Origin of the sequence: Streptomyces hesseae (genome assembly GCF_031845785.1) — a bacterium.
GTDB classification, from domain to species: domain Bacteria; phylum Actinomycetota; class Actinomycetes; order Streptomycetales; family Streptomycetaceae; genus Streptomyces; species Streptomyces hesseae.
This window is the reverse complement of sequence record NZ_JAVRFI010000009.1, coordinates 111,374-225,324: the sequence shown is the minus strand read 5'-3', so window position 1 is coordinate 225,324 and position 113,951 is coordinate 111,374. Positions and strand designations below refer to the sequence as shown.

Sequence of the window (113,951 nt, the reverse complement as noted above, 5' to 3'; positions counted from 1 at the left end):
CGTCGCGATCGCCGTGATCGCCGAGACCGAGGCCGTACCGAGGGCCCGGTGCCGTCGCGGAGCCGCTATACCGTTCACCATGGGGCTCACGATAGCCAGCCGGGGGACGTGTTCCGGGGGGATCGCTTCAGTTGAACGGGCCTGAACGGGCCCTCGAACGGCCCCGCGTTTTCCGCGCCGGATACCGGTTCCGCTCGGCCATGCTGAGGGCGTGATCCACGCCGTCCTGCGCGCCCTGGCCGTCACCGGGTCCATGACCTGGGAGATCACCTGGGCGCTGATCCTGGGGTTCGCGCTCTCCGCCGTCGTCCAGGCCGTGGTCCACAAGGAAGCGGTCGTCTCCCTGCTGGGCGACGACCGGCCCCGTACGCTCGCCGTCGCCGCCGGCCTGGGGGTGGCCTCGTCCTCCTGCTCGTACGCCGCCGTGGCGCTGGCGCGCTCGCTGTTCGTGAAAGGCGCGGACTTCACGGCCGCGATGGCCTTCGAGATCGCCTCCACCAATCTGGTCGTGGAGCTGGGGGTGATCCTGGCCCTGCTCATGGGGTGGCAGTTCACGGCGGCGGAGTTCCTGGGCGGGCCCGTGATGATCGCGGTGCTGGCGGTGCTCTTCCGGCTGCTGCTGAAAGAGCCGCTGCTGCGCCGGGCGAGGGAGCAGGCCGAGCGGGGTGTGGCGGGCGCGATGGAGGGGCACGCGGCGATGGACATGTCCGTGGGCGGCGAGGGCTCGTTCGTCCGGCGGCTGCTGTCGCGCGAGGGGTTCACCGCGACGTCCCACGTCTTCGTCATGGAGTGGGCGGCGATCCTGCGCGATCTCGTACTGGGCCTGTTCATCGCGGGGGCGATCGCCGCGTGGGTGCCGGACTCCTTCTGGCGCGCGTTCTTCTTCGAGGGCCATCCGCTGGCCGTGAAGCTGTGGGGACCGCTGGTGGGGCCGCTGGTGGCGATGGTGTCGTTCGTCTGTTCGATCGGGAACGTGCCGCTGGCGGTGGTGCTGTGGAAGGGCGGCATCAGCTTCGGGGGCGTGGTGTCGTTCGTCTTCGCCGACCTGCTGATCCTGCCGATCCTCGCCATCTACCGGAAGTACTACGGCGGCCGGGTCACGCTGTTCCTCCTCGGCACCTTCTACGTCGCGATGGTGATCGCGGGATACGTGGTCGAGTCCGTCTTCGGCGGACTGGGACTGATCCCGGACCAGGCGGCGGCGAAGGTGCCGATGGAGGGGGTCAGCTGGAACTACACGACGTACCTGAACATCGTCTTCCTGACGCTGGCGGCGGTGCTGGTGGTCCGCTTCCTCAAGACGGGCGGGAAGGCGATGCTCAGGATGATGGGCTGAGCCCTCAGGAACGGAACCTCGCGCTCACCAAGCGAAAGCCTCCGGCGAAGGCCCGGGCCCGGGGAAGATCTCGTCCAGCGAAGTGAGCAGCTCCTCCGGAAGCTTCAGCTCCACCGCCCGCAGCGCGGACTCCAGCTGCTCCGCCGTACGCGGCCCCACGATCGGCCCGGTGACCCCGGGGCGGGTCAGCAGCCACGCCAGCGCCACCTCGCCGGGTGCCAGGCCGTGCTTGTCGACCACGTCCTCGTACGCCTGGATCTGGTTGCGGATGCTGCTGTTCGCGAGCGCGTCCGCCGAACGGCCCGACGCGGAACGGGCGCCGCCGCCCTCCCGTTCCTTGCGGAGGACGCCGCCGAGCAGCCCGCCGTGCAGCGGCGACCAGGGGATCACCCCGAGCCCGTACGCCCGCGCCGCCGGGACGACCTCCATCTCGGCGCGGCGCTCGGCGAGGTTGTAGAGGCACTGCTCGCTGACCAGGCCCAGCGAGCCACGGCGGCGGGCGGTCTCGTTGGCCTGGGCGATGTGCCAGCCGGCGTGGTTGGACGAGCCCACGTAGAGGATCTTGCCCTGCTGGACGAGGACGTCCATGGCCTGCCAGATCTCGTCCCAGGGCGTGCGCCGGTCGACGTGGTGGAACTGGTAGAGGTCGATGTGGTCCGTCCGCAGCCGCCGGAGGCTGGCGTCGACGGCGCGGCGGATGTTGAGCGCGGAGAGCCGGTCCTCGTTGGGCCACGGCTCCCCGTCGGCGTTCATCCCGCCGAACACCTTGGTGGCGATGACGACCTTGTCGCGCCGCCCGTTGCCCCGGGCGAACCAGCTGCCGATGATCTCCTCGGTGCGGCCCTTGTTCTCGCCCCAGCCGTAGACATTGGCAGTGTCGAAGAAGTTGACGCCGGCGTCGAGCGCCGCGTCCATGATCGAGTGGCTGTCGGCCTCGTCGGTGTGGGGCCCGAAGTTCATCGTCCCCAGCACGATCCGGCCGACCCTCAGTCCCGTACGTCCGAGCTGCGTGTACTCCATGGCGCCTAAGCCAACGCCCTGGGGGTGGGTGCGGGCAAGAGTGTCACTCGATCGGCGGGCCGGATACGTGTCAGGGCTTCTCCAGCTTCCGCAGGGCCCCCACAAGGGCCCGGCCCTCCTCGTCGACGGGTTCGAGCTGATCGATCAGGCCTTGCCGGACCTGGTTCTCGGGGTTGGCGATGCGCTGCCGTACGAAGTCGCGCGTGCTCTCCAACTGCTCCCGGTACTGCGCCAGGTTGTCGCTCAGGTGATCGATGACATCCGTGCCCTGGACGGCCGCGGACAGCGCGAACTGCTCCTTGACCGCCTGGACCTCGGTGTCGATGGCGCCGATCCACTCCTCCTGGAGGACCTGGAGCGAATTGAGCTTCCTCTTGCGGTACTCGATCCCCATGAAGACCATCCCGGCCACACCCGCGACGACTCCGGCGGGAGGGAAGACGGTGCCGGCCGCCGCCAGACCGTAGAAGTAGGTCCCGCCCGCGGCGATGGGCGCCACGAGGCCGACCAGCGCCGCCGCGCGCTGGACGGTGTCCTGCGCGGTGGCGGCGCGTTGTGCCCGCCGGGGCAGGGACAGGTCGTTCACGTCGAAGACGGAGTCGGGAAGCCGCCCCGTGAGGTCCTTGTCGCCGAAGGCGTGCTCGACGGCCTGCGCCACGTCCTGCTTGAACGCCCCGAACTGCTCCGTCCACAGCGTCGCCGGGCCGGCCGGGGCCTCCATCCACGTCCGGAGCGCCTGGGCCTTCGACATCTCGACCTGGTGTGCCTTGGCCCCCTTGCTCACGTCGGTCCGCCGGATGGTGGAGTCCAGCGCGCCGTGGAGGTGGGAGGCCAGGCGGCCGAACGGGCGGACGGCGCGCCCCACCCGGGCCTGGAGCTTCCGTTCGAGCTGATCGCGCAGCTCCGGCAGCACCCGGTCCAGCAGCTCCAGCCGCCGCTGATGACCGTCCAGGAGCTCCTTCAGCCCGTCGATCTCCAGCCGCTCGGCCCGCAGCCGGTCCTCGATCACCCGCAGCCGGGGCACGAGCAGGACCCGTGCCTCGGCCGCCACGGCGGCGATGTGCCGGGTACCGGTCCCCGTTCTGATCAGGTCCTCGATCGCCTGGCGCAGGGTGTCCATCCGGCTCTCCGCGCGATACCGCCGCGCGGGCGACTCGGCCTCCTCGGCCTCCAGCTTCGCCGCGCGCGCCTCCAGGGCCGGGGAGACGGGGATGAACCCCTCGCCGATGAAGCCCAGGTCCGGCTGGCCGTCGGGGAGGGTGAAGTTCTCCTTGAGGTAGCTGTTGTTGCGGGCGATGGTGGCCTTCCACTCGACGACGTCGTTCAGGTCGAGGTTCGAGGCGGAGTCGATCGCGGTGACCACCCACACGACCCGTTTGCCGGAGAGCAGATAGTGCTCGTAGAGGAAGCGGATGAGGTCCAGGTCGCGTTCGGAGAGCGTCCGGCTGGCGTGCGAGACGTACATGAAGCAGTCCGCGTCGGCCATCGCGGCCCGCACGATCAGATCGTGGACGGGGTTCGGCGAGCCATAGCCGGGCAGGTCGTAGAACTTCGCCGGCAGCCTGGCGTCCGCCAGGAGCACCTCGACCTCGGCCACCTCCCGGCCCCGGTGCTCCCTGAGCCGGTTGGTGACGTCCGCGTCCTGCATGGCGTACGCCGCGACCACGGAAGGCGCCGGGGAGTTCCCGACGTCCTGCCACTCGCCGTCGGCCGAGTCCGTGAAGCGCACCCGCAGATAGCCGGTCCCGGACGCGTCGACCGCGGACTGACGCCCGTCGACCGGTACGACGGTCGCGGGACAGGCGGTGGTCGGCACGGGCGAGGACGGCAGCAGCCCCACGAACTTGTCCGCCGTCAGCCCGTCGGGCGTCTGCACCTCGACCAGCTCCAGCCCGCCCTGCAAACCGCTCAGCAGGAAGCTCTTGCCGGACGAGAAGGCCCCGAGGAGCGCCACGTTGATCAGGGTCGAGGCGGCGCGCGTCCGCAACCTTCTGACGGTCGCGGCCTCCGCTCGTAACTCCTCCGGCCACTCCGCCGGAACCTCGGGGAGGCGGGCCGCGTCGCGCAGCCAGGCCTCGGACCGGTCGAGAACGTCGCGCAGTTCACCGCGCGTTTCATCCACATCCCTCGGCACTGTCACGCCACCGGTATAGCTCTGGCCGAAAGGTGACGTGGGCGGAATCGGCAACGTCGGGCCCGTACCGTTACCTTGCTCGGTTTTGTTGTGGACGGGTGTGCGACGATCCCCGGGTGAGTGATCTACGCGTCCGCCGGGCCGCCACCGAGGCCGATCTGGCCGAACTCGTCCGCCTTCGCGATGACGCGGCGCGCTGGATGCTGACCCGTGGCATCACCGGGCAGTGGCGTCCGGGGGAGCTGGACGAGGACCACTTCCGCCGGGTCATCGCGGAGGGCGAGGTGTGGCTCGCGGAGTCGGGTGACGGGCGCACTGCCGGCGCCTGGGAGCTGTGGTGGGAGGACGAGGCCGCCTGGGGGCCGCAGCCGCCCGTGGCCGGATACGTGCACCGGCTCATGGTCGACCGGGGCGCGGTGGTCCCCGGGGCGGGGCGGCGGCTGCTGAGGGCGGCGGAGCGTCGGGTGGCCGAGGCGGGACGGACGTGTGTGCGGCTGGACTGCCTGGAGGGGAACGAGCGGCTGAACGCGTACTACAGGGAGGCGGGTTACCGGGTCGTGGGCCGCAAGGAGGGCAAGCCGCAGCCGGGCGGGGCGCCGAAGTCGTTCACGCTGTGGGAGAAGGAACTGCGGCCGGAGGACGCCGTCTACTCGCTGTAGAACGCCGGGCCGCCGTACTCCCGGACGGCCTGGTGCATCATCCGCGCTGTGCCGGGGCAGTTCGCGAGAGCGTCCGGCCGGTCGTGGCAGATCCGGAGCATCTCCTCAAGGAAGCGGTCGTCGATGGTCTTGCGCCGGACTTCGGTGGGGTCCAGGCGCAGGCCCTTTCCGCCGTAGTTGTGGTAGCCGAAGTCGTGGATGACGCAGGCGTCATGGAAGACCGTCGCCCACGAGCGAGGGGTGGGGGGCGAACAGCCGTCGGTGCCCCAGTCGAAGGGCTTTTCGTGCCGGCGTGCGTAGGCGGGGAACTCGCGGTAGTTCCTCGACATGAGGAAGTCGGCCCGCTCGCGCACCTGATTGCTGTCGCTCGCTGCTGCGGGTGCGGCGCTCGGCAACGCGCCGACCAGGAACGATCCGCAGAGGGCAAGGCCGGCGAGGAACCGCGACGCGGCGCGCCGTCGGATGTGGAATCTCATGCGGCATCGCTACCCCAGGTGAATGGATGGTAGCCCTACGTAACTTTGGTCGCCTTTCGTGCATCCGTGCCAGGCTGTTCACGTGCCAGGTTGTTCAGGGGAGCAGACCGAGCAGCGCGGCGAACCGGTCATTGCTGGGCCGGGCGTCGACGGGCCCGACGCGGGAGGTCCAGGCCCGGCAGTTGGCGGCGACGAAGGCGCGGAGGGCGGGCGCGCCGGCCGTTTTCCAGCACGCCGTGAACCCGGCGTCGGCGGCCCAGGTGAGCGCGGTCTCGGGCGGGCAGTCGGCCTCCATGAGCCGTACGGCGGTGTTGGCGACGTCCACCCAGGCCGGGCCGAGGGCGGGCATCGCCCAGTCGACGAGGTGCGCGCGGTCGGCGGTGACGAGGAGGTTGTGGGGGTGGGTGTCGGTGTGGAGGAGCGTACGGCCGTGGAGGAGCGGCAGTTCGCCGGTCTCCAGGAATCCGGCCCAGCGGCCGGCGAACGACGGCACGCGGAGGTGAGGGGGCGGCGGCGGGAGGTGGTAGGCGGTCCGGAGGGCCTCGGCGACCAGGTCGAGATCGGCGCTCTTGGCCGACAGATCGGCGTGCCGGGCGCCGCCGACGTACTCGAACCCGAGCAGGTCCCAGCCCGCTGTCACGACGCGCCACAGGAGGCGGGGCCCGAGGTCGCGGGTGTAGGGATTGACGGCGGCTTCCCAACGCTGGCCTGTGCGGGCGGCGGTGTTCGTCAGGGGAGTGCCCTTGACGAACGTTGCCGTGCCGTCGGCTGCCGTCAGCGCGGCGGCCATGGCGCAGTTGAGCCCGCCGGGGACCGCCCGGGCCGTCGCGATCGGCCCGGTGCGCTCCTCGACGGCCGCCCGTACGGGGCGGGGCAGGTCATGCCATTCGCTGCGCGACGTCATGGCACCCCTTTGACGTCTCGACGGCTATTGCTGAGTCGCCCCGCACTTGCGACAGCGTGTCGCGCCGCTCCACTGGACCCAGTCGTGCTCGCAGTCGCGGTTCCGGGTGCGGCTCGACACTCTCATGGCGTTCTATGTTCCCTTCGTCTGCGGCGCGGATGCTGGTACGACGATCGGCGACCAGGTCCGCTCCGCGGCCTCGAACTGCTGGCGCTCCGCCGGTTCGGGCGCCCGGAGATTGTCGGCGTAGGCCGGCCAGCTGAACCCATTGGGGTGCTGCATCCGGACCAACCCGTTCGCGGACTCGATCACCACGCCGACGGCGCTGCTGAAAGTGTCCACGGCAACGGTCCCAAGTGCGACGTCCGGCACGCTCACTTGCCCCACCGTCCCCGCGAATTCACCACGGCGAGCTTGGCACTGAGCCGCTCGGTGTCGCTGGCGGGCCGTACGGCCGTGGGTTCCGCTTCCCACTCGCAACCGCCGGCGGGCGGTCGAAGCTGGAGGCGGGGGCCTTCGTGACCCGTGACTTGGCCGACGCGGTCGCGGTGGGTGTCGTAGACGAACGCTCCGGGACAGGTGCAGGGGGGAGGCGGCGGGGACGGGCGGTGGACACCGCTGGTGTGAGGGAGGGAGAGGACGGCCGGGGCGGGCGTGGGGGACACGGGCGCGGGCGCCGTACGAACGGCGCCGCGAGCCCTGTTCCGGCGGAGCAGGCGGGAGATAAGGTCGCGCATGTCATCAGCTCCTTGGTGTTTGGCTGGTGGCCATGCCCCCGGACCGGTGGAGACGGTCGCGGGGGTCCTGCATGGGCTTGCGGTCACCTTACATAGACCCCCCTGTCCATGGCTATACAAGTACAGTAGTGTCTATGTTCGCCTGCATATCGATGAATACAGTCATCCGCGTGATGGAGTTTGATCCGACGCGACCGAAGTGGGCCCAGATCGCGGATGAGATCCGCAGGCGGATCGCCACCGGTGAATACCCGCCGAACCACTTGATCTCCGAGGTCCAGATGGAAGCGGAGTTCGACGTAGCACGGGGAACCGTGCGCAAGGTGACGGCCGCCCTCCGCACCGAGGGCCTGATCGTCACCACGCCCGGCATGGGCTCCTTCGTCGCCAAGCGGTAGCGACGCTCACGCCGTGGGACTCGCCCCGTGCTGAAACTCCGCAGTGGGTAGAGCGTGGTGCCAGGCCAGATCCCGGACCTGGCATCCCCACAGCACAGCCGACGGCTCCTCCGTCACCTCGACCCCCAGCGTCACGCCCCGCTCGTCGAAGTGGAAGCGGACGAGGAGCCGCGAGTCGAACAGCCAGAAGTCGAAGTCGGGCAGGCCGTGTCGCTCGGCGTCGGCGCGGCGGATGTTGCGGATGTCCTCACCCGCCTCGACGTTGCCCAGGCCGCTCGCCAGCAGGAACCGCTGGCCGTCGGTCGGCGGGCCGTCGACGATGCGCACCCGCTCGAACCGCTTGCCGGCCTCTGCCTGGGCCCGAACGTTCGCGTGCCACGGATGGCGGGGGTCGTAGCCGAGGCGCTCGCCGTTCAGCCAGCGTTGCCACTTCGGACTGTCGCGGTCCACCGCATACTCGCGCTGGGTCTCCAGCCTCCACGCCGTGTGCTCGAACTCCCTGAACATGTGCGAGATCTCTTCGAACGGGACGGTCTTCGGTAAGTTGACTACTCCATGCTCAGCGACCGCCGGGCCCGGGAGATAAGGCGGCGGGCGTCGTTTCCGTAGACGGCGGAGTCGGAGAGCGACTGCCAGACCTTGAGGTAGAGCCTGATGCTCTGGGAGTCGTCCAGCCACAGCTCCGCGTGCCAGTCCTCCGCGATTACCAGGCGGTCGTCGTAAATCCAGAACCCGTTCGCCGGCGGGAGCTTCAGCGTGGCGTCGAACGGGATGATGCCCAAGGAAACCGTGTCGAGCCCGACCGAACTGTTCAGCCGGTCGAGTTGGGCAGCCAGAACGGCGGGCGGGCAGATAAGGGTTCGCAATACCGCCTCCCACATGAGGATGTGGAAGGTCCTGCCGGGCGTGTGGAGCATCTCCTGACGTTTCACCCGCGCGCGAACGGCTTGTTCGACGTCCCGGACGGACTGGTGGAGATCCACGTAGCGGGAGAACACGTGCCGGGCGTACTCCGGGGTCTGGAGCATGCCGACGACCATCGATCCCTCCCAGGCGTGGAACACGGCGGATCGCTCGTACTCCGCTGTGAGGGCGTCCTGCACGGGCTTGTGCCCGGCAGCCAGTTGTCTCCTCCAGGACCGGGAACGTAATTCCAAGCTCCGGAGGCGGGATTTCAGCTCCTCCGCCGCCTCTGGCTGCCCGGTGACCTGTGCCCATGCTTGGAGGTCGTCTGCTGTTGCCGTCTGCCGGCCCGTTTCCAGTTTGCTGACCTTGGATTGGGTCCAGCCAAGGCGGTTCGCCAGTTCTCTTCCAGTAAGCCCCCGCTCGGTGCGCAGCTCGCGCAGTCGCGCACCGAGGGCGACCCTGGCCTGCTGGAAGTCCGTGCTCACTCGTCGGACGGTACCTGAGCCTCAAAAGCGGCGTAGGGAATCGCGTAGTGCCAAGCCGCGTCACGGACCTGGCAGGCGCGTGCGACTTCCACGGGGTCGGTGATCAGCTCGACGCCCGTAATGGCGTCGTCGCCATCGAAGTGAAGCCGGGCGATCACGCGGGAGTCGAAGAGCCAGAAGTCGTCTTCCGGTAGATTCAGCCGCTCCGCTTCGTGCCGCCAGAGGTTCCGGATGTCCTCGCCGACGGCACTGTTGCGGCGTGCGTTGTCGAGAAGGTACCGCTGACCGGGGGTCGGCGGGTTGTCAACGATCCGGACGCGTTCGAACCGCTTGCCCTGTGCCTTCTGCTCGCGCCGGGAGACGCACCAGGGGTCGTCCAGGTCCCAGTCCGTGTCCTCGCCGCAGATGAAGCGCTGGTAGGTCTCCGTTCCCTCATCCGATCGGTAACGGCTGCGGGATTCCAGACGCCAGGCGGTGTGCTTGAAGTTGCCGAACATGGCTTCGAAATCATCGAAGTTGATCAGAACGGGTTCCCTCTCCGCATCCCTCGGAGCGAAGTCCGCCAGCAACACGCGAGGGACTGCCACGAACGCTTCTCCCTCCTTGACGTTGCGCAGTTGTGCGACGTCGGCTGGGTCGGTCACCGCGTCTCCTTGGACGATCACCTCTCCCGTATCCGCGTCCTCGTACAACGTCGGGCAGCCGTCGTTGCCGGAGTTGGTGCCGATGAAGCGAAGCCGTCGAGCCATCGTTCTTCCCCTCTCGTTGGACGGACCTGATCAGGGTGGAACCGATCACCTTGGTCTGTCCGGCGCGATTCTCGGTTATTCGCACGTGGGCCGACCTGCTTGGTGGCAACCCCTGTGTCGGCCGCACCCGTGTCGATACGGTTCCAGCCTGTGACCGGCCATCGACCAATGGAGGGCGTGACATGGGTAACCACGGCAAGGACGACAACGGCGACGACGAAGACATGCTCCCCGGCCAGCCATGGCAGCCGACGGACGAACCGACGACCGACGGATCGTCGCCCGAAGGTAACGGGCAGCACCGCAAGTGACCGCCGAGCTGAAGACGACCAGCGGCGAACTCGGCGTCGAATGGAAGCCCGTCTTCGACGCCGTGCCGAGGTCGGCGTTCCTGCCGGACCTCATCTGGCGACACGACCTCGCCACCGGCGACGTGTCAGCGATCGACCGCCGGGCCGACCCGGACGGATGGTGGGCGGCGGCCGGCGCGAATACCCCCCTGGTCACACAGTGGGACGACGGGCGGCACGAAGGACGCGAACGGGGGCGGGTGGCGACGATCTCGTCGTCCATGCCGTCGCTCGTGTCCGCCATGCTCGCCGACCTCGACGTACGCCCGGGACAGCGGGTGCTTGAGATCGGTACCGGGACCGGCTGGAACGCCGGGCTCCTCGCCCACCGGCTGGGCGCCGGGTCTGTGGTCTCCGTGGACGTGGACGAGGGCGCCGTGAAGGCGGCGCGCGGCCGCCTCGCCCGGCTGGGGCTGGTGGCCGAGGTCGTGCACGGAGACGGCTTCGCCGGGTACGGGCCGGGGGCGCCGTACGACCGGATGGTCGTCACGTGCGGCGTGCGGACGTTACCGTTCGCGTGGGTGGAGCAGACGCGGCCGGGCGGCGTCGTCCTCGTCCCCTGGGGCACCCACTTCTCCTCCACCGAGGCCACGGCCCGGCTCGTGGTCGCCGAGGACGGGCTGAGCGCCCAGGGGACGTTCACCCGGCCCGTGACGTTCATGCGCTTGCGCTCCCAACGGCTCGCACACGCCTCGTACGACACGTACGTCACCGAGGAGAGCCGGGAGGCAGCGCGGATCTCAACGACATCCCGCACCCACCGGGAGGTTTTCGCTGGCACGTACGACGTGAACCGCTTCGTGCTCGGCCTGCGCGTCCCCGACTGTACGTACCTCGCCGACCGGCCGCGCGAGGGCAGGCGGCCCGTCTGGCTCTACAGCCTGTCGGACCGGTCCTGGGCGTGCGTCGTCCATCGCGACGAGAGAACGGAGTTGACCGTCCATCAGTCCGGCCCCCGCAGTCTGTGGGACGAGGTCGAGGCAGCGTACGAGTGGTGGACCGAGCGTGGTCGGCCCGGGTTCGGGCGTCTGGGGCTGACGGTCGACGGGGGCGGGCAGCGGGCGTGGCTGGACGAGCCGGAAGGACCGATCTGAGGACCGGGTTCACGATCAAGCCCAGCTCGGGCTCCTACTCGTGACGGGCCTTCGCCGAGGCCGAGTCGCTGAGGAGGAGGTCCCCAACCATGGACACTGCCACAGCAGTTACCACCATCGTCACGCTCACCATTGCGAAGGTATGCGCTGTCGCGGGACTGTGGTTACGGCTGCGCTGGCGCCACCAACTTCTCGGCATCGCCGACGCGGTGGCCGCCGGGGGACGGGTGGAGGTCGACGAGCAGCGCGGCGACGGGCACGGGTGCGGGTACCGGCTGCGGGTGACGATCATCCGCCCCCCGTCGCAGGGGAGGGGTGAAGGCGCTTGAACGATCAGGCCTCGTCGGACGGTACCGATCAACCGGCGGTCGTCCCCGCCGCGTGGAGCGGCTCTCTGGAGGAAAGCCGTCGGGCGCGGCGTGAAGTGGACGAGGAGTTTTCCGCCTTCTACCGCCGCACCGTCCGTCCGCTCGTGGGCTTCCTGATCAATCAGGGCGCGTCGCCGGCCGTCGCGGCGGACATCGCGCAGGACACGATGACGAAGGCGTACCAGCGCTGGTCAGAGCTCCGCGACCCGCGCGCGTGGGCGCACACGGTCGCCTCGCGGGCGCTGATCCGTACGTTCGTGTCCGTCGACGAGGGCCTGGTCGACTCGGTCCCCGAACCCACGTCGCTGCTGGCCCGCCCCGACGCCATCGCGGAATGGGAGGCCCGGTACGACGCCCGTCCGATGCTGGCGAGCCTGCCGCCCCGGCAGCGGCAGGTCCTGGCCTGGACACTGGCCGGCTACACGCCGGGCGACATCGCCGACCTCCTCGGGCTGCCGGCCGAGACGGTGCGCGGCAACCTTGCCAAGGCGCGGCGGGCCGCTGTCGCCTACCTCGCGGCAAAGGAGGGGCAGCGATGACCGCTCACCGGCCCGAACCCGTCGACCAGTGGTTCGACCGGCATCAGCGCGAGCTGGCCGCCGTTCTCGACGGCGTGCTCGACGTCGAGGCCGGGCTGCGCGAGGTGCTGCTCCAGTATCGGCACGAGACGGCGGTGGACGCGCTCGGCGCCGTGCTGGACGTGGAGGGCGGGCTGGCGGCGATCGTGCCCGTTGCGGCGCCGCCCCCTCCGCCCACCAGGCCGGAGAGCGTCGTCCCGGCCGCGCCCGCATCGTGGCCGGTCGACCCGGTGACGCGTCTGACCCTGCGGGCCGATCCCCGCGTGGCGACGGCCTACGAAGCCCTCAACCACACCTACTTCCGCACGCACAAGCTCGACGCCGATCTCGCTCGCGTTCGCGAACTGCTCTCCGAGCACGTTCCTGCCACGCGTTACGAACTCGTCTCCGCCCTCCAGTACGTTCTCGACCTCACGCTCTTCTTCAGCCATGACCTCGGTCGCGACATCGACAGCGGAGATGCCCACTCGAGCGGGTCCGGGCGACGCCTGGCGCGTGCCCTCAAGCTCACCAACGACCTTGTCGCCGCTCTCGACCGGGCCATCGACTACGTCAAGCTCCCCACGGGCCAGGAAAGGGACATGGCGCTGGCTCGGGAGCTCTCAGTCGCACTCGGTCGAGGCCGTGCCCTGGTTCCTCTCCTGGTCGAGCTCCGAGCCGAAGAGCTGAAGAAGGCCATCGGCGTCGCGCTGAATACAGAGCCGCCTTCGCTCGACAGCACCGCAGTGCGTGCCTTCCTGGACGACTTCACGACGTCCGATCTGCGCGCGGCCGAGCTGGTCGGCGTCGACCTGGGTGGCGTGCGCTGGTCGGAGAGCGGAACGCGGTGGCCCGCGACGGTGGACGTCGACGACCTCAAAAACCGCTCGGAGGACAAGGGCGGCGGCATCTGGGTCGTCCGGGCCGGCACCGCCACCGTGCGCGACCTGGCCGAACTCGCGTGAGGCGGGCCCGGCGGATCACGTGACGCCTTCCCCGGAGGGCGTGCGGATCAGCCGCCCTGGCCGGCGCTTCCGATCGGGCCGACCTTCACCGGGGAACCGGTGCCGTCCGTGACGGGCAGCGTGGCGGCGCCCGGCCAGTGGAGGGTGACGGTCTTCGTCTCGTTCGGCGGGGTCACCAGCAGTGCGGTGATACGGACGCCGGAGCCACCCGTCTTGTTGACCGGGTAGTTGATGCCGAAGAACGTCGACTGCCCGTTCTTGAGGACGGTCGAGGGAGCCTGCTCACCGGTGCGCTTCGCCGACAGCGATCCCACGTTGGTCTTCAGGTCGACGCCCGCGTACCCGGAGATCGCGCAGTTGTGGCCGCCGCGGTTCTTCAGCTCCACCGCGACGGTGCCATCGGGGTCGCCGTCGATGGTGTGGTCCTTCGCCGTGATCTCCAGCTCGTCGGTGCGGCACTTGGCGACCTTGCCGTTTCCGCCGGCGCCGGCCCCGGCGGCCGTGCCCTGGCCGCCGGAGCTCTTCCCGCCGGAGCCCTTCCCGGTGGAGTCCTTCCCGCCGCCCTGATCCGAACCGCCCGCGCCCGAACCGCCGCCCGAGGAAGACGAGGAAGACGCGGAGGACGAGGAGGGCGGGTCGCTCTGTCCCGTGCCGCCGCCGTCGTTCTGGCAGGCCGTGAGCGAGAGACCCGCGGCAACGGCCAGGGCGGCGAAGGTGAGCTTGTGAACGCGCATCGTTTCTGCCTCGATATCGGTTGGGGGAGCCGGCCGCTCGGTACGAGTCGGTCCGAGTCGGTACGAGCGAGCGTTTCTGATCACCAAGATGCACCCGGTCCGGCGAACCGTTTCACCCAACCGCTTCCTAATACATGCCTGTTGCATATACGGCTGGGCGCGGCGCGGGCACCGGTCCCGCCTCAGGCCCCGCCCAGCACCCCCACCACCCGCTCCGCGAACTCCCCCGGGCGCTCGACCGCGCCCAGGTGTCCGCCCGGGAACTCCTCCAGCGGCCGCCCGACCAGCGCCGCCAGCCGGGCGACCGGCCCGTACAGGGGCACCTGGTCGCGTGACAGGCGTCCCGCCGCCGGGACGAGCTTCGCGGCAGCACTGCGCAGCGCGGTGACGTCCGGGGTGGTCGAGGAAAACGGGACCAGCATGTGGTCCAGGAAGACGGGGAGGTTGGCGTGCATGCGGGGGGCCATCTCCTGGATCTCCGGGGGGAGTTCCGTCGCGGCCCGGTCGTCGGATGACGCCCCCTCCGAGCGCTGCTCACCCACCCCCTCGGCGAAACGCGCCATCGCCGCGCCCACGCCCTCCGCGCGGAAAGCCTCGCGCACGTCCGCGAACAGGGCCCTCTGAGGCGCGGGGTCCTCCAGCAGCTCCAGCAGCGGCGGCTCGTGCGCGATGAGCCGACGTACCCGGTCCGGGTGGCGGGCCAGCAGGTCGAGGGCGACGATGGCGCCCGAGCTGCAACCCATCACCGCCGCCGGCTCGTCCGGCGACAGGTGGTCGATCAGCAGGCGCGCGTCCTCGCTCCACTCCGCGACCCGCTGGTCGCCGAGGGGGCCGTGGAGGCGGCTGCGCGACAGGGCGCGCGGGTCGAAGGAGGCCACGGCGTAACCGGCGGCGGTCAGGGGGGCGGCCATGCCCGCGTACATGCCGGCGTCCCCCGCGCCGCCCGGTATCAGCAGAAGCAGCGGGCCGCTGCCCCGCACCTCGTAGTGCAGGGTGGCGCCGGGCACCTCCAGCGTTCCGGGTATCGCCTTGTCCGTGTCCGTCACTTGTTTCCCCCCTCGTGGGTCGGCCAGGTCGTAAGGAGCAGGTGGAGGGCGTCGAGCGAGCGCGACCACGACTCCCGCACGGGGCGGGAGTGGGCGAAGCCGCCGCTCAGTTCGAGGTGGATGTAGCCGTGGAACGTGCTGCGCAGCAGTCGTCCCGCGTCCGTCAGGTCCGGCTCGGCGAGGCCGTACGCGCGCAGCATGCCGTACGTCAGCTCGACGCTGCGGAGGAGGCTGGGGGAGTCCCCGATCTCCTCCGGCGCGAGCTGCATCTGCGTGGCGGCGTAGCGGCCGGGGTGGGCCAGCGCGTAGTCGCGGTACGCGTCCGCGAAGGCGACCAGCGCGTCCTTGCCGGCGCGGCCCGCCACCGCCGTCGCGATGCGGTCGGTCATCTCCTCGGCGCCGAGCAGGGCGATCCGTACGCGCAGCTCCCGCAGGTTCCTGACGTGCGAGTACAGGCTGGCGTCCTTGACCCCGAACTGCCGGGCGAGCGCCGAGACCGAGACCTTCTCCAGGCCGTTCTCGTCCGCCATGGCCGCGGCCGCGGCCGTCAGCTTGGCGGGGGTGATTCCTGCGCGCACCACTCGGGCGCCTCCTCATTCCTAGGGCTCCTAGGAATGAGGCTAGTGGATCTAGGATCGGGTGTGCCAGTCCATTCGGCCGAGCCCGTGTGGCGAGCCCCGTCCGCCCCGCGAAGGATCCGACGTACAGGTCGTGATGCAGTCCGGTTCGGCTCGGCTCGGTTCGGTTCGGTCAGGAGACGTGGACGTGGTGGACGACGGCAGTCAGAAGAAGCAGGGCGGGTGGTGGCGGAGCAGGCCGGTCCGGCACAAGTGGTGGATCGCGGTGGGGACCTGCCTCGCCGTGGGCGCCTTCGGCGTGGGCGGGCTGCTGGCCGTCGACGCCATCCGGATCGAGGAGCCGCCCTGCGACGAGAAACCCACCGACATCACCGCCAGCGACTACATGCTGGACTTCACCGTGCCGAACGGGATGATGCCGGACTCGCAGTTCAACGGGCAGAAGGCGCAGCTGAGAGTCCACCGTGTGGGGCCGGAGTACGCGCACGGGCGGTGTTCGCAGACGCCCGCCAGGGCCGCCGTGCTGATCCACGGCCGTTCGGTGCCGGGGCGGCCGGTCTTCGACCTGAAGGGCAAGGACCAGAACAACAACAAGCTCAGCGTGCAGGATGGGCTCGCCCGGGCGGGCGTCGACACCTTCGTGCCCGACCTGCTCGGCTACGGCGAGTCCACGCGCTTCCAGTACGGCTTGGACGATCCCCACAACGCGAGCCGCCCGGCCTTCAACGCCGACGGCACCACCTGCGCCTTCCCGACGGGCTGCGACCGTACCCACAACTCCCAGATCTTCCCGCTCGACCAGCAGCGCAAAAACCTGAAGACCAACCCCCTCGCCGGCAAGATGTTCGCCCACTCCAGCGATGTGCGCTTCGCGACCATCGACACCTGGGTACGCGACATCCGCCAGGTCATCGACGACGCCATCGCGAAGGCCAAGCCGACGAACGGCAAGGTGACCCTCGTCGGGTACTCGCTCGGAGGACCCCGCGTCGGGCGGACGCTCTACGCGGCCAACCCCAACCCGCTCCTGCCCGACAGCGCGACCTGGATCGGGAAGGTCGACCGGGCCGTCTTCATGTCGTCGATCTTCGGCGGGCCGACGGAGGAGACGACACCGGCGGGAGGGTTCGTCTCCTTCCCCCTGACGCTCGGCGACCGTGCGGGGATGACCGCCATGCCCCTCGCGACCGGCCCGGGCACGAATGAGGCGAGCTGCTCGGGCCGTATCGCGCCGGGCAGCCAGGACGAGACCTGGAAGGAACTCATGAAGGGCGACGGCGCCGGGCGGGACTGGGGCGGCGACGACCCCAACCACCCCGCCGGCCTCAACCGCTCGCCCACCTTCTCCACCTACGGCTGGAACACCACCGTCGCGGGGCAGCTGACGCTGCCGACCCTGGTTCTCCACGGCTTCGGCGACGGCACCGCGCCGGTGGCGAACTCCACGGCCATCTACAACGCGCTCCCGGCGGCGACGAAGAACAAGGTGCTGGTCCAGGTCACCTGCGCAAGCCATGTGCTCATGTGGGAGGGCTGCTCAGGCGACCGCTGCAACCCCCCGAGCCCGTCGGTGGCCTACGGCCAGAAGGCCGGTACGCCATGGGCGGGGCCGCACGGCACCGTCACCTCGGCGCTCGCCGAGTGGATCACCAACGGGACCTTCAACGGGGCGTCGAGCGGGAAGTTCACGGTGGACGGGAGTGGGGTCGTCCACTAGTACTCCACTGGACCGCACGTCACGCCGGGGCCGCGTCCACGACGCGGCCCCGGCTCTCAGACGCGGCGGCCCCGCGCCCCGCCGGCTCTCAGACCCGGGGCGGCTACGAGGCGCTGCGGTCGCCTCACGGGCGCACCAGCACGATCGAGTTGATCGGCGTCAGGTTGAGGTAGAGGCCGTTCTCCGGGGCGATGTCCGTGCAGGAACCGCCGCCGTTGTAGCCGGTGCAGGCGCGCGCGTAGGCGCCGCCGTACTGGTTGTTGAGGACCCAGTGGTTGCCGTACTGGTTGTTCAGGTTGTGGGCCCCGTAGCTCTCGAAGACGAGCGACGGGCTGACGGCCGGGTTCTGGTCCTGCGGGTAGACGCAGACCGCGCCCCACGGGCAGCCGGCCCACGGGCCGTCCATCGGCCTGGCGGGAGCGGCCTCGGCCGTGCCCACCGCCATCACGGCCGCCGTGGCGGTCGCGGCCGCCACGGCCGCAGCGCGGCGGAACAGCTTGCGCTTACCAGTGGTCTCACGAAGTGCCATGCGAGATTCCCCCTTTTACGGATCCCGGTCTTACAACCCGCCGCTGCTGCGACGGGCACGGAAGCCAGTGTCCACAGGGGGTGCGGGGCGCGCCTCAGCGTTCGGCCGTGGTCGAAACGCACTGGTGGGGTTCAGCCGCTCCCGTGCTCGTGCCCGTGCTCGTGCTCGTGCCCGCGTGGGCCGAGGACGTCGTCGAGGAGGGCCGCCCAGTGGGCCACCACGCGTTCGCGGCGGGCGCTGTCGTCCGTCAGGAGGTTGGCCAGGCCGAGGCCGCGTGCCATGTCGAGGAAGCCCTGGACCGTCTCCCGTACGCCGGGGAGGCTCTCGTCCGCGCCGAGCAGCTCCACGGCCATCCGGTGCACCTCCCGTCCCATGCGTGTCTCCAGGTCCACCACCCGGGCCCGGAGCGGCTCTTCGTTCGCCGCCGCCACCCACAGTTGGAGGGCGGCGCGGAAGAGCGGGCCGGTGCAGAGGCCCACGATGCCCTCGACCACGACGTACGTACGGGCCGGGCCCACGTCCGGACCGGTCACGACCGGACGGGTGGCGGACAGCAGCCCTCGCAGTGCCGCCGAGCGCTCCTCCGCCACGTGCTCCACCGCCGCCGTGAACAGGTCCTCGCGGGTGGGGAAGTGGTGCTGGGCCGCGCCCCGCGAGACCCCCGCGCGCTCGGCGACGACCGCGACTGTCGAGCCCGCCCAGCCGTGCTCCGCCAGGCATGCGACGGCGGCCTCCAGCAGGGCGCGACGGGTGGCCCGGCTGCGGTCCTGTTTGGGGCCGACGGGGGTGGGACGGCTGGGACGGCTCGGACGGCCAGGGCGGCTGGGGTGACTGGCGCGGCTGGTCAGTGCGCCCATGCCGGATCCCGCTTCTCCAGGAACGCCGTCATGCCCTCCCGGGCCTCCGCCGAGGCGAACAGCCGCGCCGACCGCTCCGCCAGCTCCGTCGCGTCGCGGTCGAAGGCACGTAGCACCTCCGCCGTGACCAGGCGTTTCGATTCCGCCAGGCCCTGGGGGGAGGCCCGGCGGAGGCCGTACAGGATCGCGTCCGCGGTGTCCGTCGCCGCCGTGATCAGGCCGATCCTCACCGCCTCCGCCGCGTCGAAGCGCTCGCCCGTCAGGTAATAGCGGCTCGCCGCCCTCGGGTCCAGGCGGGGCAGCAGCGGCAGGGAGATCACCGCGGGTGCCAGCCCGATCCTCGACTCCGTGAACGCGAACGTCGAGGTTTCGTCCGCCACCGCGATGTCGCACGCCCCCACGAGCCCCAGGCCCCCCGCCCGTACATGCCCGCGCACCACCGCCACCACCGGCTTGGGCAGTTCCACGACCGTGCGGAACAGGGCGACGAGCGCCTCCGGGCCCGTCGGGGCCGGCTGCTCGCCGAGGTCGGCGCCCGAGCAGAACGTGCCGCCCGTGTGGGTGAGCACCACCGCCCGGGTGCTCGCGTCGTCCGCCGCCCTCGCCAGCCCCTCACGTAACTCGCCCACCAGCCGGGTGGAGAGGGCGTTGCGGTTGTGCGGCGAGTCCAGGGTCAGGGTGGTGACGCCCCGCTCGTACGCGCTGCGGACAAACATGAGAGCTCCATTCAGTAGGACTTGGGCAGGCCCAGCGTCCGGTGCGAGACGTAGTTCAGGATCATCTCGCGGCTCACCGGCGCCACCCTCGCCACCCGCGCCGCCGTGATCAACGAGGCCAGCCCGAACTCCGAGCTGAGGCCGTTGCCGCCCAGCGTGTGCACCGCCTGGTCGACGGCCCGGACCGCCGCCTCGGCGGCCGCGTACTTCGCCATGTTGGCCGCCTCGCCCGCGCCTTCGTCGTCCCCGGCGTCGTAGAGGTGCGCTGCCTTGTACATCATCAGCCGCGCCAGCTCGATCTCGATGTGGGATCGCGCGAGCGGGTGGGCGATGGCCTGGTGGGCGCCGATCGGTTCGTCCCACACCCGGCGGTCGCGGGCGTACTCGACGGCCCGTGCGATCGCGTACCGGCCCATCCCGATCGCGAACGCCGCCGTCATGACGCGCTCCGGGTTGAGCCCGGCGAAGAGCTGGAGCAGGCCCGCGTCCTCGTCGCCGACGAGCGCGTCCGCCGGCAGCCGGACCTCGTCGAGGACGAGCTCGAACTGCTTCTCCGGCGAGGCGATGTCCATGGGGATCGGGCGACGGGTGAAGCCGGGCGCGTCGCGGTCGACGATGAACAGGCAGGGCTTGAGCCGGCCGGTTCGCGCGTCCTCCGTCCGCCCGACGATCAACGTCGCGTCGGCGATGTCCACACCGGAGATGAAGACCTTCCGGCCGGTGAGGACCCAGTCGCCGCCGTCGCGGCGGGCGGTGGTGGTCAGCCGGTGGGAGTTGGAACCGGCGTCCGGCTCGGTGATCCCGAAGGCCATCCTCGTCGTCCCGGCCGCGAGCCCCGGCAGCCAGGCGCGCTTCTGCGCGTCCGTGCCGAAGCGGGAGATCACGGTGCCGCAGATGGCGGGGGAGACGACCAGCAGGAGCAGCGGACAGCCCGCGGCGCCCAGCTCCTCCAGCACGACGGCGAGTTCGGCGATCCCGCCGCCCCCGCCGCCGTACTCCTCCGGGAGGCTGACCCCGAGGTAGCCGAGCTTGCCGGCCTCCGCCCACAGCTCGTCGGCGTGTTTGCCGTCGCGTATGGACGCGGCGAAGTACGCCCGGCCGTAGCGGGCGCCGAGGGCCGCCACGGCGGTGCGGAGGGCGCGTTGTTCGGGGGACTCGATGAGGGTGCTCATGGGGTTGCCTCCGTCTCGGTCGTCCTGGTGACCACGGCCAGCGTTTCTCCCGTCTCCACCTGCCTGCCCGGCGTCGCGTGCAGCGCGGTCAGCGTGCCGTCGACGGGGGCCGTCACGCGGTGCTCCATCTTCATCGCCTCCAGCCACAACAGCGGTTGTCCCGCTTTCACGGGCTCGCCGACCGCGATTCCGTCCGCCACACGCACGACCGTGCCGGGCATGGGAGCGAGCAGCGAACCGGGCTCGGCCGCGCGGGCGGCGGGGTCCGGGAAACGGGGGAGGGCGGTGAGGGTGTACGTGTCCACATGGACCCGGGCGTCGTACGCGGTCACCTCGAAGGTGTGGGTGACGCCGCCGGCCTCCAGGGCGACCCGGTCCGGCGCGGCCGACACCACGCGGACGCCCGGGAAGCCCTCCGGGACGAGGCCGTCACGGGTGCGGCGGTAGCGGATCTCGTACTCCGCGCCGTCGGGCTCGGAACGGTAGCGCTTGACCTGCGGCTGCGAGGGAACGTTCCGCCACGCGCCGGGGGCGTGGGGGACGGCCAGGGCCGCCGCCAGGGCGGCGAACCGCGCGTCGCGGGGGCGCGTCAGCTCCGCGAAGTGGCGTTCGAGGAAGCCGGTGTCCGGCGCGCCCGCCATGAACTCCGGGTGCCGGAGGGTTCGTACGAGCAGGTCGCGGTTGGTGTGCGGGCCGTGGACGGCGGCGTGTTCGAGGGCGTGGGCGAGCTTGCGGATCGCTTCGCGGCGGGTGGGGGCCCATGCGATCGCCTTGGCCAGAAGGGGGTCGTAATGCGGGGGGACGGTGTCGCCGTCGGTGTAGCCGGTGTCCAGGCGTACGGAACCCCCGGTCCTCAAACGCCGGACGGGCTGATCCATGCCCCCCTCCGCTGTCAGGCGCGCCTCCACCGCGTGGCCGTACGGCTCAGGCGCTGCCGCCCCCAGCGCCTCCCCCTCCGCCACCCTGATCTGGAGGGCGACCAGGTCCACCCCGTACACCGCCTCCGTCACCGGATGCTCGACCTGGAGCCGCGTGTTCATCTCCAGGAAGTACGGCCCCCGCCCGTCCCCCGGCAGCAGGAACTCCACCGTCCCCGCGCCCACGTACCCGATCGCCCGCGCCGCCGCCTCCGCGGCCGAGGTCAGCGCGGCGCGCACCGCCTCCGGCAGGTCCGGGGCCGGGGCCTCCTCGACGACCTTCTGGTGGCGGCGCTGGAGGGAGCAGTCGCGCGTGCCCAGCGTCCATACGGTGCCGTGCGTGTCGGCGAGGATCTGCACCTCCACATGGCGCGCGCCCTCCACATACGGTTCGACGAAGACCTCGCCGTCACCGAAGGCGGCCATCGCCTCCGCCCGCGCCGACCTCAACTCCTCCTCCAGCACGGCGAGATCCCGCACCACCCGCATCCCGCGCCCGCCGCCGCCCGCCGCCGCCTTGATCAGCACGGGGAGGCCTGAAGGGGCCAGCGCCGCCGGGTCCAGCGGGGCGAGGAGCGGCACCCCGGCCGCCGCCATGATCTGTTTGGCGCGGGTCTTGGAGGCCATGGCCTCGATGGCCTCCGCCGGAGGGCCGATCCACACCAGTCCCGCGTCCGTGACGGCCCGCGCGAAGCCGGCGTTCTCGGAGAGGAAGCCGTACCCCGGGTGCACGGCGTCCGCGCCGCCCGCCAGCGCGGCCCGTATGACGAGGTCGCCCCGGAGGTACGTCTCCGCCGCCGTGGTGCCCGGCAGGCGGACGGCCGTGTCGGCCGAGCGCACGTGGAGGGCGCCGGCGTCCGGGTCCGCGTGGACGGCGACCGTGGCGATGCCCGCCTCCCGGCACGTACGGAAGATCCGGCAGGCGATCTCGCCGCGGTTGGCCACCAGGATTGACTCGATCACTCGGACCTCACACCTCACATCCGGAAGACGCCGAAGCCGCCCCGCGCGCCCTCCACCGGGGCGCCGTGCGCGGCCGACAGACAGATGCCCAGCACGGTCCGCGTGTCGCGCGGGTCGATGACGCCGTCGTCGTACAGCCGCCCGGAGAGGAACAGCGGCAGCGACTCCGCCTCGATCCGCTCCTCCACCATCGCGCGCAGCGCCGCGTCAGCGTCCTCGTCGTACGGCGTCCCCTTCGCCGCCGCCGACGCGCGGGCGACGATCGACAGGACGCCCGCGAGCTGCTGCGGCCCCATGACGGCGGACTTCGCGCTCGGCCAGGCGAAGAGGAAGCGCGGGTCGTAGGCCCGGCCGCACATCCCGTAGTGCCCGGCGCCGTAGGAGGCGCCCATGAGGACGGACAGGTGCGGGACCCGGGAGTTGGACACCGCGTTGATCATCATCGCGCCGTGCTTGATGATGCCGCCCTGCTCGTAGGCGCGGCCGACCATGTAGCCCGTGGTGTTGTGGAGGAAGATCAGCGGGGTGTCGCGCTGGTTGGCGAGCTGGATGAACTGCGCGGCCTTCTGCGACTCCGCGCTGAAGAGCACGCCCTGCGCGTTGGCGAGGACGCCGACGGGCCATCCGTGCAGCCGGGCCCAGCCGGTCACCAGGCTCGGCCCGTAGAGCGGTTTGAACTCGTCGAAGTCCGAGCCGTCCACGATCCGCGCGATGACCTCGCGCGGATCGAACGGGACCTTGAGGTCGTCCGGTACGACGCCCAGCAGCTCCTCCTCGTCGTAGAGCGGGGGCAGCGGGGGCAGCGGCGGTACGACGGACGAGGGCGGCGGACCGGGGTGGGCCTTGCGGTGGTTGAGGCGGGCGACGATCCGGCGGGCCTGGCGCAGCGCGTCCCGCTCGTCCACGGCGAAGTGGTCCGCGAGCCCCGACGTCCGGGCGTGCATCGCGGCGCCGCCCAGCGACTCGTCGTCGCTCTCCTCGCCCGTGGCCATCCGCACCAGCGGAGGGCCGCCCAGGAAGACCTTGGCCCGCTCCTTCACCATGATCACGTGGTCGGACATCCCGGGGACGTACGCGCCGCCCGCCGTCGAATTGCCGAGGACGACGGCGATCGTGGGGATTCCGGCGGCCGACAGCCGGGTCAGGTCGCGGAAGAGCGCGCCGCCCGGGATGAAGATCTCCTTCTGGCTGGGGAGATCCGCGCCGCCCGACTCCACCAGCGAGATCACCGGCAGCCGGTTGGCGCGGGCGATCTCGTTGGCCCGCAGCGCCTTCTTCAGCGTCCAGGGGTTGCTCGCCCCGCCGCGTACGGTCGGGTCGTTGGCGGTGATCAGGCACTCCACGCCCTCGACCACGCCGATGCCCGTGACGATCGACGCGCCGACGGTGTAATCGCTGCCCCAGCCCGCGAGCGGCGACAGCTCCAGGAACGGGGTGTCGGGGTCGAGCAGCAGCTCGACGCGCTCGCGGGCGAGGAGCTTGCCGCGGGCGCGGTGCCGGGCGGTGTACTTCTCCCCGCCGCCCTCGACGGCCTTGGCGTGCTCGGCCTCGACCTCGGCGAGCCTGGCCAGCATGGCGGCGCGGTTGGCGGCGTGGTCGGGGGAGGCGGGGTCGAGGGCGGAGGGCAGGACGGTCACAGGACGTCCTCCCGCAACTCACTCAGCTCCCGCGTCTCCCGCAACTCGCTTAGCTCCCGCGTCTCCCGTAACTCCCGTAGCAGCGCCTCCGGCAGGTCCACGTGCCGGGAGCGCAGCCACTCGCCCACCGCCTTCGCCTGCGGGTCGAAGCGGGCCTGGGAGGCGACGCCCTCGCCCAGCAGGCCGTGCACGACGAAGTTCAGCGCCCGGAGGTTGGGCAGAACGTGCCGCTCCACGACGAACCCTGCCGTCTCCGGCAGCAGTTGTCGCAGCCGCGGCACGGTCAGCTCGTGCGCGAGCCAGCGCCACGCACCCTCGCCGCGCGCCCACACGCCGATATTCGCGCTGCCTCCCTTGTCACCGCTGCGCGCCCCCGCGATCAGCCCCAGGGGCGCCCGGCGCGTGGGCCCGGCGGGCAGCGGGTCGGGCAGCAGCACCGCCGGCCGGCCCATGGCCGCGCCCCGGCCGCCGGTCCGGGCCGGCGGCGGCAGGACCGGCACCCGGGTGCCGTCCGGCAGCCCGGCCACGTGCCGGACCGCCTCCGGGGCCACGTACGCCGCTTCGAAGACCCCGTACGGCGTGCCCTTGCCGGGCGGCGCGGCGATGTGGAAGCCGGGGTAGCTGGCCAGGGCCAGCTCTACGCACGCCGCTTGGACGGCCCGGCCCACCTCGGGGTCGCGGTCGCGCACCACCAGCCGCAGCAGCGCGCTCGCCTCCTCCTGGACGGGCGCGTCGGCCCGGTCCGTACGGGCGAGGGTCCAGCGGACCTCGGCGGGGTGGCGGGCGGCGAGGACACCGTCGAGCTGGGCGCGGACGAGCCGGGCCTTGGCCTCGACGTCCAGGCCGGTCAGCACGAAGGTGACCTCGTAGCGGTGGCCCCCGGCCCGGGTGACGCCCACCTTCAGCGTGGGCGGCGGGTACTCGCCGCGCACCCCGTCGACGCGCACCCGGTCCGGGCCGTCGGCGGTGAGCCGGACGGTGTCCAGCCGGGCGGTCACCTCGGGGCCGGGGTAGCGGGCGCCCGCCGTCTCGTACAGCAGCTGCGCGGTGACCGTGCCGACGGTCACCGCGCCGCCCGTGCCCGGATGCTTGGTGATCACCGCGGAGCCGTCGGCGTGGATCTCGGCCAGCGGGAAGCCGGGGCGGAGGGGGTCGTGCTCGCCGAGGACGTCCTGGAAGAAGGAGTAGTTGCCGCCCGTCGCCTGCGTCCCGCACTCCAATATGTGCCCGGCGACGACCGCGCCCGCGAGCGGGTCCAGGTCGGCGTCGGTCCAGCCGAAGTGGGCCATCGCCGGGCCGGTGACCAGCGCCGCGTCCGTCACCCGGCCGGTCACGACGATGTCCGCGCCCGCCCGCAGGCACTCGGCGATGCCCGCGCCGCCGAGGTAGGCGTTGGCGGTGAGGGCGCCCTTGGCCCAGGGCGCGTCCGCGAGGCCCTCGGGGAGCCCGTCCGTCAGGAGGTCGTCACCGGTGACGTAGCCGACCCGCGCCGGCACGCCGACGCGGTCGGCGAGCTCCGCGATCCGCTCGGCGAGCCCGGCGGGGTTGAGGCCGCCCGCGTTGGCGACGAGTTTCACGCCGTGGTCGGCGGCCAGCCCCAGGCCCTCCTCCAACTGGCCGAGGAAGGTGCGCGCGTAGCCGGCGCCGGGGTCCTTCAGCCGGTCCCTGCCGAGGATCAGCATGGTCAGCTCGGAGAGATAGTCGCCGGTCAGGACGTCCAAGGGGCCGCCGGTGAGCATCTCGCGCAGGGCGTCGAAACGGTCGCCGTAGAAGCCGGAGGCGTTGCCGACACGCAGCACCGGGACGGAAGCGGGTTCGGGCATGGCACCGGAGGGTGACAGCGGGCCCGGAAACAAGCAAGCGCGCTTGCATCATTTTCGGCCGGGTGAGGAGGGCGAGGAGGGGAGGTGGCGGGCCAGCACCTCGGCCAGGTGGAGGCTTTCGGTGTCGGCGAGTTGACGAATCTGTGTACGGCAGGAAAACCCGTCCGCGAGGACGTACGCCCCCTCGGGCGTGCGCCGCAGGGCGGGGAGCAGCTGCTCCTCGGCGCAGGCGACGGACACGTCGTAGCGGCCGCGAGTGAAGCCGAAGTCACCGGCGAGGCCACAGCATCCGCCGGTCAAGTCGCCGGTGAGCGCGGCGCGTTGCCGAATTCGCCGCTCCGCCTCGTCGCCGAGCACGGCGTGCTGGTGGCAGTGCGTCTGCCCGGCGACGGGCCGGTCGACGCGGGGCGGCTCCCAGTGCGGGGCGCGCTCTTCGAGGACCTGTGCGAAGGTCCGTACGGACGCGGCGAGGCGCGCGGCGCGCGGATCGTCCGGAAGCAGCTCCGGGAGGTCGGTGCGGAGGGCGGCGGCGCAGCTCGGTTCGAGGACGACGACGGGCGCGTCAGGGATGACGGTGTCCAGGGTGCGGCGCATGGCGGCGCGGGCGCGGTCCAGTTGGCCGGTGCTCAGCCAGGTCAGGCCGCAGCAGGGCCGTCGTCCGGCCGCCGGGACGGCCACGTGCAGCCCGGCGTCCTCCAGTACGGCTACGGCGGCGCGGCCCACGCCGGGGGAGAGGTGGTCGGTGAAGGTGTCGGGGAAAAGGATCACGCGGTTCGCGGCGTCGGGAGAGGCGTGTCCCTTGAGATCAGTGCTGTCTCGCCGCTCCCGCGCCCGCCACCACCGGGTGAACGGCTCCGCGGCCAGCCGTGGGATGTCGCGCTCCGGGGCGATGCCGCCCAGCCGTTTGGCGGCCGCCGCCAGTGGCCGCAGCCGCGCCAGGCCGTTGAGCACGGGCGCGGCCCGTACGGCGGCGGTCGCGCGCAGCCAGACCGGCAGCCACCCGAGCGCGTAGTGGGCAGCCGGCCGCCGCCGGCCTGCGTAGTGGTGGTGGAGGAACTCGGCCTTGTACGTGGCCATGTCCACGCCCACCGGGCAGTCGCTGCGGCAGCCCTTGCAGCCGAGGCACAGGTCGAGGGCCTCGCGCACCTCCTCCGAGCGCCAGCCGTCCGTGACGACCTCGCCCGCCAGCATCTCGTGCAGCAGCCGGGCCCGGCCCCGGGTGGAGTGCCGCTCGTCGCGGGTGACCCGGTAGGAGGGGCACATCACACCCGTACCGGCCGTCGTCTCCCGGCACTTGGCCACTCCGACGCAGCGCCGGACCGCCGCCGTGAAGTCCCCGCCGTCCTCCCGGTAGCCGAACTCCACGGGGACCGGCCCCTTGGGCAGCACCTCGAAGCGGAGGTTCCGGTCCAGCGGGTAGGGGCGGACGACCATGCCGGGGTTGAGGCCGCCCGCGGGGTCCCACAGGTCCTTGAAGCGCTCGAAGAGCCGGACGGCCTCCGTCCCGTACATCCGGGGGAGCAGCTCCGCCCGGGCCTGGCCGTCGCCGTGCTCGCCCGAGAGCGAGCCGCCGTGCGCGACGACCAGGTCGGCCATGTCGTGGGAGAAGTCGCGGTAGCGGCGCACTCCCGCCGGGGTCAGCAGGTCGACGTCGATACGGACGTGCACACAGCCCTCGCCGAAGTGCCCGAAGGGCGCCCCGCGCAGCCCGTGGCGGCCCAGCAGCGCCCGGAACTCCCGCAGGTACGAGCCGAGCCGCTGCGGCGGAACGGCGCAGTCCTCCCAGCCCGGCCAGGCCTCGCCGCCGTCGGGCAGCCGGGTCGCGGTGCCGGCCGCGTCCTCCCGCAGCCGCCACAGGGCGCGCCGGTCGGCGGGGACGGTCAGCACGGCGTGCCCGCTCGTGCCGTCGGCGGCGGCGCGGCGGAGCTCCTCCGCCCGGGCCGCCGCCTCGCCGGGCGTGGCGCCGCCGGTCTCGACGAAGAGCCAGGCCGTGCCCTTCGGCAGCGCGTCCCGGTCCGGGCCCGGGACCAGGTCGGCCGCCATGCCCTCGACGGTGAGGGGCTTGTACGGCAGCAGCGTGGGCGCCGCGTCGGCGGCCGCGCCCTCGTCGGGGTAGCCGAGCACCACCAGCGCGCGGGCGGCGGGGGCGTCGACGAGCCGGACGGTCGCCTCGGTGATCAGCCCGAGGGTGCCCTCGGTGCCGGTGAAGGCCCGGACGAGGTCCGTGCCGCGCTCGGGCAGCAGGGCGTCGAGGGCGTAACCGGAGATGCGGCGGGGGAGGGAGGGGGCGGGGAAGCCGGTACGGAGGAGGGCCAAGTGGCCGTCCACGAGGGTGCGTACGCCGTCGGCGAGGCGGGCGGGGAGCCCGTCGAGTCCGCTGCCTTTGCCGATGTGCGCGTGCTCGCCGCCGTAGGTCAGCACGTCCAGGGCGAGGACGTTGTCGGCCGTGGTGCCCCAGGCCACCGAGTGGGCGCCGCAGGCGTTGTTGCCGATCATCCCGCCGAGGGTGCACCGGCCGTGCGTCGACGGGTCCGGGCCGAAGGTCAGCCCGTACGCGCCGGCCGCCGCCCGGAGCGTGTCGAGGACGACGCCGGGCCGGACGACGGCGGTGCGCGCCTCGGGGTCGATCCGTACGACCTCGGTCATGTACCGGGTGAAGTCGAGGACGACGCCCTCGCCGGTCGCCTGCCCGGCGATCGACGTCCCGCCGCCGCGCGCCACCACCGGCACCCCGTGCTCGCGGCAGACGGCGAGGGCGGCGGCGACGTCGTCGGCGTCCCGGGGCGCGACGGTCCCCAGCGGCACGCGGCGGTAGTTGGAGGCGTCCATGGTCGCGAGGGCGCGGGCGGAGGCGCTGAAGTCGACGTCTCCGCGCACGGATGCGCGGAGGGAGGAGCAAAGCTTGTTTCCGGAACTGCCGTGGCTGCTGTGATCGCCCATACGGTCACCCTTCCCCTGGAGCGGGGAGGTTACCGGCGGAATCGTCTCATCGGGTGGACGAGACGTTTCCGCAGGCAGGAGCCACGCACTAGGCTGCGGCCGTGGCTGATATCGAGATTCCCGCTGACATCAAGCCCGCCGACGGTCGTTTCGGCGCGGGCCCGTCCAAGGTGCGGACGGAGGCGCTCGACGCCCTGGCCGCGACCGGTACCTCCCTCCTCGGCACGTCCCACCGCCAGGCCCCGGTCAAGAACCTGGTCGGCAGCGTGCGCGACGGCATCCGGGAGCTCTTCTCCCTCCCCGAGGGCTATGAGGTGATCCTCGGCAACGGCGGCTCCACCGCGTTCTGGGACATCGCCACGCACGGCCTGATCGAGTCCAAGTCGCAGCACCTGTCCTTCGGCGAGTTCTCGTCGAAGTTCGCCAAGGCCGCGAAGCTGGCGCCCTGGCTGGCCGAGCCGACGGTGATCTCCTCCGAGCCGGGCACCCACCCGGAGCCGCAGGCCGAGGCGGGCGTCGACGTCTACGCCCTCACCCACAACGAGACCTCCACCGGTGTCGCCGCGCCCGTCAAGCGCGTCGCGGGCGCCGACGAGGGCGCGCTGGTGCTGGTGGACGCCACGTCCGGCGCGGGCGGCCTGCCCGTGGACATCGCCCAGAGCGACGTCTACTACTTCGCCCCGCAGAAGTCCTTCGCCGCCGACGGCGGCCTGTGGCTGGCGGCCTTCTCCCCGGCGGCCCTGGAGCGGGCGGCGCGGATCCACGCGTCCGGGCGGCACGTCCCGGAGTTCTTCTCGCTGCCGACCGCGATCGACAACTCCCTGAAGAACCAGACCTACAACACCCCGGCCCTGTCCACCCTGTTCCTGCTGAACCAGCAGCTGGAGTGGCTCAACGGCCAGGGCGGCCTGGACTGGGCGGTGCGGCGCACGGCGACGTCGGCGCGGACGCTGTACGGCTGGGCCGAGGCGTCCAAGTACGCGTCCCCGTTCGTCGCGGACCCGGCGAAGCGGTCGGCGGTCATCGGCACGATCGACTTCTCGGACGACGTGGACGCGGCGGCCGTCGCCAAGGCCCTGCGGGCCAACGGCATCGTGGACACCGAGCCGTACCGCAAGCTGGGCCGCAACCAGCTGCGGGTGGCGATGTTCCCGGCGATCGACCCGGCGGACGTCGAGGGGCTGACGGCGTGCGTGGACTACGTCATCGAGCGGCTGGGCTGAGGCCGGTTCCCTTTGGCGCGTCCCACCCGGGGCGGTGGGGCGCGCCGAGGCTGTGCCGCAGCTCTTCCCACGTCGCGGGCCCGACGACGCCGTCGACGGTCAGAGCGCGCCGCTTCTGGAAGGCCTTGACGGCGTCCTCGGTACCGGCGTCGAAGGTGCCCTCGGACGCGTCCCCCGGGTCGGAGTCCCCTCGGCCGAAGTCGAGGTAGCCCCAGAAGTCGAGGAGGCACTTGGCCTCGCGGACCACGGTCCCGTGGTCGCCGAGACGGACGGTCTCCGGCGTCGGCCGGCCGTCGAACCCGCACGCCACGCCTTCGACCGGCACCTTCGGAACGCTCTCTTCCGCCGAAGCGGCCGTGGTCGCCGACGCGGCCGTGGTGCCGAGGGCGGTGGCGCCGGCGAGCAGCGCGGAGACGAGCGCGGTGGACGCGGTTAAGCGACGTAGAGATCTCATGATGACGCACCCCTTTTGATGTGGTGTGTCCCGCTGTGGGACAGGCCTTGAGCCTAGAGATCGCCAACAGGGGTGGCCAAGCGAATTACGAGCCCGCGCCGGAGCCCGTACGCCGCCGGAACAGCCACCGGAGACCCAGGCCCAGTACGGCCACGACGGCGAGGGCGCCGGCCCCGATCGTCAGGGGACGGCCGTCGCCGGCGGAGTCCGCGTCGCCCGCCTGTTCCGCGCCCCCCTTGCTCTTCCCGTCGCCCTTCTGCCCCTTCGCGGCGCTGTCCGGCAGGAGATCGTCGCTGAGCTCGATCGGGACGACCTTGCTGCGGGCGCCTTCCGAGCCGTACATCAGCGTCCGGCCGTCGGGCGTGAACGCCACCGACTCGCCCTGGCGTTGCAGGGGCACGACGGGACGGCCGAGCTCCTTCACCGGCCGGCCGTTCTCCCAGCGGTACACGCGGGCGTCGAAGTAGCCGCGGACGACGAGCCGGGTGCCGTCGGGGGAGAACGCCCCGTCCGTGGCCCACACGTCGATGTCGGCGACGCGGCGGAAGGTGTTCACGCCGGACGCGGAGAGCCGCTCCGGGGCCTCGTACAGGGCCCCCTTCCCCGACTGCTTCTTGCTGACGATGTAGACCCGGCCGGTGCGCGGGTGGACCATCAGGGACTCGGCGTCGCGCGGCCCGTCCTCGTAGCGGACGGTGTACGTGGTGGGGGTGACCGTGATGTCGCCCGTGAGCTCCTTCGGCTCGGGGAAGCGGTAGACGCGGACGTCGGGCCAGGTGCCGCCGAGGTTGTCGCCGATGTCGCCGAGGTAGACGTTCCCATCGGGGCCGATGGAGATCGCCTCGACGTCCCGGGCGTCGACGCCGTCGAGCGTCACCCTGGCGACCGTGCGCCCGGTGCGGCTGTCCACGGCGTAGGCGTACGGGCCGTCGCCGCTGTCGTTGTGCGTCCAGTAGACGCCGGGGTGGGCGCGGCTGGCGGCCAGACCGCTGGACTCCTTGATGCGGGAGTCCTCGACGGTGAAGCCGGAGGGCGTGCCGCTGCCGCTCTCGTCGGCGTGCGCGGGCGTGGCGCCCGGCCAGAGGAGCAGGGCCGATGCGGCGATCACCGGAACGGCGACGGCTGGGCGGAAGGGACGCATGCCCCAAGCCTGCCATCGCACGCGGCCCGGACCGGCGCGACAGGGCCTACGCGACAGGGCCGCCTACGCGACAGGGCTTACGCGACAGGGCTTACGCGAGTCCGGCGGCCGCGCCGAAACCGGTGAGCATCGCGTCGACGGCGAAGCCGAACCGTTCGGCGTCGTCGGTGCCCGCTCCGGTGCCGGCCGCTTCGACGACCAGTGGGTAGCGCTCGCAGTCGAGTTCGGCGAGCCAGGCGCTGGTGCCGGGGGTGGTCTGGGCGGAGTGCTGTGAGGGTCGGGCGTCGGCCTCGGCGGCGGTGTGGCCCACGACGAAGAGGGAGAGGGCGTTGAGGGTGTCGACGGCCGGGCCCAGGGCGAAGCCCGCCGAGGTCAGGGTGCGCAGCCCGCGCTCGACGGCGTCGAGCGTCGCGGGGGTGACGGCGGGGCGGCCGGTGATCAGGGGAAGGACGCCGGGGTGGCGGAGCAGGGCCGCGCGCAGGGAGTCGGCGTAGGCGCGCAGGAACGTGCGCCAGTCCGTCACCTCCCCGTCCCCGAGTGCTTCCCCGAGGGCGCTCCCGGGGGCGTCCCCGGGGGCGTCCCCGGGGGCGTTCCCGGGGCCTCCGGGGAGGGGCAGGGCCTCCGCGAACACCCGCTCCACGAGGCCGTCCAGCAGGGCGTCCTTGTTGGGCACGTGGTGGTAGAGGGTCATGGCCTCGACGCCGAGCTCGGCGCCCAGCCGGCGCATCGTCAGCGCCGCGCGCCCCTCGCGGTCGATGAGCCCCAGGGCGGCGTCCAGGACGATTTCCCTGGTCAGGCCCGCTCGTTCGCCTCGGGTGCGCTTGCTCGTCATGGATCGGCCTTCGTTCGGCGTTGACTTTCTTACATCGTAAGGGCAGGGTGGTCGACGGCGAACTCTTACGACGTAAGAAGCGTGAACGGGGATGGCGATGATGACGGCGATGACGATGTCGGTCGTGCAGGACAACAAGCAGGTCGTGAAGGACTTCTTCCGGGCGGTGAACGAGCGGCGTGTCGCCGACTTCCCGCGCTATATGGCGGCCGATGTCATCGACCACAACAAGATCATTTATGGCGAGCCGGACGAGCCGGGTGCGGCCTTCGACGGATTCCGGCAGCAGTTGGAGGCGTTCGGTGCGGTCGGGATGGCCCCGCAGCAGCTCATCGCCGAGGGCGACACGGTGGTGGCCCGGCTGACCGTCACCGGTACGCACACGGGCCGGCATCCCCGGATGCCGGAGCCGACGCACCGCTCGTTCGAGGTGGAGCAGATCTGGATCTTCACGCTGAGGGACGGCCTGATCTCCGAGATACGCGCGGTGAGCGACCGCCTCGGCATGTTCCTCCAGCTGGGCTGGGACTGGCCGACGGCGGACTGAGTCATGCGCGACGGGGGCTCCGCGTGGGCATGCTGTGGGAGCCGCCGGATCTCCTGACCGAGGACGAGGAGTACGCCATGCTCACAGCGACACACGTACCGGGCGGACCCAACTGGCTGGGCCTCACGACTCCGGACACCGCCGCGTCCGCCGCCTTCTACGAGGCCGCTTTCGGCTGGACGTACGAGCCCGTGGGCCCGGAGGAGCGGGGGTTCGGGCTGTTCCGGCTGGCCGGGAGGGTCGTGGCGAGCTGCGGCCCGTCGGTGGAGCCCGGGGCGGCGGGGGAGTGGCAGATCTACTTCCGTACCGTGGACGCCGAGGCCACGGCCAAGGCCGTGGAGCAGGCGGGCGGTACGGTCCGCTTCCCGGCCCACGACGTCCTGATGGCCGGCCGGGCGGCCGGGTTCACCGACCCGACCGGAGCCCGCTTCGCCGTCTGGCAGCCGCGCGAGGTCGACTCCCTGGACGCGGTCAACACCGCCGGCGCGCTGTGCTGGACCGAGCTGTACACGACGGACGCGGCCGCCTCCAAGGCCTTCTACGGAGCGGTCTTCCCCTGGGACACCAGCTGGGAGATCGAGGTCGGCTCCCACGTCCTCGCCGTCATCTGCTCCTCCGGGGCCGGCCGGGAGGCTCAGCACGGCGCCGTCATGCAACTGCTCCCGGAGAACCTGGCAGCGGGTTCACGCTCCGAATGGCACCCGTACTTCGCGACCCGCGACTGCGACGGCGTGGCGACGGCGGCGGCGGAGCGCGGCGCCGAGACGCTCATCCCGCCCATCGACGTACCGGGCGTGGCCCGGGTGGCGATGTTCCGCGACCCGTTCGGATCGGTGTTCGGGGTGATGCAGGCGAACGCGCGGACTGCCGAAGGCCGCTGAGACGGGGCCACCGCCGACGGGGGTGCCGTGATGGGCACTCCCGCCGACAGGGAACGAACCGGACCTCAGCCCTTGATGTCCGCGTAGCCGGGGATCTCGCGGGGGTCGCGGGGACCCGGGCCCACGTAGTGGGCCGACGGCCGTACAAGACGTCCCGTGCGCTTCTGCTCCAGGATGTGCGCGCTCCAGCCCGCCGTGCGGGCGCAGGTGAACATCGAGGTGAACATGTGCGCCGGGACCTCGGCGAAGTCCAGCACGATCGCCGCCCAGAACTCGACGTTCGTGGCCAGCACCCGGTCGGGGCGGCGGTTGTGGAGCTCCTCCAGGGCCGCCTTCTCCAGGGCCTCGGCGACCTCGAAGCGCGGGGCCGCCAGCTCCTTGGCCGTACGGCGCAGGACGCGGGCGCGGGGGTCCTCGGCGCGGTAGACGCGGTGGCCGAAGCCCATGAGGCGCTCGCCCTTGTCGAGGGCGCCCTTGACGTAGGAGACGGCGTCGCCGGTGCGCTCGATCTCCTCGATCATGCCGAGGACGCGCGAGGGCGCGCCGCCGTGCAGCGGCCCGGACATGGCGCCGACCGCGCCCGACAGGGCCGCCGCGACGTCCGCGCCGGTGGAGGCGATGACGCGGGCGGTGAAGGTGGAGGCGTTCATGCCGTGCTCGGCGGCGGAGGTCCAGTAGGCGTCGACGGCCTTGACGTGCTTGGGGTCGGGCTCGCCCCGCCAGCGCTTCATAAAGCGCTCGACGACCGTCTCCGCCTTGTCGATCTCCCGCTGCGGCACCATCGGCAGTCCCTGGCCGCGGGCCGACTGGGCGACGTACGACAGGGCCATCACGGCGGCCCGGGCGAGGTTGTCGCGGGCGGTGGCCTCGTCGATGTCGAGGAGGGGTTTCAGGCCCCAGACGGGCGCGAGCATCGCCAGCGCGGACTGCACGTCGACGCGGATGTCGCCCGAGTGGACGGGGATGGGGAACGGCTCGGCCGGCGGAAGCCCGGGATTGAAGGCGCCGTCGACCAGCAGCCCCCAGACGTTGCCGAAGGAGACGTTGCCCACCAAGTCCTCGATGTCGACGCCTCGGTAGCGGAGGGAACCGCCTTCCTTGTCGGGTTCGGCGATCTCCGTTTCGAACGCGACGACTCCTTCGAGTCCGGGGACGAAGTCGGACATCAGGCGGCTCCTCATGATGTGTGCGACAAGCGGCTGCCGACCGGCGGACCGTCCGGGGTCTCCGGGGGCCGGCCATGGGTCGGACGAGGTCAAAGGGGTTGGGCTTGCGTCTGTTGCTTTCCGGTGGGGGTGGTGCTTCCGGTGGGGTGGTCCCTCCGGTGGGGGGTGGTGCGCTCCGGTAGGAGTGCCGGGGCGGTTACGCGGCAGCGTGCGCGGCTCGCGGTCCGTTCCGGTCTACCCGGTCATGCCCCGTGCGGCTGTACTTCACCCCGGACATCACCCGGCCTCCGCAGAAGTACGGTGCCGGGACCGGGGCCGGACACGATAGCCGGTGCTGCCGGGAAGCCACAGCTGTCCACCGGTGATTTTGGGGGGTTCGAGGCTTGCGGGGAAGGTGACGTCCGGCACACCGAAGTTTCCGCTGGTGACAGGGTTATGGGGCGAGAATCCGGGCAGGAGCCACGGTCCACCCAAGGCTCTGACGGCTCCGTGCTGCAAGATGTGCACGTGTCCCACGCCGACGACTTCACACCCGACGACGACGCCTACGACAGCGATGACGGGCTCGAGTACGGACTCGCGTTCGATCTCCAGCACGACCTGGCCGCCATGCGGGCGCACTACCGCTTCGCGGGCCTGTCCGAGGCGGAGCTCACGGCCGATCCGTACGAGCAGTTCGCGCACTGGTTCACCGAGGCCGCCGCGAGCGAGCTCCACGAGCCCAACGCCATGGTGGTGTCCACGGCGGACGCCGCCGGGCGGCCCAGTTCCAGGACCGTGCTGCTCAAGGCGTACGACCGGCGGGGCTTCGTCTTCTACACCAACTACAACTCCCGCAAGGCCAGGGAGATCGCGGAGAACCCGCATGTCTCCCTGCTGTTCCCCTGGTACCCGCTGGCCCGTCAGGTCGTCATCACCGGTACGGCCGAACGGGTGTCACGCGAGGAGACCACCGCGTACTTCCGGGCGCGCCCCTACGGTTCGCAGATCGGCGCCTGGGCGAGCGAGCAGTCGACGGTGGTCGCCTCCCGCGCCGAACTCGACGCGGCGTACGAGCGAATGGCCGCCCGCCATCCGGAGGGCGAGCCGGTGCCGGTGCCGCCGCACTGGGGCGGCTTCCGGGTGACGGCGGAGACGGTGGAATTCTGGCAGGGCCGCGAGAACCGGCTGCACGACAGACTCCGGTACACCCGCACGGAGAAGAACGGCTGGCAAGCGGACCGCCTCTGCCCGTGAGCAACAGAACACGAGCGAAACGCAGACGGCCCGTGGGCTGCTACCGCCCTCCGCCTGATGGCGGGACGACGGTGCCGAGCGGACGACTCGGCGGCCCACGGACCGGGTGACTGCTTGGGATTGGCCGGCACGGCCGGCGCTGCGTAGTAACGCGACGACGGGCGCTAGCCCGCAGTCACCTCACGCGTCCGGAAAGAAATCATGTCCCGAACCACCTCCCTTCTCGTGTGCCTCACAGCCTAGGAACGGCCGCTCGCCCCCGGCAACCGAATTTCCTTGGGCATCGATTTCGGCGAAGTCGGTGTGGGGTGCGCCGGGGTCGAGTTGAATGCCGGTCGTGCAGGACTTGCAGGGCACGCGGACACGTCCAGCGGGGGGTATCTCGTGACGGCTCCACACCAGCCCGGCCCCACCGGCCACCGGGCGGCCCCGGAGAGCGAGGACCACGACCTCCTGGTGGCGCTTCTCGACGGCATGGACGCGGCACTGTGCGCGTTCGACGCCGACGGTCACGTCACCCACTGGAACCGCGAGGCCGAGCGCATACTCGGCTGGACGCCCGACGAGGCCGTGGGCCGACGGGGCCTGGGCGGCTGGGCCGCCCGCGAGGCGGACGCCGAGGAGGTCACCGGGCGGCTGCTGGGCGTGATGAACTCGGCGGCCCGCCAGGTGGACGAGTTCGCGCTGCTCACCAAGGACGGCCGGCGGGTGCTCGTCCGCGTCCAGTCCTCCGCCGTGCCCGGCACGGACGGCAGACCGGCGGGCGTGTACTGCGCGTTCAGCGAGGTGCACACCCAGATCGACCTGGAACGGTCCGTCGCGCTGAGCGAGGCGCTGTTCGGCGACGCGTCCTGGGGCGTGGTGCTGGTCGACGCCGACCTCCGCCCGGCCCTGGCCAACGCCCACGCCGCCCGCGCCCTGCGGACGAGCCGTACGGCCCTGCTGGGCCGCCCCCTGGGCGAACTCCTCGACCAGGGCGTGGAGGAAGTGGAGAGCGCCCTCCAGCACGTCCTGGCGGCCGGCGCGCCGCCCGCGCCCACCGAACTGTGGGTGACCGTCCGCGACCACGGCGGCGGCCCCGCGCCCGTACCGGAACGACGCTGCTGGCGCAGCGGTTTCCTGCGGCTGGCCACCCCGCTGGTCGAGGAACCCGTCCCCCTGGGCGTGGCCTGGCTGTTCCTGGACGTCACCAAGGCCCGGCTGGCCGAGCAGGAGAGTGCCCGGCTGCGCTTCCGGGGCAGCCAGCTGCACCGGGCGGGACGGGCGGTCGCGGAGTGCGAGGACCCCATGGAGGCCGCGGCCCTCTACATGGACTTCGCCCTCGCGGGCTTCGCCGACCACGCCCTGATCGACCTGCTGCCCGAGCCCCGGCCCGTCCCGGAGGGCCCGTTCCGCCTGATCCGCGCCGCGGCGACACCCGCCTGGGCGCCCGGCCAGGGCCCGCTGACCTCCCCCGGCGGCGTCCCCGTGCCGTACCTGGACGGCCATCCGGCCCTCCAGGCCGTCGAGCGCTGCGGCTCGGTACGGGCGGCGGCGGACCGTTCGGAGAACTGGGCCGCCGCCCGCAAATGGCCCGACGGCACCCGCCACGCCCTGTCCACGGCCCTCCGCAGCCGGGGCCGGACGGTGGGCGTGGTCACCTTCCTACGAGGCGGCTCCCGCCGCGCCTTCGACCGCGCGGACGCGATCTACGCGGAGGACATCGCCTCCCGAGTGGCGGCGTCGATCGACCTGGCGGTGGCCACGACGGCGTGAGCGGGGCCGTCCCGCCCCACCACAGTCGACATCGCAACAAACGTCAGTGCCGAAAGAAGATCCGATCCCCGTACTCCTCCAGCACCCGCCCGTTCCACTCGTGCCCACCGTCCACGTTGCCCGAGCGCAGCATCGGCGGGTCGATGCCGCGCTCGGCGAGCTCCCCGGCCGCCGCGGCCATCACGGCCTGCATCACGGCGCTCGCCACGACCGTGGACGCGGGCCCGAAGGGCGCCGCGATGCCCTCGGCCGTCAGTTCCGCGTCCCCGACCGTGATCTTGGTGTCGACGACGACGTCGCAGTGGTCCTTCAAAAACGTTCCGGACACATGGCGGGATCGGGTCTCCTCGGCATAGGCCACGGACGTGACGCCGATGACCTTGAGACCGAGGGCGCGGGCGTTCATGGCCATCTCGACGGGCAGCGAATTGCGCCCGGAGAGGGAGATGACGACGAGGACGTCGCCGGGTCGCGCGGGGCTGGTGTCCAGGACCGCCCCGGCCAGCCCGTCCACGCGCTCCAGCGCGCTGCCCAGCGTGGCGGGCATGACGTCGATGCCGACGGCGCCCGGCACGGCCAGCAGGTTCACCAGGGCGAGCCCGCCCGCGCGGTAGACGACGTCCTGGGCGGGGAGCGAGGAGTGCCCGGCGCCGAAGACGAAGACCCGGCCGCCGGCCGCCACGATGTCGGCGATCATGGCCCCGGCGTCCGCGACGGGCCCCGCCTCCTCGTCGCGCACCCGCCGCAGCAGGCCGATCGCGGCGTCGAAGAACTGCCCGGCCGGCTTGCTCTCGCTCATCGCTGCGGGGCTCCTTGTCTCGGCATCTCGACCGGGCTCATCTCGACTGGGCTTGTCTCGACTTGGCTCGACATATCCGCTCGGTGTGTGCCCGGGGCGTACTCTCGTGGCGCGGATCACGTTGCGTGCTGGACCACGGCGCTGTCAATACGGACGGGGCGGGCGGAGGTGTGGGCGGTCCCGTTGTCGGTCCCATGCGTCAGAATTGAGTCCAGGGCCAGCGCACGACTTATCGAGGGGCACGGCATGTCCGGACTGATCGACACCACGGAGATGTACCTCCGCACCATTCTCGAGCTGGAAGAGGAAGGTGTGGTCCCCATGCGCGCCCGCATCGCCGAGCGGCTCGATCAGAGCGGCCCGACGGTCAGCCAGACCGTGGCCCGCATGGAGCGCGACGGACTGGTCACGGTCGCGGGCGACCGTCACCTGGAGCTCACGGCGGAGGGCCGGCAGCTGGCCACCCGCGTGATGCGCAAGCACCGGCTGGCCGAGTGCCTGCTGGTCGACGTGATCGGCCTGGAGTGGGAGCAGGTGCACGCCGAGGCCTGCCGCTGGGAGCACGTGATGAGCGAGGCCGTCGAGCGGCGGGTGCTGGAGCTGCTGCGCCACCCCACGGAGTCGCCGTACGGCAACCCGATTCCGGGCCTGGAGGAGCTGGGCGAGAAGGCCGAGGCCGACCCGTTCCTCAATGACGGCATGGTCAGCCTGATGGATCTGGAGCCGGGCACCGACGGCAAGACCGTCGTCGTGCGCCGCATCGGCGAGCCGATCCAGACGGACGCCCAGCTGATGTACACGCTGCGCCGGGCCGGTGTGCAGCCGGGCGCGGTGGTCAGTGTGACGGAGTCGCCCGGTGGAGTGATGGTGGGCAGCAGTGGCGAGGCCGCCGAGCTGGCTGCGGACATCGCCGCGCATGTCTTCGTCGCCAAGCGCTGACCTGCCTCGACGCCGGGCACGGACCGGCCGCGCCGGGTACGTATACCGCCTTACGTAAAGCTGCCGAGCCGCGGCGGAATCGGCGCGCCCGGGGCCGAGCCGTGCCACGCTGGCGCTGAGTGCCGAAATGCCGAAACGCATATGCGCGCGCAGCCGACCGGGGGGAGGGGCTGGGATGAGGCCGGCGGACCGGCGTCGACACGGAACCGGCGATGGAAGCGGCAGAGGACACGGAAAAGGGCCCCGGCGCCCTCACGAGCGGCCGGGGCCCCACCTCCCCGTTCTCCCCCATGGCGACCCGGAGCCCCGAGCTCCCAGGGTGCGCCGCGCGGACCTTCTTCCCCGAACGGTCCGCGCCCAGATCGATTTCTCCCCTGGCCACAGACGGTCAATCCTGCCGTCCGGTCACTCGAACGAGGGGTGTTGCGCGCGACAACGGTTCATTCGAATGGAAGTTCCATAGGGTGGAGCTGCTCGGGGGAGACGAGGGGGTGCCAGGGCTCATGGTGCGGCGTATCGAGGTGACGGGGAGCGGCGGGGTGCGGCTCGCCGCCTGGGAGTTCGCCGATCCGCCGAAGGCCGGCGGCCGCGGACGGTACGGCGGCGGCCCGGTGCCGGGCACCGATTCCCGGGCGGGCGGGGTGCTCCTCCTCCACGGCCTCCTGGGCCGCGCCGCGCACTGGGCGCAGACGGCCCGCTGGCTCTCCACGCGCTATCGCACGATCGCCCTCGACCAGCGCGGCCACGGCCGTAGCGACAAGCCCGTCAGCGGCCCCTATGTCCGGGAGGCATATGTCGCCGACGCGGAGGCCGCCATCGAGCAGCTGGGCCTCGCGCCCGTCACCCTGATCGGTCACGCGATGGGCGCCCTCACGGCCTGGCAGCTCGCGGCCCGCCGGCCCGACCTCGTCCGTGCCCTGGTCATCTGCGATATGCGCGCCTCGGCCCTCGGCGCGGCCACCCAGCGCGAGTGGATCCAGTGGCTGGGCTCCTGGCCGGTGCCGTTCGCCACCCTCGCGGACGTACGGAAGTGGTTCGGCGAGGACGATCCGACGCTGGAGCGGCCCGCCCCCAGCCGCGGGGATTTCTACGCGGAGGTGATGGCCGAGCGCGCCGACGGCTGGCGGCCGTTGTTCTTCCGCCGCCAGATGCTCCAGGCCCGCGAGGGCTACGCCCATGACGCGCACTGGGAGGAGCTGGCCCTCGTCGAGTGCCCGACGCTGGTCGTCCGCGGGCTGGACGGCGCGCTGGGCCGGGCCGAGGCCCAGGAGATGGTCCGGGTGCTGCCGCGCGGCCGCTACGCCGAGGTGCCGGACGCCGGCCACCTGATCCACTACGACCAGCCGGACGGCTGGCGGCGCGTGGCCGAACCCTTTCTGGAGGCGGCTGTTCCGGCGTAGGGACGGCGTAGGGACAAGGCCCTGGGGCAAGGCTCTCCCCATTAATTCAACAGGCGTTGACATATCCGTATGGGCGGGTGTGCACTGGTAGTACGAGCCGAGCCCCGGCCGTGCCACAGCGATTCACCGGGAGCCGTCATGACCTCCGCACGCGTCCCATCCGCCCCGTCCGGGTTCACCGCGGACGTCCTGGTCGTAGGGGCCGGCCCGACCGGCCTCCTCCTCGCCGGCGATCTCGCCGCGGCGGGAGTGCGGGTCGTGGTGCTGGAGAAGCGCGCCGAGGAATCCAACCTCACCCGCGCCTTCGGCATCCACGCGCGCACCCTGGAGGTGCTCGACGCCCGCGCGCTCGCCGAGCCGCTGATCGCGACCGGCACGTTCCTGCCCGGACTGCGGCTCCCCGGCGGCTCCCGCGTGGAGATGACCTCCCTCGACAGCCGCTTCGCCGGCGTCCTGATCACCCCTCAGTACCAACTGGAAGGGCTGCTGGAGAAGCGCGCGCTCGCGGCCGGCGCAGACATCCGGCGCGGCACGCGGGTCACCGGGCTGCGGCAGGACGCGGAGGGCGTCGACGTGGACGTGGCGCCCGCCGAGGAGGGCGGGGAGCCCGTCACCTACCGGGGCCGCTATGTCGTCGGCGCGGACGGGGTGCGCAGCGCCGTCCGCGAGGCGATCGGGATGCCCTTCCCGGGGCAGGCCGTCCTGCGCTCGGTCATGCTCGCCGACGTACGGCTGGACGCCGCGCCCACCGAGGTGCCCGCCTTCAGCGGCACGGCCGACGGCTTCGCGTTCGTCGTCCCCTTCGGCGACGGCTGGTACCGGGTCATCGCCTGGGACCGGAGCTCGGATCTGCCCTCCGGCGCCCCCGTCGACTTCGAGAACCTCAAGGCCGTCACCCGGACCGCCTTCGGCAAGGACTTCGGCATGCGCGACCCCCGTTGGACCTCGCGCTTCCACAGCGACGAACGCCAGGTGCCGCGCTACCGGGACGGCCGTGTCTTCCTGGCGGGCGACGCCGCGCACGTCCACTCCCCGGCCGGCGGCCTGGGCCTCAACGCGGGCGTCCAGGACGCCGCCAACCTCGGCTGGAAGCTCGCCGCCGTCCTCGCCGGCCGGGGCGGCGAGCGCCTCCTCGACAGCTACCACGAGGAGCGGCACCCGGTCGGCGCGATGGTGCTGCGCATCAGCGGCGCCCTCGTCCGCACGGCCATGGCGTCCACACCGCTCACCAGGGGCGTGCGCAACGCGGTGGGCACCGTGGCGCGGGTCGCGCCGTTCGCGGTGCGGCGGGCGGCGCTGTACGTCTCCGGCATCGGCATCCACTACCCGGCCCCGCCCGGCTCCCACCCGCTGACCGGCCGCCGCGCGCCGGACCTGCCGCTGGCGGAGCTGGACGGGCGCCCGTCGCGGCTGTACGAGGCGCTGCGCGCGGGGACGTACGTACGGGTGGTGCCGCGAGGGGTCGAGGTGAAGGACGAGCCCGCCGTCACCACCGTGACGCGGGCGGACGCGCAGCGGGTGACGCTGCTCGTGCGGCCGGACGGATACATCGAGGCCGTATCGGAGGAGTGAGCCTTGCGCCTCGAACGCCGGACGGGCTGAATCCGGCCCGCCCGGCGTGGGCCTACCCCTTGCTCACCGCCGTGAGGATCTCCGGCAGTCGTTCCAGCATGCGCGGTGCCGCCAGGCGCAGCCCCGCCCAGGTCGTCAGGACGCCGTAGGCCGCTCCCAGCGGGAGCACGATCCACAGCCAGCTGTGCGCGTCCGCGATGTGGAGGCCGATCGCCAGCGCTCCCAGCGGGGCGCACAGGACCGCGCCGATCAGGGCGCCCAGCATGCCGAACCAGGCGAGGGCGCCCTGGCCGGGGGCGACGTTCTTGAAGCCGCTGTCCTGGGGGATCGAGTACGGGGCCAGGACCGAGGCCAGGGCGCCGGTGGCGAAGAGGGCGCCCAGGAGGGCGAAGGACATGCCCAGGACCTCGGCCCAGTCCTGCCACTTGCCGGTGAAGTACGCCGTGCCGGTGACCACGACGACCACGTACGGGACGGCGATCAGCGAGAAGGACAGGGCGCGGGCGCGCAGTTCGGCGTAGGCGTCGCGGCGGGAGCCGATGGTCTGGAGGACCATCCAGAAGGCCGGGCCGTCCTGGCCGAACTGGTTGTACATCTGGAGGCCGAGCATGGTCGGCGCGAACATGGCGAACCAGATGTTGGACATGCCCTGCGCCGCGTTGACGATCGGCACCAGCGCGCCCACCGCGAGCCCGGAGACCCAGGAGGCCTTGGTCTTGGGGTCGCGCCAGATGTACCGCAGCGAGCGGTGCATGACGGTGCCCGTGCGGCCGGCGGGCAGCAGCCGGGCGAGGCCGGAGCCGTCGGCGCGGGCCTTCTCGGGCTTGGTGACGGAGGCCGCGCCGAGGGTGGAGGCGTCGCCCGCGGTCATGACCTTCGTCAGGCCCCGCTGCCACCACCACAGCACCGCGGCGAGCGCGACGGCGGTCAGGGCCAGCCCGGTGGCGGCACGCCCGTACGCGCCGTCGCTCGCGGCCCGGACGGCGTCCAGCGCGGAGCCCGGCGGGATCCAGCGCAGGACGTCGGCCACGGACTCCAGCTTGCCCATGCCGGCGCCGTTGAGCTTCTGCATGGCGAGGCTGAGGAGCTGTCCGCCCACGGCGATGAGCAGGCCGCTCAGCAGGGCCAGGTCACGGCCCTTGCGGCTGGTCAGCAGGCGGACGTTGGCCGTGGCCACGGCCCGGGCCAGGGCCAGGCAGACCAGCAGGGCCAGTGGGACGGCCAGGATGCCGACGGCGAAGGCGGCGGCGCCATGGGCGCTCGCGATCACGGCGCCGATCAGCACCATCACGGTGAACACCGGGCCGATGCCCACCAGGGCCGCGGCCAGCAGGCCCGCCATCATCGGGGTGGGACGCAGCGGCAGCATCACCAGCCGGCTGGGGTCCATGGTCTCGTCGCCGCCGGGGAAGAACAGCGGCATCACCGCCCAGCCGAACGCCAGCAGGGCCGCCGTGCACACGGTCAGGGCGCCGACGTGGGCGTGTCCGCGCAGCGCGATGAAGCCGAGGAGCTGGAGCGCGGCGTAGAGCGAGACGATGACGAGGGAGGTGATCCAGACGGCCTTGCGGCCGGAGGACTGCCGCAGCCCGTTGCGCAGCAGCGACAGCTTCAGCCGGACGAAGACGGCGGTGGAGGCCTGGATCGTGGCCGTCGTGGCCGGAGAGGAGGCGGTGGTGGCGCCGGGGACGGAGGGGGTGGTGGCCGTGCTCATCGGGCGCCGCCGCCGAGCCAGTCGAGGTTGTCGCCGTCCGAGTGCCCGCGCATGCCGACGAGCTCCAGGAACGCGTCCTGGAGGGTCGGCGCGTCGCCGCGGACGTCCGCGAGGGGGCCCTGGGCGCGGATGCGGCCGCCGGCCAGTACGGCGACCCAGGAGCACAGCGACTCCACCAGTTCCATCACATGGCTGGAGAAGACGACGGTGGCGCCCGAGGCGGTGTAGCGCTCCAGGACCTTGCGGATCGTCTGGGCGGAGACCGGGTCGACGCCCTCGAACGGCTCGTCGAGGAAGAGGACTTCGGGGTTGTGCAGCAGCGCGGCGGCCAGGCCGATCTTCTTGCGCATACCGGTGGAGTAGTCGACGACGAGCTTGTTCTGCGCGCCCGCGAGGTCGAGGACGTCCAGGAGCTGGGCGGCGCGCTTGTCGACCTCGTCACCGGGCAGGCCGCGCAGCCGCCCGGTGTAGGCGAGGAGTTCACGCCCCGAGAGGCGCTCGAACATCCTCAGCCCCTCGGGCAGCACTCCGATGCGGGCCTTGACGGCGGCCGGGTCCTGCCAGACGTCGGCCCCGCCGATCTCCACCCGGCCGGAGTCCGGGCGCAGCAGCCCGGTGACCATGGAGAGGGTGGTGGTCTTCCCGGCGCCGTTGGGGCCGACCAGGCCCACGAACCGGCCCGCGGGTATCTCCAGATCGATCCCGGCGACCGCCACCTGCTCGCCGAACCGCTTCCACAGTCCTTCGACGCGGACCGCCGGTATGCCGGTCTCCGTTGTCGTTTCCCGTCCCACGTGCTGTCCCTCAAATCCCCGAGTGCTGTTCCGGGGGACGAGCACCGCCCTGCCCCCGGTTCCACCCTAGGGCCGCGTCGAGGGGCGGGGGCATGAGGTTTGTCAGGAGTTCGCGGGCTGCCGGCCGGCGGTGCCGCCCGCCCCGGCCCCGCCAGCCGTTGTCCCGACGCGCCACGCGCCGGTCAGCGGCAGCTCGCCGGGGCGGTGCCCCGGCCGCAGGCGTAGGCGAGGGCGCTGACCAGCTCCTCCGCGTCCGGCAACCAGCGGTTGGCGGGCGTGGGCTGACGGGCCCACTGGACCCGGCCCCGGTTGCCGATCCGGGAGGGGGGCGCGACGACGTAGCCGCCCTCGCCGTGGGCGACCAGATCCAGCGTGGCGGGGGACCAGCCGAGCCTGCGGGCGTGGTCGGCGACCTTCAGGGAGCCGCCGGGCAGGACGAAGAAGAGCATCCGGCGGAAGGGCGTGCAGGTGACCGGGCCGAGCTGGATCTCCATCCGCTCCATGCGGGCCAGCGCCAGGAAGCCCGCCGACTCGGAGACCTCGAGCGCGTCGAAGGTGCGGCCCGTGGGCAGCAGGATCGAGGCGCGGGGCTGCTTGGTCCACATCCGGCGGGCCGTGGACGCGCTCCCCGTGGCCTGGGAGGCCCAGTCGGGCCGGGACGGGTGGGCGCCGGGGGCGGGGCATTCGTACTCCCCGCACGAGCAGCGCTCCCGTCCTTCGACGGCCTCCAGCCAGGTGCCCGGAATAACGTCCCAGTGCCGGTCCTCCGCGTATCTCACGGCGGCGTCGAGCACGCGCTCGCCGCGCTGTTGGGGAATGTGCGGGGCTCCTACTCCGATGGTCTCTTCCACGTTCAACACAACTCCCCTTGACATCAGGGGTTACGGCAGCGGCACAGGCTAGTTGCAACTGCCGGTAACAGCACGCGGGGCGCACGGATGCATGTACGGGGGCGCAGGCGAGGGTTCGCCGCCGCGAAGGGGTAGCCACCTGGGCGGCGGTTGACGGCGAAGTCCACCGAGGCGGTGGCTACGGGCGTGGATCGCCGCGATTGGCGCGAATACCGGCAAGTCCTGCATTCTCCGGATATCCAGGGGGCAAAGATCACGGGAGAGAGCGTTCACGGCCGAATCGGCTGTTCCGCATCCGGCGGAACTCATCGCGAACGCATAGCGGTATCAGCAGTCTCAGGGGGTAAAGCATGGCCGCGAGGCCACTTGTGGCGCGGCAGCCGAACGAACGGTTGCAGGCGCTCATCCAGGAAGCCGGCTGCTCCAACGCCGGGTTGGCGCGCCGAGTGAACATGTGCGGCGCCGAGCACGGACTGGACCTGCGTTACGACAAGACGTCCGTAGCCCGCTGGCTGCGCGGCCAGCAGCCGCGCGGCCGGGCCCCCGCCGTCATCGCCGAGGCCCTCGGCCGCAAGCTGGGCCGTACGGTGACGATCGACGAGATCGGCATGGCCAACGGCAAGAACCTGGCCTCCGGCGTCGGGCTCCAGTTCTCCCCGACCGTGCTCGGCGCGATCGAGCAGGTCTGCGAGCTGTGGCGCAGCGATGTCGGCCGGCGCGACTTCCTCAGCGGCACCTCGGTGGCGTCCTCCGCGCTCGTCGAGCCCAGCCGCGACTGGCTGATCACCGCCGCCGACGCGCAGGTCGCCAGGAGCGCGGGGGCGCGGGTCGGCATCGCCGACGTCGAGGCCGTCCGGGCCACCACGGAGGCCCTCGTCGAGCTCGACCACCGCTACGGCAGCGGGCACGTCCGCCCGGTGGTGGTCCACTACCTCAACAGCGTCGTCTCCGGCCTGCTCGCCGGCTCGTACCGGGAGGCGGTCGGGCGCGAGCTCTTCGCGGCCGTGGCCCGGCTGACGGAGCTCGCCGGCTACATGGCCGTCGACACGGGCCAGCCCGGGCTCGCCCAGCGCTACTACATCCAGGCGCTGCGGCTCGCCCAGGCGGCCGGCGACCGGGGCTACGGGGGGTATGTGCTGGCCGCCAGCATGAGCCACCTCGCCGCGTCGCTCGGCAACCCACGGGAGATCGCGCAGCTGGCGAAGGCCGCGCAGGAGGGGGCGCGGGGGCATGTGCCGCCCCGGGCCGAGGCGATGTTCTACGCCGCCGAGGCGCGCGGCCACGCGCTGCTCGGCGACGCGCGCTCCTGCCAGGTCGTCGCGGGCCGGGCCGTCTCCCGGCTCGAAGCCGCCGACAGCGGCCGGGAATCGGGGGACGAGCCGCCGTGGATCCGCCACTTCGACCAGGCGTACCTCTCGGACGAGCTGGCCCACTGCCACCGTGACCTGGGCCAGGCCGAACCGGCGCGGCGCCACGCCGAGGAGGCGCTGGCCGCGCACCCGACGGGCCGGGTCCGCCGGCGGGCGATCGATCTACTGCTCCTGGCCACGGCGCATGTGCAGCAGAGGGAGGTGGAGGAGGCGGTCGCCACGGGCAGCCGGGCCCTGGAACTGCTGGGCACGCTGAGGTCCAACCGGGGCGCGGAGTACCTGGACGACTTCCAGCAGCGGCTGGAGCCGTACCGGGACGAGCCGGTGGTACGGGAGTTCGGCGCACGAATGGAGATGCAGGCGGCGTAGTCGGATGCCGGGTGGGCTGATTTCGGCCCGTCCGGCGTTCGAGGACACCGCGGGAAGCGCGGTACCGGCTCGCAGAGGGGGCGTTTCGGGGCGAACGGGCGGCACATGGGCCGACCGGACGCGGGACCCGGTAGCGTGAGCCGCCGGTCCCGTAAGTCCCGTTACAGCCTGAGGAGTCCCGGTGACGCAGAGCGGACAGGGAAACGAGCCGCAGCGCCCTGCGGCCCCGCCCGCGCCGCCAGTTCGGCCTGCCCCCGATTGGGGCACGCCCTGGCCCACGGCCGGTGCCCCTCTCCCGCCGGAGAACCCGCCGCCGGGTGGCGGGGCCGGCGCGCCCGCGATACCGCCCGCGATACCGGAGATACGCGAGATATCCGATATACCCGGCACGGGTCCTGGGCACTCAGGACCCGAATCCGCTGCGGAGGCCACGCAGTTGCTGCCCTCGCACCCGGGCACTCCGCCGGCCTTCGGCGACCCGCCGGCTTTCGGTAACCCACCTGCCTTCGGTAACCCGCCTGCCTTCGGCGGCCACGGTGGTCATGCTGCCTATGGCGCCCACGGGGACGCGGAGGCCACGGCCTTCCTGCCGCCCATGACCGGGGCCGGCGCCGAGGCCGCCACCCAGTACCTCCCGCCCGTCACGGGCAACGCGGGCCCCACGGGTCCCACGGGCCTCATGCCCGCCGAAGCGGCCACGCAGTACCTGCCGCCCGTCCCCGGCGCGGACTCCGCCGCCGCGACGCAGTACCTCCCGCCCGTCGTCAACGAGCGCGACGACGAGTCCGCCCCCGCGCACGCGGCGAACGCCGAGGCCGCGACCACCCTCATGCCGCCCGTCCCCCCGGCAGGGGCCGACCCGGCCGGGGCGATCCCGGCAGCCGCGTCCTCACCCGCCGCGGGCTCCCCTTCCGTCCCGCCGCCCGCCGAGCCCACCACCTCCACCCCCACGCCCGCCACTCCCTTCTCGGTGATGGCCCGGCCCGGGGAGCGGCCGCCGCCCGCCGAGTTCGACACGCTGTTCCGCTCCGCGACGCCCACACAGCAGTTGCCGCCCGTACCGCCGGGCGGATCCGTGCCCGCGCCCTTTCCCGGGCAGCTTCCGGGGCAGTTTCCCGGGCAGCCGCAGGCGTCCCACGGTGTCGGCGGTGGGTACGGCTACCCCCCGAGCCCGCAGGGTCACACGGGCCCGCAGGGTCACCCGGGCCACCAGAACTCTCAGGGACCCCAGGGCCCTCAGGGCCACCGGGCCGGCCCGGGCATGCCGGGCGTGCCCGGCCCCCCGGCGGCACCGCGCGGCGGCCATGACGCTCCCCGCCCGGCGGGCCGCAAGAAGTCCCCGGCCGTGGTGATCGCGGCCGTCGTCGCGGGCTGCGCCGTCGCCGGGCTCGGCGCGGGCGCGCTGCTCAGCGGCGGGGACGACAACGGCGGCGACCGGCAGAACGCCGCCGCCGCGAGCCCGGCGACGAGCGCGCCCCCCGCCTCCGCCCCGCCCAAGCCCGCGGACACCCCCAGCGCCACGCCCTCGCCGTCGGCCAAGACCGACGACCCGGCGGCGGCGCAGGCCAAGGCGCTGGACGCGCTGCTGAAGGACAGCAACAACAGCCGGGACGCGGTCATCAAGGCCGTGGACTCCACCCGGAGCTGCAAGGACCTCGACAAGTCCGCCGCCGATCTCACCGCCGCCGCGGGCGACCGCAACGCCCTGGTCGGCCGGCTGGGGCAGACGCCCACGGACAAGCTGTCCAACAGCGCCGCCCTGACCGCCCAGCTGACGAAGGCGTGGCAGTCGTCCGCGTCGGCGGACAGCCACTACGCGGCCTGGGCCCGTCAGGCCAAGGACAAGAAGGGCTGTGTGAAGGACCACGCCCGGCCGACGCGCGACAGCGTCGACGGCGACCGGGCCAGCGCCGACGCGACGGCCGCGAAGAAGAAGGCGGCCGACCTGTGGAACCCGATCGCACGGCAGTACGGCCTGACGCCGCACGACTGGACCCAGTTGTGAGCGCCGGGGCGCCGTGAATGCCGGGGCCGGGCCCCGGCCCGGCGCACGGGAACGTACGATCGATTGTTGTGCAGGGTTCAGAGAAGTCTTCCCGTCGCGGCCGCCGCTCGACCACCATGGGCGGTATGCCGCTCAATGACATGCCGTGGTGGCGCTGGCGTGCGAACGTGCGCTCGGCGCTGCACATGCTCTCGGACCCGGTCTTCCAGCAGGAGTGCTGGGTGGCGGGCCGGGAGGAGTACGGGGATCTGACCGACGCCGTCTACCGCCTGGTCGAGGACACCTGGCTGGACAACTGGTCGGCCGAGAAGTACGTCGGCACGGTCTTCCGGGACTCGGGAGAGGCCGCGCTCGTCGACGTCGCCGTGCTGCGCGTGCTGCGGATCATGCACCAGGTCGGGGCGGACGCGCCGGTGTCCGCGTATCTGGAGCACCACGGCTGGCCGGAGGCCGTCCGCGCCGCCCGTGAAGCGCATGTGCGAATGGCCGTGGGCGACGGCCACGACCCGGACGCTCCGCCGCCCCCGCTGGCGGTGCTGGAGCTCGCGACGAGGTACTGACGCGGCTCGCGACGAGGTACCGACGGGTACTGGCGGGCACCGACGAGGTACCGCCGAGGCGACGGGGCGCCTACGGGCATCGGCAGGGTCCCGGGTATGCGACGCTATTGGGCTATGACCACCGAACAGCCCCAGCAGTACGTCCTCACCCTCTCCTGCCCGGACAAGCAGGGCATCGTTCACGCGGTGTCCAGCTATCTCTTCATGACCGGCTGCAACATCGAGGACAGCCAGCAGTTCGGTGACCGCGACACGGGCCTGTTCTTCATGCGCGTCCACTTCGGCGCCGAGGCGCCGGTGTCGCTGGAGAAGCTGCGGGCCAGCTTCGCGGCGGTCGGGGACTCCTTCCAGATGGACTGGCAGATCCACCGGGCCGACGAGAAGATGCGGATCGTCCTGATGGTGTCCAAGTTCGGGCACTGCCTCAACGACCTGCTCTTCCGCTCCCGGATCGGCGCCCTCCCGGTGGAGATCGCCGCGGTGGTCTCCAACCACACGGACTTCGCCGAGCTCGTCGGCTCCTACGGCGTCCCCTTCCATCACATTCCGGTGACGAGGGAGAACAAGGCGGAGGCCGAGGCGCGGCTGCTGGAGCTCGTCCAGGCCGAGAACGTCGAGCTGGTCGTCCTCGCCCGCTATATGCAGGTCCTCTCCGACGATCTCTGCAAGGCCCTGTCCGGCCGGATCATCAACATCCACCACTCCTTCCTGCCGAGCTTCAAGGGCGCGAAGCCGTACCACCAGGCGCACGCGCGCGGTGTGAAGCTGATCGGTGCCACCGCGCACTATGTGACGGCCGACCTCGACGAGGGCCCGATCATCGAGCAGGAGGTCGAGCGGGTGGGCCACCAGGTCACCCCGGAGCAGCTCGTGGCCGTCGGCCGCGACGTCGAGTGCCAGGCGCTGGCCCGCGCCGTGAAGTGGCACAGCGAGCACCGCGTCCTGCTGAACGGCACCCGCACGGTCGTCTTCGCGTAACTCCGTCCCTGCCTCTCCCTCGGCCCGGGCGGGCCGGGGGAGGGTTCAGGAACGGGTCAGCGGCGTGTCACAGCCGTGACAGTGATGCCGCCGCGTACAGGACGTCGCGCACGGCTTCCGCGTCGCCGAGCGAGCCCGCCGCCGCTTCCTCCGGCGGGATATGGCCCGCGGCCAGCCGGCAGAACTCGACCCCGTCCAGCGCCACATGCGCCACCTCCCCCTCGGGTGTACCGGTCGCCCCGGGGGAGTCCAGGGCGATGTACCAGTGTCCGCCACCCCGCCCCTCGATCTCCAGATGGAGCGCACGACCCGGTGTCCCCGCCGCCACCAGAGTGCGCGCCGGCGGTGCGAGGCCGGCGCGGCGCCGGGCGGCTATCGCGCCGGGCAGCAGCCGGGCCGCCAGGTCGATCATGCCGTTGAGGTGGGTCGGCGACGGCGGCGCGTAGGGGTAGTCGACCGCCTCCGCGATGTCCCCGGCGTGCGTCCAGCACTCGAAGGCCCGGTCCAGGAAGGCGTCGCGCAGCGGCAGCGCGAACGGCCCGTAGTCCACGGACAGCTCCGCCGCGGCGCCGCCCGCGAAGGACACCGTCCGTACCAGTGCCTGCTCCTGGTCGCGCCACGCGGCCCGGACCGACGCGGGCGTCCGGTCGGCCGCGTCCGCCGCCCACAGGGCCTCCGTCCGCTCCTCGGGCGACGCCCCGCGCAGCGGGTCCGCCATGCCGAGCACGCCCGCCACGACCGTGTCCACCGCGGTGAGATGGCCGATGACATCCGCCACCGTCACCTCGCGCGCGGCGGCGGAGCGCCCATCGAACCACTCGAGGCGTACCGGGGCCCGCCACTCCGCCTCGCCGATGTCACGCAGCAGCGCGTCGAGCCGGGACGCCTCCGCTTCGTAGGGAGCGGCCCACTCGGGGACCGGTATCCGCGCGGGTCTGCGGCTGAGCGCCCCGGCCAGCACCCGGCCGCGCAGTCCCGGGTCGAGGTCGAGGCTGTCCTCGGGGTGGAGCAGCGCGACGGCGTCGCGCAGCCGGACGGCCTCGTCGGCGCAGGGCGCGCAGTCGGTCAGATGGGCCTCGACGGCGGCGGTCTCCTCGGGCGAGCAGGCTGCCAGCGCCCAGGCGCCGAGCAGTGACTTGAGCAGTGGGTGGGAGCGGACGAGCGGGGTCGCGGCCCAGCCCGCGCCGTCCTCCACGGCGGCGCGCTGCGGAGGTATGCGCGACCCGGGCACACCGTGCCAGCCGTTCTCGCCCGGTCGGGGTGCCGTGCTCATCGCAGCGCCGCCCCACCGCCGGGCGGCGAGACCGCGCGTGGCCCCTCATGGGCCGTGGACAGCAGTTGTAACCCCAGCCGGAGTCTGCGCCGTGCCTCGTCCTCGGTGACGCCGAGCCGTACGGCGGTCTGGCGGTAGTCGAGGCGGCGGAAGTAGGCGAGATCCAGTGCCGCCCGCAGGGGCGCGGGCATGGACGTGACGATGTAGTCCGCGCGGGCGGCGGCGCTCGCGGCGCGCACCTTCTCCTCGATCTCCGCCGCCGGCCGCTCCTCGTCGGCCTCCGTGCGCCGCAGCCTGCTGACGGCGTGCCGGTGGGCCAGGCCGGCGATCCAGGAGCGCAGGGAGCCCTCCCGGGGGTCGAACTCCTCGGGGTGCTCCCAGATGTGGCCGAAGACCTCGCGCGTGACGCGGTCGGCCCCGGCCACGTCGTCCAGAACGCGGTGGGCGAGGCTGTGCACGAGCGAGGCGAAACGGTCGTAGAGCTCGCCGAGGGCCGCCGCCTCGCCGTGCGCGAGGCGCTGCTGCATCCTGCGGTCCCAGCGCGGTGGCGCGTCGTTCGTCATTGGCCCGGCCCCCTTAGTACGCACTGCTGTACGCCCTCACGCCGAATGTAACGGGCGGCTCCGACACCGCACGAGTGCTTGGGGTGAATCCCGGAAAGGCGCCGTCTGATCCATGTCGCGTGTGGTATTGGGGCGGTCACTGTAAGTGCATGATCCATGGATGTGGCGATCGGGGTCGATCGTACGTGCACGAATGTGCCGATGTGTTATGCGGGTGTGACCGGATCTATGGGGAGGAACGGTTCGAGCTGGGCATAGGCTCAACAGTGGTCGGCTTGTACCGCGTACGAGACCGCGGTGTTTCACTCGGCGCCGCACGGGGGAAGCGCCAGGCAGCCATACCGCGGAAGGGTCCATTCCATAGGAACGACAGACCGAGTGAAGGGGCTCGAGCGCGTGACGTTGAAGGTGGTGGAGCACGAGCGGGGGGACTGGGCCGTGCTCCGGGTCTGCGGCGAGATGGATCTGGTGACCTCCCCAACGGTGCGGCAGCACGTGCACGAGGCTGTCGCGGACGGGCGGCGGAGTCTGGTGCTCGACCTCGCGGAAGTCCGGTTCTGCGACTCCAGCGGCGTGGGCGTGCTGATCGCCGCCCGCCGGCTGATGCGCTCCTGCCAGGGGCGGCTGCGGCTGATCCTGCCCGCCCAGGGCGCGGTGGACGGCTCCCACGTCAACAGGGTGCTCGCCGCGCTGGGGGTGCGCAGGCTCTTCGAGGTCTACCCGGACCTGGACAGCGCGACCGAGGAGAGCACGGACCCGCTGTCGGCCTGACGTCAGCTTGACGTGTCATCAGGCCGCCCCACCGTTCCATCGGACGGGGGAATGGTTGCATCGTCAATAATCTGCCGGACCGTGGCACCGGCACGGGTGATTCAGCGATCGGTCGACTGATTCAGCGATCCGTCAGTCTCAGCGCTCCGTCAGCGGGAAGCGGGCCCGTACGGCGAATCCGCCCTCGTCCGTCGCACCCGCCTCCAGCGTCCCGCCGAGGCTCTGCGCCCGCTCGCGCAGCCCCACCAGGCCATGGCCCCCGCCGGGCAGTTCCGGAGCCGGTACCGCCGCGTCCGCCGGGCCGTTGCGGACCTCGACCATCAGCTCCCCCGGCTCCTCCGAGACCCGCACCCGCGTCTTCGACCCGGGCGCGTGCTTGCGCACATTGGTCAGCGCCTCCTGGACCGTGCGGAACGCCGCCCGCTCCACGGCCTCCGGGCGCTCGGCGCCCGGGTCGGAGCCGTCCTCGAAGGCGACGTCGAGCGCGCTCAGCTCGATCAGCCGGGGCAGGTCGGAGAGCCGGGGCTGCGGGGTGAGCTCCTCGGTGTCGGCCCCGGCGGCGCGCAGGATGCCCACCATGTGCCGCAGTTCGTCCAGGGTCCGCACCGACAGCTCCCGGATCGTCCGGGCGCCTTCGCGGGCCGTGGCGTCCCCGGTGCTGATCTGCACGGCCCCCGCCTGGAGGCTGATCAGGCTGACCTGGTGGGCGACGACGTCGTGCATCTCACGGGCGAGCCGCGCGCGCTCCGTGGCCAGCACCCGGTCCGACAGCAGCCGGTCCTCCCGGGCGCGGCTGCGCGTCAGCTCGTCGAGCCGGGCGACCAGCTCCCGGCGGGCGCGGGTGAGCAGCCCGAAGGCGATGGGCGTGGTCGCCACCACGATCGAGTCGAGCAGATTGACGCCCGCCTCGCGACGGTCGGCCAGCGCCAGGTCGGACACCGGGTACGGCAGGAACTGCGCGGCGGCCATCAGCAGTCCCGCGCCGCCCAGCAGCCACTTGTCCGCGCGCGGCTTGGCCGTGCGCCGCACCGCCAGCGTGTAGAGCGCGAACATCGGCGCGATCCAGATGTACGCGTAGTACATCCCCGGCAGCGTCGCCAGGAAGACCGGTGCCGGGAACCGGCGCCGCCACAGCAGCGCCACCGCCGCCGACAGCGACACCCACAGCGAGAACCGGGGCGTGACGCCGTTGACCAGCAGCGCGTCCCCGGCCGCGAACAGCGCGGGCCCCACCACCGCCACCCAGTCGGGCACCCGGGAGGGCAGGGAGACGCGCCACGGCGGCATCGTCACGGCCGTCCGTTCCCGGTTCCCCCGCCCGTCCCGGGGGACCCTCCGCGCGCGCCCGGGCCCGTGCTCACCAGCCCCGCCCGGTCGGCGACGATCGCGGCCTGGACGCGGTTGAGCCCGCCCAGCTTGCCGAGGACCGCGCGCACGTGGTCCTTGACCGTGCTGGGCGCCAGCCCCATCCGCTCGGCGATCTGCGGATTGGCCAGCCCCGCGCCGAGCAGCCCCAGCACCTCGCGCTCGCGCGGGGTCAGCCCCCGTACGGCCTCGGCGGCGGTGCCCTCGGCCTCCGCGGCGAGATAGCCGCCGATGACCGCGTGGGTCACCCCCGGGTCCAGGACGCTCCCGCCGCCGGCGAGCGTGCGCACGGCCCGCACCAGCTGCTCGGGGTCGGTGTCCTTGAGCAGGAAGCCGGCGGCACCCGCGCGCAGCGCGGCGGCGAGGTACTCCTCGGTGTCGAAGGTGGTGAGCATGGCGACGCGCGGCGGGTCGGGGGCGGCCCGCAGCGCGCGCAGCACCGTCAGGCCGTCGACGTCCGGCATCCGGATGTCGAGGAGTACGACGTCGGGGGCGTGCGCGGCGACGGTGGCCACGGCCTCGCCGCCACCGCAGTCCGCGACCACTTCGATGTCCGGGGCCGTGCCCAGGATCATCCGCAGCCCGGACCGGACGAGCTGTTCGTCGTCCACCACCGCCACACGGATCACCGTCCGCTACCTCTTCCCTCGTCCACCGGGGCCGTCGGCGACCCCGCCCCTCCAGCCTGCCGTACCGGCGGCGGCCGCCGGAGCCCAGGGCTCCGCCCGCGGGCCGGACGACCCCCGCCGACCGGCGGGGGGCGAACCGGGACCCGGGGCGGATGGACCTTCCGGGACCCGGGCGGCAGAGTGCTGTCCATGCTGCACCATGCGGGGGCGGGACGCCGGTCCCGCCGCCGGGTGCGGCCCACGGTCGCAGGCCGCCGCACCCCCCGGCGGCGGCCTGTCCGCCCGTCTCCTACGGGACGGGGTCCGGGGCGGAGCCCCCCAGGTGTCAGATCCGCCCGACAGGCCACTGCGGCGGCGCTTTCGGCGCAGGCCCCAGCGTGGTCGTCCCCGGCGCCGCCCGGTGCCCCAGCCCTGTCCGGTACGCGTCGAGCGCCGCCTCCGTCCGTCCCGTGCGCCGCAGCAGATCGCCCAGCAGCCGGCACAGGTCCGCGAGGTCGCCCGCCGCGCCCGTGCGCTCCAGCAGGGACAGCGCCGCGCAGTAGTGCTCCTCGGCGGCGTCCGTGTCGCCCCGGTCCTCCGAGATGAGCCCCAGCAGCCGGTGCGCCCCGCCCGCGTGGACGGCGCCCCGCTCGGCGCCGAGCGCCGTGGGCGCGAGCAGCGGGCGCAGCAGTTCCGCCGCCTCCGCCGCCTTCCCCCGGCGCCGCAGCACGTCCGCGAGCTCCACCTCCACCTGCACGGTGAACAACACGGCCCGCTTGGAGGCCAGCATGTCGCGGGCGGTGCGCAGCTCGCTCTCGGCCTTGCGCAGATTGCCGTCCTGCGCGTGGACGTAGCCGCGCATCCAGTGGCAGTGGGCGAGTTCGGTCCGTATGTGCAGCTGCTGGTAGAGCTCCTGGGCCTTGGCGAGGGAGGCGTCCGCGTCGGCGATGCGCCCCTCGGCGATGAGGCTGCGGGCCACGCCCCGGTGCATGGCGGCGACGAGCGCCGGGTCGTCCACCTGGGGCGCGAGCGCCAGCGCGAGCTCGGCGGCGTGCGCGGCGCGTGCGTGCGCTCCCATGTCCATGTAGGGCGCGATGGAGGCGGTGTAGAGGAGGAGCAGGGCGTCGGGGTCGTGCATCCCGGAGGCGTTGAGCTCGTCGAGGGCGGTCTCCAGGAGGTAGCAGGCGTAGCGCAGTTCGCCCGCGAGGAGGTGGGCGACGGCCCGGCCGCGCAGGGCGGGCACGCGGCGCGGCAGCGGCTGGTCGGCGAGGAGGGTCTCGGCATCGGCGAAGAGATCGCGGGCGGCGGTGAGGTCGCCGCTCTCCAGCGCGCAGTCGCCGAGCCCGAGGACGGCGGTGGACTCCTCGTTCACCAGTGAGAGCGCGGCCGCCTCGGCGCGCAGGGCGCGGAAGAGCGCGGCGGCGTCCTCCGCGTCCCCGGTGGCCAGGGTGCGCCGGGCGTCCGTCAGCCGCATCCGCAGCTCGGTGGCAAGGTGAGGCGGCCGCCCGGTGGCCAGTTCCTCGACGGTGGTCCCGAGCCGCCCGGCAAGATGGCGCAGGGCGGTCTCGGAGGGCCGGACCCGGCCGGCCTCCAGGGTGGAGATGTACGCCGCCGTGTAGGCGGGCTCGGCCAGTTGCTTCTGGGTGAGCCCTTTCTCGGTCCGCAGCCGCAGGACGCGGCGGCCGATGTCGGAGGGCTCGTCCGCCCGTATGCCGTGGGTGCTGTTCTCGGCCACTTCCGCCCCTCGGTACATTGCGCCGTGATCCAAGCCGTACGTTAAATCTGCTTACGTGAGGATGTAATCGTGCCGCCTGTGCCGTCCGTGCCGCCCATACCGAAGACCACCGGAAACGGTGACACCACGAACACCGGGCCCATCGAGGATTCCGCGGCGGGCACGGCCCGCCAGCCCGGCCTCGTCATGACCGACCACTTCTTCGACGTGCCGCTCGACCACGCCCGTCCGGGCGGCGAGCGGATCCGCCTCTACGCTCGTGAGGTCGTCGCCGCGGGCCGGGTCCGGGAGGGCCTGCCCTGGCTGGTCTTCCTCCAGGGCGGGCCGGGCTTCCCCGCCGGCCGTCCCGTGGGCCGGGAGAACTGGCTGGGCCGCGCGCTGGAGGAGTACCGCGTCCTCCTGCTCGACCAGCGGGGCACCGGCCGCTCCACCCCCGCCAACCGGCAGACGCTGCCCCTGCGTGGCACCCCCGAGCAGCAGGCCGCGTACCTCGCCCACTTCCGGGCCGACTCCATCGTCCGCGACTGCGAGTACATCCGGCCGCTGCTGACCGGCGGCCGGCCCTGGAGCGTCCTCGGGCAGAGCTTCGGCGGTTTCTGCGCGGTCACCTACCTGTCGTACGCGCCGGAGGGCCTCGCCGAGGTGATGATCACCGGCGGACTGCCCTCGCTGGACGCCGACGCGGACGCCGTCTACCGCGCCGCCTACCCGCGCATGGAGCGCAAATCTCTGGACCACTACGCCCGTTACCCGGGCGACGAGGCGGTGGCCCGGCGCATAGCCGAGCACCTGGCGGAGACGGAGGAGACCCTCCCGGACGGCTCCGTGCTGACCGTGGCGGCGTTCCAGCAGCTCGGCATCCTGCTGGGCACCGGCGACGGCTCCCACCGGCTGCACTACCTCCTGGAGGACGCCTTCGTGCCGACAGCCGCCGGGCCGCGGCTGTCGGACGTCTTCGGCGAGCAGGTCGCGGCGGTGCTCTCGCGCACCGCCAGCCCGCTCTACACCCTCCTCCATGAGGTCATTTATGCCCAGGACGGGCGCGCGACGCACTGGTCGGCCGAGCGCGTCCGCGCGGAATTCCCGCAGTTCGAACGTCACTTCGAGCCGGAGGGGCGTTTCCTCTTCACCGGCGAGAGCGTCCACCCCTGGATGCTGGAGACCCAGCCCGCCCTCCGCCCCCTGCGGCGCACTGCCGAACTCCTCGCGGAGCGCGAGGGCTGGACCCCGCTCTACGACGCCGACAGGCTCGCCCGCAACACGGTGCCGGTGGCGGCGGCCGTCTACCACGACGACCTCTACGTGGACACCGAGCACTCCCTGCGCACGGCCCGTTCGATCGCGGGCCTGCGGACGTGGGTCACGGACGAGTACGAGCACGACGGCGTGCGCGCGAGCGGCCGCGTGGTGCTGGACCGGCTGCTGAGGCTCGTCCGGGACGAGGCGTGATCACCCCTCGGTAGCGGTCCCCTTCGTTTCCCGTCACATCCATTGTCATGAACCTCCCGAGCCTCTACGTTGAGCGGCGCCTTAACGCGACTTAACTCGCCACTTAATCGGCGGGTTTCAGTTCGGGAGGAACCCCCCATGCGCACGTACAGACGAATATCCCTGGTGGCGGGCGCTGCCTTAACGGCCGCGCTCGCCGCCACGGCCCCCCACGCTTCCGCCGTTGGCGCCACGCCGGCACCCAAACCCACCCAGCGGGTGGAGTACTTCACCGAGCCCGGCGGTCACCCCCACCACAGGACCGTCCCGGCGTCCCCCGCCCCGGGCCGTTCGCTCGCCCCGGCCCCGGCCGTCAAGGGCGACGGCGCCGTGACCTCCGTCGTCAACAACGGTCCCGTCGGCAGCAAGCTCGACGTCGTCTTCATCGGCGACGGCTACACCGCCTCCCAGCAGGACGCCTTCCACGCGGCCGTACGCGCCAAGTGGACGAAGATGACGGCGGTCGAGCCCTACGCCTCGTACCGGAACCTCTTCAACGTCTGGGCCGTGGACGCCGTTTCACGCGACTCCGGTGTCTCCGGCGACCCGGGGAAGGACGTGAAGCGGGACACCGCCCTCGCCTCGGGCTTCTTCTGCGACGGAGTCGAGCGGCTGCTGTGCGTCGACACCGGCAAGGTCGAGTCGTACGCCGCCAAGGCGCCCGCCGCCGATCTCGTGGTGGTGCTCGCCAACTCCACCAAGTACGGCGGGGCGGGCTACAACGACGTCGTCTCCCACGTCGGCTACGACGGCATCGCCACCGCCTCCTCCGACAACGATCGATCCGACCAGATCGCCGTCCACGAGACCGGTCACTCGCTGGGCAAGCTCGCCGACGAGTACCAGTACGACGAGTACGGCACCTACACCGGCGCCGAGCCCCGCGACGCCAACATCAGCACGCTCGACGCGGGCAGGATGGCCGCGCAGCGAACCAAGTGGTACCGCTGGCTGGGTCAGTCGTCGCCGGACGGCGGCACGGTCGGGTCCTTCGAGGGCGGCGGGTACTACCCCAAGGGCCTCTTCCGTCCCACGGAGAACTCGATCATGCGGTCGCTGGGGCGGGAGTTCAACCTCCCCGGCCGTGAGGCCATGATCGCGGGCTTCTACCGGCACGCGAGCGTGCTGACCGCCGGCGACGGAATGGCGGCCGCCGGTTCGACGGTCGGGCGCGGCACGCGCGTGGGCGTCCGGCTGCCCGCCGCGACGAGCACCGTGCACTGGTACCTCGACGGCCGCGAGGCCGTCTGGTTCCGGGGGAAGACCGCGGTCGTGCCGGCCGCACTGGGCGTCCCTCGCGACGGCCGTGCGCACACGCTGACGGCCCGGGCGGTCGACCGTACGGACGCGGTACGCGACCCGGAGCTGGCCAAGCGGCTGCGCGGCGAGCTGTCGTGGAAGGTCGTCGGCTGAGGCGAAGTGCTGACGTGGTCCTATGAGGGCCGCGCGTCCGCGTCGAGGACGTGCGAGCCCTCATAGGCGTGGGCGAGCCGGGAGAAGCCCAGGTCGAGGGCTTCGGTGGCGGCGGCGCGCACCCGCTCGACGGGCTCGTCCGCCACGAGGGCGGTGTGCAGGACGTCGTAGGCCCGTTCCCCGGCGGCGACGGCCAGCGCGGCGAAGAGCTCCAGCTCGGCCCGGCTGGCCCGCGGGGCCCGTGCCGTCAGCGCCTCGGTGAGCAGCCGCTGCCGCTCCCGGCCCATCGGCAGATAGCCGCTCATCAGCGCGGGGCTGCCGCGCAGCACCCGGGCGAAGATCCGCCCGGTCTCCAGCCGGTCCGGGGCGAGGACCAGCTCGATGCCGTGGGCGTAGAACTCCCGCAGGCCCGCCATGAGCTCGGCGCCCGTCCGGGTCGGGGCCACCGAGTCCGGCAGGCCCTCCCGGAACTCCTCGCGGCGGCTGAAGAAGATGTCCTCCTTCGACGCGAAGTGCGTGAAGACCGTCGCCGGCGCCACGTCCGCCTCCGCCGCGATTCGCGTGAGCGTCGCCGCCTCGAAGCCCTGCTCGGCGAAGAGCCGGAAGGCCGCGTCGGAGATGGCGCGACGGGTCCGCTCCCGCTTGCGGCCGCGCATCCCCGTGGCGGGCGATGCGCCGGGGGAGGGGCTGCCGGCGCTGGTCGTGGCCTTTGTCATGACGCCAAGAATAACCACCGGACAAGCAGAAGTAGAGGTGCTATATTTTTGTAGTCGCTCTAGTTTCGATGCTCCCGATGGGGTGAGATCGCCCGCATGCACACCGCCACCACCCCCCAGCGGACGGAGGACGGCCTGCCGGCCGCCGCCGGCCCGCGCTCCACCGCCGCGATCCTGGCCATCGCCTGCGTGGCCCAGTTCATGGTCATCCTCGATGTGTCGATCGTTAACGTGGCGCTGCCGTCCATGGGGGCCGAGCTCCACCTCGACGGCGCGGGCCAGCAGTGGATCGTCAACGCCTACACCCTCGGCTTCGCCGGGCTGCTGCTGCTCGGCGGCCGGCTGGCCGACCTCGTCGGCACCAAGAAGGCCTTCCTGACCGGCGTGGCCGCCTTCACCGCCGCCTCCCTCGCCGGAGGTTTCGCCACCGACGGTGGCCTGCTGATCGCCGCCCGCGCGGTACAGGGCGTCGGCGGCGCCGTCCTCGCGCCCGCCACCCTCACCCTGATCATGACGACCTTCACCGAGCCCGCCGCCCGCACCCGGGCCATGGGCGCCTGGAGCGCCGTCATGGCCGCCGGTGGCGCCGTCGGCGCCGTGATCGGCGGCATCCTCACCGAGTACGCGGGCTGGCGCTGGGTGCTGTTCGTCAACGTCCCCATAGGCGTCGCCCTGCTCGCCGCCGCGCTCGCATACGTCCCGGCCTCCACCTCCGGCCAGGGCGGGCTCCGCCGCCTCGACCTGCCCGGCGCGGTGACCGTGACCGCCGGGCTCACCGCCCTCGTCTACGGCATCGTCGCCAGCGAGACCCACGCCTGGGGCTCGCCGCAGGTGTGGGGGCCGCTCGTGGCCGCTGCCGCCCTGCTGGGCGCCTTCGTCGCCGTCGAGGCCCGCGTCGCCCATCCGCTCGTACCGCTGCGCGTGCTGCGCCGCCGGGCCGTCGCGACGGCGAACCCGGTGGTCGTCGTCATCGGCGCGGCCATGTTCTCGATGTGGTTCGTGCTTTCCCTCTACTTCCAGCGCGGCCTCCACTACAGCCCGATCCGCGCCGGCATGTCCTTCGTGCCCGGCTCCCTCGCGATCATCCTGGGCGCCCGGATAGCCACCCGCTTCATCGGCCGCACCGGGCCGCGCCCGCTGCTCGTCGGCGGCATGGCCCTCAGCACGATCGGCTTCCTCTGGCTCTCGCGTGTCGACGCGAGCGGTGGCTACACCACCGACGTCCTGGTGCCGTTCGTACTGGCCACCCTCGGTACGGGCCTGGCCACCATGCCCGCCACGGTGGCCGCGACCGCCGGCGCCGACCGCGCCGAGGCCGGGCTCGCCTCGGGCCTCGTCAACACCTCCCGGCAGGTCGGCGGAGCCGTCGGCCTCGCCGTCGTCGGCACCGTCGCCGCGCACGTCACAGCGGACCGCCTCGCCTCCGGCGCGCACGACGCCGCCTCCGCGCTGGCCGCGGGCTACGGCAGGGGACTGCTGGTCGCCGCCGCGTTCACCGCGTGCGCGGCGCTCGGCGGCCTCGCCCTGCCGGGGCGGCCGGCACGCCGGACTTCCTGACCACCTCGTTCCACCGGTTCCACTGGTTTCACCGGTTTCACCGATCCTCAGCCGAAGGAGCAGTCATGGCAAACGAGTTGAACCACATCATCGTCCACGTCAAGGACCGCCGGGAGACCGCGGCCTTCGTCGCGGGGCTCATGGCCGCCGAGGCCCCCCGCGACTGGGGCCACTTCACCCAGATCACCAGCTCCAACGGCGTCGGCATCGACTTCTGCGACGACCTGGTGGCACCGGACGACCTCAACCCCAGTCACCTCGCCTTCCTCGTCACCGACGGGGAGTTCGACGCGATCCTCGCCCGGATCACCGAGCGCGGGCTGCCCTACTTCCCCGACCCGCTGATGAGGGCCGAGGTCGAAGGCACGATCAACCACGAGTACGGCGGCCGGGGCCTCTACCTCCGCGACCCGGGCGGCACGGTCGCGCTGGAGTTCATGACCACGCCGTACGGGGAGGAGTGGACCGAGCGCCCGACGCGCCGGTCGGAGGTCTGAGGGCCCGGCGGGTTCACCGCACCAGCTCCCGCTCCAGCGGCGTACGGAACCGGGGCGTGACGCGTACGCCTCCCAGCCACGCGGCCAGCCGCCCGGCCTCGGCCTCGACGGCGGCGGCCGCGTCACGTCCCGTGTCCGCCAGCGCCCGCCAGACGATCTCGCCGTTCGCCCGCTGGGCCCAGCCGCCGACGATCCGGCCGTTCCACCACACCGTGGGCCCGATGTTCCCCGCGCGGTCGAAGAGGAAGGGGACGTGCTCAGGGTCCAGATACCAGTCGCGCTCCCGCCAGCCCATGGCCGTCGGGTCGAGCCCGGGCAGCAGCGCCGCCCAGTCACCGGTGGGTTCGGCGTGCTCGAGATCGTCCGGCAGCGCGAGCCCCGGCCCCCGGTCGAGCCGCACGCCCACGGCCCCCACGTCCGCCAGCGCCGCCCGCGTATCGCGCAACGACCAGCCCGTCCACCACTTCAGATCCGCCTCGGTCGACGGACCGTACGACGTGAGCCACCGCCGCACCAGCTCCGCCCGGGCCTCACGCTCGGGCATTTCGGGAACGCGGGGCGCGGGCGCCCACGCGTAGAGGCTGCTCGTCCAGGACCCACGCGGCCTGGACCGCCGCACATGCCCGTCCGACGCCAGCAGCCGCAGCACCCGGCTGCCCACGCTCTGCCGCGCCTCGTACGGCTTGCCCGGCGACATCGTGATCTTCTCCTGGAGCGCGGGCACGTCCTTGGCCAGTTCTGCCGTCGTCGCCTCCCCGCGCGCGGCGAGCGCCTCCAGCACCGCCTGCTCGGTCGCCGCGAGCCGGTGCTCGTCCCACGTCTCCCCGAGGGCCTTCAGCAGTCCGGCCCGTGCGCGCAGCGCTACGGGGCGGGCGGTGGAGTACTCCACGCAGGGGGCGGCGTCGATGCTCACGGCGAAGATCGTGCTCCGCATCGACCACAGTTTGATCAGCGTCACATCGTCGTACAGCCCCCGCTCCACCTCGGCCGGATCCGGCTCGACGAGCCGCGCGCAGGCGGACAGATAGACGGTCGCCGCGTCGGTGGCGTGCAGCCCGACGACCGCGTCCGCCACCTCCTCGACGGTGGCGGCCCGATGCGCGGGCGCGAGAAGATGCCGGCTGCCGAGCCGGGCACGACGCGCGTCGTCACTGATGCGGGGGAGGGTGCTGCTGCTCATGGGGGCGACGGTAGACGGGAAATAGGACAGATCCCGTCCTAGGGCGCGGGAAATAGGGGTGCGCAAACGCCCATGGGGCTGAGACGGTGCGCCGTATGACCGACGCGAAAACCGTGATCATCCGCCGCGCCGAGCCGGCCGACGCGGCCGGAGCCGCCGAGGTGTGGCTGCGCTCGTACGACGCCACCCTCCCGACCGTCCGCCGCGCCCACACGGACGACGAGGTACGGGCGTGGTTCCGCTATGTGGTCGTGCCCGAGCGCGAGACATGGGTGGCGGAGGGGGAGGCCGGGGCGATCGTGGGTGTGATGGTCCTCCAGGACGGCCACCTCGACCAGCTCTACCTGGCCCCGGAACACCGGGGCGAGGGCCTGGGCGACCGCTTCGTCGGGCTGGCCAAGGAACGCCGTCCCGAGGGCCTGGAGCTATGGACCTTCCAGATCAACACCCCGGCCCACCGCTTCTACGAGCGCCACGGCTTCACGGTGGCGGAGCGCACGGACGGCTCCGGAAACGAAGAACGGGAGCCAGACATTCGTTATGTCTGGCTCCCGTCGAAGAGAGTGCGCTCGGCAGGATTCGAACCTGCAACCTCTTGATCCGTAGTCAAGTGCTCTATCCGTTAAGCTACGAGCGCTCGGCGTCCCGGTGGCGTTTCCGCCGGCCGGTCGGCGTTGCGGGAACAACTGTACATGAATGTCGAGGGTGGTTTTTCCGGCGGGCGCGGGGCGGACGGGCGAAGTTCGCAAATCGGGCAAATGTCGTGAAAGTGGAAGTCCCCACCCCCTGGCGCCGTCGCGCGCCGGGAAACGCCGGAGCGATACCCAGGGCGTGCCAGGGAGTGAAGCGTCCGGCACGGGCCCGGTCGGTCGGGTGGGTGTGGGGCAATATGGGCTCATGGGCACCTTCGCTGCACACGGCGGTCTCATCGCCGGGCGGTACCGGCTGGGCCGGAAGATCGGGCGCGGCGGTATGGGCACTGTATGGCGTGCCATGGACGAGTTGTTGGCGCGCGAGGTCGCGGTCAAAGAGCTGCACGTGGACGAGCAGCCGTCCGAGCGGGAGACCCGGGCGCAGTACGGACGGATGCTGCGCGAGGCGCGCGCCGTCGCGTTGATCAGGCATCCGAATGTGATCGTGATGCACGACATCGTCGAGCAGGACGGCCGGCCCTGGATCGTCATGGAGCTGATCGACGGCCGTTCCCTGTCCGGCCTGATGTCGGCGGAGGGGCCGGTCGGCGTCCAGGAGGCGGCGCGGATCGGGATCGCGCTGCTGGGCGCGTTGCGCGCGGCGCACGCGCGGGGCGTGCTGCACCGGGACATCAAGCCGCCCAACGTCCTGCTGGAGGAGACCACCGGCCGCGTCGTGCTCACCGACTTCGGCATCGCCCAGGTCTCGGGTGTCACGACGATCACGGAGACGGGCGCGTTCGTCGGCTCGCCCGAGTACACCGCGCCGGAGCGGATGTCGGGCGGGCGCGCGGGCCCGGAGTCCGATCTGTGGTCGCTGGGCGTCCTGTTGTGCACCGTTCTCAGCGGTGAGTCGCCCTTCCACCGTGACTCGCTGGGCGGCATCCTGCACGCCGTCGTCTACGACGAGATCCGGCCGCCCGCCGCTGCCGGCCCGCTGCTCCCGGTCGTCCGCGGCCTGCTGGAGCGGGACCCGGCGCGCCGGATGGCCGCGGACGAGGCGGAGGCGCTGCTCAGGGCGTTCCTGGAGGCCGGACGGCTGCCCCCGGACCGGCTGCCCACGCGACCCGCCCTCCCGCTCGTGCCCCGCACCCCGGCGCTGTCCGGAAACCACCCCCGTACGGCCCTGATGGTGGCGCTCACCGTGGTCGCGCTGGCCGGCATGGGCGCCGGGGCGGCGGCGCTGCTGATGAAGGAGGACGGCGCGAAGAGGGGGCTCGCCGACGGGAAGCCGCCCTTCTCCGCGCCCTTGACGCCCGGCGCCTCGGCGGCGGTGTCCGTGTCGCCGTCCACGCCACCGCCGCCACCCGCCAGTGCCTCCGTCACCGCGCCCGCTGGCTATCGCTCCGTCCAGGACCCGGCGGGTTTCGCTTTCGCCGTGCCCGACGGATTCACCCGTTCCCTGGAGCCCCCGCGCGTCTTCTACTACTCGCCCGGCAAGGACTTCCGTATCGGCTTCCTCATCCAGGACGTCCAGGAGGGCGGCCCGATCACGGCCATGCGCGCCTCCGCCGCCCTCGCCCCCGACCGCTACCCCGGCTACCGGGACGGCAAGGTCGAACGGACCGAACTGCGCGGCCACCGGGCGGCGTCCTGGGAGTTCACCTGGGACGGCTTCGAGGAGAAGGAGAACAAGGCCCCGGCCGGCTCCCGGCACACCTACGACCTCGCCTGGGAGGAGGGGGAGAAGATGTACGACGTATGGGTGTCCGCCCCGGTGGGAAAGGCGGACGAGGGCAAACGGTACTTCGATACGGCGCTGGCCACTTTCGTACGGACGAGGCCCGTCTCCTCTCCCTGACAAGAGAGTTGATTACCGCCGGGTATTCAAAGCGACCCGCCCGGCATACGCTCACCCGCATGACGGACACGCAGGACACTGGAACAGTCGCCGATGGCAAGCCTGTCGCCGATGGCAAGCCGCTCCTTCATGGCGGCGCCGTCCCCGACGGCAATCCCGTCGCCCCGGCGGGCGCCCGCGTCGCGGCCGACGTCGTCACCCCGGAGCTCGTCGCCCGGCTCACGCGCGCGGTGGTGAGCTCCGGCGGCCGCACGGCGAGCCACGCCCCCTTCACCGGGCGGAAGCTGGCCGACCTGCCGGAGTCCTCGCCCGAGGACGTGACGGAGGCCTTCGCCCGGGCCCGCGAGGCGCGCCGCGCCTGGGCGGAGAAGCCCGCACGGCGCCGGGCGGCCGTACTGCTGCGCTTCCACGACCTTGTGCTCGCCCGCCAGTCCGAGATCCTGGACCTCATTCAGCTGGAGACGGGCAAGGCACGGCTGCACGCCCATGAGGAGGTGCAGGCCGTCGCCGTCGCCGCCCGGCACTACGGCCGGTGGGCCCCCGTCTATCTGCGGCCCAAGGCGCACCTGGGCGTCCTTCCCACCCTCACCCGCGTCACCGAACTGCGCGTGCCGCGCGGCGTGGTGGGCCAGATCGCGCCCTGGAACTATCCCTTCGAGCTGTCCGTCGGGGATGCCCTGCCCGCCTTCGCCGCGGGCAACGCCGTGGTGATGAAGCCCGACACCCAGACCGCGCTGACCGCCCTGTGGGCCCGTGAGCTGCTGATAGAGGCCGGGCTTCCGGAAGACGTGTGGCAAGTGGTGCTCGGCGAGGGCCCGGTCGTCGGTCCCGCCGTGGTCGCCCACGCCGACTACGTCTCCTTCACCGGCTCCACCCGCACCGGCCGCGAGGTCGCCCAGAGCGCGGCGGCCCGGCTCATCGGCTGCTCGCTCGAACTGGGCGGCAAGAACGCCATGCTGGTGCTGCGCGACGCGGACGTCGAGAAGGCGGCGGCGGGCGCGATCCGCGGCTGCTTCTCCTCTGCCGGCCAGCTGTGCGTTTCCATCGAGCGGCTGTATGTCCACTCCTCCGTGGCAAACCTCTTCTTGGAGCGTTTCGCCGCGCGCGCGAAGGCCCTGCGCCTGGGCACGGGCCTCGCCTACGGCGCCGACATGGGGTCGCTGGTGTCGCAGCGGCAGTTGGAGAACGTCACCCGGCACGTGGACGAGGCGGTGACCAAGGGCGCCACGGTCCTCGCGGGCGGCCGCCCCCGGCCGGACATCGGGCCGCTGTTCTACGAGCCGACCATCCTGGACGGGGTGGAACCACCCATGGCGGTCTGCAATGAGGAAACGTTCGGCCCGGTGGTCTCCGTCTTCCGCTTCGACGACGAGGACGAGGCGGTGCGCCTCGCCAACGCCACCCCGTACGGCCTCAACGCGAGCGTATGGACGGCGGACGGGCGCCGGGGCCGGGCGGTCGCGGCGCGGCTGCGGGCCGGCACGGTCAATGTCAACGAGGCGTACGCGGCGGCCTACGGCAGCGCCCGCGCGCCGATGGGCGGCATGAGCGACTCCGGCCTGGGGCGTCGGCACGGCGCGGAGGGCATCCTCAAGTACACGGAGGCGCAGACGATAGCCCAGCAGCGGCTGGTGCCGATGGGACCCGCGTTCGGCCTGGACGACGAGGCGTACGCACGGCTGATGACAGGCGGGCTGCGCGCCCTGAAGGCGCTCCGGCTGCGCTGAGGGGGCGATGGCGATGGCATCGGCAGAGCACGAGGGGTCGCATGAAGCGACGCACGACGCACCGCATGAGAAAACGCACGATGCCCCGTACGACTACGACGTCGTCGTCGTGGGATCCGGCTTCGGCGGTTCCGTATCCGCCCTCCGCCTGACGGAGAAGGGCTACCGCGTGGGTGTGCTGGAGGCGGGCCGCCGCTTCACCCGCGACACCCTGCCCAGGAACTCCTGGGACCTGCGGAACTACCTCTGGGCCCCCGCCCTCGGCCTCTACGGCGTCCAGCGCGTCCACCTGCTCGGCAACGTCATGGTGCTGGCGGGCGCCGGCGTCGGCGGCGGCTCGCTCAACTACGCCAACACCCTCTACGTACCGCCGAAGGCGTTCTTCGACGACCCCCAGTGGGCCGGGATCACCGACTGGGAGCGGGAACTGCGCCCGCACTACGAGCAGGCGCGGCGGATGCTGGGGGTGCGGATCAACCCGACCACCACCCCCTCCGACGTCCATCTCAAGGCGGCCGCCGAGAAGATGGGCGTGGGGGACACCTTCCACATGGCACCGGTAGGGGTGTTCTTCGGGGACGGACGGGACGGCGACGGCGAGCGCCGCGCCCGGCCCGGCGAGGAGGTGCCCGACCCCTACTTCGGGGGCGCCGGGCCGGACCGGCGGGCCTGCGTCGAGTGCGGCGAGTGCATGACGGGCTGCCGGCACGGGGCGAAGAACACCCTCTGCGAGAACTACCTCCACCTCGCCGAGCGCGCCGGAGCGGTGATCCACTCGATGACGACGGTGCTGGCCGTCACCGAGCACCGCGACGGCGGATACCGCGTCGTCACCGTCCCCACGGACCGGCGGCACGGGCGCCACCGGGCGCGCCCGCGGACGCTGCGCGCCCGGTACGTGGTGCTCGCCGCCGGTACGTACGGCACGCAGACGCTGCTGCACACGATGCGGGACAAGGGCCTGCTGCCCGGGATCTCCCCCCGGCTCGGCATGCTGACCAGGACGAACTCCGAGGCGCTGGTCGGTGCCCAGACCACCGACCGTCGCTACCGCGAACGCCACGGTGAGCGGCCCGACTTCACCCGGGGCGTCGCGATCACGTCGTCGATCCACCCGGACGCGGATACGCACATCGAGCCCGTCCGCTACGGCAAGGGCTCCAACGCGATGGGCTTCCTGTCCGTCCTCCAGGTGCCCGTCGGGACACGGGCGCCCCGGGCGGTGGCCTTCGCGGGACGGTGCGTCCGCCACCCCGTCCTGCTGCTGCGGGCGCTGTCCAACCGCCGCTGGTCCGAGCGCACGATCATCGGCCTGGTGATGCAGTCGCTGGACAACTCCCTCACCACGTACCGGAGGCCGAAGGGCCCGGGCAAGGGCCTGCTCACCGCCCGGCAGGGCCACGGCGAGCCCAACCCCGTACAGATCCCGCAGGCGGCACGGGCGGCGTCCCTCGTGGCGGAGGAGATCAACGGCTTCCCGGGCAGCAACGTCGGCGAGCTCATCGGCACACCGCTCACCGCGCACTTCATCGGCGGCTGCCCGATCGGCGCCGACGCCTCCGGGGGCGTGATCGACCCGTACCACCGGCTCTACGGCCACCCGGGCATCTCGGTCGTCGACGGCGCGGCCGTCTCCGCCAACCTCGGCGTCAACCCTTCCCTGACGATCACGGCGCAGGCCGAGCGCGCGATGTCCTTCTGGCCGAACAAGGGGGAGACCGACCCCCGACCCGAGCAAGGGCGGGCGTACGAGCGCACGGCCGCCGTCGAGCCCTGGCACCCGGCCGTGCCCAAGGACGCCTTCGCGGCGCTGCGCCTGCCGCTGCTGCCGGTGCCGAGGGTGCCGCGGGATTCCTGACGCCGGGATTCCTGACGCACTGGGCGCACGGGACACGGCGAAGGGCCCCGGGCCGCCATCGCGGGGGCGTGCGGGCGGCCACGGGGCCCTTGACTGCCGGCACCGAGGTCAGGGCAGGGTCGGTGCCGTGGAGCGGCGCCGGGGGGAGCGCCGCGGGCTTGTGGGGATGACTGAACCGGATGTCTGAACCAGATATCCGAACCGGGTCCTGCACCAGAGGTTTGAACCGGATGGTTGAACCAATGGCGGTGGGACGCAATCGAATTGGTGCGGACTTGCGGTCCCCCTTGGCATCGTGGGGGATGCGCCTCCCGGGCGCAACCGTTTCGACCGGATACGGTCGGTTCCAGGCGTCCCCGGAACCGACCGCCCCTTGGGCGGCGGCCGGGCTGCTGTCCCCTGCTGACCGGTCGCCTCGCCACCGGAGGGGGGTCCCACGACACGCGTGCTCGCGCGTCTCCCACTCCGGTGGATCCGCCCTTGTCGATGCCGGGCGCCCGGGCGAACAGGGACGGAAGCCACACGTGGATTCCAAGAGGACCGCTCCATGGCTGGTGCGGTCACCGGTATTAACGAAGATGATCAGCCGCCGGTCACGGCGCCGTACGGGTGACGGCCCCCGCCCGTCCGGCTGACGGCGCGGGCCGCTGATCCAGTCACCCGGAGTCCCTCAGACGCGGCCCCGGCACAGCTCGAGCAGGGTCATGGCCAGCGCGGTGCCCGGCCGGCCGAGCTGCTCGCGGTAGTGGCCGAGGATCTCCATCTCGCGGGAGAGATTGACGCGCCGGCCGCCGGAGCCGATGCGCTCGCGCTGGATCACCGCCGAGACGGCCATCCGCTCCTGCACGAGGCCGATGATGCGGCCGTCGAGATCGTCGATCCGCTCCCGGGCGCCGGTGATCACTCCGGCGGCCTCGGGGGTACGGGCGCCGGTGTCGGCGGGGGCGGTGGCGGCCGGGGCCGTGGCGACCGGGACGGTGGCGGCCGGGACGGTGGTGTCGGCGGTCGTGGCGATGGCGCCGAGCGCGTTCATGGTCATGTCGGATTCTCCAAAAGGGCCGGGGCCCCCGGAGGCGGACAGGTCCGGGAAAACGACAGGCGCCCCGGGCCTTGTCGGCCCGGGGCGCCTGGGAAGTCGCTTGTCAGTTGCTCAAGCAGCACGACCATGGCAGCCGGACGGGCCGGGTGCCATAGGTAAAGACGAAGGTCAGGTGCTTGCGCATGGCGCCCAGTATGGCCCGGGAACGGCCCTGTGGCCAACGCGCCCCGGGCCGGTATTCGGATGGTGAGACAAAAGGAACCCCCCGCTCCCCGGTAGAATCGACAAATACAGACCCCCTCCCGACCGCCGGAAGGCCGCTCCCGTGTCAGCAGCACCCCCCGCCGCCGCCCACGACAACACCGCGGAACCGGTGCTCGTTGTCGACTTCGGCGCGCAGTACGCCCAGCTCATCGCCCGCCGCGTCCGTGAGGCCCGGGTCTACAGCGAGATCGTCCCCAGCACGACGCCCGTCGCGGAGATGCTCGCCAAGAAGCCCAAGGCGATCATCCTCTCCGGCGGTCCCTCCTCCGTGTACGAGGAAGGCGCCCCGCGCCTGGACGATGCCCGCGCCCTTTTCGAGGCCGGCATCCCCGTCTTCGGCATGTGCTACGGCTTCCAGCTGATGGCCACGACGCTGGGCGGCACGGTCGACAACACCGGCGCCCGTGAGTACGGCCGCACCGCGATGCGCGTCAGCAAGGCCGGCTCCACGCTCTTCGAGGGCACCCCCGTCGAGCAGTCCGTGTGGATGTCGCACGGCGACGCCTGCTCGGCCGCGCCCGAGGGCTTCGCCGTCACCGCCTCCACGGACCTGGTGCCGGTCGCCGCCTTCGAGAACGACGAGAAGAAGCTCTACGGCGTGCAGTACCACCCCGAGGTGATGCACTCCACGCACGGCCAGCTGGTCCTGGAGCACTTCCTCTACCGCGGCGCGGGCATCGAGCCGTCCTGGACCACGGGCAACGTGATCGAGGAGCAGGTCGAGGCGATCCGCGCCCAGGTCGGTACCAAGCGCGCGATCTGCGGCCTGTCCGGCGGCGTGGACTCCGCCGTGGCCGCCGCCCTGGTGCAGAAGGCCATCGGCTCCCAGCTGACCTGCGTCTATGTCGACCACGGCCTGATGCGCAAGGGCGAGACCGAGCAGGTCGAGAAGGACTTCGTGGCCGCCACGGGCGTCCAGCTGAAGGTCGTCGACGCGCAGGAGCGATTCCTTAGCGCGCTCGCCGGCGTCTCCGACCCGGAGACCAAGCGGAAGATCATCGGCCGGGAGTTCATCCGCGTCTTCGAGCAGGCGCAGGCCGAGATCGTCGCCGAGGGCGCGGCCGACGGCGAGGACGTCGCGTTCCTCGTCCAGGGCACGCTCTACCCGGACATCGTCGAGTCCGGCGGCGGCACCGGCACCGCCAACATCAAGTCCCACCACAACGTGGGCGGCCTCCCCGAGGACCTGGAGTTCGAGCTCGTCGAGCCGCTCCGCCAGCTCTTCAAGGACGAGGTCCGCATGGTCGGCCAGGAGCTCGGCCTGCCCGCCGAGATCGTCCAGCGCCAGCCCTTCCCGGGCCCGGGCCTCGGCATCCGCATCGTCGGCGAGGTCACCCAGGAGCGCCTGGAGCTGCTGCGCGAGGCCGACGCCATCGCCCGCGAGGAGCTCACCGCCGCCGGCCTCGACGCCGAGATCTGGCAGTGCCCGGTCGTGCTGCTCGCCGACGTCCGCAGTGTGGGCGTGCAGGGCGACGGCCGTACATACGGCCACCCGATCGTGCTGCGCCCGGTCTCGTCCGAGGACGCCATGACGGCGGACTGGACGCGCATGCCGTACGACGTGCTGGCGCGGATCTCCACGCGCATCACGAACGAGGTGCGCGACGTCAACCGCGTGGTGCTGGACGTGACCAGCAAGCCGCCGGGGACGATCGAGTGGGAGTAATCCCCACGCGATGACAAACGGCCGTGCCGCCCCTCCTCATGTGGAGTGGGCGGCACGGCCGTTTCGCTGTCTATACGTCGTGCTTCCAGTGCGGAATGCTGGTGGATCCACGCCAGTGAGAGGAGACGTTGTGCCGCACATAGACGTGGGGAACGACGCGCCCGGGATCATCGGCCTGATGCGGTTCCGCCCGGAGACCGCCGCTCCGCTGAACGACCTGGCGGACGCCCTGCTCCGCACCCCCGGCCCGCTCTCCCGGGGCGAGCGCGAACTGATCGCCTCCTATGTCTCGCACGGCAACGGCTGTGCCTTCTGCACCGGCGGCCACTCCGAAGTCGCCGCCCGCGAACTGGAGGGCGGCATGCCGGCCGTCCGTCGCGTCCTGGACGACCACGACTTCTCCGGCCTCCCGGAGAAGATCGGCGCTCTGCTCGCCATCGCCGGCCTTGTCCGCAAGGGGGGCAAGGAAGTCACCGAGGAGGCCGTGGCCGCCGCCCGCAAGGCGGGCGCCACGGATGTGGAGATCCACGACACGGTGCTGATCGCGGCGGCGTTCTGCATGTACAACCGCTACGTGGACGGCCTGGCTGCTCCCCTTCCGGCGGACCCGGCGTCGTACGGGCGGCAGATGGCGGACCGGGTCGTCGCCCACGGCTACGCGAACGGGCCGGGGGCGCGACGCGCTTGACCTGGTCGCACGTCGGTGCCGTCGCTCATTCGTTTGGGTGGCGGCGCCGAAGTTTGCGGTGGGTACGCTGACCGTACGGCCGAGAATCCCGTCCATGGGAGGAACCATGACCGCTGAGCCCGTGCACCACTGGCCGGTGCCGCCGCAGGACGGGTACACCGTGGACGACCTGCTGACGCTGCCCGACCTCCCGCCGCACACGGAGTTGATCGACGGGAGCCTGGTTTTCGTGAGTCCGCAGCGTGACTTTCACAGCATCGTGATCGACCTGCTGGCGAGTGGTCTGCGACGCACTGTGCCGCCCGAGCTCAAGGTCCGGCGCGAGATGGTGGTAGTGATCGACAATCGAAATGGTCCGGAGCCGGACGTCTGTGTCCTCCGGGCCGGGGCGGTACGGAGTACGAAGCAGACCTACTACCAAGTCAGGGATGTGCTGTTGGCGGTCGAGGTGGTATCCCCGAGCTCCGAGTCCAGGGATCGCGACACCAAGCCGCACAAGTACGCGGCCGCAGGCATCCCCCACTTCTGGCGAGTTGAGATGGCCAGTACAGACGAGCGGCCGGTCGTCGAGGTCTTCGAGCTCGACAAGGAGGCGCGTGCGTACGTGCCGATGGGCACCTACCGGGACACGCTCAAGCTCGCGGTCCCCTTCGACATCGACATCGATCTGACGGAGATCGACCAGTTCTAGCGCGGGCTGACGCACAAACCCTGGCCTCCTCCTATACCCGGCGGTAGCTTCCGTGCCACAGTCATGGATAACGGAGGAGGCCCGTCATGCCCGAGGCCAGTGCCAGCGCCCCCGCCCCCATCCCCACCGACCAGCTCCACTTCGCCATGCCCCCCAAGCATGACTCCGTCGAGGACGAGCGGCGGTACCGCAAGGAGCGGCTGGCCGCCGCGTTGCGGCTGTTCGGGCGGTTCGGGTTCGAGGAGGGCGTCGCGGGACACATCACCGCGCGGGACCCGGAGTTCACCGATCACTTCTGGGTCAATCCGTTCGGCATGTCCTTCAAGCACATCACCGTCGGCGACCTGATCCTGGTGAACCACAAGGGGCAGGTCGTCCAGGGCCGCCACCACGTCAATCAGGCGGCCTTCGCGATCCACTCGCAGATCCACCGTGCCCGCCCCGACGTCGTCGCCGCCGCGCACAGCCACTCCACCTACGGGCGCGCGATGTCGACCTTGGGGGAGCTGCTGGAGCCGATCACCCAGGACGTCTGCGCGTTCTACCAGGATCACGCGCTCTTCGACGACTACACGGGCGTCGTGGTGGACGAGGAGGAGGGGCGGCGCATCGCCTCCGCCCTCGGGCCGCACAAGGCGGTGATCCTCCGCAATCACGGGCTGCTGACCGTCGGCGACTCGGTGGACGCGGCCGCGTGGTGGTTCATCACGATGGAACGGTCCTGCCAGGTGCAGCTGGCGGCGAAGGCCGCCGGGAAGCCCGTGCTCATCGACCCCAAGAGCGCCGAGCACACCCGTGACCAGCTGGGGAGCGACCTGGTGGCGTGGATCAACTACCAGCCGCTGTATCAGCAGATCACCCGCAGTGAGCCGGACCTGCTGGACTGAGCCGGACTGGGCCGGGCTGAGCCCGGCTCGGCCACATCGAGGGCCCGGCCGGGCCGCCCACCCCCGCCGTTCGGCGGGGGTGGCTCGTTCTTTTGGGCGTCTTTGCAGTTCTTTTACCTTGTTTACGATGGTCGGAAGCCGAGGCGGCCCGCCTCGGCTCTGTCGTGCCATGAACCGGTAGGAGAACCATGCGCCTCACCCGTGCCGTCGGGCTGTCCGCCGCCCTCGCCCTGACCGGGCTGGCCGTCACGGCGTGCGGCGGTGGCGCCGAGGCCGAGGAGCGGCCCGCGAAGTCCTCCGCGCCGGCCTCGTCCGCCGCCACCCCCTCCAGCCCCGCCCCCGTCACGGAGAAGCCCGCCCCGGAGGCCGTACTGCTCAAGGGCGCCGCCAAGGTCGCACGGCCCGAGATCGCCCCGGCCAACGGCGAGAAGGTCGGCGTGGGCCAGCCCATCGCGATCGTCTTCAAGCAGCAGAAGGTCGCCAAGGAACTGCGGGCCGGCATCGAGGGACGGCTGAAGGTCTCCACCTCCCCGCAGATCCCCGGCGCCTGGCACTGGAACGAGTCCAAGGGCGACACGCGCGTCCACTTCCGCCCCGAGAAGTACTGGCCCGCCGGCACCAAGGTCACCCTCGACGCACGGCTCGCGGGCGTGAAGCTCGCCGACGGCACCGCGGCCGACCGCGACCGGACGATCTCCTTCACCATCGGCGACGCGATGGTGAACACCGTGGACCTCAAGACCCGCAAGCTGACCGTCGTCCGCAACGGCAAGACCCTGCGCACCATCCCGGTCAGCGGCGGCGACGAGTCGAAGGGCTTCGGTACTCGCGAGGGCGTCAAGACCATCCTCGCCAAGGAGGGCCGCGTCGTCATGGACTCGCTCTCCATCGGTATCCCGCGTAACCACCCCGACGGCTTCTACGGTTCGTACGACTACAGCATGCGCGAGACGATCAGCGGCGAGTACGTCCACGCGGCCCCCGACAACGCCGAGTCCTTCGGCAAGGAGAACGTCAGCCACGGCTGCATCGGCATGTCCACCACCGACGCCAAGTGGCTGTACGAGCTGACCCTCAAGGGCGACGTCGTCCAGGTCACCGGCAGCACCAAGCCCAAGCCCATGGACCACTTCGGCAACGGCTACGGCGACTGGAACCTGACCTGGGAGCAGTGGCTGGAGGGCAGTGCGCTGGGCATCCGCTCCGGAGCCTGACGCACATCCCCACCACGCCGTCCCCATGAAGCGCAAGCCCTGTGGACAACCCCCGCCGTTCCCGGCCGGGGTTGTCCACAGGCCTGAACGCGTCGCGCGTTCCGTACGTATGGTCGGAGTACGACGCGTGGGGGACGGCGAGGGAAGGCGAGGGCGGCGATGGCCGGCGGCATGTCACACAAGGCGGGCCCCTCATACGGGTCGGGCCCGTCGTACAGGGCGCGAGGGGACCTGGGGCGCTACGCGCTGCTCCCGCTGCGCCTCTTCCTCGGGATCACCTTCGTCTACGCGGGCCTCGACAAGCTCACCGACCCCGCCTTTCTGACGAGCGGCGGCGGGCAGGGCTCCATCGGTGCCCTGATGGAGTCGGTGCGCGGCACGGCCGCGCTCCCGGGGCTGGTGGATCTCGCGCTGAAGAACCCCGTCGGCTTCGGTTACGCGATCGCGTTCGGCGAGCTCGCGGTGGGCCTGGGCACCCTCCTGGGGCTCTTCGCGCGGGTCGCGGCCGCCGGAGGCGCCCTGATATCGCTCAGCCTCTGGCTGACCGTCAGCTGGGCGGCCACGCCCTACTACTACGGCAACGACCTCGTCTATCTGATGGCCTGGCTGCCGCTGATACTCGCGGGCGCGCCCCTGCTCTCGGTGGATGCGGCGCTGGCCGGCCGGCGGAGGGGACGCGCCCGGGGCGGGGTGCCGTTCAGCCGAGTCGCTCCGGCTGCCCGTCGCGGTCGGTGAGGCGCGCCCGGCGGCGGCGTGCGGCGAAGGAGAGGGAGGAGACCAGGCCCGCCAGGCAGAATCCGCCCGCCAGAACGGGCAGCAGCAGATAGGAGGGGATGTGCCACCGGCCGTCGGCCGCTGCCAGATAGGCCAGGCCGCCGCCCAGCAGAACCAGGCCGATGACCAGCCTTCCCGGTTCGAAGTCATGCCGTGCCACGGATCACCTCCACCTGGCCGATGCCGGCCTTGAGTTCGAGGCGCAGGGTGCCGTGCGAGGGGTGCCCGGCGCCGGGGGACAGTGTGGTCCGGCGGTGCCCGCCGGGCTGGACGTCGACGTCCTGGGGGCCTTCGCCCGGGAGCTGGATGTCGCCCAGGCCGACCTGGATGTTCAGCTCCGCCGTGACGTCCTGTGGCAGGACGACCTGGAGCTTGCCCGCCCCGACCTCCGCGCTCACGCCGGACGGCGCCGCTCCGCCGGACCCGGACCAGGGCACGCCGGTCAGGTCGAGCACGCCTACGCCGGTGCCGAGTTCATAGTGCTCGCGGATCTCGGCCTGGCTCGCCGGGCGCCAGGTCGTGCGGGACCAGTCGGCGGTCACGGACTTCGGCAGCGCGGCGGCGCCGGTCAGCAGGGCGCCGGTGAGCACGGCCGCGACGACCGTGCCGCCGCCCGTGCGGCCGTACCGGGAGCTGATCGCGATGCCCAGGCCGAAGACGACCAGGGCGCCGGCCAGCCCGAACTCCAGGGAGGTGTTCAGCGGGCGGTGATGCCAGGTCAGACCGGTGCCGAGGCCGAAGGCGGCCAGGGCCAGCAGGAACGTCCAGCCGCCCAGCCATGGGCCTTGGCCTGCCCCTGCCCCTGCCCCGGCACTGCCCCCGGACCCGAGCCCGGCCCCGGACGCCGGTCCGGTGGAGCGCTCGGAGACGCGTTCGGAGGCTGGGTCCGGGCTGGCGCCACGGGCCGGGCCGGCCGCCGCGTACGGTCCGGTGCCGGTGACCGTTCCGGCCCAGCCGTGCGCCCACTTGGCGACGCGGTCCCGGATCGGGGCCGTGGAGTCCTGGACGTCGTGGTCCGGGCCCCAGAGATAGCCCGTGCCGGGGGCGCCCGGGGCGGAGTCCCGGACGGAGTCGCGCCACCAGGAGGGGGCGCCCGGCGCCGGGGGAGCCTGGGTCTCCGGCGGGGCTTCCATGGCCTTGTGCGGCTTGAGTGCCTTGTGGGGCCGTGCCGCCCCGGTCGCCGTGCCCTCCGCCCCCACGGCGTCCTCCGGCCCGGCCTCGGCCAGCCGGCGGTGCTGCGACCAGTACGCGGCGCCGCTCAGGGTGACGATCAGCATCAGAGCGAAGGACATCACGCCGCTGTTGTTGAGCATGGAGAGGAAGAGGCCGGAGCCCACCAGCGCGCACAGCACGGCGGTCAGCGCCGTGCCCTCGACACGCCCGGAGAGCATCCGGCGCGCCTCGTTCTCCTCCTCGCCCTCCAGGGGGATCAGCAGCCAGGCGAAGCCGTAGACGATCAGGCCCAGGCCGCCGGTGACGCCCAGCACGCCGAGCGCCACCCGGAAGATGACGGGGTCCATGTCGAAGCAGCGCCCGAGCCCACCGCAGACCCCGGCGATCAGCTTGTGCTCACGGCTGCGCCGCAGCGGCGGGGTGGCGGCGGGCTCGGAGGTGGGTGGCGCGTCGGTCATAAGGACATGGTGTCAACCGGAATGTATGTACGGCACCCGTGCCGACCCTGGACGTTCCCTGAGATCACCCCTGAGATCGATCCGGTTATGGTGGCGCATCGAACGTATGACGGGGGAACCGGAGGGGGTCGCGCGGTGCACGGTGCAGCGCCTGAGGCGGGTCGGCTGGTCGCCGGCCGGTACCGCCTGGCCGAGCGGATAGGCCGGGGCGGCATGGGCACCGTCTGGCGCGCCCAGGACGAGCTGCTGGCCCGTCAGGTCGCGGTGAAGCGCTTGCACGTCAACCCCGGCCTGGAGGAGGACGAGCTCGCCACCCTCTACGAGCGCACCCGGCGCGAGGCGCGCAGCGCGGCCAGGATCACCCACCCCAATGTGGTCGTCGTCCACGATGTGGTCGAGGACGGCGGCCTGCCCTGCATCGTGATGGAGTACGTGCCGTCCACGACGCTCGGCGACGTCCTCAAGCGCGGCCCGGTCGGCCCCGAGGACGCCGCCCGCATCGGGCGCGGCATGACCGCCGCGCTGCGCGCCGCGCACGCGGCCGGGGTGCTGCACCGCGACGTGAAGCCCGGCAACGTCCTTCTCGGGTACGACGGGCGGGTCGTCCTCACCGACTTCGGCATCGCCCAGTCCACCGGCACCTCCACCCTCACCAAGACTGGCGAGATGGTCGGCTCGATCGACTACATCGCCCCTGAACGCGTCAAGGGCGCCAAGCCTGGACCGGCCTCCGATCTGTGGGCGCTCGGCGCCACGCTCTATCAGGCCCTGGAGGGCCGGCCGCCGTTCCGGCGGGACACCGCCGTCGAGACGGCGTACGCCATCGCCATGGACCCGCTGGTGCCGCCGCGGCACGCGGGGCCGCTGACCAAGCTGATCGAGACGCTGCTGGCCAAGGACCCGGCCCTGCGGCCCCCGGCCGAGCTGGTCGAGCAGATCCTCCGGGAGCCGGCGGCCGAGGCCGCCACGGCCACCCATCAGGCGCCCCACGGACTCGCCACGCCCCCGGTGCCCCCGGCGCCCCGCCCGGCCCCGTCCGGCCCGGAGCCGGCCGCCGCCCCGCCCGCCGAGCAGCTGACCGGCGCGGAAGCCGCCGATGCCCCAACCCCCGCTCCCGTCCCCGCCCCCCGGCCGGACGCCACGGCGACGGCGCCGACGACCGCCGCACCCGCCGTCCCGCCCTCGTCCACCGCGCCTTCGTCCACCGCGCCCGCCCCCGCCAAGCCCCGCCGCCGGGCGGCCCGCTGGTGGTGGGCGGCCGCCGCGACCGTCGTCGCGGGCGCCCTCGCCGCCTGCGTGTACGTCCTCACCCAGGGCGGCGGCGAGGACAATTCCGCCGAGCGGCCCGACACCACCCCGGCCCCGGCCCCGGCCCGTAGCGCCACCCCCACGCCGAAGCCGCCGCCGACCTACCCGCCCGTTCCCCAGGGCTACCATCTCGTCGAGGAGAAGCGGCTCGGCGTCTCCTTCCCCGTCCCCGACGGCTGGACCCGGCAGGAGAAGTCCTCCCGCGAGGTCGACTACATCGACCGGACCGGGCTCGTCGGCCTCAAGATCAACGTCCTGGACTTCGCGGGCCGCGACCACGTCCAGCACTGGAAGGACGTCGAGCAGCAGCTCAAGGCCTCCTCGGAGATCCGGAACTACCGCCGGGGCCGGCTCCAGGAGACGACCTTCCGCGACGAACCGGCGGCGATCTGGGAGTTCACCTGGTCCGGCCGGGTCCGGGACTTCCAGGCGGTCGACCTGGGCTTCGGCCGCGAGGGCGGCGCCGAGTACGCCATCTACCTGTCCGCGCCGAAGGCCGACTGGGAGCGCCACCGGCCCGTGTTCGACGTGGTCCGCGAGGGATTCCGCACGGGGGAGCAGCCCTGACCGGGGCCCGGCCGGACCGGGCCGGACCTGACCTCCCGTCACCCTCGGTAATCCCCGGGTCCCGTCAGGGTCGACCCTGATGTCCGCGCGGGGCCGACCATGTGACGATCAGTGCATGACCACCGCTCCGCACCCCGACGGCCCGCCCCTGCGCAAGCTCTACCGCAGCGACGAAGGGCGGATGCTCGGTGGCGTGGCGCGCGGGCTCGCCGGGCATCTGGGCGTGCCGGTGGCCTGGGTGCGGCTGGTGTTCGTGGCGCTGATGATGGCTCAGGGGATGGGCGCGCTGCTCTACGCGGTGTTCTGGTTCGTCGTGCCGCTCGGCGTCGGCGGTGTCGAGGCGCCGCGCCGGCCGTTCGCGGAGGTCTCCGTCTCCGCCGACGGGCACCGCAGGCTGCTCGCCCGCAAGCCCGACCGGGGGCAGGTCGCCGCTCTTGTCGCGCTCGTCGTCAGCGCCGTCGTCTTTCTCGACCGTCTCCATCTCGGCCGTGCCAACGCCTACCTCGTGCCTCTCGTGCTGATCGGCGCGGGCGTCGCCCTCGTCTGGCGCCAGGCCGACAACGCCCGCCGTGCCCACTGGGTGGAGGTAGGCCGTCGCAAGCGTGTCCTGCCCCTCGCGCGGGCGGGCGCGGGCGTGGTGCTGGTCGGCGTGGGCGCCACCGGTGTCGTCGTCCTCCAGGGCTCCGTCGAGCACTTGGGGACGGTCCTCCAGGCGTCGCTCGCCATGGTGGTCGGCATCGCGCTGCTGGCAGGGCCCTCGGTCGTCCGGATGGCCCAGGACCTCTCCGCCGAGCGGACCATGCGCATCCGGGCCCAGGAGCGCGCCGAGGTCGCCGCCCACGTCCACGACTCCGTCCTCCACACGCTCACCCTCATCCAGCGCAACGCCGAGGACTCCCGCGAGGTCGCCCGGCTCGCCCGTGCCCAGGAGCGCGAGCTGCGCAACTGGCTCTACGACCCCGAGGGCCGAGGCAAGGAGGAGGCCGAGGGGCCCAGCACCCTCGGCGAAGCCGTCCGGGACACCGCCGCCCGCGTCGAGGACCACCACGGGGTGCCCATCGAGGTCGTCGTGGTCGGCGACTGCCCCCTCGACGACCGGCTCGACGCCCAGCTCCAGGCGGCCCGTGAGGCCATGGTCAACGCGGCCAAGTACGGTGGCGAAGGCGGAGCCGTGCAGGTGTACGCGGAGGTCGAGGGGCGTACGGTCTTCATCTCGGTGCGCGACCGCGGCCCCGGTTTCGACCTGGACGCGGTACCGGAGGACCGGATGGGCGTCCGGGAGTCCATCATCGGCCGGATGCAGCGCAACGGCGGCACCGCTCGCGTGCGACCCGCGCCCGGCGGGGGGACGGAATGGGAGCTGGAGATGGAGAGGGCGGAGAACGGATGACGACCGAGCAGACGGCAGGGGAGACGGCGGAGCGCCACGTCCGGGTCGTGCTGGTCGACGACCACCGGATGTTCCGGACGGGCGTGCAGGCCGAGATCGGGGCCACCGACCGTACGGGCGTCGAGGTGGTCGGCGAGGCCGCCGACGTCGACCAGGCGGTCACGGTGATCACAGCGACCCGCCCCGAGGTGGTGCTGCTGGACGTCCACCTGCCCGGTGGCGGCGGAGTCGAGGTGCTGCGCCGCTGCGCCTCGCTGATGACCGGCCAGGAGAGCCCGGTCCGCTTCCTCGCGCTGTCCGTCTCCGACGCCGCCGAGGACGTCATCGGCGTCATCCGGGGCGGCGCCCGCGGCTACGTCACCAAGACGATCACCGGCGGTGATCTGGTCGACGCCATCTTCCGGATCAAGGACGGCGACGCGGTCTTCTCGCCCCGCCTGGCCGGCTTCGTCCTCGACGCCTTCGCCTCCACGGACGCCCCGCCCGTCGACGAGGACCTCGACCGGCTGACCCAGCGCGAGCGCGAGGTGCTGCGGCTGATCGCGCGCGGCTACGCCTACAAGGAGATCGCCAAGCAGCTCTTCATCTCCGTGAAGACCGTGGAATCGCATGTCTCGGCGGTGCTGCGCAAGCTCCAGCTGTCCAACCGGCACGAGCTGACACGCTGGGCGACGGCACGCCGCCTGGTGTGACCTCCGCCCGTCGGGCGGCCATCGGCGGAACCTCGCGGAGTTCCTCGCCATCTAGTCACTGGCGACAGGAACAGCACCGCGAACGAGAGCCCGATGATCCGATGAGCCTGACGGGGACCCCCTTCCTCCTGATCACGATCGCCCTGGTCGTGGTGGCCCTGGCGCTGCCGCTCGGCCTCTGGGGCCGAATAGGCGGGCCGCGGCCCGTCCGGCACGCGACGCGCTTCCTGATGCTGCTGTTCGCGCAGGCCACGGCGATCGTGATGGTCTTCGTGATCGTCAACAACAGCAACGGTCTCTTCGACACCTGGGCCGATCTCCTCGGCACCGGCGACCACGTCAGGGCGGCCGCCGACCTCGGCCCGGACGGCACCGGCGGCAAGCCGGCCGACCAGGCGCCGAGGACGGTCGCCAAGTTCAAGCCCACCGCCGACAAGCGCATGGGCCCCGGTGTCCTGGAGACCGAGCTCAAGGGCCACATATCCGGCGTGGAGGGCGAGGTCTACGTCTGGCTGCCCCCGCAGTACGACGACCCCGCGTACAAGGACAAGAAGTTCCCCGTGGTCGAGGTGCTGCCCGGCTTCCCCGGCTCGGCGAAGGCCTGGTTCGGCACCCTTGAGGTGAACACCCAGCTCAAGCCCATGATGCAGCGGGGCGAGGTGGCCCCCTTCATCATCGTGGCGCCGCGCACCACCCTCCTCGGCGACACCGACACCGGCTGCGCCAACATTCCCGGCAAGGTCAACGCCGACACCTGGCTCAGCGTCGACGTCCGCAAGATGGTCACCGACACCTTCCGCGCCGACGACCGGGCCGACGGCTGGGCCGTCGCCGGCTACTCCGCGGGCGCCCACTGCGCCGCCAAGCTGGCCGTCGCGCACCCCGACCGCTACCGCGCGGGCGTGAGCCTGTCCGGCTACAACGACCCCGCCGGCGAGCCCGGCGCGCTCACCGCGAAGACCCCGGAACTGCGCGAGGCCAACAACCCGCTGAAGATCCTCCAGCACGCCGCGACCCCGCCCAAGGTGGCGCTCTTCGTCTCCGGCGCCGAGGCCGACGGCTACCAGGGCGGGCAGGCGCTCAAGCAGGCGGCCAAGCCGCCGACGACCGTACAGACCGTCCTGGTGCCGGCGGGCGCGGGCGGCCACGGCACGGCCGTCTGGAAGCGGCAGGTCCCGGACGTCTTCAAGTGGCTGACCAAGCAGGTGGCCCACTAGCCCGTATGCGGCCGTACAGCAGTACGACCCGGGGCCTCACGCCGGCCGCGTCGCCCCCGCGAACGGCATCTCGTCGACCGGCGCGACCCGCACCGGGGCCCCCGGATGCGGGGCGTGGATCATCTTGCCGTCGCCGACGTAGAGGCCGACGTGGCTGATCCCGGAGTAGAAGAACACCAGGTCGCCCGGGGCGAGCCGGTCCCGGGAGACCCGCCGCCCGGCGTTGATCTGGGTGTAGGTGGTGCGCGGCAGGGACACCCCCGCCGCCTGCCACGCGGCCTGGGTGAGCCCCGAGCAGTCGAAGGCCGACGGGCCGGTCGCCCCCCACTCGTACGGCTTGCCGAGCGCGGAGTACGCGAAGGCCACCGCCCGCGCCGCACGGCCCGACACCGCGCGGGCCACCTCGCCGACCGCCTCCGAGCCGGTCGCGACGGACTCCTTCGCGGTGTCCGCCGCCTTCGCCACGCCCGTGCCGGAGTCCGTACGGATCGCGGTGGCCTCCTCGGCGGGCAGCTCGCTCAGCAGCTGCCGGGCCCGGTCCAGCTTGGCCTCGATGGTGCGCTTGTGCGCGGCGAGCGCGCTCTCCTCGCGCCGGATCTCGGCGAGCCGCGCCTCCGCCGTCGTCCGCACCCGCCGGACGTCCAGCAGCTCCCGACGGACCCGGGAGATCGCGGCGGCCTGCCCCTGGCCCGCGCGGTCGGCCAGCGAGGCGTTCTCCAGGAAGCGGTCCGGGCTGGTCGACAGCAGCAGCCGCATGCTCGTGGGCATCGAGCCGCCCCGGTACTGGGCGGCGGCGAAGGAGCCCAGCGCGTTGCGGGCGGCGTTGAGGCGCTCGGTCTTGCGGGCGGCCTCGTCCTGGAGCCCGTCGAGCACCGAGCGGGCGCGGTCCGAGCGCTCCTTGACCCCGTTGTACTGCTCGGTGGCGACCTCGGCCTGCTGGTAGTACCGAGCCACCTGGGCCCTGGCCTGCGCGGGGGTGGGCGCGGGGGCGGCATGGCCGGTGCCCTCGAGCGCGGTGGCGGTGGCCGCGCCCGCCAGGGCGAGGGTGGCCGCGGTACGGGCGGTGCTGCCGGCGAGAGGGTGCTGCTTGGGCTTTCGGTGCGTGGCCACGGCGGCCGTCACTTCCTTCCGTCCGGCAGGGGGGGCGCGGCGGTGGCCCGCACGAGGGGGGGGTGAGGGCGGGCCACCGCCGTCTGGAGGAGGACGCTAAACCTCGGGATCACCGGGAAACGGCCATGACCGCTATTGCCCTGAATCGGCTGTTTGGCGATCGCACCTGGCGGGCCGTCCCTGCTGACTGGGAAGGACGGTGCCGGGGACTGACCGAGGTGGTGTCCCTGCCCCACCTCGGCGCGGAGCGGTGCTATGGCCCCGGCTAGGGTCGGTGCCCATGGACGTTCTCATTCACGCCGTCGTCGGCCTCCACATCATCGGCATCGCCTCCCTGCTCGGCGGGTTCCTCACGCAGATGAAGGCGATGGGCAAGGGCGAGGCCCGCATGGTGCCGGCGATGCTGCACGGCGCGCTGACGATGCTGGTCACGGGCGTCGCGCTGGTCGGTCTCCACCAGGGCCAGGGCGACACGGTCAACACCGTGAAGATCGGCGTGAAGCTCGCCCTGCTCGTCGTGATCCTGGGCCTGGTCTATGTGAAGCGGGACGAGGAGAAGGTCGAGGCCGCCGCGTTCGGCACGGTGGGCGCGCTGACGGCGGCGAACATCTTCATCGCGGTGCTCTGGATCTGACCCCCGTGCCGCCGATCGGCGCGGGATGCCACCGATCGGCGTGGGCTGTGGGGCTGGCCACTGTCGGGCGGATCCCGGCTCGGCTGTCGGTGGGGCGGCCTAGACTCGGGAGGCGATGAGCAGCCTCTTTGACGACAGCTTCCTGGCGGACCTGGCCCCTGCCGAGGAGGAGCCCCCTCCGCCTCCGGAGGACACGGCTCCGGAGCCCTTGCCGGACGACCTCTTCGGCGGTGCCTTCGACGCGCCCGTACCCAGGGAGGCGTTCTACCGCGACGGCGCCGCCCGGCCCGTCGTGGACCCCACCGCGCTGCTGGAGGGGATGAACGACCAGCAGCGCGAGGCCGTCGTGCACACGGGCTCCCCGCTGCTGATCGTCGCGGGCGCCGGCTCCGGCAAGACCCGGGTGCTCACCCACCGCATCGCGTACCTCCTGGGCGCACGCCATGTGCACCCGGGACAGATCCTCGCGATCACCTTCACCAACAAGGCCGCCGGCGAGATGAAGGAGCGCGTCGAGCAGCTCGTCGGCCCCCGCGCCAACGCCATGTGGGTCATGACCTTCCACAGCGCGTGCGTGCGGATCCTGCGCCGCGAGAGCAAGAAGCTGGGCTTCACGTCCTCCTTCTCGATCTACGACGCGGCCGACTCCAAGCGCCTCATGGCGCTCGTCTGCCGGGACCTCGACCTCGACCCGAAGAAGTTCCCGCCGAAGTCCTTCAGCGCGAAGATCTCCAACCTCAAGAACGAGCTCATCGACGAGGAGGCCTTCGCGGCGAAGGCCGCGGACGGCTTCGAGAAGACGCTCGCCGAGGCGTACACGATGTACCAGGCGCGGCTGCGCGAGGCCAACGCCCTGGACTTCGACGACATCATCATGACCACCGTCCACCTCCTCCAGGCGTTCCCGGACGTGGCCGAGCACTACCGCCGCCGCTTCCGGCACGTCCTGGTCGACGAGTACCAGGACACCAACCACGCCCAGTACACGCTGGTGCGCGAGCTCGTGGGCACGCCGGAGACGGCGGGCGAGGAGGGCGTCGGCGAGCTGTGCGTCGTCGGTGACGCCGACCAGTCGATCTACGCCTTCCGCGGTGCCACCATCCGCAACATCCTCCAGTTCGAGGAGGACTACCCGGACGCCACCACGATCCTGCTGGAGCAGAACTACCGCTCCACGCAGACGATCCTCAGCGCGGCCAACGCGGTCATCGAGCGCAACCAGAACCGCCGCCCCAAGAACCTGTGGACGCAGGCCGGCGCGGGCAGCACCATCACCGGCTACGTCGCCGACACCGAGCACGACGAGGCGCAGTTCGTCGCCGACGAGATCGACCGGCTGACGGACGCGGGCGACGCCAAGGCGGGGGACGTCGCCGTCTTCTACCGCACCAACGCCCAGTCCCGTGTCTTCGAAGAGATCTTCATCCGCGTCGGCCTGCCCTACAAGGTCGTCGGCGGAGTGCGCTTCTACGAGCGCAAGGAGGTCCGGGACGTCCTGGCCTATCTGCGGGTGCTGGCCAACCCCGAGGACACCGTGCCGCTGCGGCGCATCCTCAACGTGCCCAAGCGCGGCATCGGCGAGCGCGCCGAGGCCATGATCGAGGCGCTGGCGCTCCGGGAGAAGGTCAGCTTCGCGCAGGCCCTGCGCCGCGTCGACGAGGCCTACGGCATGGCCGCCCGCTCGGCGAACGCGGTCAAGCGCTTCAACGTCCTGCTGGAGGAGCTCCGCACGGTCGTCGAGTCCGGTGCGGGCCCCGCGACCGTCCTGGAGGCGGTCCTGGAGCGCACGGGCTATCTCGCCGAGCTCCAGGCGTCCACGGACCCCCAGGACGAGACCCGCGTGGAGAACCTCCAGGAGCTCGCCGCCGTCGCCCTGGAGTTCGAGCAGGAGCGAGCGTCCGAAGAGGGCGCCGAGAACCCCGGCACGCTCGCCGAATTCCTGGAGAAGGTCGCGCTCGTCGCCGACTCCGACCAGATCCCCGACGAGGACACGGAGGGCACCGGCGTCATCACGCTGATGACCCTCCACACCGCGAAGGGCCTGGAGTTCCCGGTCGTCTTCCTCACCGGCATGGAGGACGGCGTCTTTCCGCACATGAGGGCCCTCGGCCAGGCCAAGGAGCTGGAGGAGGAGCGGCGGCTCGCCTACGTGGGCATCACCCGCGCCCGCGAGCGGCTGTACCTGACCCGGGCGAGCATGCGCAGCGCCTGGGGCCAGCCCGCGTACAACCCGCCGTCGCGGTTCCTGGAGGAGATCCCGGAGCAGCACCTGACGTGGCGCCGCACCGGGCCCGCGACGCCGTCGGCGTCCTCGCTGGGCGCGGGGTCGTCCCGGTCGGGCTCGTCGGGCATCACGTCCGGGTTCTCGTCCGGCTTCGGCTCCGCGCGCGGTGGCAAGGCGGCGTCGAGCGGCTTCGCCACCCGGCGGGCCAAGGAACGCGACGTCGTGGCGCTGGCCATCGGCGACCGGGTCACGCACGACTCGTTCGGGCTGGGCACGGTCGTGGCGGTCAAGGGCAGCGGTGACAACGCGGAGGCGTCGATCGACTTCGGCGGTGAGAAGCCGAAGCGCTTGCTGCTGCGCTATGCGCCGGTGGAGAAGCTTTAGCGTTCCGCTTGGCTGCGGGCCGGTTGTGGCTGAGCGCGCAGTTCCCCGCGCCCCTTACGGGGCGCGGCCCGTTACGTCGGGTCCAGGTCGTGGCTGCGGAGCCAGGGGAGGGGGTCTATGGCCGAGCCGCCGGGGTGTACCTCGAAGTGGAGGTGCGGGCCGGTGGAGTTGCCGGAGTTGCCGGAGTAGGCGATGACGTCCCCGGCCTTGACCGGCCCGGAGCGGAGCTTGTAGCTGCTGAGGTGGCAGTACCAGGTCTCGGTGCCGTCCGACGACGTCACCTTGGCCATGTTGCCGTAGGCCACGTTGTACTGCGTGCTGACCATGCCGTCGTTGGCGGCCATGACGGGCGTGCCGTAGCTGACGGGGAAGTCGATGCCGGTGTGCACCGACATCCAGTTGACGCCCGCCTGGCCGAAGTAGGCGCTGAGTCCGTGCTGGGCGACGGGCAGGGCGAACTTGGGGCGTTCGCGTTCCTTGCGGGCGGCTTCCTCGGCCTGGCGTTTGCGGTCTTCCTCCTGGCGGACCTTGAGGTCGATCCGCTCCTGGGTGCGGCTGGCGCGGGTGGCGAAGTCGTCGGCGCCCTGGCTGAGGCCGGCGAGCTGGGTGTCCAGCTTGCTGTTGGCGGCGGAGAGCTTGACGGAGTTGTCCGGGGCGGCGGCCGCGGTGGTCTGCTGGGCGTCCTTCTGCCCGCCGGTCATGACGGACGCGGCCGCGATCCCGGCCACCCCCATGACGGCGACCGAGGGGACGGCGATGGTGAGCAGCGCCTTGCGGCGCGGGCGGTAACCGGCGCGGGAGGGGGCGCCCTTGCGGCGGCTGCCACGGGACTGGTGCGGGACCTCGGCCCGGTTCCGTGCCCGGGACGACACCGGCGCGGCGTCGTCCCCGGTGGCTCCGGCGTTCCCGATGCCCTCGGTCTCCTCCGGCAGCGGGGGGATCACCATCGCGCGGGTCTCGGCGGCGGCGACACCGGCGGCCTCGGAGAGGCCGGGGATGCCGGAGACGTCGACCATGACGGTGGGGGTGTGCCCCACCTCGGGCTGCTGTTCCGCCTGGGGGTGGTCCTGGGGCCGCGGTTCGTCGGCGGTCGTGTACGCGCCGGCGTCCCAGGTCTGGGTCGCCTGGGCGCTCAGGTCCCACTGGCCGGAGTCCCATTGCCCGGAATCCCACTGGCCGGACGTGTCCCAGGACTGGGCGGGCTGCTGGGCCGGCTGGGTGAAGTATTGATTCTGCCCAGTGGTGTCCCACTGATCCCACTGGCCGGAGTGGTGCTGGCCCGTGTCGTAGGTTCCCGCTGCCGAACCGGCGGCACTCCAGGCGCCTGTGTCCCACTGCCCGGAGGGATGGGCGGACGGCTGGGCGGACGCGGCGGCCGTGCCGGAGAGGTCCCACTGGCCGGATCCGCCGGAGGTGTCCCACTGCTGGGCGGCGTACTGGCCCGTGCCGTCGTGGCCGAGGTCGTAACCGCTGAAGTCCCAGGTCTGGGTGTGGCCGCCGGCGCCGGCGCCCCACTGATCGGCGGTGTTCGTGTCCCAGTGGCCGGAGGCATGGTCGCCGTATCCGGTGTAGCCCTGCGAAGCGTATGGCTGCTCGTACGCCACGTAGTGCCCGTGCCCATAGAGGGCATCGGGAGCGGGCACGGACTGAGCCGGGCCCGCCGACGGGTGACGGTCGTTCACCACCACATCCATTTCGCCTTGGCAGCAGGAGAATTAGCGGCGACTGTACCCGGCGGTATGCGACGACGACAATCTTCCCCACGTTTCGGTCACCGGAGCGCCGGGCATTTAGCCGCCTTTTGGTGGACTGAGCCATGATGGGTCGACTTGACGTTCGATATGCGTTCGAAGTTTTTGTGGAACTCAGGCGACCGAGGCGGCTCCCGCCGCGCCCGCCGACGGCTCTTCCGTGGTCAGCGCCTGCCTTATGCCCGTGGCCACCTCCCCGTGCACGGGGAGGGCGAGATGGCCCACGCCGCACACCCGGACGTTGCGGGCGTGGAGGTCGGGGTGATCGATACGGGCGGTTTCCACGGGCACCATGATTTGATCCAGGTCGCTCCAGAAACCGATGAATTGCGTTGTGCAATGGGGAGCGGACCCGGCGAGTTCGGTGATGACGTCCGAATCGGGCCGCATCTGCCGCACCAAAGGATGGGCCGTCATGAGGGGGGCCACCAGGGTGCCGCTGTGCGGGGTGCCGAGGGTGACGAGCGTGCGGACGCGGGCGTCGCCGCCGAGCCGCTGGATGTAGTAGCGCGCGATCAGCCCGCCCAGGCTGTGCCCCACCATGTCGACGCGCTCCCGGCCCGTGCTGAGGCAGACCTCTTCCACATGCCGGCCGAGCATCGCCGCCGCCTTGCGGATGTCGCAGGTCAGGAGGGAGTAGTTGAGGGACCACACCTCGTCCCAGCCGTGCCGGCGCAGCGAGCGGCGCAGCAGGACGAACACCGAGCGGTTGTCGATGAAGCCGTGGAGGAGCAGGACGGGCGGGCGCGCCGCCACCGGTCCGGTGGGTGCGCCGGGCGCCTCGGGCGGTTCGGGCCGTTCCACCGGTGCGGCGGGGGAGGGTGAGGGTGCGGGGGCCGGTGGGGGGAGGGGCGGCGGGCGGCGCTCCTGGGCGATCCCGGTGGGGTAGAGCAGCACGTGCACGGTGAGGATCGCCAGCTCCAGCAGCGTGGACCGGACGAGCGCTCCCGAGGGGCGCGGGCGCGCCGCGGTGAAGGAGCGTATGAGGGTAAAGAGAAAGGGCAAGGCCCCCATGGCCGACCGACCTCCCGAACAGCACACAGCGGCGACCCTGTCCCCCGTGTGCCCTCATGGGCAGCTGTGCGCGTGGCGGGCCACCCTTCTGTGCCGTGCGGCTGTCGGCACAGAGGGGCGGCCGCCTCGTCGCGGCTCCCCTCGCGGCCGCCCCGTGGTCCGGCGTCTCGTGGCCCGGCGCGTCTCGTGGTCGGAGCGGGCGGTGTGGCCCGTGAGACGGGGGTTACGGGAGCGGTGCGTAGCGAACGTGGTGTCCCACGTGTGATTTCCCCCTCGGCCTCCACCGCGAAACGGCCGGGTGCGGGATGCTGAATACAGCGGCCGACGGCACGTACACGCATGTACATGGAGGCAGTGAATGGGAGTGACCGGTCCGATCCGCGTGGTGGTGGCCAAGCCGGGGCTCGACGGCCATGATCGCGGCGCCAAGGTCATCGCGCGGGCGCTGCGCGACGCCGGTATGGAGGTCATCTACACCGGGCTCCATCAGACGCCCGAGCAGATCGTCGACACCGCGATCCAGGAGGACGCGGACGCGATCGGCCTCTCCATCCTCTCCGGCGCGCACAACACCCTCTTCGCCAAGGTGATGGAGCTGCTGAAGGAGCGTGACGCGGAGGACATCAAGGTCTTCGGCGGCGGCATCATCCCCGAGGCCGACATCGGCCCGCTCAAGGAACTGGGCGTCGCGGAGATCTTCACCCCCGGGGCGACGACGACCTCGATCGTGGAGTGGGTCAACACCAACGTCCGGCAGGCCGTCTGAGGACGGGCTCGAGCTCCTCCAGCATCACGGCGCGGAGGCGCAGCGTGCCTATGAGCCGCTGATACGCCTCCGCCCAGTAGCCCGCCGCGCCGTGGGGAGCGACGGCGTGGGGCGAGGCGTCCTCCGGCCCGGACGGGAGGACAGTGAGCTCCTCCAGCAGGTCGGCCTGGTCCGGGTCCAGACAGCGCTCGGCCATGCCCATCACCCCGCTGAAGCTCCAGGGGTAGCCGCCCGCCTCCCGCGCGGTATCCAGCGCGTCCACCACCGCCCGGCCCAGGGGCTCCGCCCAGGGCACCGCGCACACCCCGAGCAGCCGGAACGCCTCCGACAGGCCGTGCGCCGCGATGAACTCCGCCACCCATCCGGCCCGTTCCCCGGGCGGCAGCGCGGACAGCAGCTTCGCCGGGTCCAGCCACGAGGCGCCCGAGGGCGCGGGCGGGGACGCAGCCGGGCCCAGCAGCGCCCGTGACCACTCCGCGTCCCCCTGCCGGACGGCGGCCCGGCACCAGGCCGCGTGGAGGTCGGGCCGCCAGCCGTCGGCCACCGGCAGGGCCACGGCCTCGGCGGCGCCCGCCACGCCGAGGCGTTCGCACCAGATCCCCAGCGGGGCCGCCTCCACGAGCTGGCCCAGCCACCAGGACCGTTCGCCCCGGCCCGCCGGGGGCTTGGCCACGACACCGTCGCGGCGCATCGCGGCGTCGCACTCGTGCGGCGCCTCCACGATCACCGTGGGCCGCCCGCCGGTGCGGTCCAGGGCGACGCAGGCCCTGGCCCGCTCCGCCATCCGGCCCGCGAGCGCGGACGCGGGGAGCGCCGACAGCAGCTCGGCGGCCACAGCCCGGACGGTGCGGCCCCGGTCCGTCAGGGCCCGTTCCAGGAACGGCTCGTCGGCGAGGGAGAGCCCGTCGCGCAACGTGTCCAGGAACATCAACCGGTCCTCCGCCCGCTCCTGGGCCCAAGTCGTGGCCAGCAGCTCCCGGGCGGCTGCGGGGGCATGGCGCCGCAGCGACGTCAGCAGGGCCACGCGTTCGGCGAACAGGCCCTCCTGCCAGACCTGGTCCCTGTGCGCGGCGCCGTCCACCGCCTCCGCCGTGCCTGTCGTCTCCGTCGCGGCCGGTGCCGCGCTCGACGCCGGGGCGTCGCGCAGCGCGTATCTCCACTGCGGGTTGAGCCGCGCCAGCCACAGGGCGCGGGGACCGCCCAGGGCCAGCGCCCCGGGCCGTAGGTCGCTACGGGCCCGCGCCGCGTCGAGCAGCCCGGGCAGCAGGGCCTCCGGGGCGCGGTAGCCGTGGCCGTTGGCGGCCGCCAGCCACTGGGGCAGCAGCTCGGTGAGGTCCGGGCCGCCGCCCCGGCGCCCGGAACCTCCGGGGCCCGCCGCGCGCTCGGCGAGCAGCAGCGCCAGCCGGCGCCGGGCGGCCTCCGGCAGGGGCGGCCGGACGTCCTCCGGCGCCGCCTCGGGCAGCGGCCCCGGCGGCGCGGCCGGCAGGAGCGCGGCCCGGCGCCGCACGGTCCGCAACGCGGCCTCGTCGAGCAGCGCCCCGGGGGAGGCGGGGCGGCGGTCCGTGCCGAGGAGGGCGGTGGTGACGAGGTCGTCCCAGGTGGTGCTCATCGCAGGTCCTTCCGTCATCGCACGTCCTTCCGTCACAGGGCTGTCTTCCGTCACAGGGCCACCGGCTCCGGTGCCCAGGCCAGCAGTGGAGTGAAGCCCCGGTGCCCGCACTCGCCGAACACCCGCACCGGGTGCCCGCCCGATATCGCCGTCAGCCGCCACAGGGCCGATTCGTCGCAGCCTGGGGACACCGGGAGGGCCGACAGGCCATCCGCGTCCGCCAGTCGCCAGTCGCCGCCGTCCGCGCCGGGGACCGGGACCACCCCCGAGAGGATCACCGGCCAGCCCTCCAGCCACGGGTCGTCCCGCAGTGCCTCGCCGTACGCCCGGAGCGCCTCCTCCGCGTCACCGCCCGGCGGCGGGCCGGGGACGGGCGCCGGGGCCGCGTGCCGGGTGCCCAGGACCGCGCGCAGCGGCCGGGCGGAGGGGTGGAAGGCGAGCTCCGCGTCCAGGGCGAGACCGACGGGGAGCGACAGCTCGGGTGCGCGGCCCGCCGCGCCGTAGGAGAGGAGCAGGGCCATCCGGCCCGTGTCCCGCCCCCGCAGCCAGACGCGGCGCGTGACCAGCCGGCCGTCGTCGCCGTCCCGCTGGGCCAGGACGAGCCACCGGTCGCGCACGAGCGGGGCGGAGGCCAGCAGCGACGCCGTGTCCGGCGTGATGCCCACGCGCGCCCGCACCGTCGCCGCCAGGGGCTCCGGCAGCTCCTCCAGCCGGAGGAACCCCTGGTTGAGGGTGTGCAGCAGCGCGCACTCCTCCAGGAGCCGGGAGGTCCGGCCGGCCCCGGAGCCGGAGCCCGCCACGGACGCCAACTCCCGCACCCGCGCCGCGAGTCCCGGCGCCTGCGCGTCGACCATGCGGGCCGCCGTCTCCTCCCACCGCCCGTACGAGGCGGCGTCGGCCGACGCCAGACCGCTCCGCAGCAGATCGACGAGGCGCCGCTCCAGCTCCGAGGCGCCCGCCGCGATCCGCGCCGCGCGGCGCTCCGCCCGGCGGCGCGCGGCCTCCGGGTCGGCCGGGCCCCGGGACGTCCCCGAAGCAGCGGCACCGGACCCGGCGGACTCCCGCTGCCGCCGCTTGTCCAGCCACTGACCCGCCCAGCCCGGCGGCGCCCCCTCCGGAACGGACCCCGGGCCCTCCGACCACGACAGCAGCAGCCCCAGCGCGTGTTTGCACGGGAACTTGCGGCTCGGACAGGAACAGTGGAAACCCGGCCCCGCCAGATCCACGACCGTCCGGTACGGCCTGCCGCCGCTGCCCTCGCACTCCCCCCAGACCGCGCCCGTGTGCGCGCCCGCGCCCGACCACGGGCCGGGCGTCGCGAGCTTCGCGCCCGCCTTGCGTGATGCGGCGTCAGGTGCCAGCTCCAGCACGCGTTCCGCCGTCCAGCGTTCCCCCTGCGGATTCATGTCACCGACGGTAGGGGGACCCACTGACAATCGGCCCTCGGCGTGATGAATCCGCAGGTCAGGGTGATTGTCAGTGGGGTGGTGCAGGGTGGTTCACGCCACCCGGAACCGCACGACGAGGGGGACTTGTGACCGTGCCCGGAATCCAGACCGACGCCCTGCGCCCGCACGCCGAGGACGCTTTCGCCCACGAGCTGAAGGCCCTCGCGGCGGCCGACGACCGCCCCAGGCCCGAGCGTTGGCGACTCTCGCCGTGGGCCGTCGCCACCTATCTGCTCGGCGGCACGCTGCTCGACGGCGCCGTGATCACGCCCAAGTACGTGGGCCCGCGCAGAATCGTCGAGGTCGCCGTCACCACGCTCGCCACCGACCGCGCCCTGCTGCTGCTCGGCGTGCCCGGCACCGCCAAGACCTGGGTGTCGGAGCATCTCGCCGCCGCCGTCAGCGGCGACTCCACCCTCCTCGTCCAGGGCACCGCCGGCACCGCCGAGGAAGCCATCCGCTACGGCTGGAACTACGCCCGGCTGCTCGCCGAAGGCCCCAGCCGCGACGCGCTCGTGCCCAGCCCCGTCATGCGGGCCATGGCCGAGGGCATGACCGCGCGCGTCGAGGAGCTGACCCGCATCCCCGCCGACGTCCAGGACACCCTCATCACCGTCCTGTCCGAGAAGACCCTCCCCGTCCCCGAGCTGGGCCAGGAGGTCCAGGCCGTCCGCGGGTTCAACCTCATCGCCACGGCCAACGACCGCGACCGCGGGGTCAACGAGCTCTCCAGCGCGCTGCGCCGCCGGTTCAACACGGTCGTCCTGCCGCTGCCCGCCACCGCCGAGGACGAGGTCGGCATCGTCGCCCGCCGCGTCGACCAGATCGGCCGCTCCCTGGACCTGCCCGCCGCACCCGACGGCATCGACGAGATCCGCCGCGTCGTCACCGTCTTCCGCGAGCTGCGCGACGGCGTCACCACCGACGGCCGCACCAGGCTCAAGTCGCCCTCGGGGACGCTCTCGACGGCCGAGGCGATCTCCGTCGTCACGGGCGGGCTTGCGCTCGCCGCCCACTTCGGTGACGGCGTGCTGCGCGCCGGGGACGTGGCCGCCGGCATCCTCGGCGCGGTCGTCCGCGACCCCGCCGCCGACCGGGTGATCTGGCACGAGTACCTGGAGACCGTCGTCCGCGAACGGGACGGCTGGAAGGACTTCTACCGCGCCTGCCGCGAGGTGGCCGCGTGACCGGGACCGCCGCCCCGGCGGCCCCCGTGCTGCTCGGCGTGCGCCACCACGGCCCGGGCTCCGCACGGGCCGTACGGGCCGCCCTCGACCGGTGCCGGCCCACGGCCGTGCTGATCGAGGGCCCGCCCGAGGCGGACGCCCTCGCCGCCCTCGCCGCCGAGGAGGACATGCGCCCGCCCGTGGCCCTGCTCGCCCACGTCGCCGGGGAACCGGGCCGCGCCGCGTTCTGGCCGTTCGCCGGCTTCTCCCCGGAGTGGACCGCCCTGCGCTGGGCCCTCGCCCACGACGTACCGGTCCGCTTCATCGACCTGCCCGCCGCGCACACGCTCGCGCTGGGCGGCGAGGAGACCACTCCCGGCCCGGAGGTGGCCGCGACGCCGCGCACCGACCCGCTCGCCGTGCTCGCCGGAGCCGCCGGGTACGACGACCCCGAGACCTGGTGGGAGGACGTCGTCGAACACCGGCGCGGCGAGGGCGACCCGCTCGCCCCGTTCGAGGCCGTCGCCGAGGCCATGGGCGAACTGCGGTCCGCCCTCGGAGAGGAGGGCGACGCCGCGCAAGCCCAGCGCGACGCGATCCGGGAAGCCCACATGCGGCTCAGACTCCGCGAGGCACGACGGGAGTTCGGGGACACCGTCGCGGTCGTGTGCGGCGCCTGGCACGTGCCCGCCCTCGCCGAACGGCAGACCGTGGCCGCCGACCGGCAGACGCTCAAGGGCCTGCCCAAGGCCAAGGTCGAGATCGGCTGGGTGCCCTGGACCCACCGCCGCCTCTCCCGCCACAGCGGTTACGGCGCCGGTGTCACCTCGCCCGGCTGGTACGGGCATCTCTTCCGGTCCCCCGACCGGCCCGTCGAGCGCTGGATGACCGACGTCGCCCGGCTGCTGCGCGCCGAAGGCCACCCCGTCTCCTCCGCGCACGTCATCGAGGCCGTACGGCTCGCCGAGACCCTCGCCGCGATGCGCGGCCGCCCGCTCGCCGGGCTCGCCGAGACCGTCGACGCGATCCGCGCCGTGATGTGCGACGGCTCGGACGTGCCGCTCGCCCTCGTCCGGGACCGGCTGATCGTCGGCGACGTGCTGGGCGAGGTCCCCGACGCCGCGCCCGCCTCACCCCTCCAGCGCGACCTGGACCGGCAGCGGCGCACGCTGCGGCTCAAGCCCGAAGCGGGCGTTCGCGACTGCGAGTTCGACCTGCGCAAGGACACGGACGCGGCCCGCAGTCGGCTGCTGCACCGGCTGCGGCTCCTCGGCATCGACTGGGGCGAGCCCCTGCCCTCGCGCGGCGGGCTCGGCACCTTCCGGGAGAGCTGGCGGCTGTGCTGGGAGCCGGAGTTGTCCGTACGGCTCGCCGAGGCGGGGGCGTGGGGCACGACGGTGGAGAGCGCGGCGACCGCCAAGGCGGAGTCGCTGGCGCGCGAGGCCACCACCCTCGCCGCGATCACCGCCCTGGCCGAACGGTGCCTGCTCGCGGGCCTGCCCGACGCCCTGCCCGTCGTCATGCGCGCCCTCACCGACCACGCCGCCCTCGACCCGGACACCGCCCACCTGGCCCAGGCCCTGCCCGCCCTCGTCCGCTCCGTGCGCTACGGCGACGTCCGCCGCACGAACACGGCCGCCCTCGCCGAAGTGGCCGCCGGCCTCGCCGAGCGCGTCTTCATCGGCCTGCCCGCCGCCTGCGCGGGCCTGGACGCGGACGCGGCGGCGGAGATGCGCGGCCATGTGGACGGGGTGCACCAGGCGGTGGCGTTGCTGGCGGAGACGGCGGAGGCCGCCGAGACGGCCGAGACCCCCGACGAGCCAACGACCGCCGCCCGGCCCTCGGCCCCGGACGGGTCCGGAGGGGCCGGTCGCGCCCGCGAGCCTGCGTCTGCCGTCGCGACACCGGCCACCCCGGCCGCCCTGGCGGCGCCGCCGCCCGGGCTTCGTGACCGCTGGGCTGCCGTCCTGAAGGTGCTCGCCGAGCGGGACGGGCTGCCCGGGGGGATACGGGGGCGGGCCGCGCGGTTGTTGCTCGACGGCGGGCGGCTGACGCACGAGCGGGCGGAACGGTTGATGGGGCTTGTTCTCTCCGTCGGTACGCCGCCCGCCGAGGCGGCTGCCTGGGTCGAGGGGTTCGTCGGTAGCGGCGGCTCCGGCGGGATGCTGCTCGTTCATGACGAACGGCTGCTCGGCCTGGTCGACGGATGGCTCACCGGAGTGCCGCCCGAGGCATTCACCGGCGTCCTGCCACTGCTGCGCCGTACGTTCGCCGCGTTCGAGCCGGCGGTGCGGCGGACGCTCGGCGAGCGGATACGCCGTGGCGGCCCGGGCGCCGGCCCGCAGCCGCCGGACCACGGCGCGGCGCCGGGCTTCGGCCCGGGCCTCGATCCGGAGCGCGCCGCCGCCGTTCTGCCGGTCATGCGGCTGCTGCTGGGGGCAGAAGCGGTGGCCGGGTCCGCACAACCAGGGGGAGCACTCGTATGACCACTGACACCACCTACACCACCCACACCACCGCGGAAGCGGAACGGCTGCGCCGCTGGCGGCTCGTCCTCGGTGCGGAGGGCGGTACGGGTCGAGGCCCGGGCAGCGGCCTCGCGGGCGCCGACGCCGCCATGGACCGGACGCTGGACGCGCTCTACGGCGAGACGGACGGGACGGACAGGACGGACGGGACGGACGGGACCGACAGGGGCGCCCGGCGTCAGGGCGGGCTCGGCGCGTCCGCGCCGCGTGTCGCCCGCTGGCTGGGGGACATCCGGTCGTACTTTCCGGCTTCCGTCGTTCAGGTGATGCAGCGGGACGCCATCGACCGCCTCGGGCTGTCCGCGCTGCTGCTGGAGCCGGAGATGCTGGAGGCCGTCGAGGCCGACGTCCATCTCGTCGGCACCCTCCTCTCCCTCAACAAGGCGATGCCCGAGGCCACCAGGGAGACCGCGCGGGCCGTCGTCCGCAAGGTCGTCGCGGACCTGGAGTCCCGCCTTACCGGCAGGACCCGCGCCACGCTCACCGGCGCCCTCGACCGCTCCGCGCGGACCGCCCGCCCCCGCCACCGCGACATCGACTGGAACCGCACCATCCGGGCCAACCTCAAGAACTACCTGCCCGACCACAGCACCGTCGTCCCCGAGCGCCTGATCGGCCACGGCCGGGCCGCGCAAGCAGTGAAGAAGGAGGTGATCCTCTGCATTGACCAGTCGGGCTCGATGGCCGCTTCCATCGTCCACGCCTCCGTCTTCGGCGCGGTCCTCGCCTCCATGCGCGCCCTCGACACCCGTCTCGTCGTCTTCGACACGGCCGTCGTCGACCTCACCGACCAGCTGGCCGACCCGGTGGACGTGCTCTTCGGCACCCAGCTCGGCGGCGGCACGGACATCAATCGCGCGCTCGCCTACTGCCAGTCACGGATCACCCGGCCGGCCGAGACGGTCGTGGTCCTCATCAGTGATCTCTACGAGGGGGGCATCCGGGACGAAATGCTCAAGAGGGTCGCCGCGATGAAGGCGTCCGGCGTCCAGTTCGTCACCCTGCTGGCCCTGTCCGACGAGGGGGCCCCCGCCTACGACCGCGACCACGCGGCGGCCCTGGCCACCCTGGGCGTGCCCGCCTTCGCCTGCACCCCGGATCTCTTCCCGGAGGTCATGGCCGCCGCCCTGGAGAAGCGTCCGCTGCCGATACCCGACCCGGCCGTCCGACGGCCCCGGTGACGGCCCCGGATACCCCGATCGCCGCCGACCGCGTGCGGGCGTCGTCGCGATCTGTGAGCGTAATCACGGCCGGAGTGTGATCTGCGATTTAGGGTCGTCCCTCCCTCGGGGATAACCTGCGAGACGGACATGCCGCGTCAACGGTGAACGTGTGCCGCCCTCGCCCGTGCTACCCCGGGGCGCAAAACCCCCGGACCTTTGCGGAGATCGCGACCCTCACGCTGCCTCGCGGCACGCCCGCGCAGACAACGAACCGCGATATCCATGGAAAAGGGACGGACGCGCGTGGACCTGTTCGAGTACCAGGCGAGGGACCTCTTCGCCAAGCACGGTGTACCGGTGCTGGCCGGTGAAGTCATCGACACGCCTGAGGCGGCGCGCGAGGCCACTGAGCGTCTGGGCGGCCGTTCGGTCGTCAAGGCTCAGGTGAAGGTCGGCGGCCGCGGCAAGGCCGGCGGCGTGAAGCTGGCCGCCACCCCGGACGAGGCCGTCGCCCGCGCGACGGACATCCTCGGCATGGACATCAAGGGCCACACGGTCCACAAGGTCATGATCGCCGAGACCGCTCCGGAGATCGCCGAGGAGTACTACGTCTCGTACCTCCTCGACCGCACCAACCGCACCTTCCTCGCCATGGCGTCCGTCGCCGGCGGTATGGACATCGAGGAGGTCGCCGCGACGACCCCCGAGAAGCTCGCCAAGGTGCCGGTCGACGCCAATGAGGGCGTCTCGATCGAGAAGGCCCGCGAGATCGTCGCCCAGGCGAAGTTCCCGGCCGAGGTCGCCGAGCAGGTCGCCGAGGTCATGGTGACCCTGTGGAAGACCTTCATCGCCGAGGACGCGCTCCTCGTCGAGGTCAACCCGCTCGCGAAGGTCGCCGACGGCCGCGTCATCGCGCTCGACGGCAAGGTCTCGCTCGACGCGAACGCCGACTTCCGCCAGCCGGAGCACGAGGCGCTCGAGGACAAGGACTCGGCCAACCCGCTCGAGGCGGCGGCCAAGGCCAAGGGCCTCAACTACGTCAAGCTCGACGGCCAGGTCGGCATCATCGGCAACGGCGCGGGTCTCGTCATGAGCACCCTGGACGTCGTCGCCTACGCCGGTGAGAACCACGGTGGCGTCAAGCCCGCCAACTTCCTCGACATCGGTGGCGGCGCCTCCGCCGAGGTGATGGCGGACGGCCTCGAGATCATCCTCGGCGACCCGGACGTCAAGTCCGTCTTCGTCAACGTCTTCGGTGGCATCACCGCGTGCGACGAGGTCGCCAAGGGCATCGTCCAGGCCCTGGAGCTGCTGAAGTCCAAGGGCGAGAACGTCAGCAAGCCGCTGGTCGTGCGCCTCGACGGCAACAACGCGGAGCTGGGTCGCAAGATCCTGTCGGACGCCAACCACCCGCTCGTGCAGCGCGTGGACACCATGGACGGCGCGGCCGACAAGGCCGCCGAGCTGGCTGCGGCTAAGTAAGGGACGAGGACTCCACAACCATGGCTATCTTCCTCACCAAGGACAGCAAGGTCATCGTCCAGGGGATGACCGGCGCCACGGGCATGAAGCACACCAAGCTCATGCTGGCCGACGGCACCAACATCGTCGGTGGCGTGAACCCGCGCAAGGCCGGCACGAGCGTCGACTTCGACGGCACCGAGGTGCCCGTCTTCGGCTCCGTCGCCGAGGCGATGGAGAAGACCGGTGCCGACGTCACCGTCGTCTTCGTGCCGCCGGCCTTCGCCAAGGCCGCCGTCGTCGAGGCGATCGACGCCGAGATCGGCCTGGCCGTCGTGATCACCGAGGGCATCGCGGTCCACGACTCCGCCGCCTTCTGGGCGTACGCGGGCTCGAAGGGCAACAAGACCCGGATCATCGGCCCGAACTGCCCCGGTCTCATCACCCCGGGTCAGTCCAACGCCGGCATCATCCCGGGCGACATCACCAAGCCCGGCCGCATCGGTCTGGTGTCCAAGTCGGGCACGCTGACCTACCAGATGATGTACGAGCTCCGTGACATCGGCTTCTCCTCGGCCGTCGGTATCGGTGGCGACCCGATCATCGGCACCACCCACATCGACGCGCTCGCCGCGTTCGAGGCCGACCCCGAGACCGACCTGATCGTCATGATCGGCGAGATCGGCGGCGACGCCGAGGAGCGGGCCGCGGACTTCATCAAGGCCAACGTCACCAAGCCGGTCGTCGGCTACGTGGCCGGTTTCACCGCGCCCGAGGGCAAGACGATGGGCCACGCCGGTGCGATCGTGTCCGGTTCGTCCGGCACCGCCCAGGCGAAGAAGGAGGCCCTCGAGGCCGCGGGCGTGAAGGTCGGCAAGACCCCGTCCGAGACGGCTCGCCTCGCGCGCGCCGCGCTGGCCGGCTGACGCCGCCTCTGTTCCACGGCGTGGGCCCGTACCCCGGTAAAGGGTGCGGGCCCACGCCCGTATCCCGTATTCACTCGCCGCGCCCGGTCGGACCAGCACCTGGTTGGACTAAAAGGTTCATAACCGTATTCGCTGCCATACAAGCGACACGACGGTTAAATGCCAGCTACCCGCCCGAAAGGCGCGTTATTGGCAGCATGGCCCTGTGAGTGAATACGCCGGTCACGGCCCGTCGCCGACGACGGAGTACCGGCCCGCGGAGGCGGATCCGGTGCCCTGGGCGCCGGCGCTGCCCGGGTCGGCGAGCACGGCGTTCATCGGCGGGGTGCTCGCCGCGGGGCTGGGCCTGGGTGCCTTCGCCATGGCCGTCCTGGCGATGTGGATCACCTCCCCCTACCCCGACAGCGGCCCCGCGGGCGCGCTGCGCGTCGCCGCCGACCTGTGGCTGCTCGCGCACGGCGCCGGTCTCGTACGGACCGAGACGCTGGCCGGGCCGCCCGCGCCGATCGCGCTGACCCCGCTGCTGTGCGCGCTCGTGCCCTGCACCCTGCTCTACCGCGCCGCCTGCCACGCCCTCGAGCCCCCCGAGGACGCGCCCCCGGACACCCCGGGCCCCGCGCCCCGCCCGGCGTTCACCGCCATGCTCGGCGGCTACCTCCTGGTGGCCCTGGCGGCCGTCATCTACGCCTGGTCCAGCCCGGTACGGCCCGCGCCGCTGAGCACGCTGCTCCAGATGCCGCTCGTCGCGGCGGCGTTCATCGCCGCCGGGGTGTGGACGGCCGACGGGCGGCCGGGCCTCCCGGCGCCGCACTTCGTACGCCGGGTGCTGCCCACGCCGCTGCGACGGTGGTTCACCCGGGCCCGGCTGAACGCGATCGCCCGCACCGGGGCGACGGCGGTGGCCGTCCTCCTCGGCGGCGGCCTGCTGCTGGTGGCCGCCTCGCTTGTCATGCACGCCGGGACGGCCCAGGACGCCGCCATTCAGCTGGCGCCGCGCTGGTCCGGACGGGTGGCGCTGGCGCTGCTCAGTGTGGCGCTGCTGCCCAACGCGATGGTCTGGGCGGTGGCGTACGGGCTCGGGCCCGGCTTCACGGTGGGCGCGGGCAGCCTGGTCGCCCCGCTGAGCGCCGCGCCGGACCGGCCTGTGCTGCCGCGCTTCCCCCTGCTCGCGGCGCTGCCCGAGCCCGGCGCGGCGAGCCCGCTCGTCCTGGCGGGCGCGGCGGCGCTCGCGGCCGGCGCGGGCATCGCGGTCGCGCACACCGCCGTACCGAGGCGCGCCCCGCGTGTGGGCTATGGGGAGGCCGCCGTGACAGCGGTACTGGGCGCGTTGCTGTGCGGGGTGTTGATGACGGTGCTGGCGTACGCGTCGTCGGGCGCGATCGGCAACGACGCGCTCGCCGGCTTCGGCCCGCCGTGCTGGCGCACCGGGGGCGCGGCGGCGGCCTGGACGGCGGCGATCGGCCTGCCGGGGGCGCTGGTGGTGCGGTGGCGGCGGGGAGCGGTGCCGAGTGCGCGGGGTGCGCGGGCGGAGAGCGGGGAGTCGCTGACGGGGTGGCGGCGGGTGGGGTACGCGCTGGGGTTGGCGGTTGCGGTGGGGGGAGCGGGGGTGGCGGAGCCCGCGCCGGAACCTGCCGCTTCGGAGCCCGCCGAGCGGGTGCCGGAATCGGGTCCCGAGCCGGGGTCGGATCCCGACCCCGGCCCCGACCCTGATCCCGATCCCGATCCCGATCCGAAGGCCTCGCGGTCGTTGTGGGCGGCGATGGTGGCGTGGTTCGGCTTCCGGGTGCCCGGGAGCGCGCGGCCCGTGCCCGAGCCCGAGCCGGAGCCGGTCGTGTACGAGCCGGAGACGTTGCCGCTGACGCCGACGCGGCATCTGCGGGACGCCGCCGCCGAGGCGGAGGAGCCGCCGGAGCCGCGGGAGCGGGGGCGGCACCGGCCGCCGCGGGGCAAGCGGGGGCGGCGGCGCGGGGCCGCCGCGTCGGACTGGCACGAGCCGTCGGCGCGACGGCACCGGTGGGCGGCGCTCAAGGATTCGGGGGGCGGGCTGATGCCGGACTTCGAGCCGCAGGAGGGGAAGGGGGAGTAGGCCCCAACCCCGCCCTTTCTCCCCCAGCTACCGCTGGGAGGTGCCCCCAGTTTCCGAGCGGGGCCTGCGGCCCCCTCGCACCCCCGCTGCCAGGGCTTCGCCTCTGGAACCCCGCCCCCCGGCCCTCGCCGTGCGAAGCGCGGGGGTTCGAGGGGGCGAAGCCCCTTCGGAAACGGTGAAAGGGCGGGACCGGGGCACACCCCATCCGCCCGCACGGCACCGCCGGGCCGCGCCACGGTGGCCGATCGCCGCGGCGGCGGGAAAGGGGGCGCCCAGCGCTCAGTCCTGCGTCCCCAGCAGTGGGCGGAACTGCTTCGGGAGGTGGTTCTCGCAGGCCGCGCGGGATGTCTGGGTGAGGGCGTCGTCGACGCACGTGTAGTAGTCGCGGTAGACGATGTGGAAGGCGAACGTCGCCGCCACGATGGCCAGCGCGAGCCCGCCCGTGACCAGGCCGCTGACCGCCGCCGTCGTCTGGGGGCGGAAGCCGCCGGGGGTGGGCGGCGGGGCGGGGGTGTCCGGGTCGCGGGGCCTGGGCTTGGCCCGCAGGGAGCTGATGCCCCAGTAGACGGAGAGGGCGCCGAGCAGCAGGGCCACCTGCGGAATGCTGAAGAGGGCGAAGAAGAAGCCCCACATGCCCGCGAGCAGGGCGTAGCGGGCGCGCCGCTGGGCCGGGTCCGTGGGGTCCCAGCGGAGGCCGCCCGGGCCGCCGGGGCCGCCCGAGGGGCCCTGGCCGCCGCCGAAGCCGCCGCCCTGCCGTCCCGGCTGCCGGCTGCTCCACTGGCTGCCCCAGGCCGGGCGCTCCTCGCCCGAGCCGGAGCCCGAGCCGGAGCCCTGGCCTTTCTCACCGTCGCCCTCGCCCTTGTCGGAGCCGCCGGGGCCGCCGGGGTTGCCGCTCGCGGGAGTGCGCGGCTGCCACGGGCGGTCCGGGCTGCCCTCGGGCGGGGCGGCGAAGGGGTTGTCCCGCTCCTCCGCGGCGGAGGACGGCCGGGGCCGGCCCTCACGCGACGCGAAGCCCGTGGCAGTGGCGGGCTGCCCGGGCTGCGGGGGGCGGTGAACCGCGTGGCGGCGTCGGTCCGGCATGTGGAGTGTGTCTTCCCCTGGTGTGGTCGTCCTGCACCTTCGAGCCTACGGTGACACGCGCTTTTTCCCGTGCCGTTTCCCGTGCCGCCGTCCGGTCCGGTCCCGACGCTACCTCCCGTGCCCGCCCCCGTCCCGTGGGGGCGGTTCGGAGTGCCGGTATCGTTGCTGGCGGTCGGCGGCTTCGTAGAGTCCCCCGTAATCGGCGACCCCTCCGACTCGTACGACCATACAAACCGCATCGCCCCGCGAGAAAGGGCCCCACCGTGGCCGCCCCCGCCCGCCCCGCCCGTGTCGTCGTGCTCGTCTCCGGTTCCGGTACGAACCTTCAGGCCCTGCTGGACGCCATCGCCGCCGACCCCGACGGCTACGGCGCCCGCGTCGTGGCCGTGGGCGCCGACCGGGACGGCGTCGCGGGCCTGGAGCGTGCCGAGCGCGCCGGGCTGCCGACGTATGTGTGCCGGGTGAAGGACCACCCCACCCGTGAGGCGTGGGACGAGGCGCTGACGGAGGCGACGGCCGCGTACGAGCCGGACCTCGTCGTCACCGCCGGCTTTATGAAGATCGTGGGGAGGGCGTTCCTCGCCCGGTTCGGCGGGCGGATCGTCAATACCCACCCCGCTCTCCTCCCCAGCTTTCCCGGTGCCCACGGGGTGCGCGACGCGCTCGCGTACGGCGTGACGGTCACCGGGTGCACCGTCCACTTCGTCGACGAAGGCGTCGACACCGGCCCGATCATCGCCCAGGGCGTGGTGGAGATCCGGGACGAGGACGACGAGTCCGCGCTGCATGAGCGGATCAAGGAAGTCGAGCGTTCGCTGCTCGTCGATGTCGTGGGGCGTCTGGCCCGCGACGGCTACCGCATAGAGGGACGAAAGGTAAGGATCCCGTGACCGTCGAAGGTACGACCGCCGAAGCCACCGCCGAAGCCGAGGCCATGAAGCGGCCCATCCGCCGGGCACTGATCAGCGTCTACGACAAGACGGGGCTGGAGGAGCTGGCCCGGGGGCTGCACGACGCGGGCGTCGAGCTGGTCTCCACCGGTTCCACGGCCGGCCGGATCGCCGCCGCCGGCGTCCCCGTCACCAAGGTCGAGGAGCTCACCGGCTTCCCCGAGTGCCTGGACGGCCGGGTGAAGACCCTTCACCCCCGCGTCCACGCCGGCATCCTCGCCGACCAGCGCCTGGAGGCGCACCGCGCGCAGCTCGACGAGCTGGGCGTCAGCCCCTTCGAGCTGGTGATCGTCAACCTCTACCCGTTCCGGGAGACCGTCGCCTCGGGCGCCTCGCCCGACGAGTGCGTCGAGCAGATCGACATCGGCGGCCCCTCGATGGTCCGCGCCGCCGCCAAGAACCACCCCTCCGTCGCCGTGATCGTCAACCCCGGCCGCTACGACGACGTGCTCAAGGCCGTCGGCGACGGCGGTTTCGGCCTCGCCGCCCGCAAGCGGCTGGCCGCCGAGGCGTTCCAGCACACGGCCGCCTACGACGTGGCCGTGGCGAACTGGTTCGCGGAGGGCTACGGCGCGGACGAGAGCCCGTGGCCCGACTTCATCGGGGTCTCCTACGCCCGCAAGCAGGTGCTGCGCTACGGCGAGAACCCGCACCAGCCCGCCGCGCTCTACCTCGACCCCACCGGCACGGGGCTGGCGAACGCGGAGCAGCTGCACGGCAAGGAGATGTCGTACAACAACTTCGTCGACACCGACGCCGCGCGCCGCGCCGCCTACGACCACGCCGACCCCTGCGTCGCGATCATCAAGCACGCCAACCCGTGCGGCATCGCGACCGGTTCCGACGTCGCCGAGGCCCACCGCAAGGCCCACGCCTGCGACCCGCTGTCCGCCTTCGGCGGCGTCATCGCCGTCAACCGGCCGGTGTCGGTGGCGATGGCCGAGCAGGTCGCGGAGATCTTCACCGAGGTCCTCGTCGCGCCCGGCTACGAGGACGGCGCCGTCGAGGTCCTGGCCCGGAAGAAGAACATCCGGGTGCTGCGCTGCGCCGACGCGCCCGCCGCGCACGGCGAGTCCCGGCCCATCGAGGGCGGTCTGCTGGTCCAGGCCAAGGACCGCCTCCAGGCCGAGGGCGACGACCCGGCCAACTGGACGCTCGCCACGGGCGAGGCGCTCTCCGCCGAGGAGCTGGCCGAGCTGGCCTTCGCGTGGAAGGCCTGCCGCGCGGTGAAGTCCAACGCCATCCTGCTGGCCAAGGACGGCGCGACCGTCGGCGTCGGCATGGGCCAGGTCAACCGCGTGGACTCCGCGAAGCTGGCCGTCCAGCGGGCGGGCGAGGAGCGCGCCCGGGGCTCGTACGCCGCGTCCGACGCGTTCTTCCCGTTCCCCGACGGGCTGGAGGTGCTGACCGCCGCCGGTATCAAGGCGGTGGCCCAGCCGGGCGGTTCGGTCCGGGACGAGCAGGTGGTGGAGGCCGCGAAGGCGGCCGGCGTGACGATGTACTTCACGGGTACGCGCCACTTCTTCCACTGAGCCCTGAGAACGAGGAAGGCCGCGCCCTCGACAGCGGAGCGCGGCCTTCCGGGAACGCCTCAGCGGACCCGTACGACCACCGTGCCGACGATCTTGTCGGCGAAGGTCTGCTTCTTCTCGTCCCACAGCGGCCAGAGGTAGCCGAGGTAGAGAAAACTGTCGACGACGTGGCACAGGTTGCGGACGAACGCCATGCCGAAGCCGGTGGGCATGCCGTCGCGCTCGCGCAGGACGCTGATGCCCACGGCCTTCTTGCCCGGCGTCTGGCCCGTCTTGCCCTGGCGGTAGAGGGACCAGAAGCCGAGGACGAAGCTGAGGACGAAACCGGCACCGATCATGACCAGGCCGCCGGTCGTCATCCCCGTCGACTGCTGGCAGTAGCCCTGGCTGTCCTCGTACGTGGAGCAGTCCTCGTATCCCGTGATCCACATGACGGCGCCGGCGACCATGAGGATCACCGGCGCCAGCCCCAGGATCAGGCAGTCCAGGATGGTCGCGCCCACGCGCGCCCCCCAGCCCGCCAGCGGCGGGCGCTGCTGCATGGCGTACGGGTCCTGCGGGTAGCCGCCGTAGCCGTACGCCCCGTACGCCCCGGGCTGCTGGGGGAACGGCGGGTGCTGCGGGTACGGCTGCCCCGGCTGCTGCGGCGGGCCGTAGCCCGGCGGGGGCGGCGGGTAGGGCGGGTTCGGGTGGGTCACCTGGACGTGTCCTTAGAGCGGTGGCTGATTCGTAGGGGACGGCCGTGGCCTCGGCCACGGCGGCCGCAATCGTAGACATACGGTCGTACCGCGCGGCGTCGCGCGGTACGACCTCCGACCTGAGTGGAACCAACCCCACCCGATCCGCGAGGATGTGCACCATGACCGCCCAGATTCTCGATGGCAAGGCCACCGCGGCCGCGATCAAGTCAGAACTCTCCACCCGTGTGCAGGCGCTGAAGGCCCGGGGCATCACCCCCGGCCTGGGCACGATCCTGGTCGGGGAGGACCCGGGCAGCCAGAAGTACGTGGCCGGCAAGCACCGCGACTGCGCCGAGGTCGGCATCGCCTCCATCCAGCGCGAGCTGCCCGCGACCGCCACCCAGGAGGAGATCGAGGCGGTCGTCCGGGAGCTCAACGAGGACCCGGCCTGCACCGGCTACATCGTCCAGCTGCCGCTGCCCAAGGGCATCGACGAGAACCGCGTCCTCGGCCTGATGGACCCGGCCAAGGACGCCGACGGCCTCCACCCGACCAACCTCGGCCACCTGGTCCTCAACGAGCCCGCCCCGCTGCCCTGCACTCCCAACGGCATCATCACCCTGCTGCGCCGGCACGGCGTGGAGATCAACGGTGCCGAGGTGGTCGTGGTCGGGCGCGGTGTGACCATCGGCCGTCCGATGCCGCTGCTGCTGACCCGCCGCTCCGTGAACGCCACGGTCACGCAGTGCCACACCGGCACCCGGGACCTGGCGGCCCATCTGAAGCGGGCCGACATCATCGTGGCCGCGGCGGGCGTGCCGCACCTGGTCAAGCCCGAGGACGTCAAGCCCGGCGCGGCCGTCCTCGACGTCGGCGTCAGCCGCGACGAGAACGGCAAGATCGTCGGCGATGTCCACCCGGGCGTGCGCGAGGTCGCGGGCTGGATCTCCCCGAACCCCGGCGGCGTCGGCCCGATGACCCGCGCCCTGCTGCTGGTCAACGTGGTGGAGGCCGCCGAGAGGGACGCCGAGGCCGCCGGAGGCGGCGATGCGGCCTGAGGCCACCGGACCGGGCGTGAACGGATCGGCGAACGGATCGGCGAACGGAGCCGGCGGGTCGGCCGGCTCCGGCGGTTCCGCCGACCGGCCGGGCGGTTCCGCCGACAAGGCCGACGGACCGGGCAAGCCGTCCGGCGAGCCCGCCGGCAGGGCGCACGCGCACGGCTCCACCCGTCGCCCCCCGCAGGTCACCCAGGACACCGCGCGCCCCGAGGGCGGCGGCCGCGCCGCGCCCGGGGGCGCCCCGGCGCCCGCCCGGCAGTGGCCGTTGCTGGCGGTCCTGGGAGCCACCGGCCTGGGCCTGCTGATCGTGGCCTTCGACGCCTTCCGGGTGGGGGCGCTGATCATCGGGCTGGCGCTGATCGGCGGCGCGGTGCTGCGCTGGACGCTGCCGTCCGTCGGCATGCTCGCCGTGCGCTCCCGGTTCACCGATCTCTTCGTGTACGGCGGCCTGGGCCTGGCGATCGTGCTGCTCGCCCTGATGGCCCAGCCGCACGCGTGGCTGAAGATCCCGTTCCTGGAGGACATGCTGCACTTCACCGTGCAGTAGGTCGTAGGGCAAGGTGCGTGGCGTGGGGCCGCCCGGTGCGTCGGCCCCACGAATATCTTGATGTCAAGGTATTCCTTGAGGACCGTGGTTGCGTGAGAAGGGGTGTTCCGGCTCATGGCCAAGATCAAGGTCGCCAACCCCGTCGTCGAGCTCGACGGCGACGAGATGACCCGCATCATCTGGCGGTTCATCAAGGAAAAACTGATCCTGCCCTACCTCGACGTCGAGCTGAAGTACTACGACCTGGGCATCGAGAACCGCGACGCCACGGGTGACCAGGTGACGGTCGACGCCGCCCACGCCATCAAGGAGTGCGGCGTCGGGGTGAAGTGCGCGACCATCACCCCGGACGAGGCCCGCGTCGAGGAGTTCAACCTCAAGGCGATGTACCGCTCGCCCAACGGCACCATCCGCAACATCCTCGGCGGAGTGATCTTCCGCGAACCGATCATCATGAGCAATGTGCCGCGGCTGGTGCCCGGCTGGACCAAGCCCATCGTCGTCGGCCGTCACGCCTTCGGCGACCAGTACCGCGCGACGGACCTCAAGGTCCCCGGCGAGGGCACGCTCACCATGACCTTCACCCCCAAGGACGGCTCCGAGCCCGTCGAGCTGGAGGTCTGCGAGTTCCCGGGCGCCGGCGTCGCGCTGTCCATGTACAACCTGGACGACTCGATCCGCGACTTCGCCCGCGCCTCGTTCCGCTACGGCCTCGACCGCGGCTACCCGGTGTACATGTCCACCAAGAACACGATCCTCAAGAAGTACGACGGCCGCTTCAAGGACATCTTCCAGGCGGTCTTCGACGCGGAGTACCGGGAGGGCTTCGAGGCGGCGGGCCTGACCTACGAGCACCGGCTGATCGACGACATGGTCGCCGCCGTGCTCAAGTGGGAGGGCGGCTACGTCTGGGCGTGCAAGAACTACGACGGTGACGTCCAGTCGGACGGCGTCGCGCAGGGCTTCGGCTCGCTGGGGCTGATGACCTCGGTGCTGATGTCCCCCGACGGCCGGACGATCGAGGCCGAGGCCGCGCACGGCACGGTCACCCGCCACTACCGGCAGCACCAGGCGGGCAAGGCCACCTCCACCAACCCCATCGCCTCGATCTTCGCCTGGACCCGGGCCCTGGCCCACCGCGGCAGGCTGGACGGCACGCCCGAGGTCGTCCGGTTCGCGGAGACGCTGGAGAAGGTCTGCGTCGAGACCGTGGAGGGCGGCCAGATGACCAAGGACCTGGCCCAGCTGATCGGACCCGGTCAGCCGTGGCTGACGACCGAACAGTTCCTGGCGGCCCTGGACGAGAACCTGCGGAAGCGGACGACGACGCCGGCGGCGTAGCCCCCGGGCGGGCGTGACGGTGGCCCGTCCTCTCCCCCGTGGGAGGACGGACCACCGGGTTCTCACGGCTGATCAGGTGGTCAGCCGTTCACCCACGCCTCGACATGGGTGTTCTTCTTGCCCTTGAGGATCAGGTTGAAGGCCTGGCCGGGCTTGGCGGCCACGGTCGCGTAGTGCTTCTTGCCGTTGCACTGGTGCGTCTTGGTGTAGGAGCCGCCCCCCGCGACCTTCACCGTCAGGCCGGCCTCGCCGCCGCCCCAGCAGGTGAAGACGCCGCGGGCCATGTTCGATCCCTGGGGCACCGGCGAGAACCCGGAGACCCACTTGTGGCCGTGGGTGCCGAGGTAGTCGCCGGAGATGTCGGCGTTCCACAGATTCCGCCAGTGCTCCTGGGCCTGCGCCGCGTTCGCGGCCGGGGCCGCCAGGGCGAGCCCGCCGCCCAGCATGAGGGTCGCGGCGGAGACGGCAACGCTCCTGCGTACGTTCATGATCCGGATTCCTCCCCGTTGACGATCGGTTGGGGACGGCACGGGGTGGACCGTGCCGTCCCCGGCTTTGCAGGATTGACTGTGATGCGCCACATCCCCTCCTGCCAAAGGATCGCCGGGAATTGGGCCATCGTGGGACGTCCCACGGCCCCACCTGCGAGGACGCCGGGTCCCACGAGGTCGTGGTGGGACGGGTGAGGGACGGCCGGGCTGGCCGGAAACCACGGCTCCCGGTCCCGGGTACGGGAAATGGCGCGTTCGCCTCGCCATGATGTGCGGCAGGAGGCGGCTCACCGCCTCGGGGGACTCTTTGTGACGCGTATGGGGTGGAACATGTCGCGTTGGAAGGAATTACCCGCCTCGCTGGATCAGCGGGTGCGGCAGCTCGTCGTACAGCTCAGAAGGCTCAAGGACCGCAGCGGGCTGAGCCTGGCCGCGCTGGCGGCCAAGACCTCGTACAGCAGTTCCTCCTGGGAGCGTTATCTCAACGGCAAGCAACTCCCGCCGCGTGACGCGGTCGAGGAGCTGGCCCGGGTGTGCGGCGCGGACACGACGCGGCTGCTGGTCCTGCACGAGGTGGCGGCGGAGGCGTGGACGGACGAGGCGGCGGAGACGGAAGAAGTGGAAGAAGCCGGGTCGCCCGCCGAGGGCCTCCTGGCGCCCGGTGAGCCCACGACGCCCCCCGCCGGGGACGGCGCGCGCACCGGGCCACGCTCAGGGCCGCGCTCAGGCCCGCGCCGTACGACGACCGTCGTGCTCGCCGCGGCCGTCGTCGCCCTGACGGCCGCCCTGGTCGCCGTCCTGCTGGTCACCCGCCCATGGCAGGACGACGGGACGGCCGCGGGCCACGAGCACGCCGTCGCCGGCAACTCCACGGCCCCCTTCGTCTTCGTCCAGGGCCGCTCGCGTCCCTGCGACGTCAAGCGGCACGACGGCGACCTGCGCGCCGGCTACAGCGCGACCCGGACCACGCTCATGGACCTCAAGAGCACGGGCTGGGAGGTCCTGGAGGCCCAGTGCCTGCTGCGGTACCACGGCTTCGACCCCGGGATCTCCGACGGTTCCTACGGGGAGCGGAGCAAGAACGCCGCCAAGGCCTTCCAGAAGGCCCGAGGCCTGGTCGTCGACGGCATCGTCGGCCCCGACACCTGGCAGGAGCTGCGGCGGTGAGCGGGGAACGGCTCCTCCCCGCGGAGTGCGGCCGGCTGGCCGCCGGACTGCGGGAGCTGAAGGACCGTACGGGCCTGAGCCTGGCCGCGCTCGGCGAGCGGACCCCGTACAGCAAGTCGTCCTGGGAGCGCTATCTCAACGGCAAGAAGCTGCCACCCCGGCAGGCCGTCGAGGCGCTGTGCGGGCTGGCGGGCGAGCCCACGGACC

At 72.5% G+C, this 113,951-nt stretch carries 103 protein-coding genes and 1 tRNA gene (2 of these 104 running past the window's edge); 56 read left to right on the top strand and 48 right to left on the bottom strand.

Annotated features, from left to right (window positions below; translation table 11 throughout):
• Positions 1-81: the beginning of a hypothetical protein gene (locus RM609_RS17005; protein ID WP_311611755.1), read on the bottom strand. 510 nt of this gene lie to the left of the window's left edge; only the first 81 of its 591 coding nucleotides appear in the window; it begins with the start codon at positions 79-81; the stop codon falls past the left edge of the window.
• Positions 82-214: 133 nt separating this feature from the next.
• Here RM609_RS17005 and RM609_RS17000 point away from each other — a divergent pair, with 133 nt between their 5' ends.
• Positions 215-1,336: a permease gene (locus tag RM609_RS17000; protein WP_311611829.1), complete on the top strand. Its 1,122-nt coding sequence runs from the start codon at positions 215-217 to the stop codon at positions 1,334-1,336.
• Positions 1,337-1,360: 24 nt separating this feature from the next.
• On the opposite strand, the gene RM609_RS16995 is transcribed toward RM609_RS17000, so the two are convergent.
• Positions 1,361-2,356: an aldo/keto reductase gene (locus RM609_RS16995; protein ID WP_311611754.1), complete on the bottom strand. Its 996-nt coding sequence runs from the start codon at positions 2,354-2,356 to the stop codon at positions 1,361-1,363.
• Between the two features lie 70 nt (positions 2,357-2,426).
• Complete coding sequence (locus RM609_RS16990; RefSeq protein WP_311611752.1) at positions 2,427-4,478, bottom strand: dynamin family protein; 2,052 nt, start codon at positions 4,476-4,478, stop codon at positions 2,427-2,429.
• A gap of 128 nt (positions 4,479-4,606) precedes the next feature.
• Here RM609_RS16990 and RM609_RS16985 point away from each other — a divergent pair, with 128 nt between their 5' ends.
• The gene (locus RM609_RS16985) at positions 4,607-5,149 is read left to right on the top strand and encodes a GNAT family N-acetyltransferase (protein ID WP_311611750.1); all 543 of its coding nucleotides are present in this window, start codon (positions 4,607-4,609) and stop codon (positions 5,147-5,149) included.
• Here RM609_RS16985 and RM609_RS16980 read toward each other — a convergent pair.
• From RM609_RS16980 to RM609_RS16965, 4 genes are all read right to left on the bottom strand, one after another.
• Positions 5,137-5,625, bottom strand: a complete 489-nt coding sequence (locus RM609_RS16980; protein ID WP_311611749.1) for a phospholipase A2 — start codon at positions 5,623-5,625, stop codon at positions 5,137-5,139. The two genes, RM609_RS16985 and RM609_RS16980, sit on opposite strands and share 13 nt — an antisense overlap.
• A gap of 94 nt (positions 5,626-5,719) precedes the next feature.
• On the bottom strand, positions 5,720-6,529 hold the full coding sequence (locus tag RM609_RS16975; protein WP_311611747.1) for a phosphotransferase: 810 nt from the start codon (positions 6,527-6,529) through the stop codon (positions 5,720-5,722).
• A 132-nt stretch (positions 6,530-6,661) separates the two neighbouring features.
• On the bottom strand, positions 6,662-6,907 hold the full coding sequence (locus RM609_RS16970; RefSeq protein WP_311611746.1) for a hypothetical protein: 246 nt from the start codon (positions 6,905-6,907) through the stop codon (positions 6,662-6,664).
• Positions 6,904-7,266 (bottom strand): hypothetical protein, encoded by a 363-nt coding sequence (locus RM609_RS16965; RefSeq protein WP_311611745.1) that lies wholly within the window; start codon positions 7,264-7,266, stop codon positions 6,904-6,906. The genes RM609_RS16970 and RM609_RS16965 overlap by 4 nt, the downstream gene beginning before the upstream one ends.
• A gap of 173 nt (positions 7,267-7,439) precedes the next feature.
• Between RM609_RS16965 and RM609_RS16960 the strand changes: the two genes are divergently transcribed.
• Positions 7,440-7,664 carry a GntR family transcriptional regulator gene (locus RM609_RS16960; protein WP_311611828.1) on the top strand — a complete coding sequence of 75 codons (225 nt, stop codon included), beginning with the start codon at positions 7,440-7,442 and terminating at the stop codon, positions 7,662-7,664.
• Between the two features lie 6 nt (positions 7,665-7,670).
• On the opposite strand, the gene RM609_RS16955 is transcribed toward RM609_RS16960, so the two are convergent.
• From RM609_RS16955 to RM609_RS16945, 3 genes are read right to left on the bottom strand one after another with little or no spacing between them, the layout of a single operon-like run.
• Complete coding sequence (locus tag RM609_RS16955) at positions 7,671-8,180, bottom strand: DUF6879 family protein (RefSeq protein ID WP_369016244.1); 510 nt, start codon at positions 8,178-8,180, stop codon at positions 7,671-7,673.
• Positions 8,181-8,212: 32 nt separating this feature from the next.
• Complete coding sequence (locus RM609_RS16950) at positions 8,213-9,055, bottom strand: helix-turn-helix domain-containing protein (RefSeq protein ID WP_311611741.1); 843 nt, start codon at positions 9,053-9,055, stop codon at positions 8,213-8,215.
• Positions 9,052-9,804, bottom strand: a complete 753-nt coding sequence (locus tag RM609_RS16945; RefSeq protein ID WP_311611740.1) for a DUF6879 family protein — start codon at positions 9,802-9,804, stop codon at positions 9,052-9,054. Before RM609_RS16945 ends, RM609_RS16950 begins: the two co-directional genes overlap by 4 nt.
• Before the next feature lie 35 nt (positions 9,805-9,839).
• On the opposite strand from RM609_RS16945, the gene RM609_RS16940 reads away from it, so the two are divergent.
• The 5 genes from RM609_RS16940 (at position 9,840) to RM609_RS16920 (ending at position 13,138) form a co-directional block, all read left to right on the top strand.
• A complete protein-coding gene (locus RM609_RS16940; RefSeq protein WP_311611739.1) occupies positions 9,840-10,115 on the top strand; it encodes a hypothetical protein in 276 nt (91 codons plus the stop codon).
• Positions 10,112-11,248: a methyltransferase domain-containing protein gene (locus RM609_RS16935; protein WP_311611738.1), complete on the top strand. Its 1,137-nt coding sequence runs from the start codon at positions 10,112-10,114 to the stop codon at positions 11,246-11,248. Before RM609_RS16940 ends, RM609_RS16935 begins: the two co-directional genes overlap by 4 nt.
• An 89-nt stretch (positions 11,249-11,337) precedes the next feature.
• On the top strand, positions 11,338-11,577 hold the full coding sequence (locus RM609_RS16930) for a hypothetical protein (protein WP_311611736.1): 240 nt from the start codon (positions 11,338-11,340) through the stop codon (positions 11,575-11,577).
• A complete protein-coding gene (locus RM609_RS16925; RefSeq protein ID WP_311611734.1) occupies positions 11,574-12,155 on the top strand; it encodes an RNA polymerase sigma factor in 582 nt (193 codons plus the stop codon). The genes RM609_RS16930 and RM609_RS16925 overlap by 4 nt, the downstream gene beginning before the upstream one ends.
• Entirely contained in the window at positions 12,152-13,138 is a 987-nt protein-coding gene (locus tag RM609_RS16920; protein ID WP_311611732.1) for a hypothetical protein, read from the top strand. Before RM609_RS16925 ends, RM609_RS16920 begins: the two co-directional genes overlap by 4 nt.
• Before the next feature lie 47 nt (positions 13,139-13,185).
• On the opposite strand, the gene RM609_RS16915 is transcribed toward RM609_RS16920, so the two are convergent.
• The 3 genes from RM609_RS16915 to RM609_RS16905 form a co-directional block, all read right to left on the bottom strand.
• Positions 13,186-13,872, bottom strand: a complete 687-nt coding sequence (locus RM609_RS16915; protein ID WP_311611730.1) for a DUF4232 domain-containing protein — start codon at positions 13,870-13,872, stop codon at positions 13,186-13,188.
• Between the two features lie 182 nt (positions 13,873-14,054).
• Positions 14,055-14,918 carry an alpha/beta fold hydrolase gene (locus RM609_RS16910; protein ID WP_311611729.1) on the bottom strand — a complete coding sequence of 288 codons (864 nt, stop codon included), beginning with the start codon at positions 14,916-14,918 and terminating at the stop codon, positions 14,055-14,057.
• Positions 14,915-15,499, bottom strand: coding sequence for a TetR-like C-terminal domain-containing protein (locus RM609_RS16905; protein WP_311611727.1), 585 nt, complete (start codon positions 15,497-15,499; stop codon positions 14,915-14,917). The genes RM609_RS16910 and RM609_RS16905 overlap by 4 nt, the downstream gene beginning before the upstream one ends.
• A gap of 178 nt (positions 15,500-15,677) precedes the next feature.
• Between RM609_RS16905 and RM609_RS16900 the strand changes: the two genes are divergently transcribed.
• Complete coding sequence (locus RM609_RS16900; RefSeq protein WP_311611726.1) at positions 15,678-17,213, top strand: alpha/beta hydrolase; 1,536 nt, start codon at positions 15,678-15,680, stop codon at positions 17,211-17,213.
• Positions 17,214-17,337: 124 nt separating this feature from the next.
• On the opposite strand, the gene RM609_RS16895 is transcribed toward RM609_RS16900, so the two are convergent.
• The 8 genes from RM609_RS16895 to RM609_RS16860 form a co-directional block, all read right to left on the bottom strand.
• The gene (locus RM609_RS16895) at positions 17,338-17,742 is read right to left on the bottom strand and encodes a hypothetical protein (protein WP_311611725.1); all 405 of its coding nucleotides are present in this window, start codon (positions 17,740-17,742) and stop codon (positions 17,338-17,340) included.
• A 131-nt stretch (positions 17,743-17,873) separates the two neighbouring features.
• On the bottom strand, positions 17,874-18,599 hold the full coding sequence (locus RM609_RS16890) for a TetR/AcrR family transcriptional regulator (protein ID WP_311611724.1): 726 nt from the start codon (positions 18,597-18,599) through the stop codon (positions 17,874-17,876).
• Positions 18,587-19,315: an enoyl-CoA hydratase family protein gene (locus tag RM609_RS16885; protein ID WP_311611723.1), complete on the bottom strand. Its 729-nt coding sequence runs from the start codon at positions 19,313-19,315 to the stop codon at positions 18,587-18,589. The genes RM609_RS16890 and RM609_RS16885 overlap by 13 nt, the downstream gene beginning before the upstream one ends.
• A gap of 11 nt (positions 19,316-19,326) precedes the next feature.
• Positions 19,327-20,487 carry an acyl-CoA dehydrogenase family protein gene (locus RM609_RS16880; RefSeq protein WP_311611721.1) on the bottom strand — a complete coding sequence of 387 codons (1,161 nt, stop codon included), beginning with the start codon at positions 20,485-20,487 and terminating at the stop codon, positions 19,327-19,329.
• Positions 20,484-22,367, bottom strand: coding sequence for an acetyl/propionyl/methylcrotonyl-CoA carboxylase subunit alpha (locus tag RM609_RS16875; RefSeq protein ID WP_311611720.1), 1,884 nt, complete (start codon positions 22,365-22,367; stop codon positions 20,484-20,486). Before RM609_RS16875 ends, RM609_RS16880 begins: the two co-directional genes overlap by 4 nt.
• A gap of 14 nt (positions 22,368-22,381) precedes the next feature.
• Positions 22,382-24,004, bottom strand: a complete 1,623-nt coding sequence (locus tag RM609_RS16870; RefSeq protein ID WP_311611718.1) for an acyl-CoA carboxylase subunit beta — start codon at positions 24,002-24,004, stop codon at positions 22,382-22,384.
• Complete coding sequence (locus RM609_RS16865) at positions 24,001-25,827, bottom strand: acyclic terpene utilization AtuA family protein (protein ID WP_311611717.1); 1,827 nt, start codon at positions 25,825-25,827, stop codon at positions 24,001-24,003. Before RM609_RS16865 ends, RM609_RS16870 begins: the two co-directional genes overlap by 4 nt.
• Before the next feature lie 48 nt (positions 25,828-25,875).
• Positions 25,876-28,767, bottom strand: a complete 2,892-nt coding sequence (locus RM609_RS16860; RefSeq protein ID WP_311611716.1) for an FAD-binding and (Fe-S)-binding domain-containing protein — start codon at positions 28,765-28,767, stop codon at positions 25,876-25,878.
• A 101-nt stretch (positions 28,768-28,868) separates the two neighbouring features.
• Between RM609_RS16860 and serC the strand changes: the two genes are divergently transcribed.
• On the top strand, positions 28,869-29,990 hold the full coding sequence (gene serC, locus RM609_RS16855; protein WP_311611715.1) for a phosphoserine transaminase: 1,122 nt from the start codon (positions 28,869-28,871) through the stop codon (positions 29,988-29,990).
• Here serC and RM609_RS16850 read toward each other — a convergent pair.
• From RM609_RS16850 to RM609_RS16840, 3 genes are all read right to left on the bottom strand, one after another.
• Positions 29,971-30,444: a peptidoglycan-binding domain-containing protein gene (locus tag RM609_RS16850; RefSeq protein ID WP_311611713.1), complete on the bottom strand. Its 474-nt coding sequence runs from the start codon at positions 30,442-30,444 to the stop codon at positions 29,971-29,973. The genes serC and RM609_RS16850 overlap by 20 nt on opposite strands.
• An 85-nt stretch (positions 30,445-30,529) precedes the next feature.
• Positions 30,530-31,585 (bottom strand): hypothetical protein, encoded by a 1,056-nt coding sequence (locus RM609_RS16845; protein WP_311611712.1) that lies wholly within the window; start codon positions 31,583-31,585, stop codon positions 30,530-30,532.
• Between the two features lie 91 nt (positions 31,586-31,676).
• Complete coding sequence (locus tag RM609_RS16840) at positions 31,677-32,417, bottom strand: TetR/AcrR family transcriptional regulator C-terminal domain-containing protein (protein WP_311611711.1); 741 nt, start codon at positions 32,415-32,417, stop codon at positions 31,677-31,679.
• Positions 32,418-32,508: 91 nt separating this feature from the next.
• On the opposite strand from RM609_RS16840, the gene RM609_RS16835 reads away from it, so the two are divergent.
• Together RM609_RS16835 and RM609_RS16830 are read left to right on the top strand one after the other, a co-directional pair.
• Entirely contained in the window at positions 32,509-32,964 is a 456-nt protein-coding gene (locus tag RM609_RS16835) for an ester cyclase (RefSeq protein ID WP_311611709.1), read from the top strand.
• A 29-nt stretch (positions 32,965-32,993) separates the two neighbouring features.
• Positions 32,994-33,845: a VOC family protein gene (locus RM609_RS16830; RefSeq protein ID WP_311611827.1), complete on the top strand. Its 852-nt coding sequence runs from the start codon at positions 32,994-32,996 to the stop codon at positions 33,843-33,845.
• 65 nt (positions 33,846-33,910) lie between these two features.
• Here the strand turns inward: RM609_RS16830 and RM609_RS16825 are convergent, their stop codons facing one another.
• Complete coding sequence (locus RM609_RS16825; protein ID WP_311611707.1) at positions 33,911-35,011, bottom strand: citrate synthase 2; 1,101 nt, start codon at positions 35,009-35,011, stop codon at positions 33,911-33,913.
• Between the two features lie 507 nt (positions 35,012-35,518).
• Here RM609_RS16825 and pdxH point away from each other — a divergent pair.
• Both pdxH and RM609_RS16815 read left to right on the top strand, forming a co-directional pair.
• Complete coding sequence (pdxH, locus tag RM609_RS16820) at positions 35,519-36,247, top strand: pyridoxamine 5'-phosphate oxidase (RefSeq protein ID WP_438828463.1); 729 nt, start codon at positions 35,519-35,521, stop codon at positions 36,245-36,247.
• A 384-nt stretch (positions 36,248-36,631) separates the two neighbouring features.
• The gene (locus tag RM609_RS16815; protein ID WP_438828462.1) at positions 36,632-38,002 is read left to right on the top strand and encodes a PAS domain-containing protein; all 1,371 of its coding nucleotides are present in this window, start codon (positions 36,632-36,634) and stop codon (positions 38,000-38,002) included.
• 43 nt (positions 38,003-38,045) lie between these two features.
• Here RM609_RS16815 and RM609_RS16810 read toward each other — a convergent pair whose 3' ends face one another.
• Positions 38,046-38,801, bottom strand: a complete 756-nt coding sequence (locus tag RM609_RS16810; protein WP_311611706.1) for an SIS domain-containing protein — start codon at positions 38,799-38,801, stop codon at positions 38,046-38,048.
• A gap of 246 nt (positions 38,802-39,047) precedes the next feature.
• Between RM609_RS16810 and RM609_RS16805 the strand changes: the two genes are divergently transcribed.
• The 3 genes from RM609_RS16805 to RM609_RS16795 all read left to right on the top strand — a co-directional run bounded on the left by RM609_RS16805 (position 39,048) and on the right by RM609_RS16795 (position 42,712).
• Positions 39,048-39,740: an iron-dependent transcriptional repressor DtxR gene (locus tag RM609_RS16805; RefSeq protein ID WP_311611704.1), complete on the top strand. Its 693-nt coding sequence runs from the start codon at positions 39,048-39,050 to the stop codon at positions 39,738-39,740.
• Between the two features lie 503 nt (positions 39,741-40,243).
• Positions 40,244-41,140 (top strand): alpha/beta fold hydrolase, encoded by an 897-nt coding sequence (locus RM609_RS16800; protein WP_311611703.1) that lies wholly within the window; start codon positions 40,244-40,246, stop codon positions 41,138-41,140.
• A gap of 138 nt (positions 41,141-41,278) precedes the next feature.
• Entirely contained in the window at positions 41,279-42,712 is a 1,434-nt protein-coding gene (locus tag RM609_RS16795; RefSeq protein ID WP_311611701.1) for an FAD-dependent monooxygenase, read from the top strand.
• A gap of 52 nt (positions 42,713-42,764) precedes the next feature.
• Here the strand turns inward: RM609_RS16795 and RM609_RS16790 are convergent, their stop codons facing one another.
• From RM609_RS16790 to RM609_RS16780, 3 genes are all read right to left on the bottom strand, one after another.
• Positions 42,765-44,426, bottom strand: coding sequence for a transporter (locus RM609_RS16790; protein WP_311611699.1), 1,662 nt, complete (start codon positions 44,424-44,426; stop codon positions 42,765-42,767).
• The gene (locus RM609_RS16785) at positions 44,423-45,220 is read right to left on the bottom strand and encodes an ABC transporter ATP-binding protein (protein WP_311611698.1); all 798 of its coding nucleotides are present in this window, start codon (positions 45,218-45,220) and stop codon (positions 44,423-44,425) included. The genes RM609_RS16790 and RM609_RS16785 overlap by 4 nt, the downstream gene beginning before the upstream one ends.
• A 182-nt stretch (positions 45,221-45,402) precedes the next feature.
• Positions 45,403-46,071, bottom strand: a complete 669-nt coding sequence (locus tag RM609_RS16780; RefSeq protein ID WP_438828461.1) for a bifunctional DNA primase/polymerase — start codon at positions 46,069-46,071, stop codon at positions 45,403-45,405.
• A 350-nt stretch (positions 46,072-46,421) separates the two neighbouring features.
• Here RM609_RS16780 and RM609_RS16775 point away from each other — a divergent pair, with 350 nt between their 5' ends.
• From RM609_RS16775 to purU, 4 genes are all read left to right on the top strand, one after another.
• Positions 46,422-47,810 carry an NsdA family TPR-like regulatory protein gene (locus RM609_RS16775; RefSeq protein WP_311611695.1) on the top strand — a complete coding sequence of 463 codons (1,389 nt, stop codon included), beginning with the start codon at positions 46,422-46,424 and terminating at the stop codon, positions 47,808-47,810.
• Positions 47,811-48,405: 595 nt separating this feature from the next.
• Entirely contained in the window at positions 48,406-49,815 is a 1,410-nt protein-coding gene (locus RM609_RS16770) for a hypothetical protein (protein WP_311611694.1), read from the top strand.
• A 116-nt stretch (positions 49,816-49,931) separates the two neighbouring features.
• A complete protein-coding gene (locus RM609_RS16765) occupies positions 49,932-50,375 on the top strand; it encodes an SCO4402 family protein (RefSeq protein WP_311611822.1) in 444 nt (147 codons plus the stop codon).
• A gap of 114 nt (positions 50,376-50,489) precedes the next feature.
• The gene (gene purU, locus RM609_RS16760) at positions 50,490-51,353 is read left to right on the top strand and encodes a formyltetrahydrofolate deformylase (protein ID WP_311611692.1); all 864 of its coding nucleotides are present in this window, start codon (positions 50,490-50,492) and stop codon (positions 51,351-51,353) included.
• Positions 51,354-51,420: 67 nt separating this feature from the next.
• On the opposite strand, the gene RM609_RS16755 is transcribed toward purU, so the two are convergent.
• Both RM609_RS16755 and RM609_RS16750 read right to left on the bottom strand, forming a co-directional pair.
• On the bottom strand, positions 51,421-52,626 hold the full coding sequence (locus RM609_RS16755; protein WP_311611691.1) for a maleylpyruvate isomerase N-terminal domain-containing protein: 1,206 nt from the start codon (positions 52,624-52,626) through the stop codon (positions 51,421-51,423).
• Complete coding sequence (locus tag RM609_RS16750) at positions 52,623-53,189, bottom strand: sigma-70 family RNA polymerase sigma factor (RefSeq protein ID WP_311611689.1); 567 nt, start codon at positions 53,187-53,189, stop codon at positions 52,623-52,625. Before RM609_RS16750 ends, RM609_RS16755 begins: the two co-directional genes overlap by 4 nt.
• 396 nt (positions 53,190-53,585) lie before the next feature.
• On the opposite strand from RM609_RS16750, the gene RM609_RS16745 reads away from it, so the two are divergent.
• A complete protein-coding gene (locus RM609_RS16745) occupies positions 53,586-53,960 on the top strand; it encodes an STAS domain-containing protein (RefSeq protein WP_311611687.1) in 375 nt (124 codons plus the stop codon).
• A gap of 138 nt (positions 53,961-54,098) precedes the next feature.
• On the opposite strand, the gene RM609_RS16740 is transcribed toward RM609_RS16745, so the two are convergent.
• From RM609_RS16740 to RM609_RS16730, 3 genes are all read right to left on the bottom strand, one after another.
• A complete protein-coding gene (locus RM609_RS16740) occupies positions 54,099-55,247 on the bottom strand; it encodes a sensor histidine kinase (RefSeq protein WP_311611821.1) in 1,149 nt (382 codons plus the stop codon).
• Between the two features lie 2 nt (positions 55,248-55,249).
• A complete protein-coding gene (locus RM609_RS16735) occupies positions 55,250-55,954 on the bottom strand; it encodes a response regulator (RefSeq protein WP_311611686.1) in 705 nt (234 codons plus the stop codon).
• Between the two features lie 325 nt (positions 55,955-56,279).
• A complete protein-coding gene (locus RM609_RS16730; RefSeq protein WP_311611684.1) occupies positions 56,280-57,668 on the bottom strand; it encodes a helix-turn-helix domain-containing protein in 1,389 nt (462 codons plus the stop codon).
• A gap of 186 nt (positions 57,669-57,854) precedes the next feature.
• Here RM609_RS16730 and RM609_RS16725 point away from each other — a divergent pair, with 186 nt between their 5' ends.
• On the top strand, positions 57,855-59,117 hold the full coding sequence (locus RM609_RS16725) for an alpha/beta fold hydrolase (protein WP_311611819.1): 1,263 nt from the start codon (positions 57,855-57,857) through the stop codon (positions 59,115-59,117).
• A 138-nt stretch (positions 59,118-59,255) separates the two neighbouring features.
• Positions 59,256-60,569, top strand: coding sequence for a M64 family metallopeptidase (locus tag RM609_RS16720; protein WP_311611683.1), 1,314 nt, complete (start codon positions 59,256-59,258; stop codon positions 60,567-60,569).
• Between the two features lie 20 nt (positions 60,570-60,589).
• On the opposite strand, the gene RM609_RS16715 is transcribed toward RM609_RS16720, so the two are convergent.
• The gene (locus RM609_RS16715; protein ID WP_311611681.1) at positions 60,590-61,285 is read right to left on the bottom strand and encodes a TetR/AcrR family transcriptional regulator; all 696 of its coding nucleotides are present in this window, start codon (positions 61,283-61,285) and stop codon (positions 60,590-60,592) included.
• A gap of 96 nt (positions 61,286-61,381) precedes the next feature.
• Between RM609_RS16715 and RM609_RS16710 the strand changes: the two genes are divergently transcribed.
• Entirely contained in the window at positions 61,382-62,842 is a 1,461-nt protein-coding gene (locus RM609_RS16710; protein WP_311611678.1) for an MFS transporter, read from the top strand.
• 65 nt (positions 62,843-62,907) lie between these two features.
• Positions 62,908-63,339 (top strand): VOC family protein, encoded by a 432-nt coding sequence (locus RM609_RS16705; protein ID WP_311611676.1) that lies wholly within the window; start codon positions 62,908-62,910, stop codon positions 63,337-63,339.
• Positions 63,340-63,352: 13 nt separating this feature from the next.
• Here the strand turns inward: RM609_RS16705 and RM609_RS16700 are convergent, their stop codons facing one another.
• The gene (locus tag RM609_RS16700) at positions 63,353-64,519 is read right to left on the bottom strand and encodes a winged helix DNA-binding domain-containing protein (RefSeq protein ID WP_311611674.1); all 1,167 of its coding nucleotides are present in this window, start codon (positions 64,517-64,519) and stop codon (positions 63,353-63,355) included.
• Positions 64,520-64,614: 95 nt separating this feature from the next.
• Here RM609_RS16700 and RM609_RS16695 point away from each other — a divergent pair, with 95 nt between their 5' ends.
• Positions 64,615-65,118, top strand: a complete 504-nt coding sequence (locus RM609_RS16695) for a GNAT family N-acetyltransferase (RefSeq protein ID WP_311611672.1) — start codon at positions 64,615-64,617, stop codon at positions 65,116-65,118.
• Here the strand turns inward: RM609_RS16695 and RM609_RS16690 are convergent.
• A tRNA-Arg gene (locus RM609_RS16690) sits at positions 65,084-65,156 on the bottom strand. The two genes, RM609_RS16695 and RM609_RS16690, sit on opposite strands and share 35 nt — an antisense overlap.
• A gap of 260 nt (positions 65,157-65,416) precedes the next feature.
• Here RM609_RS16690 and RM609_RS16685 point away from each other — a divergent pair.
• From RM609_RS16685 to RM609_RS16675, 3 genes are read left to right on the top strand one after another with little or no spacing between them, the layout of a single operon-like run.
• Positions 65,417-67,012, top strand: a complete 1,596-nt coding sequence (locus RM609_RS16685; protein ID WP_311611670.1) for a serine/threonine-protein kinase — start codon at positions 65,417-65,419, stop codon at positions 67,010-67,012.
• Between the two features lie 59 nt (positions 67,013-67,071).
• Positions 67,072-68,739: a succinic semialdehyde dehydrogenase gene (locus tag RM609_RS16680; RefSeq protein WP_311611668.1), complete on the top strand. Its 1,668-nt coding sequence runs from the start codon at positions 67,072-67,074 to the stop codon at positions 68,737-68,739.
• 13 nt (positions 68,740-68,752) lie between these two features.
• Positions 68,753-70,597, top strand: a complete 1,845-nt coding sequence (locus RM609_RS16675) for a GMC oxidoreductase (protein ID WP_311611667.1) — start codon at positions 68,753-68,755, stop codon at positions 70,595-70,597.
• Between the two features lie 670 nt (positions 70,598-71,267).
• Here the strand turns inward: RM609_RS16675 and RM609_RS16670 are convergent.
• On the bottom strand, positions 71,268-71,636 hold the full coding sequence (locus RM609_RS16670; RefSeq protein WP_438828459.1) for a chorismate mutase: 369 nt from the start codon (positions 71,634-71,636) through the stop codon (positions 71,268-71,270).
• Positions 71,637-71,961: 325 nt separating this feature from the next.
• On the opposite strand from RM609_RS16670, the gene guaA reads away from it, so the two are divergent.
• From guaA to RM609_RS16640, 6 genes are all read left to right on the top strand, one after another.
• Positions 71,962-73,566, top strand: a complete 1,605-nt coding sequence (guaA, locus tag RM609_RS16665; RefSeq protein ID WP_311611665.1) for a glutamine-hydrolyzing GMP synthase — start codon at positions 71,962-71,964, stop codon at positions 73,564-73,566.
• Positions 73,567-73,696: 130 nt separating this feature from the next.
• Entirely contained in the window at positions 73,697-74,254 is a 558-nt protein-coding gene (locus RM609_RS16660) for a carboxymuconolactone decarboxylase family protein (protein ID WP_311611664.1), read from the top strand.
• 106 nt (positions 74,255-74,360) lie between these two features.
• Entirely contained in the window at positions 74,361-74,945 is a 585-nt protein-coding gene (locus RM609_RS16655) for a Uma2 family endonuclease (RefSeq protein WP_311611662.1), read from the top strand.
• 86 nt (positions 74,946-75,031) lie between these two features.
• Complete coding sequence (locus RM609_RS16650) at positions 75,032-75,832, top strand: class II aldolase/adducin family protein (RefSeq protein WP_311611661.1); 801 nt, start codon at positions 75,032-75,034, stop codon at positions 75,830-75,832.
• Positions 75,833-76,020: 188 nt separating this feature from the next.
• Positions 76,021-77,046 carry a L,D-transpeptidase gene (locus tag RM609_RS16645; RefSeq protein ID WP_311611660.1) on the top strand — a complete coding sequence of 342 codons (1,026 nt, stop codon included), beginning with the start codon at positions 76,021-76,023 and terminating at the stop codon, positions 77,044-77,046.
• A 171-nt stretch (positions 77,047-77,217) separates the two neighbouring features.
• A complete protein-coding gene (locus RM609_RS16640) occupies positions 77,218-77,781 on the top strand; it encodes a DoxX family protein (protein ID WP_311611659.1) in 564 nt (187 codons plus the stop codon).
• On the opposite strand, the gene RM609_RS16635 is transcribed toward RM609_RS16640, so the two are convergent.
• Together RM609_RS16635 and RM609_RS16630 are read right to left on the bottom strand one after the other, a co-directional pair.
• Positions 77,744-77,980 (bottom strand): hypothetical protein, encoded by a 237-nt coding sequence (locus tag RM609_RS16635; RefSeq protein ID WP_311611658.1) that lies wholly within the window; start codon positions 77,978-77,980, stop codon positions 77,744-77,746. The genes RM609_RS16640 and RM609_RS16635 overlap by 38 nt on opposite strands.
• Entirely contained in the window at positions 77,967-79,451 is a 1,485-nt protein-coding gene (locus RM609_RS16630; RefSeq protein WP_311611656.1) for a PspC domain-containing protein, read from the bottom strand. The genes RM609_RS16635 and RM609_RS16630 overlap by 14 nt, the downstream gene beginning before the upstream one ends.
• Positions 79,452-79,538: 87 nt before the next feature.
• Here RM609_RS16630 and RM609_RS16625 point away from each other — a divergent pair, with 87 nt between their 5' ends.
• From RM609_RS16625 to RM609_RS16610, 4 genes are all read left to right on the top strand, one after another.
• Entirely contained in the window at positions 79,539-81,326 is a 1,788-nt protein-coding gene (locus RM609_RS16625) for a serine/threonine-protein kinase (protein ID WP_438828458.1), read from the top strand.
• A 115-nt stretch (positions 81,327-81,441) separates the two neighbouring features.
• Positions 81,442-82,716, top strand: a complete 1,275-nt coding sequence (locus RM609_RS16620; protein ID WP_311611653.1) for a PspC domain-containing protein — start codon at positions 81,442-81,444, stop codon at positions 82,714-82,716.
• Positions 82,713-83,408: a LuxR C-terminal-related transcriptional regulator gene (locus tag RM609_RS16615; RefSeq protein ID WP_311611652.1), complete on the top strand. Its 696-nt coding sequence runs from the start codon at positions 82,713-82,715 to the stop codon at positions 83,406-83,408. Before RM609_RS16620 ends, RM609_RS16615 begins: the two co-directional genes overlap by 4 nt.
• Before the next feature lie 101 nt (positions 83,409-83,509).
• Positions 83,510-84,625 (top strand): alpha/beta hydrolase, encoded by a 1,116-nt coding sequence (locus tag RM609_RS16610; protein WP_311611651.1) that lies wholly within the window; start codon positions 83,510-83,512, stop codon positions 84,623-84,625.
• 36 nt (positions 84,626-84,661) lie between these two features.
• Here RM609_RS16610 and RM609_RS16605 read toward each other — a convergent pair whose 3' ends face one another.
• Complete coding sequence (locus tag RM609_RS16605; protein ID WP_311611650.1) at positions 84,662-85,735, bottom strand: C40 family peptidase; 1,074 nt, start codon at positions 85,733-85,735, stop codon at positions 84,662-84,664.
• 280 nt (positions 85,736-86,015) lie between these two features.
• On the opposite strand from RM609_RS16605, the gene RM609_RS16600 reads away from it, so the two are divergent.
• Positions 86,016-86,369 (top strand): hypothetical protein, encoded by a 354-nt coding sequence (locus tag RM609_RS16600; RefSeq protein ID WP_311611648.1) that lies wholly within the window; start codon positions 86,016-86,018, stop codon positions 86,367-86,369.
• A 115-nt stretch (positions 86,370-86,484) separates the two neighbouring features.
• Positions 86,485-88,977, top strand: a complete 2,493-nt coding sequence (gene pcrA / locus RM609_RS16595; protein WP_311611646.1) for a DNA helicase PcrA — start codon at positions 86,485-86,487, stop codon at positions 88,975-88,977.
• Positions 88,978-89,048: 71 nt separating this feature from the next.
• Here pcrA and RM609_RS16590 read toward each other — a convergent pair whose 3' ends face one another.
• Both RM609_RS16590 and RM609_RS16585 read right to left on the bottom strand, forming a co-directional pair.
• Positions 89,049-90,659 (bottom strand): M23 family metallopeptidase, encoded by a 1,611-nt coding sequence (locus tag RM609_RS16590; protein WP_311611645.1) that lies wholly within the window; start codon positions 90,657-90,659, stop codon positions 89,049-89,051.
• Between the two features lie 183 nt (positions 90,660-90,842).
• The gene (locus tag RM609_RS16585) at positions 90,843-91,742 is read right to left on the bottom strand and encodes an esterase/lipase family protein (protein WP_311611643.1); all 900 of its coding nucleotides are present in this window, start codon (positions 91,740-91,742) and stop codon (positions 90,843-90,845) included.
• 358 nt (positions 91,743-92,100) lie between these two features.
• Here RM609_RS16585 and icmB point away from each other — a divergent pair, with 358 nt between their 5' ends.
• The gene (gene icmB / locus RM609_RS16580) at positions 92,101-92,508 is read left to right on the top strand and encodes a coenzyme B12-dependent isobutyryl CoA mutase small subunit (protein WP_311611642.1); all 408 of its coding nucleotides are present in this window, start codon (positions 92,101-92,103) and stop codon (positions 92,506-92,508) included.
• On the opposite strand, the gene RM609_RS16575 is transcribed toward icmB, so the two are convergent.
• Together RM609_RS16575 and RM609_RS16570 are read right to left on the bottom strand one after the other, a co-directional pair.
• Complete coding sequence (locus RM609_RS16575) at positions 92,480-94,135, bottom strand: DUF5691 domain-containing protein (protein ID WP_311611641.1); 1,656 nt, start codon at positions 94,133-94,135, stop codon at positions 92,480-92,482. The two genes, icmB and RM609_RS16575, sit on opposite strands and share 29 nt — an antisense overlap.
• A 32-nt stretch (positions 94,136-94,167) precedes the next feature.
• Positions 94,168-95,523 carry an SWIM zinc finger family protein gene (locus RM609_RS16570; protein WP_311611639.1) on the bottom strand — a complete coding sequence of 452 codons (1,356 nt, stop codon included), beginning with the start codon at positions 95,521-95,523 and terminating at the stop codon, positions 94,168-94,170.
• A 128-nt stretch (positions 95,524-95,651) separates the two neighbouring features.
• Here RM609_RS16570 and RM609_RS16565 point away from each other — a divergent pair, with 128 nt between their 5' ends.
• The 6 genes from RM609_RS16565 to RM609_RS16540 all read left to right on the top strand — a co-directional run bounded on the left by RM609_RS16565 (position 95,652) and on the right by RM609_RS16540 (position 104,895).
• The gene (locus RM609_RS16565; RefSeq protein WP_311611638.1) at positions 95,652-96,752 is read left to right on the top strand and encodes an ATP-binding protein; all 1,101 of its coding nucleotides are present in this window, start codon (positions 95,652-95,654) and stop codon (positions 96,750-96,752) included.
• Positions 96,749-99,217 (top strand): DUF5682 family protein, encoded by a 2,469-nt coding sequence (locus RM609_RS16560; RefSeq protein ID WP_311611635.1) that lies wholly within the window; start codon positions 96,749-96,751, stop codon positions 99,215-99,217. Before RM609_RS16565 ends, RM609_RS16560 begins: the two co-directional genes overlap by 4 nt.
• Positions 99,214-100,440, top strand: a complete 1,227-nt coding sequence (locus tag RM609_RS16555) for a VWA domain-containing protein (protein WP_311611633.1) — start codon at positions 99,214-99,216, stop codon at positions 100,438-100,440. The genes RM609_RS16560 and RM609_RS16555 overlap by 4 nt, the downstream gene beginning before the upstream one ends.
• A gap of 285 nt (positions 100,441-100,725) precedes the next feature.
• Complete coding sequence (gene sucC, locus RM609_RS16550) at positions 100,726-101,904, top strand: ADP-forming succinate--CoA ligase subunit beta (RefSeq protein ID WP_311611632.1); 1,179 nt, start codon at positions 100,726-100,728, stop codon at positions 101,902-101,904.
• Between the two features lie 20 nt (positions 101,905-101,924).
• Positions 101,925-102,809 carry a succinate--CoA ligase subunit alpha gene (gene sucD / locus RM609_RS16545; RefSeq protein WP_311611630.1) on the top strand — a complete coding sequence of 295 codons (885 nt, stop codon included), beginning with the start codon at positions 101,925-101,927 and terminating at the stop codon, positions 102,807-102,809.
• 205 nt (positions 102,810-103,014) lie between these two features.
• Entirely contained in the window at positions 103,015-104,895 is a 1,881-nt protein-coding gene (locus RM609_RS16540) for a cell division protein PerM (RefSeq protein ID WP_311611628.1), read from the top strand.
• A gap of 279 nt (positions 104,896-105,174) precedes the next feature.
• Here RM609_RS16540 and RM609_RS16535 read toward each other — a convergent pair whose 3' ends face one another.
• Complete coding sequence (locus RM609_RS16535) at positions 105,175-105,975, bottom strand: hypothetical protein (RefSeq protein ID WP_311611627.1); 801 nt, start codon at positions 105,973-105,975, stop codon at positions 105,175-105,177.
• A 263-nt stretch (positions 105,976-106,238) separates the two neighbouring features.
• Between RM609_RS16535 and purN the strand changes: the two genes are divergently transcribed.
• Entirely contained in the window at positions 106,239-106,865 is a 627-nt protein-coding gene (gene purN / locus RM609_RS16530) for a phosphoribosylglycinamide formyltransferase (protein ID WP_311611626.1), read from the top strand.
• A gap of 44 nt (positions 106,866-106,909) precedes the next feature.
• Positions 106,910-108,457 carry a bifunctional phosphoribosylaminoimidazolecarboxamide formyltransferase/IMP cyclohydrolase gene (purH, locus tag RM609_RS16525; protein ID WP_311611816.1) on the top strand — a complete coding sequence of 516 codons (1,548 nt, stop codon included), beginning with the start codon at positions 106,910-106,912 and terminating at the stop codon, positions 108,455-108,457.
• A gap of 59 nt (positions 108,458-108,516) precedes the next feature.
• On the opposite strand, the gene RM609_RS16520 is transcribed toward purH, so the two are convergent.
• A complete protein-coding gene (locus RM609_RS16520) occupies positions 108,517-109,155 on the bottom strand; it encodes an RDD family protein (RefSeq protein WP_311611624.1) in 639 nt (212 codons plus the stop codon).
• A gap of 161 nt (positions 109,156-109,316) precedes the next feature.
• Between RM609_RS16520 and RM609_RS16515 the strand changes: the two genes are divergently transcribed.
• The 3 genes from RM609_RS16515 to RM609_RS16505 all read left to right on the top strand — a co-directional run bounded on the left by RM609_RS16515 (position 109,317) and on the right by RM609_RS16505 (position 112,086).
• Positions 109,317-110,195 carry a bifunctional methylenetetrahydrofolate dehydrogenase/methenyltetrahydrofolate cyclohydrolase gene (locus tag RM609_RS16515; RefSeq protein WP_311611622.1) on the top strand — a complete coding sequence of 293 codons (879 nt, stop codon included), beginning with the start codon at positions 109,317-109,319 and terminating at the stop codon, positions 110,193-110,195.
• A gap of 16 nt (positions 110,196-110,211) precedes the next feature.
• Positions 110,212-110,745 carry a DUF3017 domain-containing protein gene (locus tag RM609_RS16510; RefSeq protein WP_311611620.1) on the top strand — a complete coding sequence of 178 codons (534 nt, stop codon included), beginning with the start codon at positions 110,212-110,214 and terminating at the stop codon, positions 110,743-110,745.
• 114 nt (positions 110,746-110,859) lie between these two features.
• Positions 110,860-112,086, top strand: coding sequence for an NADP-dependent isocitrate dehydrogenase (locus tag RM609_RS16505; RefSeq protein WP_311611618.1), 1,227 nt, complete (start codon positions 110,860-110,862; stop codon positions 112,084-112,086).
• A gap of 80 nt (positions 112,087-112,166) precedes the next feature.
• On the opposite strand, the gene RM609_RS16500 is transcribed toward RM609_RS16505, so the two are convergent.
• Entirely contained in the window at positions 112,167-112,574 is a 408-nt protein-coding gene (locus tag RM609_RS16500; protein WP_311611617.1) for a hypothetical protein, read from the bottom strand.
• Between the two features lie 333 nt (positions 112,575-112,907).
• On the opposite strand from RM609_RS16500, the gene RM609_RS16495 reads away from it, so the two are divergent.
• Both RM609_RS16495 and RM609_RS16490 read left to right on the top strand, forming a co-directional pair.
• A complete protein-coding gene (locus tag RM609_RS16495) occupies positions 112,908-113,744 on the top strand; it encodes a helix-turn-helix domain-containing protein (RefSeq protein ID WP_311611615.1) in 837 nt (278 codons plus the stop codon).
• Positions 113,741-113,951, top strand: the 5' portion of a protein-coding gene (locus tag RM609_RS16490; protein WP_311611613.1) for a helix-turn-helix domain-containing protein. Its footprint extends 692 nt past the window's final position; only the first 211 of its 903 coding nucleotides appear in the window; it begins with the start codon at positions 113,741-113,743; the stop codon falls past the right edge of the window. Before RM609_RS16495 ends, RM609_RS16490 begins: the two co-directional genes overlap by 4 nt.

Coding starts and splice junctions, on each gene's coding strand:
- RM609_RS16995 (WP_311611754.1), bottom strand. CDS start 2,356: ATGGAGTACACGCAGCTCGGACGTACGGGACTGAGGGTCGGCCGGATC.
- RM609_RS16980 (WP_311611749.1), bottom strand. CDS start 5,625: ATGAGATTCCACATCCGACGGCGCGCCGCGTCGCGGTTCCTCGCCGGC.
- RM609_RS16975 (WP_311611747.1), bottom strand. CDS start 6,529: ATGACGTCGCGCAGCGAATGGCATGACCTGCCCCGCCCCGTACGGGCG.
- RM609_RS16965 (WP_311611745.1), bottom strand. CDS start 7,266: ATGCGCGACCTTATCTCCCGCCTGCTCCGCCGGAACAGGGCTCGCGGC.
- RM609_RS16960 (WP_311611828.1), top strand. CDS start 7,440: ATGGAGTTTGATCCGACGCGACCGAAGTGGGCCCAGATCGCGGATGAG.
- RM609_RS16945 (WP_311611740.1), bottom strand. CDS start 9,804: ATGGCTCGACGGCTTCGCTTCATCGGCACCAACTCCGGCAACGACGGC.
- RM609_RS16930 (WP_311611736.1), top strand. CDS start 11,338: ATGGACACTGCCACAGCAGTTACCACCATCGTCACGCTCACCATTGCG.
- RM609_RS16920 (WP_311611732.1), top strand. CDS start 12,152: ATGACCGCTCACCGGCCCGAACCCGTCGACCAGTGGTTCGACCGGCAT.
- RM609_RS16915 (WP_311611730.1), bottom strand. CDS start 13,872: ATGCGCGTTCACAAGCTCACCTTCGCCGCCCTGGCCGTTGCCGCGGGT.
- RM609_RS16895 (WP_311611725.1), bottom strand. CDS start 17,742: ATGGCACTTCGTGAGACCACTGGTAAGCGCAAGCTGTTCCGCCGCGCT.
- RM609_RS16890 (WP_311611724.1), bottom strand. CDS start 18,599: ATGGGCGCACTGACCAGCCGCGCCAGTCACCCCAGCCGCCCTGGCCGT.
- RM609_RS16885 (WP_311611723.1), bottom strand. CDS start 19,315: ATGTTTGTCCGCAGCGCGTACGAGCGGGGCGTCACCACCCTGACCCTG.
- RM609_RS16880 (WP_311611721.1), bottom strand. CDS start 20,487: ATGAGCACCCTCATCGAGTCCCCCGAACAACGCGCCCTCCGCACCGCC.
- RM609_RS16865 (WP_311611717.1), bottom strand. CDS start 25,827: ATGCCCGAACCCGCTTCCGTCCCGGTGCTGCGTGTCGGCAACGCCTCC.
- RM609_RS16860 (WP_311611716.1), bottom strand. CDS start 28,767: ATGGGCGATCACAGCAGCCACGGCAGTTCCGGAAACAAGCTTTGCTCC.
- RM609_RS16850 (WP_311611713.1), bottom strand. CDS start 30,444: ATGAGATCTCTACGTCGCTTAACCGCGTCCACCGCGCTCGTCTCCGCG.
- RM609_RS16845 (WP_311611712.1), bottom strand. CDS start 31,585: ATGCGTCCCTTCCGCCCAGCCGTCGCCGTTCCGGTGATCGCCGCATCG.
- RM609_RS16840 (WP_311611711.1), bottom strand. CDS start 32,417: ATGACGAGCAAGCGCACCCGAGGCGAACGAGCGGGCCTGACCAGGGAA.
- RM609_RS16835 (WP_311611709.1), top strand. CDS start 32,509: ATGGCGATGATGACGGCGATGACGATGTCGGTCGTGCAGGACAACAAG.
- RM609_RS16830 (WP_311611827.1), top strand. CDS start 32,994: ATGCTGTGGGAGCCGCCGGATCTCCTGACCGAGGACGAGGAGTACGCC.
- RM609_RS16825 (WP_311611707.1), bottom strand. CDS start 35,011: ATGTCCGACTTCGTCCCCGGACTCGAAGGAGTCGTCGCGTTCGAAACG.
- RM609_RS16810 (WP_311611706.1), bottom strand. CDS start 38,801: ATGAGCGAGAGCAAGCCGGCCGGGCAGTTCTTCGACGCCGCGATCGGC.
- RM609_RS16805 (WP_311611704.1), top strand. CDS start 39,048: ATGTCCGGACTGATCGACACCACGGAGATGTACCTCCGCACCATTCTC.
- RM609_RS16800 (WP_311611703.1), top strand. CDS start 40,244: ATGGTGCGGCGTATCGAGGTGACGGGGAGCGGCGGGGTGCGGCTCGCC.
- RM609_RS16795 (WP_311611701.1), top strand. CDS start 41,279: ATGACCTCCGCACGCGTCCCATCCGCCCCGTCCGGGTTCACCGCGGAC.
- RM609_RS16790 (WP_311611699.1), bottom strand. CDS start 44,426: ATGAGCACGGCCACCACCCCCTCCGTCCCCGGCGCCACCACCGCCTCC.
- RM609_RS16775 (WP_311611695.1), top strand. CDS start 46,422: ATGGCCGCGAGGCCACTTGTGGCGCGGCAGCCGAACGAACGGTTGCAG.
- RM609_RS16770 (WP_311611694.1), top strand. CDS start 48,406: ATGACCGGGGCCGGCGCCGAGGCCGCCACCCAGTACCTCCCGCCCGTC.
- RM609_RS16765 (WP_311611822.1), top strand. CDS start 49,932: ATGGGCGGTATGCCGCTCAATGACATGCCGTGGTGGCGCTGGCGTGCG.
- purU (WP_311611692.1), top strand. CDS start 50,490: ATGACCACCGAACAGCCCCAGCAGTACGTCCTCACCCTCTCCTGCCCG.
- RM609_RS16755 (WP_311611691.1), bottom strand. CDS start 52,626: ATGAGCACGGCACCCCGACCGGGCGAGAACGGCTGGCACGGTGTGCCC.
- RM609_RS16750 (WP_311611689.1), bottom strand. CDS start 53,189: ATGACGAACGACGCGCCACCGCGCTGGGACCGCAGGATGCAGCAGCGC.
- RM609_RS16740 (WP_311611821.1), bottom strand. CDS start 55,247: ATGCCGCCGTGGCGCGTCTCCCTGCCCTCCCGGGTGCCCGACTGGGTG.
- RM609_RS16725 (WP_311611819.1), top strand. CDS start 57,855: ATGACCGACCACTTCTTCGACGTGCCGCTCGACCACGCCCGTCCGGGC.
- RM609_RS16720 (WP_311611683.1), top strand. CDS start 59,256: ATGCGCACGTACAGACGAATATCCCTGGTGGCGGGCGCTGCCTTAACG.
- RM609_RS16715 (WP_311611681.1), bottom strand. CDS start 61,285: ATGACAAAGGCCACGACCAGCGCCGGCAGCCCCTCCCCCGGCGCATCG.
- RM609_RS16710 (WP_311611678.1), top strand. CDS start 61,382: ATGCACACCGCCACCACCCCCCAGCGGACGGAGGACGGCCTGCCGGCC.
- RM609_RS16705 (WP_311611676.1), top strand. CDS start 62,908: ATGGCAAACGAGTTGAACCACATCATCGTCCACGTCAAGGACCGCCGG.
- RM609_RS16700 (WP_311611674.1), bottom strand. CDS start 64,519: ATGAGCAGCAGCACCCTCCCCCGCATCAGTGACGACGCGCGTCGTGCC.
- RM609_RS16695 (WP_311611672.1), top strand. CDS start 64,615: ATGACCGACGCGAAAACCGTGATCATCCGCCGCGCCGAGCCGGCCGAC.
- RM609_RS16685 (WP_311611670.1), top strand. CDS start 65,417: ATGGGCACCTTCGCTGCACACGGCGGTCTCATCGCCGGGCGGTACCGG.
- RM609_RS16680 (WP_311611668.1), top strand. CDS start 67,072: ATGACGGACACGCAGGACACTGGAACAGTCGCCGATGGCAAGCCTGTC.
- RM609_RS16675 (WP_311611667.1), top strand. CDS start 68,753: ATGGCATCGGCAGAGCACGAGGGGTCGCATGAAGCGACGCACGACGCA.
- RM609_RS16670 (WP_438828459.1), bottom strand. CDS start 71,636: ATGACCATGAACGCGCTCGGCGCCATCGCCACGACCGCCGACACCACC.
- RM609_RS16655 (WP_311611662.1), top strand. CDS start 74,361: ATGACCGCTGAGCCCGTGCACCACTGGCCGGTGCCGCCGCAGGACGGG.
- RM609_RS16650 (WP_311611661.1), top strand. CDS start 75,032: ATGCCCGAGGCCAGTGCCAGCGCCCCCGCCCCCATCCCCACCGACCAG.
- RM609_RS16645 (WP_311611660.1), top strand. CDS start 76,021: ATGCGCCTCACCCGTGCCGTCGGGCTGTCCGCCGCCCTCGCCCTGACC.
- RM609_RS16640 (WP_311611659.1), top strand. CDS start 77,218: ATGTCACACAAGGCGGGCCCCTCATACGGGTCGGGCCCGTCGTACAGG.
- RM609_RS16630 (WP_311611656.1), bottom strand. CDS start 79,451: ATGACCGACGCGCCACCCACCTCCGAGCCCGCCGCCACCCCGCCGCTG.
- RM609_RS16625 (WP_438828458.1), top strand. CDS start 79,539: ATGGTGGCGCATCGAACGTATGACGGGGGAACCGGAGGGGGTCGCGCG.
- RM609_RS16620 (WP_311611653.1), top strand. CDS start 81,442: ATGACCACCGCTCCGCACCCCGACGGCCCGCCCCTGCGCAAGCTCTAC.
- RM609_RS16615 (WP_311611652.1), top strand. CDS start 82,713: ATGACGACCGAGCAGACGGCAGGGGAGACGGCGGAGCGCCACGTCCGG.
- RM609_RS16610 (WP_311611651.1), top strand. CDS start 83,510: ATGAGCCTGACGGGGACCCCCTTCCTCCTGATCACGATCGCCCTGGTC.
- RM609_RS16600 (WP_311611648.1), top strand. CDS start 86,016: ATGGACGTTCTCATTCACGCCGTCGTCGGCCTCCACATCATCGGCATC.
- pcrA (WP_311611646.1), top strand. CDS start 86,485: ATGAGCAGCCTCTTTGACGACAGCTTCCTGGCGGACCTGGCCCCTGCC.
- RM609_RS16585 (WP_311611643.1), bottom strand. CDS start 91,742: ATGGGGGCCTTGCCCTTTCTCTTTACCCTCATACGCTCCTTCACCGCG.
- icmB (WP_311611642.1), top strand. CDS start 92,101: ATGGGAGTGACCGGTCCGATCCGCGTGGTGGTGGCCAAGCCGGGGCTC.
- RM609_RS16575 (WP_311611641.1), bottom strand. CDS start 94,135: ATGACGGAAGGACCTGCGATGAGCACCACCTGGGACGACCTCGTCACC.
- RM609_RS16570 (WP_311611639.1), bottom strand. CDS start 95,523: ATGAATCCGCAGGGGGAACGCTGGACGGCGGAACGCGTGCTGGAGCTG.
- RM609_RS16555 (WP_311611633.1), top strand. CDS start 99,214: ATGACCACTGACACCACCTACACCACCCACACCACCGCGGAAGCGGAA.
- sucD (WP_311611630.1), top strand. CDS start 101,925: ATGGCTATCTTCCTCACCAAGGACAGCAAGGTCATCGTCCAGGGGATG.
- RM609_RS16535 (WP_311611627.1), bottom strand. CDS start 105,975: ATGCCGGACCGACGCCGCCACGCGGTTCACCGCCCCCCGCAGCCCGGG.
- purH (WP_311611816.1), top strand. CDS start 106,910: ATGAAGCGGCCCATCCGCCGGGCACTGATCAGCGTCTACGACAAGACG.
- RM609_RS16515 (WP_311611622.1), top strand. CDS start 109,317: ATGACCGCCCAGATTCTCGATGGCAAGGCCACCGCGGCCGCGATCAAG.
- RM609_RS16505 (WP_311611618.1), top strand. CDS start 110,860: ATGGCCAAGATCAAGGTCGCCAACCCCGTCGTCGAGCTCGACGGCGAC.
- RM609_RS16500 (WP_311611617.1), bottom strand. CDS start 112,574: ATGAACGTACGCAGGAGCGTTGCCGTCTCCGCCGCGACCCTCATGCTG.
- RM609_RS16495 (WP_311611615.1), top strand. CDS start 112,908: ATGTCGCGTTGGAAGGAATTACCCGCCTCGCTGGATCAGCGGGTGCGG.